We start from the raw sequence: 85,987 nt of genomic DNA, 5'->3' as shown, positions 1-85,987 counted from the left end.
TCGAAAGGTTGCGCCCGCTCGGCAGCACGTCGGGCCGGCCGCGGTGCGGCGCGCCGGCCGGGCCGGGCGGCACGAAGCCGGCGTCGAGCGCCTTCAGCAGGTTGCGGCGCTCGTTCTCGGCGGAGGCTGGGTCGGCCTCGGACGAGCCAAAGACATGAAGCCCGTCGCGGAAGGCCGTCTCGGCGAGATCGCAGAGATGGGCGTCGAGCGCTGCGAGCGCGCTCGACATGTCCTGATCGGGTGCGACGCCGCTCGCGGCGGCGAGGCCAGTCCGCTCGGCCCGGTCGAGGATCTCGCGCGCGACCAGCTCGGCCCGGCGCGGGTCGAGCACCTGCGCCTGCGAATACTCCTCGACGAGATCGCGCAGCAGCGCCGCCTCGCCAGCCGTATCGTGGCTCGCCAGTGGCGGCGGCAGATGGCCGAGCGTCAAGGCCGAGAGCCGGCGCTTTGCCGGTGCCGCCTCGCCGGGATCGTCGACGACATAAGGGTAGATCAGCGGCAGCGCGCCGACCGCGAGCCGGGGCCAGCAGACGGCCGACAGCGCCACCGCCTTGCCAGGCAGCCATTCGGTCGTGCCATGCGTGCCGAGATGGATCAGCGCATCGGCGCGCAAGACCTCGCGCAGGCCGAGATAGAAGGCGAGATAGGCGTGTCCCGGCGGCGCATCGGGATCGTGATAGCGCGCCTTGCGGTCGGGCGAGGCGTCGCGCGGCGGCTGCAGGGCGATAGCGAGCTTGCCGAAGCGAACGAGCCGGAAGTGGAAGGCTTCGTCGACGCAAGCCGGGTCGGTTTCGGGTTGGTTGTGGCTGGCGAACAGGGTTTCGCGCGCGGCGGCCGGGATGGTCGCGAGCCAAGAGCGATAGGCGGCGAGCGGCACGGCGAAGTCGACTGGGCCCTCGGTGAGGGCCTGCATGAGGTCCGCCCCGCCCGTGTCGGAGGGAGCTGGCTCGACCTCGTATCCGGCCTCATTCAGCAACTCCCGGATCGCCAGCGCACTCGCCGGCGTATCCAGTCCGACAGCGAAGCCGGCGCGACCGCCGCGGGCGGGATAGTCCGACATCACCAGCGCGACTTGCCGTTCGCTACACGGCTTGCGGCCGAGAGCGACCCAGTTCGCGGCGAGGTCGGCGAGTGCGGCGATGCTCTCAGAGTCTGGTGCCAGCCGCCGCAATGTCAGGCCGGTCGCCGGGTCGGTGGTCTCCTGCTTGAAGGCGACGGGCATGGCACCGAGCCGGCCGTCGAACTCCGGCAGCGCCGCCTGCATCGCGAGGTCGGCGGCGGAAAGCCCGCGTGGCGAGGCCTCCCAGGCCTCGCGGGCGCTGCCGACCGGCACCGCCTGCAGGATCGGGCAATCGGCGGCGTCGAGCACGAAACCGTCGCCGTCGCGGGCCGAGAAGGCGGTGGTGGTGACGATCAGGGCTGGCTTGCGGGTGGCGATCAAGGCCGCGAGCTCGGCAGCGACGCTCTCATCCTTGAGGCTGGTCAGGGCGAGCGGCAGGGGGCTGAGGCCGCCCTTGGCGAGAGCTGACGCGATCGCCTCGACCATCGCCGTGTCGCCGGCGGCGACGCCGGAGCGGTAGACGAGGATCGGGACGAGCGGGGTGTTGACCGAGAGGGATGCGATCGCCTCGCGCCAAGGCAGGGGTGCGGCGTTCGGGCCAAGGGCGAAGAGGGTCGGGAGCGGGATCGGTTCGAACTCGCGCTGGCCCTCATCCCCCTGCCGGGACCTTCTCCCCCGAGGGGAGAAGGGGGCTTGCAGTGTTGTCGGGCCTTTTGTGAGTTCATCCTTCTCCCCTCGGGGAAGAAGGTGGCCCGGCGCAGCCGGGTCGGATGAGGGCAGCGCCGCGAGATAACCGTCCACCCGCCGGAGCAACCGCCGCATGTTCTCGGCGCCGCCACCCGCATGGAAATAGCCGAGCAGCTCCGCCGCGAACTCCGCCGGTACCGTGCCATAGCCGGCCAGCCGTTCGTCTTCCCTGTCATCGCCGGGCAGCACCGCCAGCGCGACGCCATGCTGCCGGCAGGCGCTGGCGATCTGCTCGACGCCGTAGCGCAGATAATCGAGCCCGCCGAGACAGCGCAGCAGCACGAAGCGCGAGCCGGCCAGCGTCTTCTCGATCAGCAGGTCGATCGAGAGCGGATGCTTGAAGCGCCGGAGCGGGACCAAACGCAGGTCGAGCCCGCTATCGGGCGCGGCCGCCGCCAGGGCCGAGAGGTCGCTGTCGCTGAAGGAGAGGACGACGAGGTCTCCCGGCGGCAGGGCAAGGTCGACGGCGTCTTCGCCGTCGTCGAGCCTCACCTCGCTGGTCGGGAGAAGGTGCATCGCATCAGCCGGCGAGCGCTGCTTCCACGGCGGCGCGGTCGAAGCCCTTGAGGCCGATCACCACGAGCCGGCCATCGCGCGCCTCGTCCGCACCCCAAGCGCGATCATAATGATGGCCGACGCGCCGGCCGACGCCCTGCACCACGAGCCGCATCGGCTTGCCGGGGATGCCGGCGAAGCCTTTCAGGCGCAGTACGCCCTCGGCCTCCGCCGCCTTGGCGACACGGGCGACGAGCTCCTCCGGCGAGCCGGCCTGCGGCAACGGCAGCGCGACGCTGTCGAAATCGTCATGGTCGTGATCCTCGCCCTCGCCGTGATGCGAGGGGCGGGCGGAAAGATCGGCCTCGGCCGCGGCGCCGAGCCCGATGATCAGCGCCGGCTCGACCTTGCCATGGGCCGTCTCGACCACCTTGATCGCCTTGGGCAGGTGCTGGGCGATCTCGGCCTTGACCCGCTCGCGGCCGGCGGCGTCGAGGATATCGCTCTTGTTGAGCAGGATCAGGTCGGCGCAGAGGATCTGGTCCTCGAACACCTCCTCCAGCGGGTTGTCATGGTCGACCGCCTGGTCCTGCGCGGCCTGCGCCTTCAGTGCCTCGGGATCGTCGGCGAACTGGCCCTCGGCCACCGCCGGTCCGTCGACCACGGCGATGACGCCGTCGACGGTGACGCGCGAACGGATCGCCGGCCAGTTGAAGGCCTTGACCAGCGGCTTGGGCAAAGCGAGGCCCGAGGTCTCGATCAGGATGTGCTGCGGCGGGTTTTCCCGGTTCAGCAGCTTTTCCAGCGCCGGGACGAAGTCGTCGGCGACGGTGCAGCAGATACAGCCATTCGGCAGCTCGACAATGTCCTCCTGCGTGCAGCCCTCGATGCCGCAGCCGGCGATGAAGGAGCCGTCGAAGCCGAGATCGCCGAACTCGTTGACGAGAACGGCGAGGCGCTTGCCGCCGGCATTCTCGAGCAGATGGCGGACGAGGGTGGTCTTACCGGCGCCGAGGAAGCCGGTGATGATCGTGCAAGGCACCTTGCCGAGAGCAGGATTCTGCGGAGCGTTCATTGATCTGATCCTTTTTGGCGCGGCAGCGGAGGCACGCGCGCGACCACGCCCTTGCGGAACGAGACGGGTCTTTCTTTCCAGGGAACGATGCCGTTGGCGCTGGCCGCGAAGCTTTCAGCCGCGCCGACGATCTCGTCGAGATGAAGACCGGCGTCGAGATCGCCGATCAGATAGGTCCATTTGCCGTCGGCTGCGAGCGCGATCGTGCAGGGCCGCTTGCAGACGGCCAGGCACTCGACCGGGACGACGGCGATGCCGCTGCCGGCCATGCGCTCGGAAAGCGCCGCCGCAAGGCCGATGCCGGGCTGGTCATAGCCCTCCGGCAGATCCTCGCGCTGGCGCCGGCAGACGGTGCAGACATGGATAGTGCAGCCCGGCTCCAGCCGGGCGTCAGTCGCGAGGGCGAGATCGCCTTCGAGCATCAAAACGCCTCCTTGGATTGGCGCGGCCGTCGCCGGCCGCGCGAGGCGTCAGGCGACCGCGGTCACGGCGCTGCGGCGCGCGAGCCAGGGCCAGAGCACGCCGACGGCGAAGCCGGTGACGAGCCACAGCGCGGCCTGGATGGCGAGCGAAAGCGCGGCGAAATGCGCGGCGATCTCGGCCGGCACCTTGCTTTCCGGCGCGGCCGGATGCGGGGCACCGATCAGATGCGGCAGCAGCAAGGCGAGTACGGCGAGTGCCCGGGCCCAGGAAGCCTCGACGCGCAGGAAGACGAAGAGCGCGCCGGCGGTGACCACGGCCGTCAGYAGCCACCAGAGCTGTCGCTGCTGCAGCTCGGCCGCAGCGGAGCCCGGCAATTCCGGCGCCAGCCCCATGGCTGGAGCAAGGCCGAAGGCAAGGAAGCCGCAGACGGCCCAGGCGAGAGCACTGCGCTGGTCGATCTGTTCGTTCGCTGCGATCATCCCGGCGAGCAGCAGCGCGGCAAAGCCGATCGCGGTCGCGACCGTCACCAGGCTGGTGAAGGCGGTGCGCTGCAAACCGTCCTGCGGCTTCCATTCATGCTCGCCGGTGTGCTCGGCGCCGGCTTTCGGGTCGTTATGCGCGAGCTGGATGCGGGCCTCGCCAGTAAAGGCGGCCTGCATAGGTGCGCCCTGCGCGCGCAGGGCAGCCTCATAGGTCTCGGCCTTGAGGATCAGCGGGGTGGTGGTGACGTGCTGGAGCGCCGAGATCAGCAGCCCAGCCAGAAGCCCGGCCAGGATGCTGACCGTGAGAACACGCGTGACCATGTGCTTCCCCTCAATGACAGGGGAAAGCGAGGCCGTGACGGGTGTCGTGCGCCGCGTTGTGGATGTTGGACGAGGCGGCGAAGCCGACGGTGTAGATCAGCACGAAGCCGAGGATCAGCGCGGCGGCGACGGCTTTCGCCCGTTCCGAAACGCTGGCCTGGCTGGTGACGGTAGCCGTATTCATCTGGTTCTCCTTGGCCACCCCACCGGCAGCCTGCTGGACGACATCGAAAGACGGCAGGTCTCCTGGCTCACGGCTTGGTGTCCTGCTCCGCCTTCCCGGGAAACCCAGTGGCCGATGGCGCAGGACGCGCCGCTTACAGTTGCGGGGGCAGCCGCGGTCCTTCACCGCGTTCCCTTTTCACCTCGTCGTCGAGGCACCGTCACGGATGATCATTAGCCACAGGCGCGGTGCTGTGCAATGCACGACGTCTCTGCGAAAGCGAATGCCAGACATGACCCTTCCTCCGCTCACCCTCGTCCTCGGCGGCGCCCGCTCCGGCAAGAGCCGTCATGCCGAGGCGCTGATCGAGGCGCTGCCGGGTCCCTGGACCTATATCGCGACTGCCCAGGCCTATGATGACGAGATGCGCGCCCGCATCGCCGAGCATCGCGCCAGGCGCTCGCGCGATTGGCAGACGGTCGATGCACCGGTGGCTCTGCCCGAAGCGATTCGCAATGCACGGACTGGGCAACCCATCCTCGTCGATTGCCTGACGCTCTGGCTGACCAATCTGCTGCTGGCCGAGCGCGACATCGCGATCGCGAGCGGCGAACTCGTCGCCGCGTGCCGCGAGGCGAGCGCGCCGGTGGTGCTTGTTTCCAACGAGGTCGGCCTCGGCATCGTGCCGGACAATGCGCTCGCCCGGCGCTTCCGCGATGAGGCCGGCCGCCTGCATCAGCGGCTTGCGGTGCAGGCCGGGCGCGTGGTCTTCATGGTCGCCGGATTGCCGATGCAGGTGAAGTCGTAGAGCGAAGTGACGAGATGACGAACGAGGTCGAGGACGCCGCCCGCCACAAGGCGAAGATGGAAAAGCGCAAGGCGGTGCAGGACGCCGAGGTCGCTGGCAAGACGCTGGAAAAGGGCTTGCTGATCGTCAACACCGGCCCAGGCAAGGGCAAGTCGACCGCCGCCTTCGGCCTGATCCTGCGCGCGCTCGGCCATGGCTGGCGCATCGGCGTCGTGCAATTCATCAAGGGCGCCTGGTCCACCGGTGAACGCAAGGCGCTGGAGGCCTTCGGCGACCAGGTCTCCTGGCATTCGATGGGCGAGGGCTTCACCTGGGAGACGCAGGACAAGGCCCGCGACATCGCCGCCGCGACGCGCGCTTTCGAGAAAGTCAGGGAGCTGATGGCCGATGACAGCATCCGGCTGCTTGTGCTGGACGAGCTCAACATCGCGCTGCGCTACGATTACCTGCCGCTCGCCGAGGTGGTCGCGACCCTCGCTGCCCGCCGCCCTGATCTCCACATCGTCGTCACCGGCCGCAACGCCAAGCCGGAGCTGATCGAAGCGGCTGACCTTGTCACCGAGATGACGCTGGTGAAGCACCACTTCGCCGCTGGCGTGAAGGCGCAGGAGGGGATCGAGTTCTAGAGGGCTAGCGCGAACAGAGTTCCAATTCCTGCCAACCCCCAGAGCAGCAGGCAGGCGCGCCGGTAGAGGGCAAGCGCCCGCCTGATATCGGCTGCCGTTGCCTCCGCCCGGCCATCGCCCATCCAGCTATCCTCGACCCTGATCGCGCCGTAGACACGCGGGCCGGCAAGGCGAAGTCCCAACGCACCGGCCATCGCCGCCTCCGGCCAGCCGGCATTGGGTGAGCGGTGGCGTCCCGCATCACGGCGAACCGCGCGCCAGGCCGCGCCGGCATCGGCCTGCCGGTCGAGCGCCGCGGCGGCGGTGAGCAGCAGTGCGGTCAGCCGCGAAGCCGGCAGGTTGACGAGATCGTCGAGCCGCGCCGCCGCCCAGCCGAAGGCGAGGTGGCGCGGCGATTTGTGGCCGATCATCGAATCGGCGGTGTTGATCGCCTTGTAGAGTGCCCCGCCCGGCAGGCCGCCCGCACCTAGCCAGAAGGCCGGCGCGACGATCCCGTCAGAAAAATTCTCGGAGAGGCTCTCGATCGCGGCGCGGGCGACGCCGGCTTCATCGAGGCTCTCCGGGTTGCGGCCGACGATCATCGCGACCGCCTTGCGTCCTCCAGTGAGCCCACCCCGTTCGAGCCCCTCGGCGACGCGGGCGACATGCTCATGCAGGCTGCGCTGCGCCAGCAGGCTCGAAGCCAGCAATGCCAGCGGCAGCAAAGCGAGCGGCCCGGCGAGGCGGCAGAGCGCGACGAGGGCCAGCGAGGCGGCAAGCGTCACACCTAGCAGGATCAGGAAGGCAACAATGCCGGCCGTTCGCCGTGCCGCGAAACTCATGGTCTCGCGGTTGAGGCTTCGATCAAGCCAGCCGATCAGCGCGCCGATCCAGGTGACGGGATGGCCGATCCATGCGAACAGGCGCGCCGGATAGCCGATCGCCGCCTCGATCAGGAGGGCGGCGAGCAGGAGCGGCAGGCTTGCGGAGAGCGACATGGCAGCCGGGGAGACGAAGGAAGCGATCTGGCACGGCGGCGATCTCGCCACGGCCCAGGCGCTGTTTCCGCAGGCGCCAGAACCCTGGATCGATCTCTCGACCGGTATCAACCCGATCCCCTATCCGCTTCCGGAGCTGCCGTTAAGCCTGTGGCAGCGCCTGCCCGGCAAAACGGACGAAGCGACGCTGCTCGCCGCAGCCCGCAAGGCCTATCGCATTCGCCCGCAAAGCGGCCTCGTCGCCGCGCCGGGCACGCAGATCCTGATCGAATTGCTGCCGCGGCTCGTGCCCGCGGCGAATGTCGCCGTGCTCGGGCCGACCTATGGCGAGCATGCGCCCGCCTGGCGCAAGGCGGGCGCGACGGTGCGCGAGATCGGCGATCTAGCTGAGATCGGCGACGCCAATGTCGTCGTGCTGGTCAATCCGAACAATCCGGACGGGCGCATCGTCGCGCAGGAGGCGCTGCTTGAGCTCGCTGGTGCGCTCGCAGCACGTGGCGGCTTGCTGGTCGTCGACGAGGCCTTTGCCGATTTCGCGCCTGAAACGAGCCTTCTGCCGGTTCTGCCGGAGGGAGCCCTGGTGCTGCGTTCCTTCGGCAAGGCCTATGGGCTCGCTGGTCTCAGGCTTGGCTTCGCGGCTGGCGAGCGGCGTTTCACTGACGCCTTGCAGGCGATGCTCGGTCCCTGGGCGGTGGCCGGGCCGGCGCTGCATGTCGGAGCCGTCGCGCTTGGCGATGCGGGGTGGCTGTCCGCCGCAGGCGAAGCGCGCGCTGCCGACAGCCGGCGGCTCGATGCACTTCTTGCGCCGCTTGGTCGGGTCGTCGGCGGAACCGTGCTCTACCGTCTGCACGAGACGCCGCAGGCGCCTGTCCTGTTCGAGCGGCTTGGCCGCGCCGGCATCTATGTCCGCCGCTTCCAGCACGATCCCTCGCGCCTGCGCTTTGGCTTGCCAGGGGACGAGACGGCTTGGGCGAGATTGGCGCAGGCGCTCGCGCCGGCGTGAGCCTCGCTGCGCGGCCATCGCAGCCGGCGCATGCGGAGGCGTAGGGGACGAGGCTGCAAGCCGACGCTATCGTCAGGTGATTCCAGCGATCCGGAGAGATATCGCATGCAGCCCTGGCCGAAGCAGTCCGCCCTCACCATCGGCTTCGCCCATCCGGCCTATCAGATGCGCGACGAATATCTCGCCCGCAACGGCCAGGCGACGAGCTTCGAGGTCCGCAGCCTCGATGATCTCAGGGCCCGCGCGCCGGAAGCCGATGTGCTGGTCGTTTCGGGCCTGTGGCGCAACGACATGCTGGAAGGACTCGGCAAGCTGCGCTTCATCCAGTCGATCAGCGCCGGCACCGACCAGTTCGACAAGCCCAGGCTGGCCGCGGGCGGCATCCGTCTCGCCAGCGCCCAGGGCGGCAATGAGCGCGCCGTTGCCGAGCACACGATCTCGCTGATCCTGGCGCTGGCGCGCCAGCTTCATCTCGCCCGCGACAACCAGGCGAAGGCTCATTGGCGGCCGATGATCGGCGATCGTTCCCGCCGCGAGGACGAGCTCGGCGGCCGCACGCTGGTGGTCGTCGGGCTCGGCCGCATCGGGCTGCGGCTCGCGGCGCTGGCCTCGGCTTTTGGCATGCGCGTCATCGGCGTGCGCCGCCGGCCGGGCTCGGAGCCGAATGTCGAGAAGATCGTGCCGCCGGCGGAGCTGCACGCCGTACTCGCGCAGGCCGATTTCGTCGCGCTGACCTGCCCGCTGACGCCGGAGACGGAAGGGCTGATCGATGCCGCCGCGCTCGCAGCGATGAAACCGTCTGCCTATCTGATCAACGTGGCACGGGGCCGTGTCGTCGACGAGGCGGCTCTGATCGCCGCGCTCGAAGCGGGCCGTATCGCCGGCGCCGGCATCGATTGCGTGTACGAGGAGCCTCTGCCGGCAAGCTCGCCGCTCTGGGCGATGCCGCAGGTGCTGCTGACGCCGCACAGCGCCGGCGAGACCCGCGCCTATGAGAGCAATGTGATCGATATCCTGCTCGACAATCTCGGCGCGCTGGAGCGTGGCGAGGCCGTGCTGCTCAACCAGATCGTCTGAGCAGCGCCGGCACGCGTGCTAAGCGGTTTTGCCTTCCGCAGTTGCGCGGAACCGAACGGACAAAACCTCCCCGGCGAAGCTGCGCTCGCCTGGGAGGCTCTGATCCGGTCCGAACTCACCAGCGCGGGCGCGGGCCGTAGCTGCCGTCGCAGCCGACGAGCGGGCCACCCGGATAGTAGTCGTCGATGACGATGTCCGGCATGGCGCAGCCGCGGTTGGCACTGCGGCTGATGCGGCGGCGCTGCTGCCCGTAATCGTCGGGCTCGACCATGACGGTGCGGCCGTCATAGCGCGGTTCCGCCTGCCGGGCGGTCGCCAGCTTCGGGGCCGGGCGCGGAGCCTGGGTGCGTTCGGCCGTCTTCTCGGTGGCCTGCTGGCGGACCGGCGGCAGCGGCGCCGCGGCGACGTCGGTGTCCTTGCCGTCCTTGCCGGCGACCTGCGAGGTCGGAACGACCACGTCCTCGGCGCTGGCGCGCACCAGCTTCTGGACGCCGGTGTCGAGGACGAGCGTGCGGAAGGGAGCATCGCCGCAACCGCCGCAGCGGGCCGGGTCGAGCGGGACGAGATCGACGCGCGCCTTGCCGTCGTCAGTGGCCTGGCCTTCGCCGGTGGCGCGGGCGGCGATCACCACCTTGCCGGCATCCTCGAGCTGCATCTCGATCAGCTGGGTCCGGAGCGCACGGGCCCGGCGATAATTGACGACCTCGTCGCCGCCCGAGACCAGGATGGCGAAGGGCGCGCCCTTGGGGGCATTGCCGCGGAAGATGTCGCGCAGCTGGGTGATGGCGCGGCGCGCATCGGAGGAAACCTCCCAGCTGCCGGGCGCGAAGGCGATCTGGCGCGTCGTCATGATTTCGCGGGCCGACTGGGCGACGCCGAGCGAGACGGCGCGCGAGGAGAATTCCAGCTTCAGCGACTGCGGCCGCTCGGCGACCTTGGGTGCATCCGGGTTACCGCCTTCGGCCTGCGCGAAACCGGCGCCGGCCGAGACGATGACGGCGACGGCGGCGACGGCGAGACGCAGGCGGCTGGTGCGCAGGCGGGCGGTCTGGTCGAGCTGGAAGCCCATGGCGGGTCTCCTCATGAACGGGTGTGCGCTGGGCACGTTGCCAGACCCTTGGCGATCCCTGAGCCGGTTTCGCGAACGCCGGCGCAAAGGTGACGCCTGAATGATGAACGCGCGCGCGTAAGGGGCCGCGCGTGAGGGGGCGCATTCATCGGCTGTTCAGGAAAAAATCCAGTTCGCAGCGAAAAAGCGGCAAACAGTGGCAAAGCTCGGACAACGCCATTGCCGCGTCCCGCCTCGGTCGAGCCGGCCGTCGCATTGTCGAGGCTACAGGACTATGCGAAGAGAGGATAAACAGGGGGTTTGGCTATGAAGAACGCAGATGAGCGCAAGGACAACGTCGAGCTTCCCCAGATGATGTCCCGCCGTGCGCTCAGTGGATTCGTCCTTTCGCTGCCGCTGCTGAGCGCTCTTCCTGCGCTGGCACAGACCGACCAGGGCGCGACCAATATCCTGCGCTCGCTGGCGCCGCATGATCGCGTGCCGGGTCGCTCGGGTGGTGGCGCAAGTGGTGGCGGCAGGGTCGTGGTGCGCCGCGTCGCGCCAGTGCCCCGCCGGGTCCATCCGCGCGGTTACGGTTCGGATGTCGTGATCGATCTGACCCGCCGCGTCGAAGTCACCGTCTTCTTCGACAATGACTCGGCGTCGCTGCGTCGCGGCGCGGAAGCCACGCTGATGCGGCTTGCCTTGGCGCTGCGCGATCCGATCCTGCTCGATCAGCGCTTCCTGATCGCCGGCCACACCAGCGCCGAAGGCGGCTACGACTACAATGTCGAGCTCTCGCAGGAACGGGCTGCCGCGGTGCGCGACTGGCTGGTCTCTTATGGCGAGATCGGCCCCGGCCGCCTCGTCGCCCACGGTTTCGGTCCCGATATGCTGCGCAATCCGCGCAGCCCCTATTCACCCGTCAATCGCCGCGTTGAAGTCATCGCCATCACCGGCTGAGTTTTCTACCGTCTTCCCGAAACAACCATTTGCCTCAGGGGGCATCGTCATGGCTTTGTTCAAGCGCCTCATGCTCGGTCTCGCGCTGCTGATGTCCTTCAGCGTCGTTGCCAGCGCCCAATCGCCGAATTCCCGCATCAACCTCCTGGTGATGTCGGACGACGCCGATCCGGATACGGTTCCGCGCAACAACCGCATCTTCAACCGGGTTCAGCTCCAGCTTTCGGAGTATCTCAACACCCGCGGCTTCCAGGTCTATGACGAGACCAGCCTGGCGCTGGGCATCACCCAGACCGCCCGGGTCCGCCGCCGTGACGCAGAGCTCATCGAGATCGCCCGTGCTGTCTCGACCCCGGTCGACGCCATGGTCGTCTACCAGATCTACGCCTCGGCGCGCCGCGCCGTCGCTGCCGACATCCGCTTCCCCGAGATCCGCATCGCCGGCCGCGTGCTCAATGTCCGTTCCGGCCAGTTCATCGCGGCCTTCGAGGTCGGCGGCTTCCAGCTGCCCGCTCTGCCGAACCCCTGCAGCGCCGAGTGCCTGCTCGAGACCGTCGGCACCCAGTCGCGTGTCCTCGCTGCCGATCTTGGCGCCGCGATCGCCCAGAAGCTCGAAGGCTTTGCCCGCCCGAGCGGTGGTGCGGCTGCTGTCGGCAAGGACGGCATCGTTCTCGGCGGTGCCGCTCCGGTCGCAGCTGGCGGTGACGGCTGCAACAGCCTGCCGACCGACTTCGTGATCCAGCTGCGCGACTTCACCGCTACGGAAGTCGACCGGGTCGAGAGCGAGTTCGTTCGCTGGGGTTGCTACCGCGCCCACCGCGCCACGCAGATGACCTCGACCTCGGCCGACTTCTTCTACTCGACCTCGGCCGACTCGGCCCGCCTGACCCGCAACTTCCGCCTGATGCTGGAACTGGTCGGTCTGAACGGTCAGGTCACCTTCTCCGGCAACCGGCTGGTGGTCAGCAAGGTCGCAACCCGCTGACCGAGAGGGCTTGCGGGTAACCATAAACCTCAGCCCGTTCCTGCAAAAATGCCGCCCGGTCGACATCGACCGGGCGGCTTGTTACTTTAATTATGGCAGCAATATGTGTCGGCTGGGCGTGAGCGGGGCAGGGAGGTGTTCCGTTCGTCGTGACCGAGCCGGTGTTCGATGCGGATATTTGACACATGGATTGGGGTATTGACCCGGCACGGGTCGCGGAGATCAGCACGATCGCGTCTTCGCGGCGGTTTTCCGCCCGGGACACCGAGAAGTTCGTTCTCGCGATCACGGGCGGCGGTTCGGAGAATGCCGACCTGCCGCTCTGGGACATGCTGCAGGTCTTGTTCTCGCTGGGAGCGCTGACCGCAAATCCGCGCATGCCGGCCCGTGACGCCGCCATTGGCTGCATGCTCGACGAGAGCGGCATCCTGTTGCGGCCGCTGCGCCAGGACGGGCCGGTGCGAGTGAGCTTCGCCGGGGCGACCATCGAAGCCTCCGCGGCCGAGATCGTGCTCTCCTATGGCGACAAAGGCGAAGCGAAGACCCGCTCTTTCTCCTGGAGCCGGATCAGGCGCGCGCTCGGCCTTGCCGACTTCCTCTTCGCGGCCGAAGCGGATGAGCGCTCGGAAGGCGGGCTCGTCGCCTTGCGCACCGCGCTCGACGCCGTCTTCGCGCTGTCCTCCTTCGACGAGGACGGCATGAAGCGTGCCGTGCAGGAGCCGGCCCGTTTCATGCGGGCCTGGCGCCGGCGCCATCTGCCGCTGCTCGCCTTCGCCGACCTGATCCGCCAGCGCGAGGCTTTCCTCAACGCCTCCGGCCGGCGTGAGCGCCAGCGCGAATTCGATCCGGACGATCTGATCGCGCTCTGGAGCTTCGCTTTGCTGCATGGCGAGACCTGGAGCTTCGCCCGCTTCGCCGAGCGTTTCAGCGCCCTGATGCGCGAGGAGCGCTCCAGCGTCGGCCGCCGCGACTTCATGGCGCCGGCCTCGATGGAGACGCTGATGGCGCGTCAGCCTTCGGAGAACCCGGAGGAGGCGCTGATCGCCTGGCTCGATTATCAGGCGATCCTCGGCGAGCTCGAGGTCGACGAACCGGACGAGGACGAGGAGCCGGAAGAGGAGGATGAGGACGGCGTCGTGCGCGAGCGCGTCTACGCCGCGCTGATGCGCCTGCCGGCCGAGCCGAAATTCCTCAACAAGGAGGAGCGCGAGGCGATCGGCCGGGCGCTCGCCATCCTGCCGCTCGCTCATGAGCAGCCGCTGACGCTGGCCCGCTCGCGCGCCGTCGCGCCCTGGGAGAACCGGCTGGTCGAGGCCAGCCGCCGCGTCGCCGGTTCCAATCGCGGCCAGGTCGACCAGAGCCCGGAGCCGTTCGATTATGCCGGCATCGCCGCGAGCCTCGCCGTCCTGGGCAGGCGGCTCGACGAATTGTTGCTGATCGGCACTGCGCTCGAGGCGATCGAGGGGCCGGAAAGTGAGGCAGCGACGGCCGAGGGGCAGAAGCTTCTGCGGCGCTGGCGCCATGATCGTGCGAGCTTCCGGATCGACGATGCGAAACTGGCGCTGACCTTCGCAAGGCATGGGGGAGCACTGAGAACGGTCGCAGCAGCCCTGCACCGGATCAACAGGCAACAGAAGCGCTTCGGAGAAACGACGGACCTGGTCGCCCAGGCCGCCAGCGACGAGGCGCGGTTCACCGACGTCTTCTCGCAGCGCTATCAGGGGCGATCGAAACGGCCATGACAGACTTCGCTAACCAGGGTCCGCTCGAAGACGACCTCCGCGCCGGCCGCGCCACGGCCAGGCTGGTTCTGGCGGCGCTTGCGAGCACCGAGCCGGAAGAGGTCGTCGCCGCGAGCATCAGCCGCGCCGATCTTTGGGCGCATGCCCGCCGCGTCCGTGGCGAGCCCGTCAACTTCGCCGCGGAGCGCGCCATCCGCACCGACCCGGAGGCAGCGCGGCTCTACCGCCGCTTGCTCTCCTTCCAGGCCGTGGCGCGTAGCGAACTCGCTGCTGCGGCCTATGACAGCAGCGCGACCCACCGCCGTATCGGTTCGTTCGAGCTCGACGTGATCGAGGAGGACGATGCGCCGCCGGCTCTGGTCATCCAGTGCCTGTCGGAGACCGATCCGGCCCCGACCATGATCGAGGTCGTCTCGATCGAGGGCGTGGTCCGCCTGCCGCTGCCGGCGCCGGTCGACAAGCACATCGTCATCGACCTGCCGCGGCAGGACGCCGAGCGCGACCTGCTGCGATTGATGCTCGCCAACCCGCTCGCGGGCGTTTATCTGCTGTAACGCCGGGAGCGCTGCCAAAAGCAGCGCTTCTGCCCGGCACTAGAGGCGGATCCGATCAGGTTGAATCAACCTGATCGGTGAATCCGTCTCTAAGCTTATGATAGAGAACGCGTGCTCCGATCGGATAGCGTTGCTATCTGATCGGCGCGTGCTCTAGGGGACGGCAGGGCCTGCGGGAGACATGATGGCGGGAGATCAGAACGTCAGGCGCTCCGGCGTCTTCGTCGTCGTGCCGACGACCGACCAGCCGATCATCCTGAAGAAGCTCGCCTGGTCGGCCCGCGTGCCGGTTTCGCGCGTCGTACTGGCGACCGAGAGTTCCGAGGTCTGCGAGCCCTGGAGCACGCAGTACAGCAACCTGCTGCGCCCCGGCGAACCCTTGCGCCAGATCCTCGGCCTGCCCGATGGCGGCAGCTATCGTCTCGCGGCGTCGGGCTCGATCGACCAGGGCAAGAGCTGGATGGTGCCGACGCTCGCCGCCCATTGCGCGCTCACCCATGGCGAGGCGGTGACGCACAAGGCCTCCGAGGCCAAGCTCGTGATCTGGGGTACCGGCGCGATCGACCTCTCGGTCGCCGATACGGCGAGCGAGGCGCGCGTCACCCAGCAGGAATACCACCTCACCACCAAGATCGACCGTTGCCGCCATCTCTTCGCCGATGCCGAGCATGGCGCCACCCCGGTGCTGGCCCTGGTGCCGCGTGGGGAGGAGGCCGAGCGCGCCGTCGCGATCCTCGGCAAGATTCTCGGTGGCCAGCCGCATCATATCGTGGTGGTCTCTTCTCTCGCGGACATCGCTGCGCCGATCGATCTCTTCCTGCGCAGCGGTGCTTTCGAACCGCAGGCCGTGGCGTCCGCGCCGGATCGGCCGGCAGCACCGGGATCGTCGTCGATGGCCCTGAGACCGTTCGAATCCAGGAGCGCCGAGCAGCCCGCTCAGTCGCAGCCCGCGCAAACAGCCGCTGCGCAGCCGGAGCAGACCCTCGTCCAGCCGCGTCCTGCCGGGGATGAACCCTCGATCGCCGACGTGCTGAAGAGCCCCCAGGCCCCGCGGCCGCGCCGTCAGGTGCTGGGTGACAAGCCGGCATCGACCGGCTCCTCGTCGCGCTTGCTCTTGATCGCGGCTGCGGGCCTGGTGCTCGTCGCCGGTGCGGCGGGGGCGGGCTGGTATCTGACCCGCGGTACCGGGGCCGAAGATCCCTATCAGGCTCCGCCGACACTGACCCTGTCCGGCCCCGGCCCGGTGGCGACGCAGCCATCGGCGGGAACCCAGCAGGGCAAGCCCACACCGTCCCTCGAACAGCAGGGCGCTACGCCCCAAAGCGGGCCCGCGGTCGCGTCCGGCTCCGGTCTTGCCCGGCTGGTGCTGCTGTCGCCGCCGGCGGGCAGCAGCTGCGAGGCGCAGGTCTACGAGGTGCGTCCCCGCTACAGCGAAGCCTCGGTCGACATCGGCGAGGCGCCGAGCGTCCTGATCGACGGCCAGGACATTTGCGGGCTGGCGCTCGATCCGGTCGCACCGGCCAAGGTGAAGTTCCAGGGCGGCACCGGGCCTGCGGTCGTTGCCTCGAAATCGACGCCGACCCGCCTGGTCTTCAATCCGACGGCAACCCGCGGCGGCATCACGGCCTTCCCGGTGATCCAGTTCGAGGAGCCGAAGGCGCTCTCGGTCGAGATCAAGCGGCGCTGAGCCGGCTGCAAGCCGTTATGCTCGGGCTTGACCCGAGCGCTCAGGCCGGATGACGCGCCGGTCAGCGCCTTCTCGTCACGTCATTCTCGGCTCTGCGCTTCGCTTCGGCCGAGAATGACGGTGGGCTGACCCACTACAGCCCCGCGCGCGTCAGCCCGCGCCACAGGCCCCAGGGCGGAGGATCGCTGGTCGGCGAGAGCTGGCGGATCGCGGCGAGCCGGCCGGCGATCAGCGCGATCGCGATCGAGGGCAGCGCCATCAGCATGTGATGCGAGGTCGCCGCAGCGATGAAGGTCATCGGCTGGCCCATCACCGGCAAGAGGCCGAGCGCGTTGCCCCAGGAGATGCTCCAGTGCAGCGCGAAGATCGTGGCGATGCCGACAAGGATGATCGCCATGCCCTTGTTCGCCCCCTCCTGGGCCGAGCCCATGGCGCGCTCGCGCATCAGGCTCACGGCCAATGAGAGCAGGCCGAAGACGGTTATGACCTGCGCTGCCAGCAGCGCGAGCCCCGCCGGGAGGCCGAAGCGCACCATGAGGAAGGTGGCAATGAAGTCGTTCTGCACCACCGGCAGGCGGACGAGGTCGCTGACGGTGAAGCGGCTGGCGGTCTCGTCCTGCACCTCGCTCTTGCGCTCGGCGATCGGCGTGACGCGGGCGCCCGGCAGCATGGCGCAGAGCGAGACGGGCGAGGGCGGCAGCTCGTCGAGCGCGCGGCGCACCTCCGCCGGTGTCTTGTCGAGGCCGAGATCGAGCCTGGCCAGCGTGCACGGCATCTCGGCGAGCGCGACCTTGGACTGCAGCAGCTGGAAGCCGAGATCGCGATGGATCACGTCCGGGCTGCGGTCCTGCGCCGCGCTCTGCGTCCGCTTGGTGGCGTGGTCGAGATCGTACCAGGTCAGCAGGCGCTCCGCAGGGACGCGGAACAGGCCGCCGCGGGCCTTCTCGAGCGTGTCGATGGCGGCAAGGCGCTCTTTCGGCAGGCTCCACTGGCCCGAGATCGCATAGGTGACGAGACCCGGGAAGACATAGATCAGCGCGGCGTTGATGCCGAGCAGGATCACGAGGACGAGCGCCAGCACGCCGCCGCGCGGCCAGCCGAGCCGGCGGACCTTGCGCTGCGGCGCGTCGGCGCGGCGCAGGAAGACGCGCATGATCTCGAACAGGCGCTTCAGCGTGCTCGGCAACAGGAAGGCGAAGGCGAGCACGACCGTGGTGACGATGATGATCAGCGCCGGCGAATAGTCGCTCTTCAGGAACGGCACCGCAGTCAGGAACAGGATGAAGACCAGCACCGTCGCGAGGCTGACCGTCAGCCAGGAGATGTAGTGGCGCTGATTGTAGAAATAGTCGATCCGCGAGAAGCCGAGGAAGATGTGCGCCAGCACCAGCACGAGCGCGATCTTGCCGAGCTCGACCGGCTGGAAGCCGGCGACGCCGGTCTCGGTGCCGAGCACGCCCCAGGCGACGAAGGCGGCGAGGATCAGGATCGCTGGCACGGCGCGCAGCAGTTGGTCCTTGAAGCCGACGCCCATGAAGAAGGAGCGCGGCAGCGCCGCGATCGAGCGCTGCGGCTGGAAGGCGATCACCACCGCAACGACCGGGATCAGGTCGAAGAACAGGAGCTTGTTCTTCTCGGCGTGGATGGTGAAGTCGGTCTTCTCGGCGTCGAGGCCGAGCGCCAGCAGCGTCAGGCTGCCCAGGCAGCAGAGCATGACGAGCCCGAGCCAGGTCACGCGCAGCGGCGTGGTGAAGCGTGGCCCGATCATGATCGCGATGCAGGTGATCGCATAGGCGAGGATGGTGGCGTGCACCGCCGCCTCATAGGAGATCGAGGCGCCCCCGAGCCGCGACAGTTCCGGCGCCAGCACCAGCATGGTCGTAGCCCCGATGAAGGCGGTCGAGCCGAGCGCGCCGACCAGCCGGACCAGGATAGCGCTGCGCCGGAACAGGGTGGCGTGGTGCATCGCGGCGAGCACGCCGAACACGGCGACGCCGAGGGTCAGCAGCAGGCGCACGATCCGCTCGACGCCGTTGAGCGACGAGAGCGGGTTGCCGAGCTCGGCCGCCGACATCGGCTGGCGTGGCGGCGTCACCACCGGCCGGACGCTGTCGGTGGTCGCGGATGCGCGCAGGGCCTCGGCGTCGTCCGGGGCGAAGCGGTGGGTCTTGCTCAGCGGCGTCAGGCGCAGCGGCAGGCGCCCGTTCGATTCCTCGCCGATGTCGACGGCATAGCGGGTGCGGCCGATGATCATGTGGCTGAGCCGTGCCGGCCCGTCGGGATCGAGCTCCCAGGCGATATCGGTGAAATCGGTGATGCGCTGGTTGCCACGTGCGAACAGCACGGGCGGACGCGGCGCATCGACGGCATCGCCCGGCGCCAGGAAATAGCTGCCGCCGCGCGCGACGATGGTCAGCGCCTTGAAAGGCAGGGCGCTGGCGCCGACATGGGCCTCCTCGCGCACCGAGCAGGTCAGGCGGCCGCCGAGCGAGACGATGCGGTCCTCGCCGCGCTCGTCGGTGGCGATCAGGCCGGTGACGATCTCGCGGATGCGGTCGGCGCCGCTACGCGGCTGGCAGACGGAGAGCGCGTTGCCGTCGAGCCGGAGCGTCGAGAGCGGGCCGGTCGAGTCGATGGTGAGCTTGCGGGCCGGCTTGCCGGCTTCGGTCAGGGTGAGTGCCAGGCGCCCGGGCCGGGCCTCGTCGACCGCGATCGCGAGCGCACCGGCGGCGATGCGGTCTCCCGGCTGGAAACGCCAGCGTGCCGAGAAGCTGCCGGCGCCGTTGAGATAGTCGAGCCAGAGCCGGCGCGTATTGGCGACGTTGCGGATGGTGACGCGCCCGTCCTGCTGGCGGGTGAGGGCGACATGGCGCGCCTCGGCCGCGTCGAAGCGCTGCGGCTGCAGCAATTCGCGCCGGCCGATCGTCACGGTCTCGCCGCGGGCGAGGGCGAGATCGAGCCGCTCGAGGCTGACCACGGGGCGGGCGCTCTCGATCAGATGGGTGGTGTTGTGCCACCAGAAGCCGAGCACGCCGAGGCAGAGCGCGAGCAGGACGAGGCCGGTCAGCGCCCCGCCGGCGCCGCCGATGCGGATGCGTGGCAGGCGGAACGGCCGCAAGGTCAGCCAGCGCCCCATCAGCTGGCGCAGCGCGGTGGTCTCGCTCACTTCTTGTCTCCAAGCGCGGCGACCTTGCCGAGCAGGCCAGCCATCAGCCGGCCGCAGGCGCGTCCGCCGGTTTCCCGCGTATGCGAGACCAGGCAGCTGAAGGCGACGCGCTTCCTGCCCGCGACATTGTCCATCCAGCCGGTGAACCAGGCCGAGTTCATGCCGTCGGTGGTATCGGCCGTGCCGGTCTTGCCGAAGATGCGCCGGCGGATATCCGGCGGCAGCGAGGCCATCACGCCGGCCGCCGTGCCGCCCGGCGAGTTGACGACGCCGTGGAGGCCGCGCTGGGCGCCGTCGAGGAAGGGCTCGGCCTGGCGCGGGTCCATGCCGGGGATGACCGGCTTGCCCTCGTTCGGCTGCGGCGTCTCGGCGACGTCCGAGACGGGCTTCAGCACGCGCGGGCGGATCACCTTGCGGGCGCCGACCGAGCCGTAGATCGAGGCCATCGCGATCGGCGTCGCGCGCACGCCCTGGCCGTAGGAGTTGGTGGCGAGGTCGATGCGGCGGGCGTTGCGCTTGTCCTCGACGGCGAGGTCGAGGGCTTCACCGGTCAGTCGCTGTGCGCCCGGAACGATGCCGCGGGTCAGGTCGACGCCGGGCTGGGCGAGCGCTCCCGGCTGGGTGATCGGGTAGAGGTGCTCGGTCATCTCGGCGAGGATCGTGCCGGTGCGGCCGGGCTGCGTGCTCGGGCGGCCGCCGACCTTGCGCCCGTCCATGGTCAGCGCCATGCCGGCGAACCAGAGGTTCGACGACTTGATCAGTGCCTCGCAGAAGCCGATCTGCGCGCCGCGGCCGGCATCGGGGCAGCCGCTCTGCGAGGCCGACAGGATGCCGTAATTGAAGCCCGCACCGCCATAGTTGGTGATCGGTACGCCGTCGACGTTGAGGCCGCCGCCTCCGCCGATGCCGAAGATCTGCGCCTGGCTGCCCGGCGGGGTGCGGCCGAGGATCATGTCGGGGAAGCGGGGCTGCTCGCGGACGGCGAGGATGCTGGCGAGGCCGGTGACCAGCTTGAAGGTCGAGCCCGGCATGGTGTGGACGTCGCCGGCGCGCCAGCCATGGCCGGCGAGCGGCGAGTCGCTGTCGCGGCCGGTCGAGAGTGCCTGGATGTCCCAGCTGTGCATGCCCGGCACGAAATCCGGCCAGCTCGCCAGGCCGAGCAGCGCGCCGGGCTCGTCGCCGGCATCCATCAGCAGCACGACGGCGCGGCCGTCGCCCTGATCCGGCGGCTCCTGCTCGGGGGTGAGGTTGACCGGCAGCGGGCCGGGCTTGCGCGGGCGCTTGCCGCGGCCGAGACGCTCGCCCATATGGCCGTAGACCGCTTCCTGCACCAGCTTCTGCAGGCGCGGCTCGATGGTGAGCGTCAGGTTCTCGCGGGTGCGGGCCCGGCCGAGCGCGGCCGAGAGCGAGCCGACATCGCCGGCGCCGTAGCCGATCATCGCGGTCAGGCCGAGCTCGTCGACGATCGGCAGCGGCACGCCGTTATTGTCGAGCGCCGGGGTGCCGTCGGCGAAGTAGAGGGCGCGGGCCGCGCCGCTGCGCCGCTGCGTGACCGCGCCGCGCCAGCCGAGCTCGCAGACCAGCTTGGTCTTGGCCCGCTCGCAATCGGCCTCGATATGCGAGGAGCGCCAGAGCTTGACCTTGCCGTCCTCGCTCTGCACGCCGCTTCCGCCGAGGATCTCGCGGGCGCGGGGCGGCACGGCCCGGACCGGCTGGCCTTCGAAGCCGATCTCGACATCGCGCCGACGTGCGCCGGTGATGGTGAAGCGCCAGCCATGCGGCAGGCCCTGTTGCGCTTCCTCGGCGCAGGTCGCGAACTCGTCGCTGTCGGAGCAGACGCGCTCGGCTGCGATCGCAAGGCCGGCGAGGCGCACGGTCTGCTCGTCGCGCTTCGGGTCGAGATTGACCCGCTCATTGCCGACGACGATGCGCGCCGGCTCGAGGATCATGTCGACGGTGACGCGGCGATTGCCGGCCGGCAGCCGCGTCGAGAGCACGAGCCTGTCCTCGGGCGCGCGCAAGGGGCCGAACAGGGCCCAGTCGGAGAGCTGGTTGCCTCGGCGCTTGGCGAAATCGGCGAAGTCGCGCGGCGGCGGCACCGCATTGGGCATCACGTTGAGCGGCGCGGCGAGATCGGTGGTCTGGGCGATGCGCGCGGTCCAGCTCGACGGGCGGCAGCCGGCCGGCACCACCGGCAGCGTCAGCGGCGTGCCGTCGGCGCAGCGCCGGTCGGGTGCGCGGTCGTCGCGCGCGCCGGCGATCAGGAAGGAGTTGTTCCAGGCCAGCATTTCCGAGCGGATCTGCGCGCCGGCCGGCAGGTTGCAGAGCCGGTCGAGCAAGGTCCGCGAGAACTCCTTGGCGCCTTGCGGCGTCGGCACGGTCAGCGAGGCGTCGTAGAGCGCTTCGCAGGGCTGCGAACGGATGACCGGGCCGGCGGCATCGAGCCAGATCAGCCCGGTCGCGACGCCCTGCTGGAACAGGTCCTCGTTCGAGCGGCTGGTCTCGGTGAAGTCGGGCTGCTTGATCCAGGCGCGGCTGGCGGCGAGCTCGCCGATCAGCCCGCCCGAAAGCCAGAGGAAACCGGCGATGGTGACGGCGCCGACCGCGACGGCGGTGACGCTGCGCTTCAGGCCACGGAAGAGCGGATGGCTCATGGCGTCGCCTCCCGAAGCTCGACCACCAGCGGCCCGAGCACGAAGGGGCCGTTCGGCGGGATGACGCAGGTTCCGGCCGCCTGCGGCTTGCGCCCGCCGAGGAGCCAGATGTCGCCGGCCGATTGCACGGCGACGCCATCAGGCGCAGCCGCGATGAAGCCGACCGGGTTGTGATCATAGAGATCGTCGAGCCGCTCGACGATGCCCGAGCCGAACTGGACGCGCACGGCTTCGCCGAGCCAGTCGAAGGTGCCGTAGCCGCGCGAGGACTGGTCCGGGCCGAAGGCGATCGCTGTCTGCTCGCGCGGCAGGCCGATATAGCCGAACTCGCCATCCTCCAGCGTCAGCAGCGAACGGCGGCGACCGTCGAAGCTCATGCTCTCGGCGCGGAACTCGCCGCCGACGCGGCTGTAGCGCAGTTCGCGCCGGTCATAGCGGCGGGCGTCGCGGCCCTGCACGACGATGCTGTCGCGCTGGGCCAGCATGGCCGACGACATCAAACGCCCGCCATGGCTGCGCTCGACCCAATAGCGCGCCATGCGCCTTCCGCCGAAATTCTCGGGGATGGCGAGGCCGGTGACGGCCAGATGCGGGCCCTTGGGCGGCTGCGCCTGCAGGCGGGACGGCCTGCGGTCGAGGGTGACGTCGACGAGCCCCAGCGAGACGCGGCCGACCTGCGGGCGCACGCCGAGGATCTCGAAGCGGGCATCGACATTGCCGCCGGGCAGCGCCAGCGTCTCGACCTGGATCGCCTGGGCGCGTGCCTCGGGCGTCTGCGGTAGGGCGGTGAGCAGCGGCAAGCCGCCCGCATCGCGGGCGGAGGCGTCGACCGGATAGCGGCCGAGGAAGAAGATCGTGCCGCCCGGCAGATCGGGATGCACCGCCGGCGTCAGCATCTCGCTGCGCGAGAAGGCGAAGCGCGCCTGGCCGGAATAGAGCCCGCCCGGCGTGTTGACGCCGATGATCGGCTGGCCGATCGCGGTTTGTGCATCCTGCCGGATTACCACCTCGCCATGCGGCAGCCGGCTGTCGGCCGGCGGGGCATAGACGCCGTGGCCGAGATAGACCGCGACCGGTGCGGTCGCGTGCAGGCTCTGCTCGACATGGACGGTGACGCCGATATCGGGGTCGATCACGTCGCGGAAGCGCTGCTCGATCCGGTCGGCGAGGAAGCGCCCGAGCTCCTGAGCGCCCGGCAGCGCCTCGGCGGTCAGTACCACCAGCGAGGTGAAAGGCACGTCGATAGGCTGTGGGCCGCTGCCGCCATCGGTCAGCGCGATGCTGCGATAGCGGTCGATCAGGTCTTCCAGCGAGGCCTTGCCGTCCTTGGTCGGCTGGCCGCCGGCGGTCAGGCTGAAGACGGGCTTGCGCCAGAGGTTCTCGATGCCGGGCATGGCCTCGCCCGGCTCGCCGGCGACGGCGCGCAGGCTGGTCAGCCGCCGCGGGTCGTGCATCACCAGGTCCATGAGATCGGGCAGGGCCATGGCGTCAGCTCACTTGGGCGGAGAAGGCGGGGTGATGGGATTGCGGTCGCGGCGGCGCGGGCCAAGGCCGCCCTTGTGAACGCCAGAGCCGTTTTCGCGTGCGGGCCATGACGATCCTGCGATCCCTAGTAGATGCGCGAGACGCGGTCGTGCTCGATCCGCCAGCAGGCTTCCCAGCCTTCATTGGCGGCGACCACCGTGACCTTGCGGCTCACCGGCGACAGCACCTCGCTGATGATCTCGCAGACGCCGAAGCCGTCGAGCCCCTCGCGATGGGCTTCGACGATCGAATCGCCCTCGAGCAGCACCATCGGGTCCTGGCCGCCGAGCAATGGCCGCAGGCGCGCCAGCGTCTTGCCCTGCGGGTCGAGGCCCGGGATCGTGCGCACGAACTGGAAGCGGCGGCCGAGATTGGCACGTCCGCCCAGGCTTGGCGCCGCCTCGTCGTGCTCGGCATGGACGCGCGCGCCCGAACCGATGTCGTAGCCGAGGTAATGGATGCGCTCGGCTGCGAACTCGGTGCGCAGGCCGGTGGCGCCGAGATCGCGCATCTGCACCGCCATGGCAGCGATGCCGAGCGGGTTCTTGTACTGCACGGCGCTGCCGGCCATGTCGCCCTCGATGCCGAGGATGGCGGCGCCGGCGATCACCGCCTTCTTCATAGCCGCCGGCGAGAATGGCCGCTCGAACGGGAAGGCGGCGCGGCTGGCGTCGGCTTCCGCCGCAATCGCCTCGAAGATCGGCGGCCAGAGCGCGGCTCGTCCGGTCGGCACCATGATCACGGTCGGCCTTCGCGCCGGGTTCGGGCCGGCGGCGCGAGCGAGGCGCGGCAGCAGGCCGCCGAGCACGGCGCCGATCTCGGCAAGGCGCTGCGAGGCTTCGCCCGCTCCCTTCTCCAGGGCCGCGCGTGCGAGCTTCAGCATGAGCCGGCGCGTCCCGGCCTTGTCGGGCCCGTCGATCGTAAGCTGCAGGCCCGGCCGCTGCGTGACATCCACCAGTGCCGGTTCGTTCCGGGCGACATAAAGGCCCGCCGGATCGCCGTCCGACCTCATCTCGGCAAGGACGATGTCGAAGGTCTCGTCGGCTGCCTCGGCGTCCCAGTGATAACGCGTCCCGGCGCCTTGCGCCTTCTCGCTCAGCCGGGTGGCGAGGCGTGCCTTGGCCTGCTTCACCGCATTGCGCAGCCAGCTGCGCGCCGCCAGCGCGGCAGCGTCCTCGCGCTGGATGGCGCGGGCGAGCGAGGCTTCGGCGAAGGCCGGCTGCCAATGCGTGTCCTGCCCGTCCATCGCCCTGTCGATCAGGGTGGCAGCGATGCCGGTCAGCTCCTCGTCGATCAGATCGCCGCCGACGGGCAGGCCGAAGGTGGCGAGCGTCTGATGGCTCAACCGGTCGCCGTCGCGGCGCAGGGAGGCGAGCGCGACGTCGCTGGTGCCGCCGCCGATGTCGAGCGTGACCAGCAGCGCCTCGCTTTGGTCCGGCACGGCGGCGCGCACCTCCGGCWGGCTGGCGACATAGCGCGCCGCCGCGACCGCCTCGGGCACCGTGACGGCGGCATCCGGGAAGCTGGTCGCACCCGGAAAGAGCCGCTCCAGCCGCTGGGCGAAGAGTTCGAGCGCGGCACGGTAGCGCGAGGCGATCTCGTCGCCGATGCCGCTCGGGCAGGAGACGAGGATGCGCGGCACCACCGGCGGCGGCGCATGGTCCTCGACGCGCAGGCGGTCCTCGCCGAGGCGCAGCACATAGAGATCGACCAGCTCGTCGAGCACATCGGCGACCAGAGGCGCGATCTCGACGGTATTGGTGGCAACGACGCGATCAGTGGCAGCGTCGTAGCGATGCACCTGCTCGTTCAGCGTCAGCGACACCGCGCCGGAAGTCAGGGCGTGCTTGAGCGAGTCGATCCGCTTCCCGCTTTCAGGCAGGCCCGATTGCGGCGGCGGGGCCGGTGCCGACACGTCATAGCGCCGCGCGAACGCCTTGAGACGGCGCGCCACGCTGGACCGGTCGGAGCCGATCAAAGCGAGATCAGGCAGGCTGTGCGGTGCATGGTCGGCGCGCAGATTATTGCCGGAATCGAGGCCGACATGGCTCGGAATCAGCGGCGCGGCGCCGGCATCCTGCAGGGCCGCCTCGCCATGGCGGGGGTCGACATGGGCGGCGAGCCAGGTGCCGAGCGCCAGCGGCTTGATCTCGGTCGCCCGGCCGGCAGCACGGGGTGCGCCCGACCAGATCGAGGTCGCCGAGGCCCCGAGATCGATGCAGATCGGCAGGCGGTGGACGCGGCGGCTATAGCGCAGCGGCAGGCTCGCCTGCGCGAAGGCCCGGCCGCCCTCGTCGCCTGCTTTGAGCGCCACAGAGAGGGTAATCTCGCCGCGCAGCACATTGGCGCCACTGGTGCGCACGGCACGCGACAGCGTCGTCGTCAGGTTCTGCATCGGTACGACGGCGCGGCCGCGCCGGCCGAAATCGCCCTCGCGCACGATTTCGAGCGGGAAGGGCGTCGGCGGCTCGGCGATCTCGCTCTCGCCCATCCGGCTGGTGACCTCGACCGTCAATGGCGCCGTCCGGGTCAGCGGCCAACGGCGCAGGTCAATCACCAGCCCGTCGCAGCGCACGATCGAGGTCTCGTCGTCCGGGTCGACCTCGGCGTTGAGCCCGCCTGTGATCTCGAACTGCGCGCTGCCGCCCAGCGGGCAGGTGAAGTGCTGCCCGGCGATGGTCAGCGCGACCTCGCCGCGGTTCTGGCTGAGGATCGGCACCGAGCGGGATTCGAGCGCGCTCGACCAGGGCTTGGCCGGTCCGTCAGGATCATGGCCGGCGCCATCCTGGCCAACCCAGCCGCCGAGCTTGGCGGTGAGCCTGACCTGCAGCGGCGCCTTCGGATTGGCCTGGATCGTCTCGTCGACGAAGTCGAGCACGGCGTCGCGCGTCAGCGTCACGTCGAGGCGCACCTCCTGGCCGGCGAGCGCGGGCGCGTCAGCGAGCCAGATCAGGTGCCGGCTGGTCGCGGTACCGGCATCCGGAAAGCGCCTGAGCGAGACCGAATGGTCCATGGGAGCGGCGACGCCGAGGGAAAGATGCTGCGCCTTGATACCGAAGCAGCTCGCCTCGATGGTCAGCCCGCGCCGGCCTTCGAGCACGATGTCCTTGGGAATGTCGATCGCGATCTGGCCGATCGCGATCTGCTTGCCGGCCTGCAGCGAGTCCAGGTCGATCTCGACCGGCTCGATCCGCCATTCGGGCTGCGAGGCACCGGCGAGCGCGGCGATCTTGAGGAGGCGCCGCGGCGAGGCGCGGGTGCCTCCCGCGGTCTCGACGATGGTGGAAAAGGCGATTTCGAGGCTGGCGTCACTGTCGATGTCGGCCTGGGCGCGATGGTTCGCCACCGCGCGCATCACCGCCTCGCGCTTCAGGCCCAGCACCAGCCGCTCGCCCGCCCGGACTGCGGCCTTGTCGAGGAGGGCATTGCCTTGCAGCCAGCCGATGTCGACGCCGCTGGCGAGGCTCGGCGCATGCGAGACCAGCGAGACCGTCACGGCCTTGACCATGTCCTCGGGCGCCTCAAAGGCGATGAGGTCGATCAGCTCGCCGCTGCGGTCGAGTGCGATGGTCGCGGAAAAGCTCCCGAGCCGGGTCTCGAGATTGTAGCAGGGCAGAGTTGTCATGCGTCCTGCCTCGAAGCGGCGGACCCGGAGTTGCCGCCGAGCGTGCTTCCCCAGTGATGATCGAGCCCGGTCAGCGCGGCGGCGGCGGCGAGATAGCGCGGCAGCATGTCGCCGCCGCCCGCCCTCAGCCGGCGATAGGCGGCGCCGAACCCCGTATCCTGAGAATCGGCCAGTGCTTTTCCGGCGAAGGGCACGCTGGCGAAGGCGGCATCGGCCTCGTGCCGCACCAGCTGCGCCAGAAGCAGGCGGCCATAGCCGTCGAGCGTCTCGCGCAGGGCCTGGTTGCGCGCAGTGCCTTCGCCGGCCGGGCCGAGCAGCCCGTCGATCGCGTTCCTGAGCTCGGTCAGGGCCGGGGTCAGGCTTTCGATCTGCGAGAGAGAGCCGGCGAAATTGCGACTGGCTGCCGCGAGCCGCTGCGCACCGCGCACGGCATCGCCGGATCGATGCGCACGAGCCGCGAGACCGGGACAACCGGCCGCCTCTTCCCAGTCGCCGATGAGCTCCGCAGCGGCCGCCGCCTGCTCGACCTCGCGTCTCAGGGAAGCGAAATGGCTGTGCAGCAGGACGATCTCGCCAGGGGTCAGCTCGCCGAGCCGCCGCCCGAGCTCATCCGTGATCGCGGCCGGCTGATTCGCCTGCCGTGCGGCATCGCCGAGCTCGCTGCGCATGCGGGCGATCGCCTCGAGGCCGGGTGTCGGCTGCCGCTGCGGCTGCCGGCGCAGCTCCAGCAGCAAGGCATCGAGCGGCGAGAGCCGGCGCTGCCCGCGCTGCGTCGCGGCCGCCGCCATCGCCTGCTCGACCTCGGTGGCGAGCCCGGCGTCGATCCAACTCTGATGGACGCTGGCGGCGACATCGTGGAGAAGCCGCATCGCGCGCCGATCATGCCCGGCCAGCGCCATCGCCTCGCGGGCGAGCGCCTGCGGGAGATTGGGATCCTCGTACCAGGCGAGCAGCCGTTCCAGCCCGGCCTCGTCCTGTGCCGATCCCGGCAATGGCAGGACGAGGCGCGCGGCGCAGGCACGCGCCGCGAATTGCGGCTGCGCCAGCGCGCGCAGGAGCATGGTGAGCTGTTCGGTGAGCGTACGCTCACCGAGCTCGTCGATCCGGTCCGGGTCGATCCCGGTCGTCGTGGCCAGGGCTTCCAGCAGGCTTGCCGGTGCCTCGGGGGCCTTGCTGCGCGCATCGAGCCGGGCGAGAGCGCCGGTCGGCGCCTGGGCCATGCGCAGGCCGATCTCGCCGAGGATGGCGCCGAGTCGTGGCGGCCTGGCCGCGCTCGTCGCTCGCCAGAGCCCCTCGGCCAGTCGCCTTGCCGCGAGGGCGAGGTCGTCATGCAAGGGCGCGGCACTCCCGGCGGTCGCGATAACCAGCGCGTTGCCGCCGCTCTGGCCGAGCGTCAGTCCGGTTGCGGCGGAGGCCGCGTAGCGCGCGCCATGCGAGAGCACCGCGAAGGCGCCCTCCTGCCAGCGCAGCGTCAACGGGCTGCCGCTGACGGCTTCGCCATCGCCCGCCCAGACGAGCTGGCGCCGCGGTTCGGCGAAGACGATGATCTCGTCCGCCTCGACCCAGTCGGGGAGCGGGAGCACGCCACCTCCGGCGTCGGCGCGGGGCCGGAGCAGGCGAAAGCCACGGCGCAGCGCAGCGACGCGGCCAAGCCCGGTCGCGTCGACGTCGCGCTGATCGGCCGGCGAAGACGCCAGCGTGTCGAGCTCGGCCTCGATGGCGAGCCGCAGGTCCTGGTCGATTTGCGCCAGGCTCTGCCGCGCCTCGCGCATCGCTGCCGGCAGATGCGCCACCAGCAGCCCTTCTGCCGCGGTTTCGGCCTCGTCGCCGGCGAAGGTGAGCGTCAAGCCGCCGGTGTCACCGCGGCGCGCCGTCAGTATGGTCGTGGCGGCGCGTTCGTCGTCCGGATGCAGGAAGGGACCGGCCAGCAGCCGATAACCCTCGCTGTCCGAGCCGCTGACCCGGTTGAGCCCGGAGGCCAGCATTGCCGCCAGCGCCGGTGGGACCGAGCCGGCGGGGCCGGTCTGCTGGGCCAGCCGGCCTTCATCGTCGAGATAGGTCTGCACCAGTGCCAGGCCGGCGGCGCTGCGATCGGCCTCGGCCAAGGACAGCTTGTCGTCGAGCTGCACCGGGATCGCGGTCAGCCCGCCATCGGGCTCGACAGTCACGGCATGGAGCACATGGCAGCCGGGAGGCAGGGTCGCGAACAGCGGCGCCGTCCCGGCGTCCGCGGCGGCGATCAGGCTGATGCGGCCGCTTGCCTCTTCGGCTGCGAGGAAGCGGGCCGGTGCGCTGTCCCGCCAGATCGCGGCGACATGACGTGAGCCGTCCCAGATGATGGCGACCGGCGCCACGGAAAGAGTCACGGAAACAGGCTCCGGGGAAGACGAATTGAGCGGGGCAACGTGAGCGGACCTTGCGCGATGGCCCGTCGTCTTGCAAGACATGCGCTCGGCTCGACCTTGTCGGTGCGGGCTTGATCTTGCGGCCGGCTGGCTGCACTTGCGGAAACCTGCCGCGCCAGGCTCTCGGCGCAGGTCGGTCCAGGGCCGAGACGGAGCGGGATGTGATGACGGCAGAATCGGTTTGCTTCGCCGCCTTGCCGGCCGCACTGCCGGCTGCGCTCGCTCAAGCGAGTGCCGGCGAGGACGTCACGCAGCGTCGCCTGGCGCTCTCCGAAGCGTCCGGCGTGGACGCGCGCGAGGTCGATGCGAGTTTCCTGGCGCCGCGCCTGCTGCCGCGCCTGTTCCGCGATCCCGGCCAAGTGGCTTCGCAGGCCCAGGCGACGCTGCTGGATGCGGCGCGGTTGGTCGTCCTCCTGCCGGTGGGGCGTTACGACGACGGTGTCTGGGCCCCGATCATCGAGCGCATCCTGTCGGGGCTGGAGGCTGCGGCGGCGCGCCCGCGCGAGATCATCCTGGCCTGGAGTGGGGTCGAGCCTTTCCTGGCGCCGTTTGGTCGCCGGGCGCAGGAGGTCTGGAACGATCCCCGGCTCGTGCCGGCCATGCTCGGTGTACTCGATCGGTCCGCGCGCTCGCTCCCGGCGGTGCTCGACAGGGCCGCTAATGTCCGTCGTGGCCTGATCCGGTTTGAGCCGGCGCAGGATGCGGGACCGGCGCGGGCCGCGCTGGCGCTGGCCTGAACGCATAGGCTGGCGACTACTTCCAGACCAGCGCGTTGGCGAGGTCGCGGCGGCCGCATTCCAGCGACATGGCGTTGACGGCGGCGCGGTAGCCCTGCAGCGAGTAGATCACATGGGCCGGCCGGCCATCGGTCGCCGTACCCTGGATCTCGAGCGTTGTGCCCCTGTTGTAGCCGGCGACGGCATCCATATCGAGGATAGGTTGGCCGTTCGAGCCCTGCTTCGTCGGACGGATGAAATTACCCGCGGCGGTCGGGGCGGCGTTGAGCCGGCGCGCCATGCCGCCGCCTTCCCGGATCACCGCTTCGAACGGCGTGCCCGGCTTGTAATAGCGCTTGTCCTCGATCAGGTGCTGGAGCTCGCCGTTGCCGACTCCGGCGCTGCTCGCCTGCAGCAGGATGAACGGCGCCTGCTCGCGCCAGTAGCGCGGCCCGGCTTCCTGCGCGGCAGTATAGGCATAGCAGGTGCGCTGGCCGGTGCGCGGATCCTCGGAGACGCTGGCATACCAGTCCTGGAACCGGCGCAGCAGCCGCCCCGGCGCCTCCGGCATCAGCATGTCCTTGGTGTCGATGGCGCGCGCCCGCAGCTGGAAGTCCTGCGCGACGGGGCCAGCGCTGGCGACCCGGATCGTGTATTCGCCGGGGCCGAGCTTGTAGCGCCGCAGGTTCGGCCGGCTCGGATTGACGATGTGGATGGTCTTCAACACGGCGTTGTTGCGGCCGAGCACGTCGACGGGCACGGCCGGATGCGGCCCGCGGACGCTGGCGGTCGGGATGTCGACCTCGACATAGGATTCCTGCGCGACCAGGAAGGGATACTGCTGCAGGGCGCGGCCGCCCTCGATCCGGGCATTGACCCGCATCGGCGTCTGGTCGAGCCGAGGCGTATGGGCCTCCGGACCGAGCGCCGCCCATTGCTGCATCGTCGGCAATTCGTCGAGCGTGACCAGTCCGTCCTCGGAGACCGGCGTCGTGTTCCGGCGATTGACGCTGACCGAGATGCGGTAGCCGAGCGGGCGCGGGTCGACCGTGACCATGCCCTCCCAGCGCTTGTCCTCGGCGCCGGCGGGGTCGTGAGCGATCACGAGCGAGACATGGCGCTCGGCCCGGATCTTGGTTTCCTTCTCCTCGGCGTTCTGCTTGCTCAGCGCGCGCCGCAGCTTGTCGGAGAAGAATTCCTGCCAGCCGGGGCTGACTGGCAGCCCGCTCAGCATCCTGACCGACAAGGTCATCGGATTGCCGGTGTCGACCGAGGCCGCCCAGACCCCGGCGGCGACCTTGTTGAAGAGCTCGTCGGTCGAGCTGTATTCCTCGCCGATGAAATCCTGGGAGACAGGGAACGGGTCGAGGCTCGGCGAGCAGCTCTCATAGCCGTTCCAGCCATGCGCCGACAGGTTGAAGCGCGTCGCCGCGCCGGCCTTGTAGCCGGAGGCCCGGACCTCGAGCTGGATCTTGCTGAGCTGTTCCTTGTTGTCACCGGCCAGCGGATTGTCGAGGACGCCGGTATCGACGATGCCCTTGATCGGGTCGATGTCGAGCCAGGGCGCCATCGTGATGCCGGGGATGTTCGAGAATGCAGCCCGGATCTGCTGCATGATGTTGTTGCCCTGGTCGGTCGTGAAGGCGTCGCGCGTAGCGGGCCGCGAGGCGATCCCGATCGTGACCGGCAGCTTGAGCTGCGGGCATTGCTGCTGGATGCGTTGCCAGAGAATCTGGGCGGCCGAGCCGAACGGATTGTACGGATCGAAGCCCGCCATCATCTGCGTCTGCGCCGTAGCCCCCATCGGCGGTGCCGCCATGAGGCAGGCAACCGTCAGGCAAAGGGCTCGTTTCGTCAGCGCTCGCGCAGTCATCTCGGTTCGATACTCATGGGGTCCCCCCTCGTAAGCGAGGGAGGACCGGTTCTCGTTTCGCCGCGGCTCAGATGCCGGACGCTTCGTTCGTCGCCAGATTGACCTCGACCTGGTCGGTGCCGGCGGCCTTGCCCTCGCGGGTCACGCTGCGCTCGACGACGCGGATGCGCTGGCCCTGGCTGTTGTTGTAGGTGCGCACGGTGCGGGCGCGGACCGTCACGGCCTGGCCGCTCGAGTTGCGGAAGCTCTGGACGTTCGAGCCGCCCGAGCGCGCAGCGATATAAGCGGCCTCGCGGGCGCGCTCCTTCTCGATCGCGTCGGCGATGACCAGGCCGGCAACGCCGCCGATCAGGGCACCGATCAGGGCGCCACGGCCGCCGCCGACTGCGCCGCCGATCAGGGCGCCGGCGCCGGCGCCGAGCGCGCCACCGGCCGCGACGCGTTCCTGGGATCCCGTGCAGCCGCCGAGCGCGAGCGCGCCCGCGACGAGGATGGTTCCGGCCTTCAAGGTCTTGGCATGCATAACGTCACCCCAGTAAAAAGTTGCTTCCAAAATTGATGGTGCCAGCAATCTGGTAGCCCTTGCCTCCGGCAGAGCCGGTTTCGCAGAACCGGGCAGGACCACACAGCACCACACCTGGCATCTGTTCCATATTGGCCTTTTTTGGGCAAGAGCCGCCGGCCTTTGTCACGATTCTGCCAAGTTTTAAATTGTTCGCGACCCAATCATGGGTCGAAGAGCCAAGAACGACAGGGCTCCGCGGTGCTTCGCGTTGCGGCTGTTGCGTCGCGCCGAACACCACCGCCGCGATATCTTTAAAAACATCGGGTTCATCTTTAACGCTTTTCCGGCGCCTGTGGTTAATTCGCCGCGGTCGGCTGTGGCGGTTGTTCTGTCTGCCGCATGGTAATGCGCATCGGCATGCCGCGCCCCGGGCGCAGCGTGATGCGCTGGACCGGCATCGGCGCCTCTTCGCTAGCATAGTCGAAGCGCAGCCGCCGCAGCAGCGTGGCCAGAACGATCACCGCCTCGACCATGGCGAATTGCTGGGCGATGCAGATTCTCGGGCCGGCCCCGAAGGGCAGATAGGCATAGCGCGAGATGGCTTCGCGCGCGCGGGGCAGGAAGCGCTCTGGTCGGAACTGCTCCGGTGCCTGCCAGAGCGTCTCGTGCCGGTGCAGCAGATAGGGCGAGATCACCACCAGCGCACCCTTGGGGATAACGCACGCGCCCGCCATGTCGTCGGCCAGCGCCGTGCGCGACAGCGACGGCACCGGCGGATAGAGCCGCATCGCCTCCTCGATCACGGCGCGGGTGAGCGCCAGGCGCTCCCCCGCCAGGGCGGCAGCGGCGAGATCCTCGCCGGCGGCGTCGATCTCGGCCTCCAATGCGTCGCGCACATCCGGCGCGAGCGATGTAAGATAGAGCGACCAGGTCAGGGCGTTGGCGGTCGTCTCATGGCCGGCGCCGATGAAGGTGACGATGTTGGCTCCGACTTCCGCGTCGCTGAGGCCCGTCCCGGTCTCGGGATCGCGTGCAGCGAGGAGGGCGTCGAGCAGGTCCGGCTTCTCCGGATGCCAGGTCCCGCCGGCATGCAGGCCCTGCCGTTCCGCGATGATCGCCTTGACCTGCGCCTCGAAGAACGAGATCGCCGGGCGCGCCATCCAGCGGCCGATCCGCGGCAGCCAGGAGGGCGCGCCGAGCACGTCGAGCGGATCGATCCGCCCTTGCGTCTCGAAATAGCGGGTCAGGGCCTTGCCGAAGGCCTCGGCGCCGCCGGCGATCGCGTTCGAGAACATCGTCTCGGCCAGGATGTCGTAGGTCACGCGGGTCATGTCGGCCGATATGTCGACGATGCGGCCGCTGCGCCGGCGCGCCATGCGCATGGCGATCCGCTCGGCCGGCGCCGTCATGCGCTCGGCCATTGCCGCGACCCTGCGCGGGGTGAACAGCGGCGCCAATGTTCGCCTTGCACGCTTCCAGGCCTCGCCCTCCGCCGTCAGCAATCCTTCGCCGAGTCCCGGCGCGAGGATGGTGCGCTGGAGATCGTCCTTGCGGTAGTTCGCCGCGTTCTCGACCAGAACATGCCGGACGGCGTCCGGATCGGAGATGACGACGCCATAGCCGAAGAGGCCCTCGCCGGCGACGATAGGCTCGCGGAAATGGCGGGTGCGCCAGATCGTCAGCGGGTTGCGGCGCAGGCGCAGCAGCAATTCGAGCCGGCCGAACTCGCGCTCTTCCGGCACGGGGGCGGGCGGGCGGCGTCGACGGGTTTGCGCGGCCGGCATGGCCGCATCCGCTGCGCTCATGAAATCTCTCCTTATGGAGACGATGAGAGCCGGCGGGTCGGAACCGGCTCTGAGGCAGACAATCTCCTGCCGGTTTCAGGCTTTCCAAAGGCGCAAGCTCCGTGCCAGTCCGATCTGCGATTGTTGCAATGCAGAGAATAATCCAGGCAATCTTGTGCAGTGCACAATAAGTGCTATTTTAGGCATCCAAGGAGCCATCGAGATGCCCGAATACAAGAATCCCCCGCCGCGCATCCTGCGCCCGCGCAAAGAGCTGCCGACCCTCGAAGAGGCGGTGACGGCGGCGCAGTGCATGAGCGATTCGCCGGAGCAGCAGGCCGAGCTCGCCGCCCAGCTGATGGGCGTTACCGTCGCCGAGGTCGTGCCGCTGATCCGCAAGGCCGCGCATCGCACCACGGTGATGACGCCGAACCGGTCCGTCGTGGTCGTCCGCCGGCCGACCCGCACTTTCTCGCCGCGCCTCGCCGAGGCGATGCGGCGCTGAACGGCGCTGCCGACGACGCATTCTTTCCCTATCGGCGAATGCCGGGGGCCTGGAAAGGCCTCCGGCATTTTTGCTTTGCGGCGTCTCAGTTCGGCGAGCCGATCTTGTCGAGGATCGGGCAGTCCGGCCGCTTGTCGCCATGGCAATGGCTGGCGAGATGGCGCAGCGTCGCCGCCATCGCCTGCAGCGCCGCGGCCTTCTCTTCCAGCTCGGCGACATGCTTCAGCGCCAGCGTCTTGACGTCGGCGCTCGCCCGCGAGCGGTCGCGCCAGAGCGCCAGCAGCGCTCCGGTCTCCTCGACCGAGAAGCCGAGGCTGCGGGCGCGGCGCACGAAGCGCAGTGTGTGCACGTTCGGCTCGGCATAGACGCGGTAGCCCGATTGCGAGCGTGCCGGCGGCTCGATCAGCCCGATCTGCTCGTAATAGCGGATCATCTTGGCGCTGACGCCGGAGGCTTCGGCGGCCTGTCCGATGTTCATCCCATCCTCCCGAAGGCCGGGGCCGAGTTCGGCGCCGTGGTGATGTCCTGCCGCGCCGCGAAGCGGCGCAGCCTTAATGCATTGGCCAGCACGCTGACGCTGGAGAAGGCCATGGCGAAGCTGGCGAAGACCGGCGACATCAACACGCCCCAGAGTGGATAGAGCGCACCGGCAGCGACCGGGATCAGCAGCACATTGTAGCCGAAGGCCCAGCCGAGGTTCTGGCGGATATTGGTCATCGTCGCCTTGGACAGGCCGATCGCTTCCGGCACGTGACGCAGATCGCCGGAGATCAGAACGATGTCGGCGCTCTCGATGGCGATGTCGGTGCCGGCGCCCATGGCGATGCCGATATCGGCCTGGGCCAGGGCCGGCGCATCGTTGATGCCGTCGCCGACGAAGGCGACTTTGCTGCCGTTGCCCTGAAGCCGCCCAACGATTGCAGCCTTGTCGGTCGGCAGCACCTCGGCCTCGACGGCGTCGATGCCGAGCCGGGAGGCAATCGCCTCGGCAGTGGCGCGATTGTCGCCGGTCACCATGACGATGCGCAGGCCGAGCGCCTTGAGTGCTGCGATCGCAGCCGAACTCCCTGGCTTGACCTGGTCGGCCACGGCAACGAGGCCGGCGATGTTGCCGTCGACCGCGACATAGAGCGGGCTTTCGCCGTCGCGGGCCGAGGCCGCAGCCTTCTCGGCGAAAATCCCGGTGGCGACGCCGCGTTCCGCCATCAGCCGGGCCGAGCCGACCAGGACCGCGCGGCCCTCGACCCGGGCCGAGATGCCGAGGCCGGGCTCGGCCGTGAAGTCGACGGCCGGAGCGAGCTCGAGGCCGCGCCGCTTCGCCTCGGCGACGATCGCCTCGGCGGAGGGGTGCTCCGAGGCGCTTTCCGCCGATGCGGCGAGGCGCAGGGCTTCCTCCTCGGCCAAGCCTTCGGCGGCGATGAAGCGCGTCACCTCGGGCCGGCCCTTGGTCAATGTTCCCGTCTTGTCGAAGGCGATGGTCGCAACCTCGCTCAGGCCCTGCAGCGCCGCGCCCTGCCGGAACAGGATGCCGAGCTCGGCGGCGCGGCCGGTGCCGACCATGATCGAGGTCGGCGTCGCCAGACCCATGGCGCAGGGGCAGGCGACGATCAGCACCGCGACGGCGTTGACCAGCGCATAGGTCAGCGCAGGCGAGGGGCCGAAGACGAGCCAGGCCGCGAAGGTCAGCAGCGCGACGGCGATCACCGCCGGCACGAACCAGTTGGTGACGCGGTCGACCAGCGCCTGGATCGGCAGCTTGGCACCCTGCGCCTGCTCGACCATGCGCAGGATCTGGGCGAGCAGGGTATCGGCGCCGACCTTCTCCGCCCGGAAGCGCAGCGCGCCGTTGCGGTTGATGGTGCCGCCGATCACGCTGGCGCCGACGCTCTTATGGGCGGGAGCCGGCTCGCCGGTCACCATGGCTTCGTCGACATAGGAGGCGCCTTCGACGACCTCGCCATCGACCGGGATCTTCTCGCCCGGCCGGACCAGCACGAGGTCACCGACCCGGACATGCTCGATCGCGATCTCGCTCTCGACGCCGTCGCGCAGCACGCGGGCCGAACGCGCCTGCAATTGCACCAGCCGCTTGATCGCCTCGCTGGTCCGGCCCTTGGCGCGGGCCTCGAACCAGCGCCCGAGCAGGATCAGCGTGACGATCACCGCCCCGGTCTCGAAATAGGTGTAGTCCGTGCCATCAGGCAGCCAGTCCGGCGCGAAGGTCGCGACCACCGAATAGGCATAGGCCGCGCCGGCGCCGAGCATGACCAGCGCGTTCATGTCGGGCGCAGCCCGCAGCAGCGCCGGCCAGCCCTTCAGGAAGAAGCGCAGGCCCGGCCCGAACAGCACGATGGTGGTGAGGCCGAAGGCGATGAGCTTCAGCACGAAGGCGTCGACGCGGGCGTAGAGCCAGTGATGGAAGGCTTCGCTCAGATGCGGCCCCATCTCGAGCACCAGCAGCGGCAGCGTCCCCAGTGCCGCGACGACGACTGCGCGACCGAGCGCGATCTGCTCCGCCTCGCGGCGCGCGGCGGCATCGCTCTCGTCGTTGCGTCCCTCGTCGAGGAGCCTGGCCTCGTAGCCCGCGGCTGCGACGGCCGCGACAAGCGCCTGTGTGATGCCGGCATCGGCGGCCCGGACGGTTGCCCGCTCGGTCGCCAGATTGACCTCGGCGCTCAAGACGCCAGGCACGGCGCGCAAAGCCTTCTCGACCCGGCCGACGCAGGAGGCGCAGGTCATGCCGGTGATCGCCAGCGCGATCGTCGTCGCGCCCGGCTCGTAGCCGGCGCCGCGGATCGCCTCGGCCACCGCCTCGGCGCTGCCGCCGGCCAGCGTCACCCGAGCCTTGCCGGTCGCAAGGTTGACCGCGGCTCCGCTCACGCCGGGAACGGCTGAGATCGCCTTTTCCACGCGCCCGACACAGGACGCGCAGGTCATCCCGTCGACAGGAATATCGATCACGCCATGCCCGGTCGCGGGCCCTTCATGCTTCACATGCATCGTCATGACGCATCACCTTCCTTCTCTCGTTGGAAGATGGCTACACCTTCCCATCATGGGAAGGTCAAGCGGTTGTTTTTCCGATGCCCGTCCTGGTTCGATCGGCGGCTCGCGAGACAGAAACCGGGTGTCGCGAGCCGAGGCTTGCGCGTTCCATCGCCGCCGGCAGGACCAGCGAAGGACATAGATCATGGCGGCGACGGCGGCTTCGGGCGCAAGAACGCAGACGATGGACGGGCGCGTGGCGGCGCTTGACTGGCCGCGGATCGAGACCGAGCTCGACGAGCATGGCGTCGGCCTGACCGGTCCACTGCTCGATACCGGCGCTTGCGCTGCGCTACGCGCGCTCTATGACGAGCCCGGGCATTTCCGCAGCCGTATCGTCATGGCCCGCCACGGCTTCGGCCGCGGCGAATATCAGTACTTCGCCCACCCGCTTCCTGATGTGATCGCGGCGCTGCGCCCGTTGATCTATGGCCGCCTCGCGCCGATCGCCAATCGCTGGAATGCGGCGCTCGGGATCGATCAGCGCTATCCGGAGACGCTCGACGACTTCCTCGCGCGCTGTCATGCGCAAGGCCAGCAGCGGCCGACTCCGCTGCTGCTGAAATATGGTGCCGGTGACTACAACTGCCTGCACCAGGACCTTTATGGCGACCTGTTTTTTCCGTTCCAGATGGTGATCCTGCTCTCCGAGCCGGGGAAGGATTTCGCCGGCGGAGAATTCACTCTGGTCGAGCAGCGCCCGCGCATGCAGTCCCGGCCTGAGGTGGTGCCGCTGCGCCAGGGAGAGGCTGCGATCTTTGCCGTGCAGCACCGGCCGGTGCAGGGAACGCGCGGTACCTATCGCGTCAATCTGCGCCACGGCGTCAGCCGGGTGCGCTCGGGCGAGCGCTATACGACCGGGCTGATCTTCCACGATGCGCGCTGAAACAGGCCGTCAGGACGCCTTGAATCTCAGATCCCGGAGGATCGCGCCGAGCGCCGGTTCGTCGACGAGATCGGCCGCATCGGCCTGGGTGAACCATTGGCAGCGACGCTGGTCCTGCTCGGGCCAGGTCGGAAGCTGCTCCTTCACCACGAGCAGATAGAGCCTGACCTTGCACAGCACGAAATCGCGGGTGCGCCGCTTCCAGTAGGTGTAGCGGCCGACGGGCTTCTTGCCGACTTCGCCGAGGAGCCCGGCTTCCTCCATGGCTTCGCGCGCGGCGGCTTCATAGCCTTTCAGCCCGCGGATCGGCCAGCCTTTCGGCACGATCCAGCGCTGCGTCTCGCGCGTCGTCACCAGCATGATCTCGACAGCACCGTCCGGCCGGTGCCGATACGGGATCGCGCCGATCTGAACTTTTGGCTCGCCCGCCTTTTTTGCGACGGCCGCCTTTGCTGCCCTTGCCGACTTCCCCATGTGCCCTCCGGCGGCAGCATATGGTGATTCGGGGGGCTGCTCGCCAGTCAAATTTGTAGCCGGCAATGCTTTCAGGCGCAGCGTGCCGGTGCGGAGGCTTCTCCCGGGCCGGTATTTTCCTGTCCTGGAAGCGGTGATGCCGGTGCCGTAACGGGCGGCGCCGGCGTCCTTGAGCCGGCACCGCGCGTCACAAACCGGAGCGGCGGGCCTTGAGTGGTCTCTCAGAGCTTCTTGCCGTCCTTTCCGAACTGCTTGAGGAAGGCGGTGAGGTCGGCGATTTCCTTGTCGTTCTTGATGCCGGCGAAGATCATCTTGGTACCGGGGATCTTGGCCTTCGGGTCCTTGATGTATTCGGCGAAGACCGCCTCGTCCCAGGTGATGTTGGCACCCTTGTTGGCGGTCGAATAGCTGTAGCCCTCGACCTCGCCGGTATGGCGCCCGAACAGCCCGTTGAGATGGGGGCCGACCAGGTTCTTGGCGCCCTCGCCGGTCTGGTGGCAGGCCCGGCACTTGTTCCACGAACGCTCGCCGGCGGCGACGTCCTGCGCCCGGGCGGGGGAGGGAGCCATCGCGGCAAGGGCGAGCAGGGTGGCGCTGGCAATCAGTCTCATCGGGCGTCTCTCCTAGCTTAGACACCTTCTGAGATAGCGCAGCCCGCTCCTTTGGATACAGGGCAGTTCGTCGCGGTGGCGCTACAGCGCCCCGATCCACTCGGCGACGTTGGCGGTGAACGCGTCGGGACGGGAGATCGGGAAGAAGTGCCCGCCGGTATCGAGCAGCGTCTTGCGCGCTCCGGGCATGGCGGCGGCGAGCTCCTCCTGCAGGAAGGCGGGCACGATCATGTCGTCGCGCGTGCCGAGGATCAGGGTGGGCGGGGCAAGCTCCCCGGCCCAGGCCGAGGCGTCGAAGGCACGCAGCGCGTCGATGCGTTCGCGCACCACCTGCTTTGCTTCCGGGGTGTCGGGCGCGGTCGCGACGGCACTCTCGTAGACGCTCCAATGCGCCTCGAGCCAGGTCGGCGGATAGGCCATCAGCGCCGCGGTCGCCGCATAGGCGCGCGGGTGCTGGTCGAGGATGGCGAGGCGGGTCTCGAACAGCGCGGTCATGTAGCGGTTCTGCTTCAGCCAGCTGCCGCTGAGGATCAGCCCGTCGAGCCGCTCCGACGCCTGATGTGCCAGCGCAAGGCCGATACAGCCACCGGTCGAGTGTCCGAGCACGGTGGCGCGTTCGACGCCGGCCGCATCGAGCACGGCGAGGCAATCTCTCGCCAGCTGGTCGATCGTGCAGGGCGCGCTGCCGCGATCGCTGGCGCCGATGCCGCGCTGATCGAAGCGCAGGACCTGGAAGGAGCGCGCGAGCGTCGCTGCATTGTCGTCCCAGAAGGCGGCGCTGCCAGCGAGCCCGCTGACCAGCAATACGGGGCGGCCCTGGCCCTGCGACAGCGCCCGCAGCACCGCGCCATCAGGCAGCTTCACCTTGAATTCGCCGCCGACCGCGACACCATCGGCCACGCTCGTCGGGGCCGCATTGGAAGGATCGTTCTGGTGCCGTCGCGCTGGTGTCATGGCTATCTGTCCTCTTGCGCGGGAAGGCCGGCTGATTGTCGGGGGGTGAAAGCGGGATCATTCGGCGCGCATGCGAACGGCGCCTTGATCTGGATCATGGACGTCGTCCGCCGCTGCGGCCCGGATACGGTGCCGAACGGGACGGTCCTGCTGGCGGCTTGCCCGGCCATGCCGACCTCCCTTGCGTTTCCCCATGCAACTGATCGTGCCGGGGGAGGCAGCGTTGTCCAGCCGCCTTTGTTCATGGCAGCATTGGCTTAGACGCAGATCGGCCTATCGGAAAAGAGTGTTGTTATGCGCCGTGTGCATGGCGATGCGGGCTACAGGCAGTTGACCCAGAGCACGCGGGTGATGCCGTCGTGCTGATTGGCGAAGCGATGCGGCCGCGAGGAGAGGAAGCGGAAGCTGTCGCCTTCGCGCATGACCCAGCTCTCGGTCTCGACATTGAGCAGCATGGCGCCGCTGAGCACGAGGCCGGCTTCCTCGCCATGATGGATGTAGTGCTCGTCGCCGGTGCTGGCACCGGGCTCCATCTCGACGATGAAGAGGTTGAGCTTGGCGCCTTCCGCCTGCGGGGTCAGCAGCTGCTTGCGGATGCCGGAGCGCCAGAGCTGCAATTCGCCACGGTCCGGCTGGCGCACGATGGTGGCGGTCGGGTCGACCTGCCGCCGATCGGTCGGGAAGAGCTCGGAAATTGCGGTGCCGAGCGCGTCGGCGACGGCAGCGAGCACGCGCAGCGTCGGCGAGGACAGGCCGCGCTCGATCTGGCTGAGGAAGCCGATCGACAGTCCGGTGCGGCTCGCAAGCTCTTCCAGCGACAGCCGGCGCGCACGCCGGAGCTGACGCAGCCGCGCCCCGATCTCACGATCGACATGCAGATGCGGCAGGTCGGCTGCAGGCAGGCTCATCGCGATTCCTTCTTGGCCTATTTCATGTGCATGAAAATCGCTTGCCGGCAAGATCGTCCTATGCTCGTATCTTCATACTCATGAAAATATGAGCCGACGCCTCACCGGGCGTACGGACAAATGAGGGGACATTGCCATGGAACGCCGGACCTTCCTGACCCTGCTGGCCGGAGGCGCCGTCGCTGCGTCCATATCGCCGGCCGCAGCCCAGTCCGTCCTCAAGGTCGGCTCGACGCCGACCGGCATGCCGTTCACCTTTCTCGACACCAAGACCAACACGATCGAAGGCGTGATGGTCGACCTGGTCAAGGCGGTCGCCGCGGCCTCGGACCTCAAGGTCGAAGTCGAGGGCATGCAGTTCTCGACGCTGGTCGCCTCGCTTACCGCGAACAAGATCGATCTGATCTCGGCGGCGATGTACATCACCCCGGCCCGCAAGGAGGTGATCGACTTCTCCGACCCGATCTACACATATGGTGAAGGTCTGCTGGTCCCGGCCTCGGACAAGAAGGACTATGTCGAGCTCGCCGACATGAAGGGCTACACGGTCGGCGCCCAGATCGGCACCGCCTATGTCGAGGCGCTGCAGAAGACCGGGCTGTTCCCCGAGGTGAAGCTCTACAAGACCTCGCCGGACATCCTTGCCGACGTCAACGCCGGCCGCGTCCAGGCCGCTTTCGCCGACGCGCCGATCATGGCCTACACGCTGAAGCAGGGACAGTTTCCGAACGTCCGGCTGGTCAAGTCCTACAAGCCGATCATCACCGGTTCGGTCGGCATCGGCGTGCGCAAGAGCGATGGCGAACTGCTGAAGAAGGTCAATGCCGGCCTCGCCAAGGTCAAGGCCGACGGCACGCTCGACAAGATCCTGGCGAAATGGGGCCTGGAATAAGCGCTCCCGTGGCATTCCGGCCTCGCCTCGCGGTCTGATCGACGAGGCGAGGCCGGCGGCGCTTCCGCGATCACCCCGTCGAAACTGACCTGCGATGCAATCCTTTCTGCGCGATGCCGCCCAGTTCCTGCCGCTGCTGCTGCAGGGGCTGAAGTTCACCATTCTTGTAACGCTCGGCTCGCTGGCGCTCTCGACCGTGCTCGGCCTGGTCTGGGCGCTGATGCGCGTCTCGGGCGTGGCGTCACTGGTGCTGGTCGCCAAGCTCGTCGTCAACACGCTGCGTGGCATCCCGATCCTGGTGCAGCTCTTCTACATCTACTTCGTCTTCCCGGAGTTCGGTCTCGCGCTTAGCGCACTGCAGGCGGCGATCCTGGGCCTCGGCATCGCCTATTCCGCCTATCAGGCCGAGAACTTCCGCGCCGGCATCGAGGCGATCGACCATGGCCAGGTCGAAGCGGCCCAGTCGATCGGCATGGGCTGGTTCCTGATGATGCGCCGGGTGATCCTGCCGCAGGCGGTCAAGGTCGTGCTGCCGCCCTATGGCAACATCATGATCATGATGCTGAAGGATTCCTCGCAGGCCTCGACCATCACCGTCGCGGAGCTGACGCTGCAGGGTTCGCTGCTGGCGTCCTCGACCTTCAAGAACATGACGGTCTACACGCTGGTCGCGCTGCTCTATCTCTCGATGAGCCTGCCGCTGATCGCCTTCGTCGGCTGGCTCGAACGCCGCTTCGGCAAGGGAGCCAGGCGATGATCGAGCTCTCCAGCGTCACTAAGAGCTTCGGCTCCCATCAGGTGCTGAAAGGCATTACCGGCAGCGTCCAGCGCGGCGAGGTCGTCTGCCTGATCGGCCCCTCCGGCTCCGGCAAGTCGACCATCCTGCGCTGCATCAACGGGCTTGAATCCTATGATGGCGGCTCGATTACGGTCGATGGAGCGAAGGTTGACCGCGCCGATCGCTCGATCGTCGGCATCCGGACCGCCATGGCGATGGTGTTCCAGCGCTTCAACCTGTTCCCGCACCGGACCGCGCTCGAGAACGTCGTCGAGGGGCCGATCCATGTGAAGAAGGAGCCGGCCACCCAGGCGCTGGCGCGCGGCCGCGATCTGCTCGCCCGCGTCGGCCTCGCCGACAAGTTCGGTGCCTATCCGGCAGAACTCTCCGGCGGCCAGATGCAGCGCGTCGCCATCGCCCGGGCGCTCGCCATGCAGCCCAAGGCGATCCTGTTCGACGAGCCGACCTCGGCGCTTGATCCCGAGCTCGTCGGCGAGGTGCTCGGCGTGATGAAGAGCCTCGCCGAGGAGGGCATGACCATGCTGGTCGTCACCCATGAGATGGGCTTCGCCCGCGAGGTCGCCGACCGCGTGCTCTTCCTCGATGGCGGCGTCATCGTCGAGGAGGGCGCAGCCCGCGAGGTGCTGAGCGCGCCGCGCAATCCGCGCACGCAGGACTTCCTGCGCCGCGTGCTCAAGCCGATCTGAGGACACCGACATGGCCGAGCCTTTTCCGCTGCAGCCCTCGCTCTGGCACGCGACGGCTCCGGCTGCGCCGCAGACACCGCCGCTCGCGAGTGATGCCCGGGCCGATGTCTGCATCGTCGGCGCCGGTTATGCCGGCCTCTCGACCGCGCTGCATCTCGCCGAGGCCGGCGTCTCGGTCATCGTGCTTGAAGCGCGCGAACCGGGCTGGGGCGCGTCGGGCCGCAATGGCGGTCAGGTCATCCCCGGCATCAAATACGACCCTTCCGAGATCGTCTCCAAATTCGGGGCCGAAGCGGGCGCTGCACTGGTCTCCTTTGTCGGCTCGACCGCCGATCTCGTCTTCGGGCTGATCGAGAAGCACGGCATGGACGTGCCGTATCGCCGCGCCGGCTGGATCCAGGGCGCCCATACGCCCGCCATGGTCGAGACGGTCAAGCGCCGGACCGAGCAGTGGGGGATGCGCGGCGTCGCCGCCCGCTTCCTCGATGCCGATGATGTCGGCCGCCTCCTCGGCACCGACCGCTATCTCGGTGGCTGGCTCGACCCGCGGGGCGGCGGCGTCCAGCCACTCGCCTATGCCCGCGGCCTTGCCCGCGCCGCGCAGAAGGCGGGCGTTACGATCCACGGCCAGAGCCCGGTGACCGGCCTTCGTCGCGACGGCGGCAACTGGATCGTACGCACCGCCCAGGGGGCCAGCGTCACCGCACCGCGCGTGGTGATCGCGACCAACGGCTATACCGGCGACCTGATCCCGAAGCTGCGCCAGACGGTGATCCGGCCGAACTCCTTCATCGTCGCGACCGAGCCGCTTTCCGACAATCTCGCCGGCACCATCCTGCCGGAGGGGCAGGTCACCTCCGACACCCGCCAGCTCCTGCTCTATTTCCGCAAGGACCACACCAACCGCCTGCTGATGGGTGGGCGCGGTCCCTTCCGCGAACCGCAGGGCGTCGATGACTGGGCCCATCTCGAGCGCGTCGTCGGCAAGATGTACCCGCAGGCGAAGGGACTGCGCTTCGAGTATCGCTGGTGCGGCCGTGTCGCGCTGACCCGCGATTTCCTGCCGCATCTGCACGAGCCGGAACCCGGCCTGCTCGTCGACATCGGCTGCATGGGCCGCGGCATCGGCCTGCAGACGGCGATGGGTCGAGCGATGGCGCACTATCTCTCGACCGGCGACAGAGCGAGCCTGCCTTTCCCGGTGACGTCGATCACGCCGCTGCCGCTGCACGCGCTGAACGAGCTCTATGTCTCGGCGATCATCGCCTGGTACCGCCTGACTGATGGCGGCATGAAGGACCGCGCCGCTTGACCGGCGCCCGTTCCTGACGCAGGGCGAGGGCATGAGCATCGTCCTCGCCTGCGATCTCGGCGGCACCTCATTCCGCGCCGCCCTCATCGATGACACCGGCGCCACCCGCGCCCAGCACGCCATTGCCGGGCCGGCGAGCCGCGATGATCTCTCAGGCGCTTCGGAAATCGAGGCCGAAGCCTGGTGGGGCCTGCTCGTCGAGGCTTGTGCCGGGCTGGCGGCGGAGGCGCCCGCGCTGTTCGATGCGATCGAAGCCGTCGCAATCTGCGGGGTCACCCGCACGCAAGTTTTGCTCGACCGAGCTGGCCAGTCGCTGCGTCCGGCGATGACCTGGAAGGATACGCGCGCCGACGCGCTTGCGACGCGTCTGCGCGAGAGGCTCGATACAGCCCATCCCGAGAGCGCCGCGGTGAATGCCTTCCATCCGCTCGCCCGCCTCGCCTGGTTGCGCGAGCAGGAGCCGGAGAGTTTTGCCACGCTCGCCTGCCTGCTCGAGCCGAAGGACTATCTGAATTTCCGCCTCACTGGCCGGCGGGCCAGCGACCCCGTCTCGATGGCGCGTTTGCTTTCTGCGGCTGCCCTGCATAGCGGCCGCGACTTGCTGGAAGCGGCTGGCATTCCCGCTTCGATCTTGCCGGCGATGCTGGAGCCCTGGGAACAGGTCGGTCCGATCCAGCCTGGTTTGCCCGCGCCGCTCGACCGCCTGATCGGCAAGCCGGTGTTCTGCGCCTCGAACGACACCTGGGCTGCGGTGGTCGGCCTCGGCGCCATGCGTGATGGCTTCGCCTACAACATCTCCGGCACGACCGAGGTGCTCGGCGTCGTCGGCCGCGAGCCGGCGCGGGCGGAAGGCCTGCTCACCGTCGACTGGCGCGGCCTGTTCCAGCTCGGCGGCCCCAGCCAGACCGGCGCCGACACCGTCTCCTGGCTGCTGGCGCTGCTCGGCCGCGATGGCGCGGCAGTCGGGCAGGAGATCGATGCGCTGCTCGCCGGCCCGCGCCAGCCGCAACCGCTGCTCTTCCTGCCCTATCTCCAGGGCGAGCGCGTGCCTTATTGGGATCCATCCTTGCGTGGCGCGCTCGTGGGACTGAACCGCCGGCATGGGCCGACCGATCTTGCCTATGCCGTGCTGGAGGGCGTCGCCTGCCTCAACCGTGTCGTGTTGGAGCGGGCCGAAGCCGCGCTCGGCCGGGCCGCGACGGAAATTCGTTTCGGCGGGGGTGCCGCGGCCAATCCGGTCTGGAGCCAGATCAAGGCCGATCTCTGCGGTCGGCCGGTCGTGGTCGCCGCCGCCAGGGAGCCGGGCCTGCTCGGCGCGGCGATCATCGCTTTCGCGGGGCTCGGCCGTTTCGCCTCTCTCGCCGAAGCGCAGCAGAGGCTCGTCAGCGTTGCACGCCGGTTCGAGCCCAATCTGGCCCGCAAGCCGGCCTATGACGCGCTCTTCGCTTTGTTCCGTCGGGCCGAGGAGGCGCTGGCACCGATCTCGCGCGATCTCGTTGCAGCCGCGCAGGAGGACGGATCGCTTGCCGATCTCGCGCGCCATGCGTCACCGATGGCGAGCCTGCACGCCGATTGACGTTGCGGCTGAGGCGCTTGCGCCTTACCCAGATGGAACCAATCTCCAGAGAGAGGTCCATGCCGCGTTCCTGCCGCGCTGTAGCGTTTCGTCTCTCCCCGCTCGTCGGCAGGGCCGGCTGATGCCGAAGCCCGTCACCCTGATCACCGGGTCCTCCGGCGGCATCGGCAGCTCGCTCGCGATGACGCTGGCACCGGCGCACAGGCTCGTCCTTTCCGGGCTGGAGGCCGGCCCGCTGGTCGAGCTTGCGGATCGGTTGCAAGCCGAAGGCGCCGACGTCGCCGCCATGACTGGTGATGTCCGGGACCGTGATCTCGCCGGGGCGCTGGTCGAGCTCGCGGTCGAACGTTTTGGCCGGCTCGACAACCTCGTCACCGGCGCCGGCGCCTCGCGGCCGGTGCCGATGGTCGAGATGGAGGACGAGGAATGGGACAAGCTCGTCGACATCAACCTCTCCGCCGTCTTCCGCGTCTCCAAGGCGGCTGCCCGGCGGATGATCGAACAGGGCGAGGGCGGCGCCATCGTCCACATCTCCTCGATCGCCCATAGCAATGGCGGGGCAAATCTCGCCTATGGCTCGGCCAAGGGCGGCGTCGCGACGTTGACCTATGGCATGGCCCAGCAACTCGGCCGCCATGCCATTCGCGTCAACGCGGTCGCCCCGGGGATCATCGACACGCCGATGGTGCGCGGTGGCTTCGCCAGTCAGTTCAATGCGCTGGTCGAAGGCGCCTCGCAGCGTACCCCGCTCGGGCGGCTCGGCCGTCCTGAGGATGTCGCCGGGGTCATCGCCTTCCTGCTCTCGCCGGCTTCGGCCTTCGTCACCGGCGCACTGATCCCGGTCACCGGCGGCATCGAGATCCTCTCGCCGATCTCGGCGATCGCCAAGGGACATGCCTGACGATGCGCGAGATCATCGGCCGCTACGGCACCGCGCTCGCTGGCCTCGTCCTGATCGTCTTCTTCATTGCCTTCGCGCCGAATTTCGCGACGAAGATGAACGTTATCAACGTTCTGAAGGATACGAGCTTCCTCGCCATCCTGGCGCTCGGCTTCACGCTTGCCCTGATCGTCTCCGAGCTCGACCTGTCGATCGCCGAGGTTGCGAGCCTGTCGGCTGTCGTCACCGGCTGGCTGATCCAGGGGCAGCAGCATCCGGCGCTCGCCGTCGCGGCGGGACTGCTGGTCGGGCTCCTCTGTGGCGCGGCCAATGGCTACGGCGTCACGGTCCTGCGCGTCCCTTCGCTGATCATGACGCTCGGCATCGCGGCGATCGCCAGGGGCTTCGCCTTCATGATCACGCAGGGCGTCGCCTTCGTCGGGCGCTGGCCGGTCTCGTTCACCGGCCTCGCACGTGGCACGAGCTTCGACATTCCCAATCTCGTGCTCTGGCTCTCCGCCGTCACGCTCCTGACCTATGGCCTGATCAAATGGACTCGCACCGGCGCCCATATGGTCGCGACCGGCGAGGCCGACGAGGCGGCCCGGCTCTCCGGCATCGCCACCAACAGGATGAAGCGCATCGGCCTGTTGCTGACCGGGCTCTGCGCCGGCATCACCGCCGTGCTGCTCGCCGCCAACCTGTCCTCAGCCGCGCCGAACATGGCGGGCGACTACCTGCTTTACGCCATCGCCGCCGTGCTGCTGGGGATGACCATGTTCGAGCCCGGCAAGCCCAATATCCCCGGCACCGTCTTTGCCGCTTTGGTGCTGAAGGTGCTCGGCAACGGCTTGGTGCTGATGGGCGCAGCCTATTACGTTCAGGACATCGTTCTCGGCGCCATCATCATCGGCTCGGTCGCCTTCTCGGCCAGCGCGTTGAAGAAGGCGGCGTTCAAGGTCTGAGAGAAAAACGGGAGGGGAAAGACCATGAAGATATTCAAATCGCTCGTGCTGGCGGCTGCGGCCCTCATCGCAATGGTGCCGGGGGCTCAGGCCTTCGAGCTCGGCGTCATCGGCTTCCAGTTCTCGTCGGAGACGCATGCCCGCGTCGCCAATGCCGCGGCCGCCGCGGCCAAGGCCAAGGGCTGGAACGTCACGCTGCTGAACTCGGAAGGGGCGCTGCCCAAGCATGCCGAGCAGTTCGATGCGCTGATCGCCAAGAAGGTCGATGCGATCATCATCGCCATGGGCAAGCCGGTCGAGGCCGACGCCCAGTTCAAGGCAGCCAAGGATGCCAAGATCCCGGTGATCACCGTGCAGTCGGGCGCGAGCCCGCACGCGCTCTTCGACATCCAGACCAATGAGTACAAGGTCGGCGCCGAGGCTGCGCTCTATCTGCTCGGCCAGCTCGGCTATCAGGGCAACATCATCACTGCCCGCTTCGACCTCAACGTCGCCTCGCGCATCCGCGGCAAGCTGCTCGACAATGTGCTCTCCGAGAACCAGGGCGTGAAGGAGCTCGGCAAGTTCTCGATGGCCCGCACCCAGAGCTGGCGCGACGATGTCCGCGCCGGCATGCAGGCGCTGCTGCTGCAGAACCAGGGCAAGATCAACGGCATCTGGGCCTCGTTCGATGGCCAGGCCTACATCATCGACGACCTGCTGCAGGCTCAAGGCGTGAAGAAGGGCCAGATCCCGCTGGTCTCGGTCGACGGCGGCAAGGAAACCTATGCCCGCATCGCCGACCCCGCCTCGACCTTCACCGCCACCGTCTCGATCCCGTTCGAGGAGATGGGCAAGCAGGCGGTCGACGCGATCCAGACGATCGTCGTCGACAAGAAGCCGAAGGAGACGATCACCTCCGGCCCCTATCTCTTCACCGACGCCGTGCTGGTCGACAAGAACAACGTCCAGCAGTTCCTGAAGTGAGCTCGGTGACCGCCACACCTCTCCTGTCGCTCCGCGGCATCGGCAAGGCTTACGGCCCGGTCGTGGCGGTGCACGAGGTCGATCTCGACATCTTTGCCGGCGAAGTCGTCGCCATCTGCGGCGACAACGGCGCCGGCAAGTCGAGCCTGATCAAGGTGATCTCCGGCGCCGAGGAGGCGACCTCGGGGACTTTGAGCATGCGTGGGAAGGCCGTCGTCTTCGCCTCGCCGCATGATGCGCTGAGCCACGGCGTCGCGACGATCTACCAGGACCTCGCTCTGGCGCCGCGGCTCTCCATCGCCCAGAACGTCTTCATGGGCTCGGAGCTGACGCGACCGTTGCTGCTGCCCTTCCTGCGCGTGCTCGACAAGAAGAGGATGGCGCAGGAGGCGCGCGGCTTCCTCAAGCAGCTCTCGGTCACCGTCGAGGACATGGACCGGCCGGTCGAGCGGCTCTCGGGCGGCCAGCGCCAGGCGGTGGCGATCTCGCGGGCGCTGCGCTGGAAGGCCGAGGTCATCATCATGGACGAGCCGACGGCGGCGCTCGGCGTCAAGGAGACGGCGCTCGTGCTCGACCTGATCCGCAAGCTCAAGGCCGACGGCAGGACAGTACTGCTGATCAGCCACAATATGCGCGACGTCGTCGCGCTCGCCGACCGGGTGGTGATCATGGGTGCGGGCCGAAAGTATGTCGATCAGCCGCTCGGCGATCTCACCGCCGACGACCTCAGCCACATGATCATGGCCGGCAACGCCAGGGCGGCCTGAGATGGTCAGCGAGACCATCGTCATCGATACCGATCCCGGCCAGGACGATGCCGTCGCCCTGCTGCTCGCCTTCGCCAGCCCGGAGCTCGACCTCAGGGCGATCACCACCGTCGCCGGCAATGTTCCGCTGGCGCTGACCACCGCCAATGCGCTACGCATCCGCGAGCTCGCCGGGCGCGAGGATGTGCCCGTGCATGCCGGCGCCGACCGGCCCTTGCTCTTCCCGCTCTCGACCGCCGAATTCGTCTGCGGTCCCGACGGCCTCGCCGGTGCCGATCTGCCGCCGGCCCGTGGTACGGCCAGCGCAACGCATGCCGTCGAAGCGCTCATCGCCATCCTGCGCGCCGCGCCGGATGACAGCGTCACACTCTGCCCGCTGGGGCCGCTGACCAACCTCGCTTTGGCGTTTCGGCTGGTTCCGGATGTGCTGCCGAAAGTGAAACGTATCGTGCTGATGGGCGGGGCGCTGGCGCTCGGCAACATCACGCCTGCGGCCGAGTTCAACGTCCATGTCGATCCGCACGCCGCCGCGATCGTCTTCGGCTGCGGTCGGCCGATCGTGATGTTCGGCCTCGGCGTCACCCACCAGGCGATCGCCTCGCCCGAACAGGTCGCGCGCCTTCTCGCCTTCGGCAATGCGGCGGGCAGGGCGGTGCATGGCATGCTGACGCGCCCGCGCCCCGGCGGGCTCGGCACTGCCGGGCATCCGATGCACGACCCTTGCGTGATCGCCTTCCTGCTCTGGCCGGAACTCTTTTCGGGGCGTGACTGTTGTGTCGAGGTCGAGACTGGCGACGGTCCCTTGCGGGGCCGCACCACCATCGACTGGAACGGCCGGCTCAAGCGGCCGGCCAATGCCCATGTCGTCGCGAGCGTCGAGGCGGAGGCGCTGTTCCAGCGCCTGTTCGACCGGCTCGCGACGTTGCCTTGAGCGGGATGCGAAAAAGTGGGAACCGGTTTTTCGCAGTAATCCCGCTCCGAAGAATCTTACGGAGGACGCGATGGCCCATTTCGTCGAGGAGCTGCAGCTCGAGGCCGAGCGCGCGATTCTGGCGATGCAGACGGCCGCGCTCGCTGCCCGTCAGCTCCATGCCCGCGCCGAACTGATGCGCCATATGCTGACCACGGCCCGCAAGGTCGCCGGCAAGCCCAAGGCCGAGGCGGTCGAGACCGTCGTGCGCGAATGGATGGACGCCTGGAACCTCGGCCGGCAAGACTGGCCGCATATCGCCCGCGAGATGGAAGCCTTCACCGCCGCCTTCCACGATTATGCGAACGAGCCCGGTGACGGGAACGACGCCGCGCTCCGCCGCGCCTGCGATGCGCTCGATGCCGTCCTTGCCCACGAGAACACCTCGATCAGCGACCAGATGGCCTTCCGCTCGCAATGCGCCCATCGTTGGTGGGAGCTGATCGTACCGGTGCCATCGGACTTGCCGGGTGCAAAGCCGCGCTCCTCGGTGCCGGCGCTCGATGGGCAGGCGCCGTTCTGGCAGTCCGGCTGCGCCGAATTCTGTCGCTGAGGGCCGGTCGATGCAGCCGCTCCAGCTCACGCTTCGCCCGGCCGGCCTCGCCGATGCCGATGCCTGCCAGAAGCTTTCGGCTGCGATCGGCTGGCCGCATCGGCGCGAGGATTGGGAGTTCGCGCTGTCGTTGGGCCAGGGCTTTACCCTGTCGGTCGAGGACGAGACCGTCGGTGTCGGGCTCTGGTGGGGCTTTGGCGCGAGCCATGCCACGCTAGGCACCATCATCGTCGCGCCCGATCGACAAGGCCAGGGCATCGGGAAGCTGCTGACCGAGCGGCTGATCGCGGCGACGGAAGGGCGGACGCTCGGTCTCGTCGCCACCGCGCAGGGCGAGCCGCTCTATGCCCGCTACGGCTTCATCGCCATCGACGAGGTTCGCCAGCACCAGGGCGACTGGCCGGAGCTGGCAGGGCCTGTTCTCGCGGCGAACGAGATCATGCGCCCGGCCGCCGCATCCGATCTGCCGCTGCTGGCGCAGCTCGATGGCGAGGCGACGGGCCTGCCGCGCGCACCCCTCCTCGAGGCTCTGCTGACGCGGGGCCATGCGATTCTGATCGAGCGCAATGGCGCGCCGGCCGGCTTCGGCTTCCTGCGCCGCCATGGCCGCGGCTGGCTGATCGGCCCGGTCGCCGCGGTCGATGACGCCGCCGCCTGCAATCTGATCGCGGCGCTGCTGGCCGCGCGCCGTGGCGATTTCGTCCGCATCGACGTGCCCGCCCGCAGCGGCCTCGGCGCCTGGCTGAGCGAATGCGGCCTGCCGCTCGTTGCCTCCGGCGTGGTGATGGCGCGCGGCGCCGCGCCGGCCGCGCCCGGACCGGCGCATCGTTTCGCGCTGGTCAACCAGGCGATGGGCTGACCAGCATCGCCGCGGCATGCAGGCTTATCGCCTGCAGCCCGCTCCAGCCGTGCCAGACCGTGTAGAGCCCGACGAGGACGATCAGCGCGCCGGAAAAATACGGCGCCCGCGCCGCGATCGTCGAAAGCCAGCTGGAGCGCTTCTCGACGGCGCGCAGGCTGAGCGAGGCGGCGACACCGACTGTGACCAGCGTGATCGCGAGGCCGATCGAGAAGCACAGCACCAGGACGGCGCCGAGCGCGACCTCGCGTAGCTGCATGCAGATCAGCAGCACGGTGATCGCAGCCGGGCAGGGGATCAGCCCGCCGGTCAGCCCGAACAGGACGATCTGCCCGGTCGTCACCGGCCGGTCGGCGAAGCGCTTGCGGATGTCCTGCGCATGGGCGCGTTGATGCGCGTCCATCGGTTCGTCGTCGGCTGTCTTATCGTGACCGTGGCTCTGCCCGTGCGAGTGGCCATGGGAATGTCCGCGGGAGTGGCCGTGACTATGCCCGTGGCCATGACTGGCCGGGCGCAGCACACGCTGCTCCGCCCATGTCCGCCACAGCATCCAGAGCGCGATCGCGATGATCAGCAGGCCCGAGGCGAGCTGGAACCAGGGCTCGGTCGCCTCGGCATTGAAGTCGCGCGTCAGATAGAGGCCGCCGAGGACCACGCCCCAGACGACGAGCGTATGTGAGAGCGTCGCGGCGAGCCCGAGCAGCAGCGCCTGCAGCACCGAGCCGCGGATGGCGACGATGAAGGCCGCCATCATCGTCTTGGAGTGGCCGGGCTCGAGCCCGTGCAACGCACCCAGCAGGATCGCGCTCGGAATGAACAGCCAGGCATGGCCGGCGCCTTGCGCCAGCAATTCGGTGAAGGTCGGCACGACTTGGTGCTCCGGATCCGGAACGGGTCGCGCGCTGCCGTGCCGTCCGGCCTTGCCGGAACTGGTCGGGGGCGCCCGTCTCGTCCTCGCCCGCCCGATCGTCGGGATGCGCCCGGTCTCGCGCCGGCGCCTGCCTGATCGGGTGCCGCTTGCTCAGCGGATGCGTCGACCTATAACCTCCCCGGGAGGATAGGATCAAGACGGAAGGGCAGGGAATGCAGGACGAAGAGCATGCCCGGATCCACCATCATCGGCATCCGGAGATCATCACGCGGCTGAAGCGGGCCGAGGGGCATCTGCGCTCGACCATCGAGATGGTCGCCAATGTCCGCTCCTGCCTTGAGATCGCCCAGCAATTGCAGGCGGTGGAAGGCGCGATCGCCAACGCCCGCAAGATCCTGATTCAGGAGCATATCGGCCATTGCCTGGAGGAGGCCGCCGGCAGCCTTCCGGATGAGGCGCGCGGGCTGCTCGCCGAGTTCAAGGCGATGACGAAATTTCTTTGAACGGCCGTTCGGGAATGGCCGGGTTGCCGAAGCGGCGCTGGTGGTTCCGCGTCGGCTCGCGCAAGATCGCTCCTGAAACGATTTAAGCCTGTATTCCAAGGGAGGAACGATGCTCGACGATCTCAAGGGGCTGCGCGCCCTGGTCACCGGCTCCAGCACCGGCATCGGCGCCGCCGTGGCCAAGGCCTATGCGGCCAATGGCATGCGGGTCGTGGTGCACTACAAGTCGAGCGAAGCCGAGGCGAATGCCGTTGCGGCCGAGATCAGGGCGGCCGGAGGCGAGGCGCATGTGCTGCAGGCCGATGTCGCCGACAGCAAACAGGCGGTCGATCTCGTCAACAAGGCGGCCGACAAGCTCGGCGGGCTCGACGTGCTGGTCAACAATGCCGGCGCGCTGGTCAAGCGCACGCCGATCGCCGAGATCGAGGACGAGTTCTTCGACAGCGTCGTCGACCTCAATGTCCGCTCGGTGGTGATGGCCTCGAAGGCGGCGCTGCCCTATCTCAAGAAGTCCGGCGGCAAGGCGAGCGTGATCAATCTGAGCTCGATCGCGGCACGCAATGGCGGCGGCCCCGGCTCCTCGCTCTATGCCAGCTCGAAAGCCTTCGTGCTCAACCTGACGCGCGGCATGGCCAAGGAGTTCGTGCCCTTCGGCATCCGGGTCAATGGCGTCTCGCCCGGCGTGATCATGACGCCGTTCCACGAGCGCTATTCGACGGCCGAGCAGATCGAGGCGATGCGCAAGACCGTTCCGATGGAGCGCGTCGGCACGCCACAGGACAATATCGGGGTCTTCCTCTTCCTCGCCAGTCCCGCGATGAGCGGCTACATCACCGGCCAGACCATCGAGGTCAATGGCGGCCAGTACATGGTCTGACGGCCACTGTGGCTTCGGCGTCCTTGACGTCACGGGTGGCGCGCCAGCATGGTCTGGGCGCCGCTCTGAAGCTGGGTAGTCGATGATGCCGATCCGCCGCAAGGACCTGCCGATGCCGGCCGCTGGGCGGGTCTTCATGGCTGCAGCCGCGACAGTTTTCCTCGCCGGCTGCGCCGGCGACGTGAAGGGCGTGCTGACGCCGGTCGCCTCGACCGTGCCCGGCACCAGCAAGGTCACCATGCTGGTGGCGACCACGCGCGCGGCTGATCCGGATGCCGGGGTGTTGTTCTCCGGTGAGCGCGGCAAGCCGTCTTATGTCGAGATGACGATCTCGCTGCCGCCCGACAGCCGCCGCAAGGTCGGCGAAGTGCAGTGGCCGAGCCGGCTGCCTGGCAATCCCGAGACCGATTTCGTCACCCTCAAGGTCGACAAGCTCGATGCCAAGACCGGGCTGGCGCGCCTGCACGAGCGTGTCTCGCGCGTGCCTAAGCGCCGGGTGATGGTCTTCGTCCACGGCTTCAACAACCGCTTCGAGGATGCAGTCTACCGCTTCGCCCAGATCGTCCACGATTCCGACGCTGATGTCGTGCCGGTGCTGTTCACTTGGCCTTCGCGCGGCTCGCTCTTCGCCTATGGCTATGATCGCGAGAGCGCGACCTATTCGCGTAACGCGCTCGAGAACCTGCTGCAGAACCTCGCACGCGATCCGGCCGTCGGCGAGGTCTCGCTGCTCGCCCACTCCATGGGCAACTGGGTCGCGCTGGAATCACTGACCCAGATGGCAGTGCGCAATCGCGGCATTCCGCCGAAGATCGCCAATGTCATGCTCGCCTCGCCCGATGTCGATGCCGACGTCTTCCGCACCCAGATCGCCGAGATGACGGGACGGCGGCCGAAATTCACCCTCTTCGTCTCGCAGGACGATCGCGCGCTCGCGGTCTCGCGTCGGGTCTGGGGTGGCAAGGATCGCCTCGGTGCGGTCGATCCCGATGTCGAGCCCTACAAGACCGAGTTCGAGACGGACAAGATCACGGTCCTCAATCTCACCAAGTTGCGAACCGGCGACAAGCTCAACCACGGCAAGTTCGCCGAGAGCCCGGAGGTGGTGAAGCTGATCGGTACGCGCCTCGTCGACGGCCAGCCCATCACCGATTCCCGCATCGGGCTCGGCGACCGGCTGATCGAGGTGACCGGCAGTGCCGCTGCTGCGGTCGGTACCGCCGCCGGCATCGTTGTCTCCGCCCCGATCGCCGTGGTTGATCCTCAGGCCCGGCGCAATCTCGGCGACCGGGTCGAGCATCTCGGCAACAACATTCACGATACGGGAGCGGCGGTCGGCGACACTGTGACCACGCCGTTCCAGAACCCGAGCGCTCCGCGCTGAGCTGAAGCCCCTACCGGTTGAAGCGCACCGGCACCGAGAGCGAGATCGCTCCGCCGCCACCGACGCCCGCAGGCGGGGCCGGAACCGGGCTGGCGCGACGGATCATCGCCGCCGCCTCGGCATCCAGAGCGGAATCGCCGGAAGAGCCGACGACGCGCGAGGACAGAACATTGCCGCCGCGGTCGATCGCGAAGGCGACCTGGACCGTGCCGGGGCTCGCGCCGCCCGGGAAGCGCTTGTAGCGGTTGAGATGGGCGATCAGCGAGCCGCGCCATGACGCCGTCGAGACCGTCGGCTGGCTGGCCGTGCCCTGCGCGGCGCTGCTCGGGGCGGCGGCGCGCTGCTCGGAGGGCTTCGGTGCCACCGCCTCCTTGGCCCGCTGCTCGATCGGCTTGCGCTCGACGATCTTGGGCTTGGGCTTCGGCTTTTCCTTCTTCTCGACGAGCTTCGGCTTCGGCTCGGGCTTCTTCTCCACCGGCTTCAATTCGGGCGGAGGCGGCAGCAGCACGGCGTCGAGCTTCGGAATCTGCGGCAGTTCCGGCAGCTTGATCTCCGGCTGCTCGACCGGCGTCGGCTCGGGAACCGGCTCCGGCTCCGGCTCCGGGGGCGGCGTCTCCTTGACCGGTTCGGGCGGCGGCGGTTCCGGCTCGGCCCGCTGTTCCGCGACCGGCAGATCCTCCGGCGGCGCCTCGGGCGCGACCGACAGCGCGGCGAGCTCGATCATCACCGCCGGCTCGGGAGCGCCGGCAGCGGCTTCAGTCGGCCGCCAGTTCACGCCGACCCAGGCGGCACCGCCGTGGACCGCGGCGACAGTCAGCGCCGCTGCGCCCCAGCGCAGCGCGGCGAGCCAGCGGCGATCCGGCGCGGAGGCGATCATGGCTTGCCCGCCCCTGGCGCGGCGGCCTGGCCGGTATCCTCCAGCCCGACCAACGCGATCTTGAGGTATCCGGCCTGGCGCAACCTGTTCATCACGTCCATCAGTTCGCGATAGGCCACAGCCCCGTCGGCGCGCAGGAAGACGCGCTGCTCGCGGTCGTTGCTGGTCTGACGGTCGAGGGTGGCCTGCAGCAACTCGCGCGGCACGGTGTCATTGCCGAGCGCGAGCGAAAGGTCCTGCTTCACGGTCAGGAAGACTGGCTTGTCGGGCCGCGGCTGCGGCTGCGCATTCGAGACCGGCAGGTCGACCGCGACGTCGACGGTCGAGAGCGGCGCGGCGACCATGAAGATGATCAGCAGCACCAGGATCACGTCGATGAACGGCGTGACGTTGATCTCGCTGACCTCGCCGAGATCGCCGTCCTGTGACTCCTTGAGCGAAACCGCCATGGCTCACTCCGCCGGAACGCGCGGCATGACAGCCGCTTGCGCGGGTACCGCATGCAGGTTGGTGCGGACCTGCTGAGTCGCCTGCCGGCGCGCCCGTTCAAGATCGCGCGAGAGATGGCGCAGAACCTCGCCCGAGGCGTCCGCGAGGGTGGCGCGGTAGCCGGAAATGGCGCGGGCGAAGACGTTGTAGATGATCACGGCGGGAATAGCCGCGACGAGGCCGATCGCGGTCGCCAGCAGTGCCTCGGCGATTCCTGGCGCGACGACGGCGAGATTGGTCGTCTTCGACTGGCTGATGCCGATGAACGAATTCATGATGCCCCAGACCGTGCCGAACAGGCCGACGAAAGGGGCGGTCGAGCCGATGGTGGCGAGCAGGCCGGTGCCACGCGCCATGCTGCGGCCGGCCCTAGCCTCGATCCGCGACAGCGCGATCGCGGCGCGCTCCTTGATGCCGTCTTCGCCGAGATCGTCGGAGCGCTGGCGCTCGCTCTGGGCGGCGCCGACCAGCTCCACGACCGTGCCGCGCGCCTGGCCCTTGCGGCCGGCGATCGCGCGCGCCGCTTCGTCGAGGCTGATAGCCTCTTCCAGTCGGCGCACCGCCCGCTGCGCCCGCGTCTTGGCGGCGGCGAGCTCGAGCGCCTTGGCGAGCCAGATCGTCCAGGTCACCAGCGAGGCGAAGGCAAGGCCGAGCATCACCGCCTTCACGACGATGTCGGCGGCCATGAACATGCCCCAGGGCGACAGGTCGTGCGGCAGCGTGGCCTGCCCAGCGAGGGGGACAGGGGCCGGGAGGGTGGCGGGAGCGGTCGCAGGCACCGCAGTCTGCGAGGCTCCCGGTGTGGGAGCGGGGGCGGCCTGGCCAGCCGGAGCAGCAGCTGGTGCGGGGGTCGAGGTTGCGGGAGCCGGCAGCCCGCCGCCATGAGCGCCGGATGGGCTCTGCTGCTGCTGCACCGGCGCGGTCTCGGCGGGGACGGTCTGGGCCAGGGCGACGAAGCCCGCCATGGGGGTGGCGGCAATGGCCGTCGCGAGCAGGACTGTGCCGATCAAACGCTGCATCGAATTGGATCCGTGGTCTTGCGGCGCTCCTCCTTGACGGGAGCGCTTTCAAAACGAAGCCGCGTCCGTTGAAGCGGTTCCGGGCGATCGTGCGACGAGGCCGACTGAACACATCGTCCCGCGATCGTCCCCAGCAGTTAAACCAGAGCGAATTGGTTAGCAAATACAATAGTTTACATGCGTTCTAAAGTAACTCGCCCGCTGCTCTTGGTCCGGAACAGTTCAAGTGTTCCGGGTGCTTCGCTCAGCCGCGAGCATGGTCACCTCTGCGCGAGGACCGCGCCGGGATTGAGGATGCCGAGCGGGTCGAAGGCCTGCTTGACCGCTCTCATCAGCTCCAGCGCCTCCGGCTGTGCATGCTCTGCCAGCATACCGGTCAGGCTACGCCCGATGCCATGTTCGGCGGTGATGCTGCCGCCGAAATCGCCGACGATCGCGAAGACCTCTGCATTCACGGCATGGCCGATATCCGCAAGCTGCTCCGCCGACGTCTGCCTGGGAAGGAGCAGGATGACATGGATGTTCCCGTCGCCGACGTGGCCGACGAAGAGCGGCCGCGCTTCGGGGAAGCGTTCGGCAGCCATCGCTTCGATCGCCGAGATGAAGGCCGGGACATCGGCGACCGCGACGCTGGTGTCGTGCGAGACGATCGGGCCGGCGCGGCGGTTCGCTTCCGCGACAGCGAAGCGCAGATGCCAGATCGCCCTGGCTTGCGCCTCGCTTTGCGCGATGGCTGCGTCCCGGAGCGTCCCCTGTTCCAGCGCTGTGGCGAGAGCGCGCGTCAGCAACGCGTCGACGGGGCTGTTCGGATCACTGTCGCCGAGCTCGATGAAGACGTACCAGGCATGGCGCGCTTCGAGCGGCAGGATCGTTCCGGGCACGAGGTCGAGGGTGAGGCCCATCTCGCCGTCGCACATCAGTTCGAAGCTGGAGATGCGCTCGCCTGCGCTCTGCCTCAGCAGGGCGAGCAGCCGCAATGCGTCCGCCGGGCTGGCGAGACCGCACAGTGCCGTCGCGCTCGCGCGCGGCCTGGGAAACAGCCTGAAGGTCGCCGCGGTCACGATCGCGAGCGTGCCTTCCGAGCCGATCACCAGCTCCTTCAGCGCATAGCCGGCATTGTCCTTCCGCAGTGGCTTGAGGTCGTGAATCACGGCGCCATCGGCGCGAACGTATTCGAGGCCGAGCACGAGATCGCGCACAGTGCCGTAGCGGATGACGTTGATGCCGCCGGCATTGGTCGCGACCACCCCGCCGATCTGGCAGGAGCCCTCGCTGCCGAGGCTGAGCGGGAAAAGGCGCTCCTTCGCCGCGGCCGCTTGCTGGATATCGGCGAGGATGCAGCCCGCCTCGGCGGTGAGCGTGTCGCCTTTAAGGTCGATCGCCCTGATCCGGTTGAGACGCGCCAGGGAGAGGACGACGGCTTCGCCGGAGCCGTCCGGCGTCGCCCCGCCCGACAGGCCGGTGTTCCCGCCCTGCGGCACGACCGGCGTGCGCGTCGCGCTCGCCCAACGCAGGATGGTCGAGACCTCCTCGACGCTGCGCGGGCGGAGCAGCGCGAGCGCCGCGCCGCGATGCTTGCCGCGCCAATCGTTCAGATGCGGCGCCATCGCCTGCGGATCGGTGATGATGGCGGCCGGGTCGAGTGCGGTGCGCAGGTCGTCGAGCGGGCTCATCGCGCTAGACCGTGCCGGCATCGACGATGAAGTTCTGGCCGGCACACATGCGCGAGGCGTCGGAGCAGAGGAACAGCACCATCTGCGCGATGTCCTCCGGCAGGATATCGCCCTTCAGCGCCTGGGCTGCCTGGTTGGCCGCGTCCTTTTCCGGTGTCCACCACTGCGTCCGCTGGCGCTCGGTCATCACCCAGCCCGGCGTGACGCAGTTGACCCTGATGCCATCAGGCCCGAGCGCCCGCGATAGCGAGCGGGTGAAGCCGATCACCGCCGATTTCGCCGTGGTGTAGGCGATCATGTGCGGCGAGCCCTTCATCCACGAGGTCGAAGACAGGTTGATGAGCGCCCCGCCGCCGAGGTTGCGCATATCCGGCGCCAGGGCCTGCGCCACGAACATCATCGGCCGCAGGTTCACGGCGAGGCGATCGTCCCAATAGCCCTCGGTGACCGCCTCGAATTCGTGCCGCTCGTCATGACCGGCATTGTTGATGCCGATGGCGAAGGGGCCGTGCAAGGCACGCGCCGCTGCGATCGCGGCTTGTGTGGCCGGGACGTCGCGCAGATCGATGTGGTGGAACGAGACCGTGCGGCCGGCAGCCGTGAGCTCCGCCGCGAGCCGCTCGCCGCGCTCGGCATCGATGTCGAGGAACGCGACCTTGGCGCCCTGCCGCGCCAGCGCTTCGACGATGGCCCGGCCGATGCCGTCGGCGCCGCCAGTGACCAGCGCTGCCTTGCCGGCGAGATCGGGATAGCTGGCTTCGATCCTCACCCGCCGAACTCCGCGGCGGGCAGGCCGGGCACGTCGACCGGCAAGGTGAAGAGCCCGCCCGAGAACGGCGCTTCGGCCAGCACCCGCGAAGGCAGCCGGATACGCGCCGTGGTGATGAACAGCGTCTTCAGGTCGGGACCACCGAAGGCGAGGCTGGTCGGGCGCGGCACAGGCAGCCAAACCTCGCGATCGAGCCGGCCGTCCGGTGCATAGCGGTGCAGGCACCAGCCATCCCAGATCGCGCACCAGACGAAGCCCTCGGCATCGACCGCGAGCCCGTCCGGCCGGCCGGCGACCTCGGCGAAGACGCGGCGATCGGCGAGCGTGCCGGCCTTGGCCTCGAACTCATAGGCATAGATACGGCTATGGGCGGAATCGACGAAGTAGAAGGTCCGGCCATCCGGGCTCCAGTCGAGTCCGTTGGCGACGGTGAGCCCGCTCTCCTGCCGTTGCCAGATGAGGTCCGGCGCAATCGCGTAGAGCGCGCCCGAGGCGCGGCTGGCGTCGAGCCGCATCGTCCCGGCCCAGAGTCGGCCCTGCCGGTCGCATTTGCCGTCATTGAAGCGATTGTCGGGGATGTCGGCTTCGGGATCGGCGAGTGGGGTCAGCCGGCCGCTGGCGAAATCGAAGGCCTCCAGCCCTTCCTGCGTCAGCACGACGAGCCCACCGCCGCGGCGGCCAAGCACGGCACTGACCAGGCGCGGCAGGGTCACCTCCTCGTTGTTCCCGGTTGCCGGGTCGAAGCGGTTGACCGAGGGCGCGAGGATGTCGACCCAGTAGAGCCGCTGCTCGCCGGCCGACCAGTAGGGCCCCTCCGCGAGATGCGCCCCCCAAGGCAGGACGCATTGCACGTTGGGATCGACCGGCCGCGCCGAGCGCGGCGCCGGGGAAATGTTCATCTGCGTCGCGCCGACGTTGCCGGAGATCTGCCGCGCCGCCGCCATCAGGTCGCGGCCGGTGGTGTGGAGCCGCTCACGCGTCAGGCGCGAGGACGGGCCGAACACGCCGATCGCGGCGACGGCCCGGCCAGTATGGTCGAAGATCGGCGCCGCAACCGAGGCGACGCCGGCGACATGCTCCTCCTGCGAGACGGCATAGCCGCGCGCCCGGGTCAGAGCGAGGTCGGCGGCGAGCGCCTCCTCCTCGGTGATCGTCGTCTCGGTGAAGCGCTCGAGCTTCAGCCGATCGACCAGCGCGCGTTGCTCATGCGGCTGGACGAAGGCGAGCAGGGCCTTGCCGCCGGCGGTGCAATGCAGTGGCGCGCGCCGGCCGATCTCGATGCGGAAGCCATAAGGGCCGCCGCGGCTGCGCTGGTCGATATAGAGCACCTCGCCATTGTCGATGGCGCAGAGGGCGGCGGTCTCGCGCGTCTCCTCGGCAAGCCGGTCGAGTGCTGGCGCGCCGGCGCCGCGCAGGTCGAAGGACTCCCAGACGCGATGGGCGAGCTCGAACAGGCGGTGGCCGAGCCTGTAGGTGTTGTCGCTCTCCTCGTGCCGGATCAGGCGGAAGGTCAGCAGCGTGTTTAGCATGCGCGCCAGCGTGCCCTTGGGCAGGCCGGTCGCGGCCTGCAGGTCGCGAAAGCGCGGCGGCGCCGGGGCCTCGCCGATCACGTCGAGCAGGTAGAGGCCCTTGGCGAGGGCCGCAGCGCCGGTCGGGACGTCGCGCTCGTCCGGCGTCAGGACGCGCGCTTCACCCGCGCCCGCGCCGCCTCGCCGATCATGCGCTCGAAGGTCCATTGTGGCTCAAATCCCAGTTCGGTCCGGATCCTGGCGTTCGACGTCTCGTAGAAGACGCCGGAACCCGGCAGGTCGATGGTCTTCAACGGCAGTCCCGTCAACTGCGCCATCATCGTTAGCGCGGCGGCGAAGTCGACCGGCTCGGTCGCGCCGAGATTATAGGTGCGGCCGGCGGCGCGCTCGTCCGACAGCGCGAGCAGAATGCCGGCGACCATGTCGCGCGTGTCAGTGATGTGCATGCGGAAGGGTCGGCTAGCCTCGTTGCGCGACAGCACCAGCGATTCGCGCCCGTCATCGATGGCGCGCAAGGCGGCGACGGCTGCCTGATTGCCGAAGCCTTCCTGCTGCCGGATCTTCGGCTGCAGGAAGAAGCGCGGGCCGGAAAAGAAACTGCCGGGATCGAGCAGCTCGCTGGCATCCTGCGTATGGGAGAAGCGCAGGATCGTCGCCGAGGTACCGCTGGTCCGCTCGAAGAAGCGCACGATTTCTTCGCCGAGGAGCTTGCTCAAGCCGTAGGGCGAGCGCGGCTTCAGCGGGTGATCCTCGTCGATCGGCTGATAATCCGGCACGTTCTCCGGATAGACCTCGCCGGAGGAAGCGAAGACGAGGCGCTTCGGCGCCGCCGCAGCAGCCTCCTCCAGCAGCACGCGCGTGCCCTCGACATTGGCAGTGAACAGCTTGTCCCGATCAGCCGGCAGCCAGGACATGAAGGCGCCGAGATGCAGGATGGCTTCCGCGCCCTGCACGGCATCCCGCGCGGCGGTACGATCGTCGAAGCCGCCGAGCACCTCGCGAAAAGCGGGATGCTCGATACCGCTGGCGCGCAGGTCGAAGCCGGTGACGCGGTGRCCGGCTTCCAGCAGTTGCCGCGCCACGCGCGAGCCGACGCGTCCGGCGCTGCCGGTGACCAGGATCGTGCTCATCGGATTGCCTCGCCGCTGGCGGCATCGAAGACATGGAGCCGCGCCGGATCGAAGGAGAGCGTCAGCGTCGCCTCGGGCGGCCGTGGCTCTGAGTTGATCAGACGCGCGATCAGCGAGGTCCGCCGCGACTCATCCTCGCCGCCGGAACTCGCCTCGCGACGGTGCTCCTCGGGGAGGTCGACATAGACATATTGCTCGCTGCCGAGGCTCTCGATCAGCCGCGGCGTCACCATGAAGGAGACCTGCCCAGCACCGGCGGCGATATGCTCGGGCCGAAGGCCGACGACGATGTCCTTGCCGGCGAGCGCTCCCCCGTTCGCGACGGGAAGCGTCACATCGTGGCCGAATAATTTCGCCGTCGCGCCGCCGCCCGCAGCCTGCGCCTTTGCCTTCAAAAAGTTCATGCCGGGCGAGCCGATGAAGCCGGCGACGAAGAGATTGGCCGGCTCGCGGAACATCACGTCGGGCGAGGCGATCTGCTGGATGACGCCGTCCTTCATGATGACGATCCGGTCGGCCATCGTCATCGCCTCGGTCTGGTCGTGGGTGACGTAGATCGTGGTGACGCGCAGCCTTTTGTGCAGGGCGCTGATCTCGGCGCGGGTATGGACGCGCAACTTGGCGTCGAGATTGGAGAGCGGCTCGTCCATCAGGAAGGCCTGCGGCTCGCGGACGATCGCCCGGCCGAGCGCGACGCGCTGGCGCTGGCCGCCGGAGAGGGCACGCGGCCGCCGCTCGAGCAGATGGTCGATGCCGAGGATTTTGGCGGCGTCATTGACCCGCCTGGTGATCTCGCTGGCGTCGGTGCCGCGCATCTTCAGGCCGAAGCCCATGTTCTTCCGAACCGTGAGATGCGGATAGAGCGCGTAGTTCTGGAAGACCATGGCGATGTCGCGATCGCCGGGCGAGAGGTCGGTGACGTCTCGTTCGCCGATCGAAATCGTGCCGGAGGAGGCTTCCTCCAGCCCGGCCAGGATCTTGAGCATGGTCGACTTGCCGCAGCCGGACGGGCCGACCAGGACGACGAACTCGCCATCGGTGATGTCGAGCGAGAACGCCTTCAGGACGGTGAGCCCGCCATAGGATTTGGTGACGCTGTCGATACGGATTCCAGCCATGCGGGTTCTCTACTTCTCGGCCCCGGCCGTCAGGCCGCCGACGAGATAGCGTTCGAGGAACAGGTAGATGAGCAGGATCGGCAGGGCGACGAGGATTGAGGCGGCGGAGATGTCGCTCCAGTTCGAGATGTACTCGCCCTTCATCGTGGTGATGCCGAGATTGGCGGTCCAGTTGTTCTGGGCGTTGGTCAGGAAGGTGCGGGCATAGGCATAGTCCGACCAGGACAGGACGAAGCCGTAGAGCGCGGTCGCGGCGAGCCCCGGCGCGGAGACCGGCAGGATCACCCGGACCATCGCGCCGAGTGGCGAGCAGCCGTCGACCATCGCCGCCTGTTCGAGCTCGTGTGGGATCGTGTCGAAATAGCCCTTCAGCATCCAGGTGGTGAACGGAATGATCAGGGTGGCGTGGGCGAGGATGATCGACCACAGGCTGCCGATCAGCTCGAGATTGCGGAAGATGCCGAAGAGCGGGATCACCAGCAGCGTCGCCGGCAGCATCTTGGCGGTCAGGATGAACAGCCCGAGCGACTGGCCGCCGCGGACCCGGAAGCGCGACAGGCTGTAGCCGGCGAGCACCGAGACGACCATCGAGATCGCGACCGCGCCGACGGCGGCGAGTGCCGAATTGCCAAGCCAGAGCAGGATCGGCCGCTCGGCCATGATCTGGCCGAACACGCCCCAGCGGGGCTCAGCTGGCCAGAAGCTTGGCGGCAATTGCCGAAGCTGGCTCGGCTCGGAGAGCGCGGTGACGACGAGCCAGTAGATTGGAAAGACCAGGATGGCGCAGGTCAGGACGACGCCGGCATAGAGCAGGACGTGACGCGTGGTTTTCCGTCTCATCGCGGCCTCCTCAGATGTTGTCCGGCGCGCGGGCGATCATCAGCCGGCTCGCGATCACGCAGACGATCAGGGTGATGACGCCGATGGCGGAGGCGTAGCCCATCTTGAAGAAGCCGAAGGCCTGCTCGTAGGTCATGATCGAGAGCGACTGCGTCGCCTTCAGCGGGCCGCCGCCGGTCAGCACGTAGATGATCGAGAAGTCGCGGAAGACCCAGAGCATCACCAGCACGAGCGTGACGCCGATCACCGGCATCAGCGAGGGGATGGTGATGTGGATCAGCCGCTGCCAGGCGCGGGCGCCGTCGACCTTGGCGGCGTTGTAGAAATCCTCGGGGATCGACTGCAACCCGGCCAGCATCATGATCGAGACGAAGGGATAGCCCTTCCAGACCATCACCGTGCAGACCACGGCGAAGGCGGCGTCGGGCGAGGAGAACCAGTTGATCGTCTGGTCGACCAGGCCGAGCTTGATGAAGAGCCAGTTCATCAGGCCGAAGGAGGAATCGAACAGCCAGGCGAAGATCACGACCGCGATGACTTCGGGGATCGCCCAGGGCAGGGCGACGAGCAGCCGCGCCAGCGCCTGGCCCTTGAAGCGGATGTTGACCAGCAGCGCCGTGCCGAGGCCGAGCAGGAAGCAGAAGAAGGAGACGATGGTGACGAGCTTGAAGGTCACCCAGCAGGCGTTCCAGAAATCCTCGGAGGCGAAGAGCCGTTCGTAATTGGCGGTGGTGAAGGGCCGGCGCGGCTGGTCGAGCCGGGCGATGTTGACGTTCTGGAAGGAGAGATCGACCGAGACGAACAGCGGATAGACGATGATCAGCGCGATCAGCAGCACCGCTGGCGCCAGCAGCAGGTAGCCGAGCCAATGCCGCCGGCTGGGTCTCGCAAGGTCGAGGAAGGCTGATCGGGGCATGCTGTCTCGTCTCCTCTCTTCGCAGGGCGGGCGCGGGGAACCCTTCTCCCGTGTGGGAGAAGGGCAGGGATGAGGGCCTGCCCTATCCGGAGAGGGTGAAGCGGCGCCGCTGCGGCTTCATTCTGAAACGGCGGTCCCTCACCCCTGCCCCTCTCCCATCCGGGAGAGGGGTTCCCGCGGTGCCTCACTGCTTCTGCAGCGCCTCGGCCTTGGCCTGCATCGTCGCTGCGACCGTCTTCGGGTCGAGGTCCTGGATGATCATGCGCTGGGATTCTTCCATGACCATCTTGGCGAATTCGTTGAATTGCAGCTCCAGCCCCTTCGGGATGCGGTCGACCTTGGCCTCGGCGGCAGCCTTGGTCGCCTGCACCAGCAACTCGAAATGCGGTGTGTCCTTGGTCGCGGCCGAGGTGTCGGCGCGTGGGCTAGGCGGCGGCGAGGCGCCCAGCGTCGCATAGCTCGACTGGAACTTGTCGGAGGTTGCGATCGCGATGAAGTCCCAGACCAGCTTCTTGTTTTCCTTCGGCGCATCGGCGGCGATGCCGAGCACGTTGGAGGAGCCACCGACCGGCGGCTTGAACGGCACCATGCCGAGCTTGATCTGGTCCTTGGCCTTGCCCTTCTGGATGATCGGGTAGAGCCAGGGCCCGTCCGTCTTCATCGCGATCTTGCCGTCGGCGAACATCTGGCGGACCTCGCCTGCGGCCAGGTCACGCGGCGTCAGGCTGGTCTTGACGATGGTCTTCCAGCGCGACAGGCCCTCGATCATCTCCGGCGTGTTGATCGTCACCTTACCGGCATCATTGGTCCAGCGCCCGCCGGCATCGAGCGTGTAGTTCATCATCTCGCTCATATACTGGCCGCCGCCGCCCTTGGTCTCGTGGCCGGTGCCGAACTGGTCGGTGATGCCGTCACCGTTGAGGTCCTTGGTCAGCTTCTGCGCCGCGGCGAGGAATTCGGCATAGGTCTTCGGGACAGCAAGGCCTTCCTTCTTCAGCAATTCCTCGTTGTAAGCGAAGATGTAGCCGAAATAGAGCATCATCGTGCAGACGGTCTGCTTGTTCCAAGTGCAGGTGTCCTGCCCAGCCCAGCCTTTGAGATCGAGCTTCGCATCCTTGATGTAGCCGTCGAGCGGCTCCAGCCAGCCATTATCGGCGAATTTCTGGAACTCGAAGGAGGCGAGGTGGACGATATCAGGCGGCTTGCCGCCGGCGAACAGCGTCGTCATCGTGTCGGCATAGGCGCCGCGCTCGACCTTGGTCCATTCGATCTTGACGCCGGGATGGGTCGCCTCGAACTCCTTGATCACAGAGCCCCACCAGTCGCCGACGCCGCGCTCATCCTTCTGCCAGGAGACGAACTTCAGCACCTTGCCCTGCGCCCAGGCGGCGCCGGGGAGAAAGCCGGCGGCGAGCGCGAGCGCAGCCGCGGAGAGTGCAAGCCTTGTCCTCGTCATGGTCTCCTCCTCCCTTTGTTGTTGTCGCTAAAGCCGCTTCAGCAGCTTGAGCGCTTCTTTCGACGGCTCGACGCCGAGGCCGAGACCGCTCGGCAAACGGTAGAAGCCGGCGCTGCAATCCATGTCGCCTTGGAGCAGCCGCCGGTTCGGCTCGAAGATCGAGTGCTGGAACTCGTGGCACTCGACCGCGGCGAGCGCCGAGGATGCATGCAGGCTCGCCGCCAGGAACAGGCCGATGCCGATCGTGGCGTGCGGGATGACCCGAAGATGATGCGCCTGCGCATAGAGGCCGATGCGCATGAACTCAGTCACGCCCTTATGGCCCATCTCCGGCTGGACGATCGCGCAAGCCCGCCGCGCGACGCGCGGCACGAGATCGTAGACCGTGCGCCATTCCTCGCCGGCCGCGACCGGCGTCGAGACCTTCGCGGCGACATGGGCTAGGCCGTCGAGATCCTCCGGCTTCACCGGCGCCTCGGCGAACCAGAGGTCGTGCGGCTCCATCGCTCGGATCGCAGCGACGGCCTCTTCGCCGGTATGGATCCAGTGCATGTCGCAGGCGATGCGCGCCTGCGGCCCGAGCCGTTCGCGCAGCGTCCTGATTTCCGCGACATTGCCGTCATCGGCGACGGGGGCGGCGAACTTGAAGCTGTCGAAGCCCTTCGCCTGCCACTCGGCCGCGAGCTCGGCCCGTTCCGCCAGCGTCGGCTTCGGCAGGCCGGAGATGTAAGCCGGCAAATGCTCATGCTTCTGGCCGCCGAGCAGCTTGACCAGCGGCAGGCTGGAGAGCTTGCCGCACAGGTCCCAGAGCGCGATGTCGATCGCCGCGAGCGCGTCGAGATAGAAGCCGCCGGTATAACCGCGCACTCGCATCAGGTCGTAGAGATCGTCGTGGATGACGCTGACGTCGCGCGGGTCGCGCCCGACGACGAACGGGCCGAGCAGGTCGTCGATGATCGCCATCGCCGCGCCCGGCGCGACGATGCCATAGGTCTCGCCCCAGCCGACCGCGCCGCTTGCCGTCTCGATCCGGACGACCACCGTGCGATCGACCGTCGGATACACCGTGCGGTTCCCCTTGCGGACGATGTAGCCGTGATCGTTGATGCGCTCGCCCTCGCGCAGCGCGCCGAGATAGGGCGTCTCGCGCGGGATGGTGATCGAGAAGACCTCGACGCGGGCGACACGCTCGGTCATCACGCGCCACCGCCGAATGTCGGCTCGCGAGGCTCGACCGTCATCAGCTCGGCGCACGCGTCCAGCCAGGCGTCGATCTCGGCGACGTCCAGCGCGTCCATCCGCGGCACTTTCGCCCGCACGACCTGATTGGTCAGCACGCCACGCCGGGTCAGCACATGCTTGGTGAAGGCCATGCGGAAATTGAACTGGATCACCAGCAGCGGCAGCGTGCGCATATAGAGCTCGCGCGCGCGCTCGATCTCGCCAGCGCGATAGGCGCGGTCCATCGCGACATGGACATCGGCGAGCTCGACCGCCGGCATCGCGCCGCAGGCGCCGCGATTGTATTCGTCGATCAGATAGCGCGCCCCGCCGCCGCCGATCACGCCCTTCAGATGCGCCGGCATGCCGGCCGTGATCGCCGAGATGGCGAGGCCCGACGGCAGCGTCTCCTCCTTGACATAGGTGATCGCCGGGTTGTCGCGGACGATCTGGAGGATGGCCTCGGGCTTGAGGTCGGAGCCGCGCGGCGCCGGCGCGTTCTGCAGCACGATCTCGATGCCGGGCACTGCCGCGGCGATCTCGCCATAGAAAGCCGAGACGGCCTCCGTCGTCGTGCCGACGCTCTTGGGCGCCTGGATCATCGCATGGCGGATGCCGTTGGAGAGCGCTTCGCGGCAATGCGAGATCGCTTCGAGCGCGGTCGGGGCGCTCGCCCCGGCGACGATCGGCACCCTTCCACCGACCCTGGTGACGACCACCTTCAGCAGTGTCGCCCGCTCCGCCGCGCTGAGCTCGTCGACCTCGCTGGCGAAGCCCGGGAACACCACGCCGTCGACGCCGCTGGCCAGCGCAAAGTCGACGATCCCCGCCATTGCGTCGGGATCGATCGCCCCTGACTCCGTGAACGGCGTCGGCAACACCGGGAGCATGCCTTGCAGCACTGCGTTCCTCCTATCGATCCATATTATGGATCATTTGTTTTCTAATATGGACCGTACTTCTCAGGATTGAGATCGTCAAGCGCGCATGAAAAAGGCCGCCAGGCTTATCGCCCGGCGGCCTCCATGGTTTCGCAGCCTTTGGCGGCGGTCAGTGCTTGTGAGCTTCGGCCGGAGCACGGGCGCCGACCGACTGCACGGAGAACTCGACCGGGACCGGCCCGGCTTTCTCGAAGGTCAGCGTGCCCTTGATCGTCTCGCCTTCCTTGAGCTGGCGTTTCAGATCCATGAACATGATGTGGTAGCCGCCGGGCTTCAGCTCGAGCTTGGCGCCGGGCTTGAGCTCGACGCCCTCGGGCAGGCCGCGCATGGTCATCACGCCGTTGTTGACCGCCATCTCGTGGATCTCGACCTTGCCGGCGATCTCGCTGCTGCCGCCGAGCAGGCGGTCGGATGCGCTGCCGGTATTGGTGACCGCGACATAGCCGCCGGCGACCTTGGCGCCGCCGGGAGTCGCGCGCGTCCAGGGCTGCTCGATCTTGAGCGGACCGGCCATGTAGTCCTGGGCGAGGGCAGCGCCACAGCTCAGCGCGAGGGCTGCCGCGGCGAGGGACAGGCGAAGTTTGGTCATGTCGAGGCTCCTTGGGTGATCAAAGCGAGAGTCGGATCTTGGCGAGTTCGGCGTTGCGCCGGGCGGCGTCGATCAAGGGCTTGCGCCGCGCCAACACATCACCGGTGAGCTTGGCACCGGCGCGTTCGGGCGAGCCGGCATCGAAAGGCGGCTGCGGATCATATTCCAGCACGAGCTGGATCAGGCGCGCCGTCTCCTCATCGCGCAGCTTGGCGGCGACCGTCAGGCCGAAATCGATCCCGGCGGTGACGCCGCCGCCGGTGATGCGGTTGCGGTCAGTGACGACGCGGCTGTGCTCGACGCTTGCGCCCATCGATGCCAAGAGGTCGCGAATGTACCAGTGACCGGTGGCGCGGTAGCCCTTGAGCAGGCCGGCTGCGCCGAGCACCAGCGAGCCCGTGCAGACCGCCGTGACATAGCGGGCCCGAGCGCCGCGATCGGCGAGGAAGGCGAGTGTTTCAGCATCTTCCATCAGGGCGACGCTACCTTTCAGCCCGCCGGGGATGAACAGGACATCGAGCTCGGCCGGGCAATCGGCATAGCTCGTGGTTGGCGTGACCGGCAGGCTAAGATCGTTCGCGACCGGCTGCCGGTCCTTCCAGACCAGGTGCAGCTCCGTCTGCAGCAGCGAGAACACGGTCAGCGGACCGACCAGGTCGAGCAGGACCATATCGGGATGCACCAGCATCGCGATCCGCGGCGTGCTCGTTCCGGCGGGCTGGGCCAGCGCGGCTTGCGGCAATCCGGCGAGCAATCCGGAGAGCGCGCCAGCCGCTGCCAAGCCCGCCCAGTCGCGTCTTGTGATGTCACCTGTCATGGCCTGATCTCCACGGTCTCCTTGAGACGGGCCATCTCGAAATCCGAGACCAGGGTCTCGAGCTCGATGGTCCAGCGGCCGGCGACGGGAAGCGTCAGATCGCCGACTTGCCAGCTGCCATCCGCTTGCTTGGTGGCTTGCCGCTCGATCGGCTCGATGCCGGCTTCCGGCCGTGACAAGGCAATCCGCAATTCCTTCGCCGCGAGCGGGCCGAACTCGCCGTCGAGCAGCGAGACGGTGATCGTCACGGGGCCGGCGTGGCCTGGTGTCAGGCTGATGTCGGCCATCGCCTTCTCGGTATGGATATGGACGCTGGCCGGCTGCGCCGCCGCCGCAGCGAGGGCGCGCGGCGGCGGTGTGAAGCGCCAGAGCGCGGCGACAGCGAGGATGGCGACGATGATCGCAATCTCGGCTGCGATGATCCGGATGAGCAGCCGACGGGCGCTCGCGCGTCCGGATACGGCCGCTTCGGTCAGCCGGTAGCGGTTGAAGGCCCCGAGCCCGATCAGCGCCATGACCAGCGTGAGCTTGCCGGTGAGCACGAGGCCGTAGGGCGTGGTCAGCAACGCCTGCGGGCGCTCGACCTGGACGATCGCAAGTACGACACCGCTGAGGAGGATGACGAGCAGCAGCACCGGAATGCGCCGCGAGAAGCGCTGCAGCGCCAGCGCCCCATCGGGCTGCCGGCAGGCGAGGGCGAGCGGCAACAGCGCGCCGGCCCAGCCGGTCATGCCGACGGCATGCAGGAACACCGCCGGACGGGTCAGGAATTGCGGCGCGGCGGCGCTTGCATGACCGCTTGCGGCAAGCGCCGCGCCGATGCCGAGCCAGGCGAGGATTGCGAACAGGCGCTCGCTGCGGTTGGAGCGGGCGAGCGCAATGAGCGCGGTCAGCAGCGCGAGCATCGCAATCAGCGCTGTGCGGCCGAAGCTGCTCGCGGCCGCGGCTTTCCAGACCGCAAGCTGCAGCGCGCCGGAGAGCGGCAATGCCAGAGCGTCGAGACCCTGTGCCGCAACGGCGATCGGTATCGACAGCAGCCCCAGCAGGAGAAAGCTGGCGATCGGCCGGCGCGCGGCAGCGGGCAGAGGGGCGGCCCAAGCCATGAAGGCGACGCCGCCAATGCCGAAAACGAGGCCGAGATAGAGCCCGAGCTTGCCGAGCCAGAGCATGAGGCGAACGGCGGGCTCGCTTTGCGTCGTCACGACCGGAGCCGCACTCGGCGAGCCTATCGAGAACAGCACCGAGCCGCCGACCGGATGGCCGTCCTCGGAGACGACGCGCCAGCTCAGCACATGCGTGCCATTGGCGAGGTCGGACGGCGCCGCGATCGTGAGTGTCCGATCCGCGAGCGTGAAGCGCGTCAGCGGGCGGCTCGTCCCGTCCGGGCCGATCAGATTCAGCACCAGCGGCGAGACCGGTTCGCTGAAGCTCAGGCTGAATTCGCCAGGCACGCTGGCGACGACCGAGCCGTCGGCCGGAACGGTCTTCGTCAAGGCGGCATGCGCCAGCGTCTGTCCTGCCGTTGCGAGCGAGGCGATGGCGAGGCCGAGCAGGATGAGAAGGAGATGAAGTTGCCGGGTCATGGCGGGACGGCGGCCGGGCGGAAAACCCGGCCGCGCTGGCTCACTTCTTCGGCGTCAACTTCACGCCCGGCGCCGGGAACTTGTAATCGTCAGTCGATTTGCCGGCCGCCGGGATCTCGATCCAGCGCTCGACCGCGCCGCCCTCGCATTCCTGGACGACCGGCACGTAGAGCGTCGTCTCCGGCTTGAGGTCGGCGGTGAGATAGGCGCGCAGGACGAACTCGTCATAATGCTCGTCGAGCAGCTTGCCGCCGCTCCAGCTGACCTCGGTCACACCCTCGGCCGTCGGCGTGCCGTAGTAGTCGTAGGCCTTCTCGTACTTGCCCTTGGTCGTCTCCAGCGTCCAGCCGGGCTTGGGCATCGGCTTGACCGCGATCACCCCCTCGGGAATGCGGACGCGGACCCTGGTCGTGGCCGCGCCCTTGCAGCCATGCGGCACACGTAGCACCGCCTTGTAGGTCGAGCCGACTGGAGCCTGCTGGGTCTCCAGCGTGACATGGGCGAAGGCGGGGCCGGCAGCGAAAGCCGCGACGAGGGCGGCGAGCGAAAGCGATTTCATCGTGGGAATCCCTACGGAATGGGCGCCGGGATGACCGGCGCAGCCGCTCGGAGGCGGCATTGGTTCGAATGAGCGCGCGCTGGCAGCTTTGCCGTCGCGAGCGAATGGGATGGGGGGAGAAGCCACATGCGGCCGTCAGGGCAACGCAGGTTCCGGCGTGATGCGCTCGGATGCGCGCAGCTCAGAGAGTGGCGGGTGGTGCGCGCGGATTGGCTGGAGAGCGGCCGGCGATGAAGCCGGATGGCAGGTCGAGCCGGCGCTGGAAGGCGACGAGATCGACGGCGCGATGCACGACCGGCAGCGAGTTGGTCGGGGCGGCTGGTGCGCCGGCGCCGGTGAAGGCGCAGCCGAGCATGCAGCAGCTCATCAGCTCATGCGCCGCAGCGCCGTCGCCCTGGCTCATCGGCTGATCGCCGCCGGCGCAGAGCGTCATCGCCAGCGAACGGTCTAGGCTGAAGCTCGCCGCATTGGCGCCTGAGGCAAGGCCGGCGAAGATTGCCTGCAGCACGACGAGATAGGCCGCGAACAGCGCGACCCAGCGTCTCATCCCTGCCTCGCTGCGCCCTGCGGACAAAACCGGCCCTCCTGCGACTTCGATAGCATGGCTGCCGGCAGGGTCAATTTGCGTCAGTGTTTCAGTGGCCGTGGTGCTCGCAATGGCTGTGATCGGCCAGCGCCTCGATCACGGCGCAGTCGCTGGCGGCAACCCCACCCGAGCAAACCGTTGCGATCCGGGCGAGTTCCGCCTCGAGCGAGCGCAGTCGGGCAATCTTGTCGCGGACTTCGTCGAGATGCTCGGCCGCGATCGCATGCGCTTCGTCGCAGGCCATGCCGGGTGTGTCCGAAAGCCGCAGCAGGGTGCGGATGCTCTCGACCGCGAAGCCGAGATCGCGCGCATGCTTGATGAAGGCGAGCCGCTCGACATGGGCGCGGCCATAGCGGCGCTGGTTGCCCTCGGAGCGCTCCGGCTCCGGCAGCAGGCCGACCTGCTCGTAATAGCGGATGGTCTCGACCTTGACCCCGGTCCGTTCGGCCAGCGTCCCGATCGGCACCACGCGTTCGAGGGTTTTCGCCGGCCGCATGATTTTTCCTCTTGAAGCTGTAGTGGCTACAGGTTGTAGGTAGATGGTCCCGCAACGCTGTCAAGCGGAGACGAGAGCATGACCACCGCCGCAAAAACCGAAACGGAAACGCTATCCTGGAAGGTCGGCGGCATGGATTGCGCCAGCTGCGCGGCGAAGATTCGCGGCGCGGTCGAGCGCCTGCCCGGTGTGTCCGATGTGCGCCTCTCGGTGATGTCCGAGACACTGACACTCGCCCTCGACGAGAGCCGGACCCGGCGCGACGAGATCGAGAAGCGCGTCGCCAGCCTCGGCTATACGACGGCGGCGAGTGCGCCGCGCGCCGCTGCGCCTGAGCCGGCCTCGGCTTGCGGCTGCGGCCATGACCACGGCCCGACAGAGAAGGCGCAGGGCCATGCGCATAAGTATGACCATGCACACGACCATGACCATGCGAGCTGCGGCGGACACGACCATGCTCATGACCACAAGCACGATCACGACCATGACCATGCCCATGCCCATGGTAAGGCCGGCAAGGCCGCCGACCATGGCCACGGCCTGCCCGGCCACGTCCATGAGCCGACGCCGGACGGCGTCTCCTGGTACCAGACCGGCAAGGGCAGGCTCGTCCTCCTGACCGGCGCACTGCTCGCCGCCGCCTGGCTCGCCAAGTTCACGGTCTCTGAGACCGCCGCCTATTGGGCCTTCGTCGTCGCCTGCGTGATCGGCGTCGTGCCGGTGGCGCGGCGCGCTTTCGCGGCGGCGGCGGTCGGCCAGCCCTTCACCATCGAAATGCTGATGACGATCGCCGCGACCGGCGCACTCGTCATCGGCGCGGCCGAGGAAGCGGCGCTGGTCGTCTTCCTCTTTGCCGTCGGCGAGGTGTTGGAGGGCGTCGCCGCCGACCGTGCTCGCGCCTCGATCCGGGCACTCGGCGATCTCGTGCCGAAGACGGCCATCGTCGAGGAGAACGGCGAGACCCGCCAGGTCGACGCCGCCGCGTTGAAGGTCGGCCAGATCGTGCTGGTGCGCCCGGGCGACCGCATCCCGGCTGACGGCGCGATCAGCGACGGCATCTCCGGCATCGACGAGAGCCCGGTCACCGGCGAATCCGTGCCGAAGACCAAGGGTGTCGGCGATTCCGTCTATGCCGGCTCGGTCAATCGCGAGGCGGCGCTGCGCGTGCGCGTCGAGAAGGCGGCTGAGGACAACACCATCGCCCGCATCATCCGCCTGGTCGAGGAAGCGCAGGAAGCGCGCGCGCCGACCGAACGCTTCATCGACCGCTTCTCACGCATCTACATGCCGGCGATCGTCGGCCTCGCCATCCTGGTCGCGCTGTTGCCGCCGCTGGCCTTCGGTGGCGAGTGGTCGATCTGGATCTACCGGGCGCTGGCGTTGTTGCTTATCGGCTGCCCCTGCGCGCTGGTCATCTCGGTGCCGGCTTCGATCGCGGCGGCGCTCTCGACCGGCGCGCGCCAGGGCCTGCTGCTCAAGGGCGGCGTGGTGATCGAGGCTGCGGCACGCACCGGCGTCGTCGCCTTCGACAAGACGGGCACGCTGACCGCTGGCGAGCCGCGCGTCACCGAAATCGTCAGCCTCGGCCGTGACGAGCGCAAGGTCGTCGAGCTCGCCGCTGCCGTCGAGACCGGCTCCAGTCATCCGCTGGCGCTCGCCATCCTCGCTCGCGCCAAGGCGGATGGCGTCCCGGTGCGGCCGGCGGCCAATGCCGCGGCGCTCGCCGGCAAGGGCGTCACCGGCGAGCTCGATGGCATCGCCATCTTCGTCGGCGCGCCGCGCCATGCCAGGGAGCGCGCCAGCTTCGATGTAGCGGCGCTGGAAGCGGTCGAGCGGCTCGAAACCGCCGGCAAGACGGTTGCTGCCGTGATCGCCAATGGCCAGCTCGCCGGCCTGATCGCCTTGCGTGACGAGCCGCGCGAGGACGCTGTCGCCGCCATCGCCGAGCTCAAGGCGCTCGGCGTCCGCTCGGTGATGCTGACCGGCGACAATGCCCGCACCGGCGCCGCCATCGCCGCCTCGCTCGGCCTGGAGCACAAGGCCGAATTGATGCCGGACGACAAGGTCACCGCCATCAAGGAACTCGCGCGCGAGGCGCCGGTGATGATGGTTGGCGACGGGATCAATGATGCCCCGGCGCTGGCCGCAGCCAATATCGGCGTCGCCATGGGGGCGGGCACCGACGTAGCGCTCGAGACCGCCGATGGCGCGGTACTGAAGAGCCGGGTGCGCGACATCGCCGCGATGATCCGGCTGGCCCGGGCGGCGATGGGCAACATCCGCACCAATATCGCGCTCGCGCTCGGCCTGAAGGCGGTGTTCCTGGTCACCAGCGTGCTCGGCTATACCGGCCTCTGGGTCGCGATCCTCGCCGATACCGGCGCGACCGTGCTGGTCACCGCCAACGCGCTGCGCCTGCTGCGTTTCAACGCCGGCAAGGCGGCCTGAGGAGGCCGTCGATGTCCGGGATGGAGAGCGCCAGCCGGTCGCGCAGGCTTGGCCTCGTCGCTGCCGTCGCGCTCGCGGCGGCCGGGCTCGATCAGGCCAGCAAATGGCTGATGCTGGAGGTCGTGCTGAACCCGCCGCGGCTGATCGAACTCACTCCCTTCCTCAATCTGCGCCTCGGCTTCAACACCGGCGTCAGCTTCGGCCTGTTCCGTGACGCCCTCGAAGCCTGGCCGGGCCTGCTCGGGCTGTTCAAGTTCGCGGCCGGCTTCGGTCTTTTGGCCTGGGCGGCGTTCGCCGGGCATCGCCTCGAACGCATCGGTCTTTCGCTGATGGCGGGCGGAGCCTTCGGCAATGCGATCGACAGCTGGCGCCAGGGCGCGGTCACCGATTTCCTGGATCTGCACTGGGGTGACTGGCACTGGCCGACCTTCAACGGCGCCGATATCGCGCTGACCTTCGGCGTGGTGCTGATGCTGCTCGCAGCACTGCCAGTGACGAACCGAACGCCCAACCGGCATATGAGCGGAGCATCCTGATGGGAGCCGGGCATTCACATGGCGGCAGCGCCGGCACGGCCGCCGGCCGCCACAAGTCGCGGCTCGCAATGGCTTTCGGCCTGACCTTCGCCTTCATGCTCGCCGAGGTGATCGGTGGCTTGTGGACCGGTAGCCTCGCCTTGCTGGCCGACGCGGCGCATATGCTGACCGATGCCGGCGGGCTTGCTTTGGCGCTGGTCGCGATCCGCTTCGCCGAGAAGCCGGCCACGCCGCAGCGCACCTATGGCTATGTCCGGATGGAGATACTGTCGGCGCTCGCCAACGCCGTCGTGCTGCTGCTGCTCACCATCTACATTCTCTATGAAGCCTATCAGCGCTTTCTCAACCCGCCGCCCATCCTCGGCGGGCCGATGCTCGCCGTCGCGGTCGTCGGGCTGATCGTCAACCTGATCAGCATGAAGCTGCTTGCCGGCGGTTCCTCCGAGAGCCTCAACGTCAAGGGCGCCTATTTCGAGGTGCTGAGCGACATGCTCGGCTCGCTCGGCGTCATCATCGCGGCGGTGATCGTGATGGCGACCGGCTGGACGCTCGCCGATCCGATCGTCGGCGCCGGCATCGGCCTGTTCATCGTGCCGCGGACCTGGATCCTGCTGAAGCAGGCCGTCCACATCCTGATGGAAGGCACGCCGCCGGAGGTCGATATCGCCCTCTTGGAAAAGTCGCTGCTGGCGTTGCCGGGTGTCAGCGCTGTCCACGACCTGCATGTCTGGACGCTGACATCTGGTCTCGACGCGATGAGCGCCCATATCGTGGTCGCCGACATGGCGCAGGGGCGCGAGACGCTCGTCGCGGCTAACCGGCTCCTCGCCGAGGAGTTCTGCCTGAAGCACACCACCATCCAGATCGAGGACGAGGCGATCCGCCGGACCGATGGTCACGAGCAGCGCCTCTGAGCACCGCAATTCCGACACAGGCAAAGCTGAAAGCCGCACCATGGAATCGTTCATCGCCGCCTTGGTCTCGCTCCTGATCCTCGATCCGATCCAGGGCGCCATCACCAGCCAGCTCTCGGCCCTCGGGATTCCGCGCGACAGCGCCGAGAAGGTCGCGACGTGCGCCCGCGCTGCGACGCCGACGATCGTGACACGCGTCGGCGAGAATCCGAGCTGGGCCATCGTCCAGGTCGTCCGCTTCTGGACGGGCGTGGCGAGCCCGGACGTCGTGCTGGTCGAGATCGCGCCGCAATGCGCCGGCGCGGTCGAGACGGCCAAGCGCGCCATCGGCCGCTCGGCCTGACGTTTCAGGGCTTCGGGCCGGCAGGCTCTGCCGGTGCTGTTCACGAAAACGTCAATTGAACCTCGCCCGGCCTGAGGTTGCAGGGTCGCGCGGGTTCAAGCCTGTTCACGAGTCGTTAGCGCCAGACGCCGATAATTTCAGCCATGTCCGATCGCTCTCTCTTTCAGCGTCTCCGGCGCTTCGCCTTGTTCGGCGTCGCCGCCATCGCCCTGTCGTCCTGTGTCGGGATGGACGGCGACGGCCGTGGCAACCAGCCGCTGCCGGCTGCCCTCGTCTCGCAGATGTCCGCCAAGGGCATGAGCCAGGCCGACCCGATCGTCGTGCGCCTCTACAAGAAGGAGAGCGAGCTCGAGGTCTGGAAGCGTGACCGCTCCGGCCAATACGCCCTGCTCAAGACCTATCCGATGTGCCGCTGGTCGGGCCAGCTCGGTCCCAAGAAGCGCGAGGGCGACCGGCAGGCGCCGGAGGGCTTCTATACGGTGACGCCGGAGCTTATGAATCCGAAGTCGCAGTTCTACCTGTCCTATAATCTCGGCTATCCGAACGCGCTGGAGAAGGCGCAGGGCTATACCGGTTCGGCCCTGATGATCCACGGCGCCTGCACCTCGGCCGGCTGCTATGCCATGACCGATGACGGCGTCACCGAGATCTACGGGCTGGCGCGCGAGGCTCTTGCCGGCGGACAGCGCAGCTTCCAGGTCCAGGCCTTCCCCTTCCGGATGACGCCCGAGAACCTGGCGCGCCATCGCGGCAATCCGAACATCGCCTTCTGGCGCAATCTCAAGGAAGGCTCGGATCATTTCGAGGCGACGCGCCAGCCGCCACGTTTGGCGACTTGCGGCGGCCGCTATGTCTTCAACCCGGCCGGCGATGCCTCGGCTTTCGTTCCCGGCGCGCCGTGCCCGGCCTATCAGACCGATCCCGAGGTCGAGCCGCTGGTCGCCGCCCGCAGCGCCCGCGACGAGGCGCGGCTCGCCGAGCTTTCCGGCAGTACGCCGGCAATGAGCTATGCGCTGATGGATGGCGGCATGCACCAGAGCTTCCGCAAGCTGCTGCGCAATATCGGGCCGGAGCGGATGCAGACCATGGTCGCCGGCAAGGTCGAGATCAGCGCGCCGCAGGCGGCGCTGGCCGATCCCTATGGCGCTAGCGGCGACGATGAGCCGCAGCAGGCATCGGCGACCGGGTCGATTTCGCCGCGTTGACGCCGGGCAAGCTGGCGGCCAGACAAAGCGCCATGCCGATCCTCAAGATCATCCGTTACGGCGCCTGGGGTGCCGTCGTCCTCGTCGCCTTCGCTGCGGCCGCGGTCACGCTAGGCTGGTGGCGCGTCGATGGGCCCGGCCGGCCGGGCTCCAGCGCAGCCGTGTCGACGCCGCTAGCCGATGTCGGTGGTCCCTTCACCTCGACCGACCATACCGGCCGCAAGGTCTCGCAGGCCGATTATCTCGGCAAGCCGACGCTGGTCTTCTTTGGCTTCACCCACTGCCCGGAGGTCTGCCCGACCACGCTGTTCGAGCTCACGACCTTGCTCGGCAAGCTCGGTGCGGAGGCCGACAAGCTCAACGTGCTTTTCGTCAGCGTCGATCCCGAGCGCGATACGCCGTCGCAGCTTGCGCTCTACCTGCAATCCTTCGATCCGCGCATCGTCGGGCTCTCCGGCACGCAGGCCGAGGTCGATGCGGCGCTGAAGGCGTACAAGGCCTATGCCAAGCGCATCCCGACGCAGGACGGCTACACCATGGACCACACGGCTTCAGTCTATCTGATGGACGCGGAAGGCCGGTTCCGCAGCCTGATCGACTATCACGAGGAGCAGGACTCGGCGCTCGCCAAGGTCAAGCTGCTGCTCAAGCGCTGAGCGCCGCCTCAGCGCCTATTCAGCAGGATCATCTTCTCCTGCGTCATGTCGCGCATGGTGTAGGGGATGCCGCCAGTGCCGTAGCCGGATTCCTTGCGGCCGGCGAAGGGCATCCAGTCGGTGCGGAAGGCGGTGGGGTCGTTGACCATCACCGCCGAGGCGTCGAGCCGCTCGGCGACATGCAGCGCGACATCGATGTCCTGCGCGAAGACGCTGCCCTGGAAGGCGACATTGAGCGAATTGGCCCGGGCGATCGCCTCGTCGAGCTTGCTGTAGCGGTAGACGCAGACGAGCGGGCCGAAGACCTCGAGCTGCGAGACCTTGGCGTCGGCGGCCGGATCGAGCAGCACGGCCGGCTCCAGCGTCGTCTCGGAGAGTCGCTTGCCGCCGAGCGCGAGCTTGGCGCCGCCCTTCACCGCTTCGTCGATCCAGCTTGCGACCCGATCGGCTTCCCTGGGCAGGATCAGCGGGCCGACCTCGGTCTCCTTCAGGACGGGGTCGCCCGTGCGCAACTTGGCAACGCGCGCCACCAGCCGCTCGGTGAAGGCATCGGCGATCTCCTCATGCACGTAGATGCGCTGCGTCGACACGCAGACCTGGCCGGCATGGTAGTAGCCGCCCTTGACCAGCGGCTCGATGATCCTGTCGAGATCGGCACTGCGATCGACGATCGCCGGCGCAGCCCCGCCATGCTCCAGCGCCGAGCGCGCGCCATGCGCCAGCTTGGAATGCAGGTACCAGCCGATCTTGGCCGAGCCGATGAAGCTGAGGAAGGCGACGCGCCGGTCGGTGGCGAGCGCCTCTGCGAGCTCGTTGGTCTCCGGCAGGAAGGTCTGGCACCAGGCTTCCGGCAGGCCGGCCTCGTGCACCAGCGCGACGAAGTCGCGGCAGCACAGCGGCGTCGTGCTCGCCGGCTTGATGATCACAGGACAGCCGACGGCGATCGCCGGCGCGACCTGGTGGACGATCAGATTGAGCGGATGGTTGAAGGCCGAGATCGCTGCGACGATCCCGATCGGCTCCTTGGTGGTGAAGGCCCAGCGGTTCACGGCGGCGGGGGTCAGCCCCATCGGGATCTCGCGTCCACCGAAATTTCTGAGTTCGTCGGCAGCGTTGTGGATGCCGTCGATCGCGCGCGTCGTCTCGATGATGGCATCGGTCAGTGGCTTGCCACCCTCGCGCGCGATCTGGCGGGCGAAATGGTCGCGCTTGGCCGACAGCAACTCGGCGAGCTTGCGCAGGATCGCGATCCGTTCATAGGGCTTCAGCCAGTGATCGCGATCGCGGAAGACCTTGTTGGCCGCCTGCAATTTGGCTTCGAGCGCCGCGGCATCGTCGGTGGCGATCTCCTTGATCGGCGCGCGATCATAGGCCTGCACGACCTGCAGCATGGTGATCTCCTTCGCTTGGTCTCGGGTCAGGCCAGCTCGATATCCGGCGTCTTGTTGCGCAGCTCCTCGACGAGCACGCGCGTGTTCTCCGAATAGTCGATCGGAACCTCGACGAGATGAACGCCGCCGCCCTTGAAAGCGGCTTCCAGCGTCGGCACCAGCTCAGCGGCCGAGCCGACGCGCGAGCCCTTGGCGCCATAGGCCTTGGCATAGGCGACGAAATCGGGATTGCCGAAGCTCATGCCGTAATCGGCGAAACCATCGACCGCCTGCTTCCAGCGGATCATGCCATAGGCGCTGTCATTGAGGACGACGACGACGAGGTTGAGGCCGAGCCGGACGGCGGTCTCCATCTCCTGGCTGTTCATCATGAAGCCGCCATCGCCGCAGACCGCCATGACCCGGCGCTTGGGGTGGAGCATCGCCGCCATCATCGCCGAGGGCAGCCCGGCACCCATCGTCGCCAGCGCATTGTCGAGCAGCAGCGTGTTGGCGACATGGGTGCGGTAGTTCCGCGCGAACCAGATCTTGTACATGCCGTTGTCGAGGCAGACCATGCCGTCCTCCGGCATCACCGCGCGGATGTCGTGGACGATGCGCTGCGGCGTGATCGGGAAGCGGTCCTCCTCGGACCGATCATTCAGGTGGGCGAGGATCTTCTGGCGCAACTCCAGCATGACCGGATCGGCTTCGACCCGGCCGCCTAAAAGCTCTGCCAGCGCTGCGACCGTCGCGCCGATATCACCGATCACCTCGGCATCGGGGTGATAGACCTGCTCGACCGTCGCCGACTGGTAGCCGACATGGATCACCTTCGGCCCGCCGGCGCTCTTCATCAGGAAGGGCGGCTTCTCGATCGTGTCATGGCCGATTGCGATGATCAGGTCGGCCCGGTCGATCGCCTGATGGACATAGTCGCCCTCGGACAAGGCGGCGGTGCCCATATAGAGATTCGAGCCGCCGGTGACCGCGCCCTTGCCCATCTGGGTGTTGAAGAAGGGCAGCTTCACCCGCCGCACGAAATCGGAGAGCGGCTCGACCAGCCGCGGCCGGTTACCGGCAGCGCCAATCATCACCAGCGGCCGCTTGGCGGCTAGGATCATCTCGGCGGCGCGGGCGATCGCCTTCGGATCAGCCACCGGCTGCTCCAGCGGATGCACCGGGATCAGCGGCACATCGGCGACCTCCTCGCCGGCGATGTCCTCCGGCAGCTCAAGATGCACCGGGCCGGGCCGCTCTTCCATCGCAACGCGGAAGGCATCGCGCACGACCGACGGGATGCTGGCGGCGCTGACGATCTGCCGGGTCATCTTGGTCAGCGGCTTCATCGAGGCGACGACGTCGACGATCTGGAAGCGGGCCTGCTTGGCGCTCATGATTGCCTTCTGCCCGGTGATCAGGATCATCGGCATGGCGCCGAGATGAGCATAGGCCGCACCCGTGGAGAAATTGAGCGCGCCGGGCCCCAATGTCGCAATGCAGACGCCGGGACGCCCCGTCAGCCGGCCATGCGTCGCGGCCATGAAGGCGGCGGCCTGCTCGTGCCGGGTCAGGACGAGCTCGATCTTCGAGGTTCGGAGCGACTCGACGACGTCGAGATTCTCCTCGCCGGGAACGCCGAAGATGCGATCGACGCCCTCGTTCTCGAGTGCGGCCACCAGGAGATCGGAACCCTTCGTCATCGCCATCGCCTATCCGGAACGCCTCGATGCCCGGAAAGGTAGGCTTCCTGTGCGCGAAGGGAAAGCCGGCGCATGGCAGGGTTGCAAGAGCCCGCTCCGATCAGCTTGCACCGCAACCTGATCGGATCCGGCTCTAGCGCGGCAGGGAGGTTCCGATGCCGGCGGCGCGCGCCTTCTCCAGGACGAGATGCGCAAGCGCGAGATCGGTCAGCGCAAAGCCGCGGAAGCAGAATAGCGAGCGCTTCGTCCCGGCGTCGGCGAGCGGCGTCTGTGACAGGCCAGTGAGATCATAGCCGAAGCGGACGCCGGCGACCGGCTGTCCGTCGACATCATAGGGCGCCTGCGACTGGGCGAGGCTGTCGGTGACCAGCAAGTCGAAGGCGGGGAGGGTCTCAGGCAGCCAACTGCGGCCTGTGTCGACCGCCGCGGCAAAGGATGCAGGCTTCATCCGCCTTGCATCGAGGAAGGCGCGCAAGCCCGGCGTCGCCGGAATCATCGAGATGACGATGTCGCTGCGGGCGAGCAGCATGTCGGCATCGTCGACGATCTCCGTGGCGAGGCCCTGCGCTGAGGCAGCTTCTGCAAGCCGCTCGGCCGAGCTGCGGCTGCGGCTCAGCATCAGGGCATTGTCGAGACTGGGAAAGAGATCGTGGAAGGCGGCGAGATGGGCATGGGCCTGCAGGCCGCAGCCGACAAAGCCGATCGTGCGTGCGCCCAGTGGCGCGAGCAGCGAGGCGGCGGCTGCCGACATCGCCGCGGTCCGCACCAGCGTGATCTCGTCGCCGTCGAGGACGGCGAGCGGCGCGCCGGTCTCATAGTCGCTGACGCAGATCAGAGCGCTCACGCTCGGGACGGTGCTGCCCGCCTGTGTCGGAGCGGAGGCGACCCACTTCACCGTGGCGATCGCTTGCGCTTGCGAGGCCGCCGTCATCGCCTGGAAGGCGTGGCCGGGTCCGAGTGCGAGTGCGCTCTTGGGCAGGCTCCGGTTACGGCCGGCGGCATGGTCACGGAAGGCGCGCAGCATGGCCTCGCGCGCCTCGCGCGGAGTCACGGCACAAGCCCGCACGTCCTTGTGCGAGAGATAGAGGAGGGAATTGCTCATCGCTCGAACCGTTTCGCGACGGGAGGGACATGGGCCGGCCGGTCCATAGGGATTGGGTATGGGCACAGGAGAAGCGGCGGGCAAGGCCGAGGCGATCTGATCGTACTGAGTGGCTCCCTCATGGAGCGGGGGGGCCGGAGGCGCGATTTGGCTGAGACAGGGCCGACTCGTCGGGCTCCGTTTGCCGGTTAAAATGTAAGCCATTGAAAATGTGCGGCTTTTCGATCGAAATCCATTTTTGTCGAAAAACTTTCATCTGCTGTGTTGACAGGTGAAGCGGGGTCCCCCTATAAAGCGGCCATCGAGACGGCGCCGCCGCTGGCGGGGCCGCTCTACTGCGCTTCAAGGGAACGTTGGGCTTCGCCGCCGAC

General features: G+C 68.4%; 78 protein-coding genes and 1 riboswitch. Of the genes, 33 read left to right on the top strand and 45 right to left on the bottom strand.

Features of this window, described 5'->3' with window-relative positions; all coding sequences use genetic code 11:
• The 5 genes from AC1DS0_RS29005 to AC1DS0_RS28985 form a co-directional block, all read right to left on the bottom strand.
• On the bottom strand, positions 1-2,323 hold a 2,323-nt coding region (locus tag AC1DS0_RS29005; RefSeq protein ID WP_476817678.1), incomplete at its 3' end, for a cobaltochelatase subunit CobN.
• Between the two features lie 4 nt (positions 2,324-2,327).
• Positions 2,328-3,377, bottom strand: coding sequence for a cobalamin biosynthesis protein CobW (gene cobW / locus AC1DS0_RS29000; protein ID WP_476817677.1), 1,050 nt, complete (start codon positions 3,375-3,377; stop codon positions 2,328-2,330).
• Positions 3,374-3,799: a DUF1636 family protein gene (locus AC1DS0_RS28995; protein ID WP_476817676.1), complete on the bottom strand. Its 426-nt coding sequence runs from the start codon at positions 3,797-3,799 to the stop codon at positions 3,374-3,376. The genes cobW and AC1DS0_RS28995 overlap by 4 nt, the downstream gene beginning before the upstream one ends.
• A 48-nt stretch (positions 3,800-3,847) precedes the next feature.
• Positions 3,848-4,603: a CbtA family protein gene (locus AC1DS0_RS28990; RefSeq protein WP_476817675.1), complete on the bottom strand. Its 756-nt coding sequence runs from the start codon at positions 4,601-4,603 to the stop codon at positions 3,848-3,850.
• A gap of 10 nt (positions 4,604-4,613) precedes the next feature.
• Complete coding sequence (locus AC1DS0_RS28985; protein ID WP_436152634.1) at positions 4,614-4,787, bottom strand: CbtB domain-containing protein; 174 nt, start codon at positions 4,785-4,787, stop codon at positions 4,614-4,616.
• A 35-nt stretch (positions 4,788-4,822) separates the two neighbouring features.
• Positions 4,823-5,002: riboswitch (cobalamin riboswitch) on the bottom strand.
• A gap of 47 nt (positions 5,003-5,049) precedes the next feature.
• Here AC1DS0_RS28985 and cobU point away from each other — a divergent pair.
• Both cobU and cobO read left to right on the top strand, forming a co-directional pair.
• Positions 5,050-5,574: a bifunctional adenosylcobinamide kinase/adenosylcobinamide-phosphate guanylyltransferase gene (cobU, locus tag AC1DS0_RS28980; protein ID WP_476817674.1), complete on the top strand. Its 525-nt coding sequence runs from the start codon at positions 5,050-5,052 to the stop codon at positions 5,572-5,574.
• A 14-nt stretch (positions 5,575-5,588) separates the two neighbouring features.
• On the top strand, positions 5,589-6,200 hold the full coding sequence (cobO, locus tag AC1DS0_RS28975; protein WP_476817673.1) for a cob(I)yrinic acid a,c-diamide adenosyltransferase: 612 nt from the start codon (positions 5,589-5,591) through the stop codon (positions 6,198-6,200).
• On the opposite strand, the gene cbiB is transcribed toward cobO, so the two are convergent.
• Positions 6,197-7,177: an adenosylcobinamide-phosphate synthase CbiB gene (gene cbiB / locus AC1DS0_RS28970; RefSeq protein ID WP_476817672.1), complete on the bottom strand. Its 981-nt coding sequence runs from the start codon at positions 7,175-7,177 to the stop codon at positions 6,197-6,199. The genes cobO and cbiB overlap by 4 nt on opposite strands.
• Here cbiB and cobD point away from each other — a divergent pair.
• Positions 7,176-8,180: a threonine-phosphate decarboxylase CobD gene (gene cobD, locus AC1DS0_RS28965; protein ID WP_476817671.1), complete on the top strand. Its 1,005-nt coding sequence runs from the start codon at positions 7,176-7,178 to the stop codon at positions 8,178-8,180. The two genes, cbiB and cobD, sit on opposite strands and share 2 nt — an antisense overlap.
• A gap of 105 nt (positions 8,181-8,285) precedes the next feature.
• A complete protein-coding gene (locus AC1DS0_RS28960) occupies positions 8,286-9,257 on the top strand; it encodes a D-2-hydroxyacid dehydrogenase (protein ID WP_476817670.1) in 972 nt (323 codons plus the stop codon).
• A gap of 115 nt (positions 9,258-9,372) precedes the next feature.
• Here AC1DS0_RS28960 and AC1DS0_RS28955 read toward each other — a convergent pair whose 3' ends face one another.
• Positions 9,373-10,326 (bottom strand): hypothetical protein, encoded by a 954-nt coding sequence (locus AC1DS0_RS28955; protein ID WP_476817669.1) that lies wholly within the window; start codon positions 10,324-10,326, stop codon positions 9,373-9,375.
• 306 nt (positions 10,327-10,632) lie between these two features.
• Between AC1DS0_RS28955 and AC1DS0_RS28950 the strand changes: the two genes are divergently transcribed.
• From AC1DS0_RS28950 to AC1DS0_RS28930, 5 genes are all read left to right on the top strand, one after another.
• Positions 10,633-11,268, top strand: a complete 636-nt coding sequence (locus AC1DS0_RS28950; protein WP_476817668.1) for an OmpA family protein — start codon at positions 10,633-10,635, stop codon at positions 11,266-11,268.
• A 49-nt stretch (positions 11,269-11,317) separates the two neighbouring features.
• Positions 11,318-12,253, top strand: a complete 936-nt coding sequence (locus tag AC1DS0_RS28945) for a hypothetical protein (protein ID WP_476817667.1) — start codon at positions 11,318-11,320, stop codon at positions 12,251-12,253.
• Between the two features lie 185 nt (positions 12,254-12,438).
• Positions 12,439-13,995: a hypothetical protein gene (locus AC1DS0_RS28940; RefSeq protein WP_476817666.1), complete on the top strand. Its 1,557-nt coding sequence runs from the start codon at positions 12,439-12,441 to the stop codon at positions 13,993-13,995.
• Positions 13,992-14,549: a hypothetical protein gene (locus AC1DS0_RS28935; RefSeq protein WP_476817665.1), complete on the top strand. Its 558-nt coding sequence runs from the start codon at positions 13,992-13,994 to the stop codon at positions 14,547-14,549. The genes AC1DS0_RS28940 and AC1DS0_RS28935 overlap by 4 nt, the downstream gene beginning before the upstream one ends.
• Before the next feature lie 184 nt (positions 14,550-14,733).
• The gene (locus tag AC1DS0_RS28930; RefSeq protein ID WP_476817664.1) at positions 14,734-16,236 is read left to right on the top strand and encodes a hypothetical protein; all 1,503 of its coding nucleotides are present in this window, start codon (positions 14,734-14,736) and stop codon (positions 16,234-16,236) included.
• A 133-nt stretch (positions 16,237-16,369) separates the two neighbouring features.
• On the opposite strand, the gene AC1DS0_RS28925 is transcribed toward AC1DS0_RS28930, so the two are convergent.
• From AC1DS0_RS28925 to AC1DS0_RS28905, 5 genes are all read right to left on the bottom strand, one after another.
• Entirely contained in the window at positions 16,370-19,402 is a 3,033-nt protein-coding gene (locus AC1DS0_RS28925; RefSeq protein WP_476817663.1) for a hypothetical protein, read from the bottom strand.
• Positions 19,399-22,056: a penicillin-binding transpeptidase domain-containing protein gene (locus AC1DS0_RS28920; RefSeq protein ID WP_476817662.1), complete on the bottom strand. Its 2,658-nt coding sequence runs from the start codon at positions 22,054-22,056 to the stop codon at positions 19,399-19,401. Before AC1DS0_RS28920 ends, AC1DS0_RS28925 begins: the two co-directional genes overlap by 4 nt.
• Positions 22,053-23,540 (bottom strand): hypothetical protein, encoded by a 1,488-nt coding sequence (locus AC1DS0_RS28915; RefSeq protein WP_476817661.1) that lies wholly within the window; start codon positions 23,538-23,540, stop codon positions 22,053-22,055. The genes AC1DS0_RS28920 and AC1DS0_RS28915 overlap by 4 nt, the downstream gene beginning before the upstream one ends.
• Positions 23,541-23,665: 125 nt before the next feature.
• Complete coding sequence (locus AC1DS0_RS28910) at positions 23,666-27,205, bottom strand: hypothetical protein (protein WP_476817660.1); 3,540 nt, start codon at positions 27,203-27,205, stop codon at positions 23,666-23,668.
• Positions 27,202-29,571 (bottom strand): hypothetical protein, encoded by a 2,370-nt coding sequence (locus AC1DS0_RS28905; protein ID WP_476817659.1) that lies wholly within the window; start codon positions 29,569-29,571, stop codon positions 27,202-27,204. Before AC1DS0_RS28905 ends, AC1DS0_RS28910 begins: the two co-directional genes overlap by 4 nt.
• 203 nt (positions 29,572-29,774) lie before the next feature.
• On the opposite strand from AC1DS0_RS28905, the gene AC1DS0_RS28900 reads away from it, so the two are divergent.
• The gene (locus tag AC1DS0_RS28900) at positions 29,775-30,347 is read left to right on the top strand and encodes a hypothetical protein (RefSeq protein WP_476817658.1); all 573 of its coding nucleotides are present in this window, start codon (positions 29,775-29,777) and stop codon (positions 30,345-30,347) included.
• 16 nt (positions 30,348-30,363) lie between these two features.
• On the opposite strand, the gene AC1DS0_RS28895 is transcribed toward AC1DS0_RS28900, so the two are convergent.
• The 4 genes from AC1DS0_RS28895 to AC1DS0_RS28880 form a co-directional block, all read right to left on the bottom strand.
• Entirely contained in the window at positions 30,364-32,145 is a 1,782-nt protein-coding gene (locus AC1DS0_RS28895; RefSeq protein WP_476817657.1) for a hypothetical protein, read from the bottom strand.
• A gap of 121 nt (positions 32,146-32,266) precedes the next feature.
• Positions 32,267-32,722 carry a glycine zipper domain-containing protein gene (locus AC1DS0_RS28890; RefSeq protein WP_476817656.1) on the bottom strand — a complete coding sequence of 152 codons (456 nt, stop codon included), beginning with the start codon at positions 32,720-32,722 and terminating at the stop codon, positions 32,267-32,269.
• Positions 32,723-32,726: 4 nt separating this feature from the next.
• Positions 32,727-33,002: a hypothetical protein gene (locus tag AC1DS0_RS28885; RefSeq protein WP_476817655.1), complete on the bottom strand. Its 276-nt coding sequence runs from the start codon at positions 33,000-33,002 to the stop codon at positions 32,727-32,729.
• A gap of 58 nt (positions 33,003-33,060) precedes the next feature.
• A complete protein-coding gene (locus tag AC1DS0_RS28880) occupies positions 33,061-34,509 on the bottom strand; it encodes a cytochrome P450 (RefSeq protein ID WP_476817654.1) in 1,449 nt (482 codons plus the stop codon).
• A 202-nt stretch (positions 34,510-34,711) separates the two neighbouring features.
• Here AC1DS0_RS28880 and AC1DS0_RS28875 point away from each other — a divergent pair, with 202 nt between their 5' ends.
• Positions 34,712-34,993 carry a hypothetical protein gene (locus AC1DS0_RS28875; protein ID WP_091834565.1) on the top strand — a complete coding sequence of 94 codons (282 nt, stop codon included), beginning with the start codon at positions 34,712-34,714 and terminating at the stop codon, positions 34,991-34,993.
• Between the two features lie 85 nt (positions 34,994-35,078).
• Here the strand turns inward: AC1DS0_RS28875 and cueR are convergent, their stop codons facing one another.
• Both cueR and AC1DS0_RS28865 read right to left on the bottom strand, forming a co-directional pair.
• The gene (gene cueR, locus AC1DS0_RS28870; RefSeq protein ID WP_137882742.1) at positions 35,079-35,471 is read right to left on the bottom strand and encodes a Cu(I)-responsive transcriptional regulator; all 393 of its coding nucleotides are present in this window, start codon (positions 35,469-35,471) and stop codon (positions 35,079-35,081) included.
• Complete coding sequence (locus AC1DS0_RS28865; protein ID WP_476817653.1) at positions 35,468-37,999, bottom strand: heavy metal translocating P-type ATPase; 2,532 nt, start codon at positions 37,997-37,999, stop codon at positions 35,468-35,470. The genes cueR and AC1DS0_RS28865 overlap by 4 nt, the downstream gene beginning before the upstream one ends.
• A gap of 184 nt (positions 38,000-38,183) precedes the next feature.
• Between AC1DS0_RS28865 and AC1DS0_RS28860 the strand changes: the two genes are divergently transcribed.
• On the top strand, positions 38,184-38,924 hold the full coding sequence (locus tag AC1DS0_RS28860; protein ID WP_476817652.1) for a 2OG-Fe(II) oxygenase: 741 nt from the start codon (positions 38,184-38,186) through the stop codon (positions 38,922-38,924).
• A gap of 9 nt (positions 38,925-38,933) precedes the next feature.
• Here the strand turns inward: AC1DS0_RS28860 and AC1DS0_RS28855 are convergent, their stop codons facing one another.
• The 4 genes from AC1DS0_RS28855 to AC1DS0_RS28840 form a co-directional block, all read right to left on the bottom strand.
• A complete protein-coding gene (locus AC1DS0_RS28855; protein ID WP_476817651.1) occupies positions 38,934-39,398 on the bottom strand; it encodes an NUDIX hydrolase in 465 nt (154 codons plus the stop codon).
• A 221-nt stretch (positions 39,399-39,619) separates the two neighbouring features.
• Complete coding sequence (locus AC1DS0_RS28850) at positions 39,620-40,009, bottom strand: c-type cytochrome (RefSeq protein ID WP_476817650.1); 390 nt, start codon at positions 40,007-40,009, stop codon at positions 39,620-39,622.
• An 81-nt stretch (positions 40,010-40,090) separates the two neighbouring features.
• Positions 40,091-40,963 (bottom strand): alpha/beta fold hydrolase, encoded by an 873-nt coding sequence (locus AC1DS0_RS28845; protein ID WP_476817649.1) that lies wholly within the window; start codon positions 40,961-40,963, stop codon positions 40,091-40,093.
• Positions 40,964-41,283: 320 nt separating this feature from the next.
• Positions 41,284-41,871: a helix-turn-helix domain-containing protein gene (locus AC1DS0_RS28840; RefSeq protein WP_476817648.1), complete on the bottom strand. Its 588-nt coding sequence runs from the start codon at positions 41,869-41,871 to the stop codon at positions 41,284-41,286.
• 136 nt (positions 41,872-42,007) lie between these two features.
• On the opposite strand from AC1DS0_RS28840, the gene AC1DS0_RS28835 reads away from it, so the two are divergent.
• The 12 genes from AC1DS0_RS28835 to AC1DS0_RS28780 all read left to right on the top strand — a co-directional run bounded on the left by AC1DS0_RS28835 (position 42,008) and on the right by AC1DS0_RS28780 (position 53,096).
• Positions 42,008-42,763 (top strand): substrate-binding periplasmic protein, encoded by a 756-nt coding sequence (locus tag AC1DS0_RS28835; protein WP_476817647.1) that lies wholly within the window; start codon positions 42,008-42,010, stop codon positions 42,761-42,763.
• 94 nt (positions 42,764-42,857) lie between these two features.
• A complete protein-coding gene (locus AC1DS0_RS28830; protein WP_476817646.1) occupies positions 42,858-43,520 on the top strand; it encodes an amino acid ABC transporter permease in 663 nt (220 codons plus the stop codon).
• Complete coding sequence (locus AC1DS0_RS28825; RefSeq protein ID WP_476817645.1) at positions 43,517-44,248, top strand: amino acid ABC transporter ATP-binding protein; 732 nt, start codon at positions 43,517-43,519, stop codon at positions 44,246-44,248. The genes AC1DS0_RS28830 and AC1DS0_RS28825 overlap by 4 nt, the downstream gene beginning before the upstream one ends.
• Before the next feature lie 10 nt (positions 44,249-44,258).
• Entirely contained in the window at positions 44,259-45,560 is a 1,302-nt protein-coding gene (locus AC1DS0_RS28820) for an NAD(P)/FAD-dependent oxidoreductase (RefSeq protein WP_476817644.1), read from the top strand.
• Between the two features lie 31 nt (positions 45,561-45,591).
• The gene (locus tag AC1DS0_RS28815; RefSeq protein WP_476817643.1) at positions 45,592-47,136 is read left to right on the top strand and encodes a xylulokinase; all 1,545 of its coding nucleotides are present in this window, start codon (positions 45,592-45,594) and stop codon (positions 47,134-47,136) included.
• Between the two features lie 121 nt (positions 47,137-47,257).
• A complete protein-coding gene (locus AC1DS0_RS28810; RefSeq protein WP_476817642.1) occupies positions 47,258-48,037 on the top strand; it encodes an SDR family NAD(P)-dependent oxidoreductase in 780 nt (259 codons plus the stop codon).
• Positions 48,038-48,039: 2 nt separating this feature from the next.
• Positions 48,040-48,981, top strand: a complete 942-nt coding sequence (locus tag AC1DS0_RS28805; RefSeq protein ID WP_476817641.1) for an ABC transporter permease — start codon at positions 48,040-48,042, stop codon at positions 48,979-48,981.
• Positions 48,982-49,005: 24 nt separating this feature from the next.
• On the top strand, positions 49,006-49,947 hold the full coding sequence (locus AC1DS0_RS28800) for a sugar ABC transporter substrate-binding protein (protein ID WP_476817640.1): 942 nt from the start codon (positions 49,006-49,008) through the stop codon (positions 49,945-49,947).
• Between the two features lie 5 nt (positions 49,948-49,952).
• Entirely contained in the window at positions 49,953-50,714 is a 762-nt protein-coding gene (locus AC1DS0_RS28795; RefSeq protein ID WP_476817639.1) for an ATP-binding cassette domain-containing protein, read from the top strand.
• Between the two features lies 1 nt (position 50,715).
• The gene (locus tag AC1DS0_RS28790) at positions 50,716-51,645 is read left to right on the top strand and encodes a nucleoside hydrolase (protein ID WP_476817638.1); all 930 of its coding nucleotides are present in this window, start codon (positions 50,716-50,718) and stop codon (positions 51,643-51,645) included.
• Between the two features lie 70 nt (positions 51,646-51,715).
• Positions 51,716-52,237 carry a hypothetical protein gene (locus tag AC1DS0_RS28785; RefSeq protein ID WP_476817637.1) on the top strand — a complete coding sequence of 174 codons (522 nt, stop codon included), beginning with the start codon at positions 51,716-51,718 and terminating at the stop codon, positions 52,235-52,237.
• A 10-nt stretch (positions 52,238-52,247) separates the two neighbouring features.
• Entirely contained in the window at positions 52,248-53,096 is an 849-nt protein-coding gene (locus tag AC1DS0_RS28780; RefSeq protein ID WP_476817636.1) for a GNAT family N-acetyltransferase, read from the top strand.
• Here AC1DS0_RS28780 and AC1DS0_RS28775 read toward each other — a convergent pair.
• Positions 53,077-53,964, bottom strand: coding sequence for a nickel/cobalt efflux transporter (locus tag AC1DS0_RS28775; RefSeq protein WP_476817635.1), 888 nt, complete (start codon positions 53,962-53,964; stop codon positions 53,077-53,079). The genes AC1DS0_RS28780 and AC1DS0_RS28775 overlap by 20 nt on opposite strands.
• 215 nt (positions 53,965-54,179) lie before the next feature.
• Here AC1DS0_RS28775 and AC1DS0_RS28770 point away from each other — a divergent pair, with 215 nt between their 5' ends.
• The 3 genes from AC1DS0_RS28770 to AC1DS0_RS28760 all read left to right on the top strand — a co-directional run bounded on the left by AC1DS0_RS28770 (position 54,180) and on the right by AC1DS0_RS28760 (position 56,731).
• Positions 54,180-54,470, top strand: coding sequence for a metal-sensing transcriptional repressor (locus tag AC1DS0_RS28770; RefSeq protein ID WP_152015884.1), 291 nt, complete (start codon positions 54,180-54,182; stop codon positions 54,468-54,470).
• 109 nt (positions 54,471-54,579) lie between these two features.
• On the top strand, positions 54,580-55,347 hold the full coding sequence (locus tag AC1DS0_RS28765; RefSeq protein ID WP_476817634.1) for an SDR family NAD(P)-dependent oxidoreductase: 768 nt from the start codon (positions 54,580-54,582) through the stop codon (positions 55,345-55,347).
• Positions 55,348-55,432: 85 nt separating this feature from the next.
• Complete coding sequence (locus tag AC1DS0_RS28760; protein ID WP_476817633.1) at positions 55,433-56,731, top strand: alpha/beta hydrolase; 1,299 nt, start codon at positions 55,433-55,435, stop codon at positions 56,729-56,731.
• Between the two features lie 10 nt (positions 56,732-56,741).
• Here AC1DS0_RS28760 and AC1DS0_RS28755 read toward each other — a convergent pair whose 3' ends face one another.
• The 19 genes from AC1DS0_RS28755 to AC1DS0_RS28665 form a co-directional block, all read right to left on the bottom strand.
• Positions 56,742-57,608 carry a TonB family protein gene (locus AC1DS0_RS28755; RefSeq protein WP_476817632.1) on the bottom strand — a complete coding sequence of 289 codons (867 nt, stop codon included), beginning with the start codon at positions 57,606-57,608 and terminating at the stop codon, positions 56,742-56,744.
• Positions 57,605-58,057, bottom strand: coding sequence for a TonB system transport protein ExbD (gene exbD, locus AC1DS0_RS28750; RefSeq protein ID WP_476817631.1), 453 nt, complete (start codon positions 58,055-58,057; stop codon positions 57,605-57,607). Before exbD ends, AC1DS0_RS28755 begins: the two co-directional genes overlap by 4 nt.
• Before the next feature lie 3 nt (positions 58,058-58,060).
• Positions 58,061-59,116, bottom strand: coding sequence for a tonB-system energizer ExbB (gene exbB, locus AC1DS0_RS28745; protein WP_476817630.1), 1,056 nt, complete (start codon positions 59,114-59,116; stop codon positions 58,061-58,063).
• A 260-nt stretch (positions 59,117-59,376) separates the two neighbouring features.
• Positions 59,377-60,789, bottom strand: coding sequence for an FAD-binding oxidoreductase (locus AC1DS0_RS28740; RefSeq protein ID WP_476817629.1), 1,413 nt, complete (start codon positions 60,787-60,789; stop codon positions 59,377-59,379).
• A 4-nt stretch (positions 60,790-60,793) separates the two neighbouring features.
• A complete protein-coding gene (locus tag AC1DS0_RS28735) occupies positions 60,794-61,558 on the bottom strand; it encodes an SDR family NAD(P)-dependent oxidoreductase (RefSeq protein WP_476817628.1) in 765 nt (254 codons plus the stop codon).
• Entirely contained in the window at positions 61,555-63,294 is a 1,740-nt protein-coding gene (locus tag AC1DS0_RS28730; protein ID WP_476817627.1) for an SMP-30/gluconolactonase/LRE family protein, read from the bottom strand. Before AC1DS0_RS28730 ends, AC1DS0_RS28735 begins: the two co-directional genes overlap by 4 nt.
• The gene (locus tag AC1DS0_RS28725; RefSeq protein WP_476817626.1) at positions 63,234-64,217 is read right to left on the bottom strand and encodes an NAD-dependent epimerase/dehydratase family protein; all 984 of its coding nucleotides are present in this window, start codon (positions 64,215-64,217) and stop codon (positions 63,234-63,236) included. The genes AC1DS0_RS28730 and AC1DS0_RS28725 overlap by 61 nt, the downstream gene beginning before the upstream one ends.
• Complete coding sequence (locus tag AC1DS0_RS28720; RefSeq protein WP_476817625.1) at positions 64,214-65,335, bottom strand: ABC transporter ATP-binding protein; 1,122 nt, start codon at positions 65,333-65,335, stop codon at positions 64,214-64,216. Before AC1DS0_RS28720 ends, AC1DS0_RS28725 begins: the two co-directional genes overlap by 4 nt.
• Positions 65,336-65,344: 9 nt before the next feature.
• Positions 65,345-66,175, bottom strand: coding sequence for a carbohydrate ABC transporter permease (locus AC1DS0_RS28715; RefSeq protein WP_476817624.1), 831 nt, complete (start codon positions 66,173-66,175; stop codon positions 65,345-65,347).
• A 10-nt stretch (positions 66,176-66,185) separates the two neighbouring features.
• Complete coding sequence (locus AC1DS0_RS28710; protein WP_476817623.1) at positions 66,186-67,091, bottom strand: carbohydrate ABC transporter permease; 906 nt, start codon at positions 67,089-67,091, stop codon at positions 66,186-66,188.
• Positions 67,092-67,275: 184 nt separating this feature from the next.
• The gene (locus tag AC1DS0_RS28705) at positions 67,276-68,547 is read right to left on the bottom strand and encodes an ABC transporter substrate-binding protein (protein WP_476817622.1); all 1,272 of its coding nucleotides are present in this window, start codon (positions 68,545-68,547) and stop codon (positions 67,276-67,278) included.
• 27 nt (positions 68,548-68,574) lie between these two features.
• Positions 68,575-69,744, bottom strand: a complete 1,170-nt coding sequence (locus AC1DS0_RS28700) for a mandelate racemase/muconate lactonizing enzyme family protein (protein WP_476817621.1) — start codon at positions 69,742-69,744, stop codon at positions 68,575-68,577.
• The gene (locus AC1DS0_RS28695) at positions 69,744-70,658 is read right to left on the bottom strand and encodes a dihydrodipicolinate synthase family protein (RefSeq protein WP_476817679.1); all 915 of its coding nucleotides are present in this window, start codon (positions 70,656-70,658) and stop codon (positions 69,744-69,746) included. The genes AC1DS0_RS28700 and AC1DS0_RS28695 overlap by 1 nt, the downstream gene beginning before the upstream one ends.
• 160 nt (positions 70,659-70,818) lie before the next feature.
• On the bottom strand, positions 70,819-71,298 hold the full coding sequence (locus tag AC1DS0_RS28690; protein WP_476817620.1) for a copper chaperone PCu(A)C: 480 nt from the start codon (positions 71,296-71,298) through the stop codon (positions 70,819-70,821).
• Between the two features lie 19 nt (positions 71,299-71,317).
• Positions 71,318-72,115, bottom strand: coding sequence for a DJ-1/PfpI family protein (locus AC1DS0_RS28685; protein WP_476817619.1), 798 nt, complete (start codon positions 72,113-72,115; stop codon positions 71,318-71,320).
• On the bottom strand, positions 72,112-73,698 hold the full coding sequence (locus AC1DS0_RS28680; protein ID WP_476817618.1) for a copper resistance CopC/CopD family protein: 1,587 nt from the start codon (positions 73,696-73,698) through the stop codon (positions 72,112-72,114). The genes AC1DS0_RS28685 and AC1DS0_RS28680 overlap by 4 nt, the downstream gene beginning before the upstream one ends.
• A 40-nt stretch (positions 73,699-73,738) precedes the next feature.
• Positions 73,739-74,257, bottom strand: a complete 519-nt coding sequence (locus AC1DS0_RS28675; RefSeq protein ID WP_476817617.1) for a YcnI family copper-binding membrane protein — start codon at positions 74,255-74,257, stop codon at positions 73,739-73,741.
• 181 nt (positions 74,258-74,438) lie between these two features.
• On the bottom strand, positions 74,439-74,804 hold the full coding sequence (locus AC1DS0_RS28670; RefSeq protein ID WP_476817616.1) for a DUF2946 family protein: 366 nt from the start codon (positions 74,802-74,804) through the stop codon (positions 74,439-74,441).
• A gap of 88 nt (positions 74,805-74,892) precedes the next feature.
• Positions 74,893-75,312: a MerR family transcriptional regulator gene (locus tag AC1DS0_RS28665; RefSeq protein WP_454029421.1), complete on the bottom strand. Its 420-nt coding sequence runs from the start codon at positions 75,310-75,312 to the stop codon at positions 74,893-74,895.
• Between the two features lie 105 nt (positions 75,313-75,417).
• Between AC1DS0_RS28665 and AC1DS0_RS28660 the strand changes: the two genes are divergently transcribed.
• The 6 genes from AC1DS0_RS28660 (at position 75,418) to AC1DS0_RS28635 (ending at position 81,441) form a co-directional block, all read left to right on the top strand.
• Positions 75,418-77,787, top strand: a complete 2,370-nt coding sequence (locus AC1DS0_RS28660) for a heavy metal translocating P-type ATPase (RefSeq protein WP_476817615.1) — start codon at positions 75,418-75,420, stop codon at positions 77,785-77,787.
• An 11-nt stretch (positions 77,788-77,798) separates the two neighbouring features.
• A complete protein-coding gene (gene lspA / locus AC1DS0_RS28655) occupies positions 77,799-78,323 on the top strand; it encodes a signal peptidase II (protein ID WP_476817614.1) in 525 nt (174 codons plus the stop codon).
• The gene (locus AC1DS0_RS28650) at positions 78,323-79,237 is read left to right on the top strand and encodes a cation diffusion facilitator family transporter (RefSeq protein ID WP_476817613.1); all 915 of its coding nucleotides are present in this window, start codon (positions 78,323-78,325) and stop codon (positions 79,235-79,237) included. Before lspA ends, AC1DS0_RS28650 begins: the two co-directional genes overlap by 1 nt.
• Positions 79,238-79,277: 40 nt before the next feature.
• On the top strand, positions 79,278-79,580 hold the full coding sequence (locus AC1DS0_RS28645) for a hypothetical protein (protein ID WP_476817612.1): 303 nt from the start codon (positions 79,278-79,280) through the stop codon (positions 79,578-79,580).
• 143 nt (positions 79,581-79,723) lie between these two features.
• Positions 79,724-80,785 carry a L,D-transpeptidase family protein gene (locus AC1DS0_RS28640; RefSeq protein WP_476817611.1) on the top strand — a complete coding sequence of 354 codons (1,062 nt, stop codon included), beginning with the start codon at positions 79,724-79,726 and terminating at the stop codon, positions 80,783-80,785.
• Positions 80,786-80,817: 32 nt separating this feature from the next.
• Positions 80,818-81,441 (top strand): SCO family protein, encoded by a 624-nt coding sequence (locus AC1DS0_RS28635; RefSeq protein WP_476817610.1) that lies wholly within the window; start codon positions 80,818-80,820, stop codon positions 81,439-81,441.
• An 8-nt stretch (positions 81,442-81,449) separates the two neighbouring features.
• Here the strand turns inward: AC1DS0_RS28635 and AC1DS0_RS28630 are convergent, their stop codons facing one another.
• From AC1DS0_RS28630 to AC1DS0_RS28620, 3 genes are all read right to left on the bottom strand, one after another.
• On the bottom strand, positions 81,450-82,832 hold the full coding sequence (locus AC1DS0_RS28630; protein ID WP_476817609.1) for an aldehyde dehydrogenase family protein: 1,383 nt from the start codon (positions 82,830-82,832) through the stop codon (positions 81,450-81,452).
• A gap of 26 nt (positions 82,833-82,858) precedes the next feature.
• A complete protein-coding gene (locus AC1DS0_RS28625; RefSeq protein ID WP_476817608.1) occupies positions 82,859-84,514 on the bottom strand; it encodes an acetolactate synthase large subunit in 1,656 nt (551 codons plus the stop codon).
• 133 nt (positions 84,515-84,647) lie between these two features.
• The gene (locus tag AC1DS0_RS28620; protein ID WP_476817607.1) at positions 84,648-85,616 is read right to left on the bottom strand and encodes an ornithine cyclodeaminase family protein; all 969 of its coding nucleotides are present in this window, start codon (positions 85,614-85,616) and stop codon (positions 84,648-84,650) included.
• Positions 85,617-85,987 lie beyond the last annotated feature (371 nt).

The organism is Allobosea sp. P4_H5 (assembly GCF_056400825.1).
This window is presented reverse-complemented; position numbering and strand designations above follow the sequence as displayed.

Excerpts from the sequence above, each read along its gene's own strand:
- cobW (WP_476817677.1), bottom strand. The coding sequence starts at position 3,377 with ATGAACGCTCCGCAGAATCCTGCTCTCGGCAAGGTGCCTTGCACGATC.
- AC1DS0_RS28880 (WP_476817654.1), bottom strand. The coding sequence starts at position 34,509 with ATGAGCGCAGCGGATGCGGCCATGCCGGCCGCGCAAACCCGTCGACGC.
- AC1DS0_RS28780 (WP_476817636.1), top strand. The coding sequence starts at position 52,248 with ATGCAGCCGCTCCAGCTCACGCTTCGCCCGGCCGGCCTCGCCGATGCC.
- AC1DS0_RS28730 (WP_476817627.1), bottom strand. The coding sequence starts at position 63,294 with ATGGACCTTCGAGCGCATGATCGGCGAGGCGGCGCGGGCGCGGGTGAA.
- AC1DS0_RS28900 (WP_476817658.1), top strand. The coding sequence starts at position 29,775 with ATGACGGCAGAATCGGTTTGCTTCGCCGCCTTGCCGGCCGCACTGCCG.
- AC1DS0_RS28850 (WP_476817650.1), bottom strand. The coding sequence starts at position 40,009 with ATGAGACTGATTGCCAGCGCCACCCTGCTCGCCCTTGCCGCGATGGCT.
- AC1DS0_RS28640 (WP_476817611.1), top strand. The coding sequence starts at position 79,724 with ATGTCCGATCGCTCTCTCTTTCAGCGTCTCCGGCGCTTCGCCTTGTTC.
- AC1DS0_RS28995 (WP_476817676.1), bottom strand. The coding sequence starts at position 3,799 with ATGCTCGAAGGCGATCTCGCCCTCGCGACTGACGCCCGGCTGGAGCCG.
- AC1DS0_RS28875 (WP_091834565.1), top strand. The coding sequence starts at position 34,712 with ATGCCCGAATACAAGAATCCCCCGCCGCGCATCCTGCGCCCGCGCAAA.
- AC1DS0_RS28940 (WP_476817666.1), top strand. The coding sequence starts at position 12,439 with ATGGATTGGGGTATTGACCCGGCACGGGTCGCGGAGATCAGCACGATC.
- AC1DS0_RS28680 (WP_476817618.1), bottom strand. The coding sequence starts at position 73,698 with ATGACCCGGCAACTTCATCTCCTTCTCATCCTGCTCGGCCTCGCCATC.
- AC1DS0_RS28760 (WP_476817633.1), top strand. The coding sequence starts at position 55,433 with ATGCCGATCCGCCGCAAGGACCTGCCGATGCCGGCCGCTGGGCGGGTC.
- cobD (WP_476817671.1), top strand. The coding sequence starts at position 7,176 with ATGGCAGCCGGGGAGACGAAGGAAGCGATCTGGCACGGCGGCGATCTC.
- AC1DS0_RS28765 (WP_476817634.1), top strand. The coding sequence starts at position 54,580 with ATGCTCGACGATCTCAAGGGGCTGCGCGCCCTGGTCACCGGCTCCAGC.
- AC1DS0_RS28690 (WP_476817620.1), bottom strand. The coding sequence starts at position 71,298 with ATGACCAAACTTCGCCTGTCCCTCGCCGCGGCAGCCCTCGCGCTGAGC.
- AC1DS0_RS28705 (WP_476817622.1), bottom strand. The coding sequence starts at position 68,547 with ATGACGAGGACAAGGCTTGCACTCTCCGCGGCTGCGCTCGCGCTCGCC.
- AC1DS0_RS28960 (WP_476817670.1), top strand. The coding sequence starts at position 8,286 with ATGCAGCCCTGGCCGAAGCAGTCCGCCCTCACCATCGGCTTCGCCCAT.
- AC1DS0_RS28755 (WP_476817632.1), bottom strand. The coding sequence starts at position 57,608 with ATGATCGCCTCCGCGCCGGATCGCCGCTGGCTCGCCGCGCTGCGCTGG.
- AC1DS0_RS28715 (WP_476817624.1), bottom strand. The coding sequence starts at position 66,175 with ATGAGACGGAAAACCACGCGTCACGTCCTGCTCTATGCCGGCGTCGTC.
- AC1DS0_RS28685 (WP_476817619.1), bottom strand. The coding sequence starts at position 72,115 with ATGACAGGTGACATCACAAGACGCGACTGGGCGGGCTTGGCAGCGGCT.
- AC1DS0_RS28830 (WP_476817646.1), top strand. The coding sequence starts at position 42,858 with ATGCAATCCTTTCTGCGCGATGCCGCCCAGTTCCTGCCGCTGCTGCTG.
- AC1DS0_RS28695 (WP_476817679.1), bottom strand. The coding sequence starts at position 70,658 with ATGCTCCCGGTGTTGCCGACGCCGTTCACGGAGTCAGGGGCGATCGAT.
- AC1DS0_RS28855 (WP_476817651.1), bottom strand. The coding sequence starts at position 39,398 with ATGGGGAAGTCGGCAAGGGCAGCAAAGGCGGCCGTCGCAAAAAAGGCG.
- AC1DS0_RS28785 (WP_476817637.1), top strand. The coding sequence starts at position 51,716 with ATGGCCCATTTCGTCGAGGAGCTGCAGCTCGAGGCCGAGCGCGCGATT.
- AC1DS0_RS28635 (WP_476817610.1), top strand. The coding sequence starts at position 80,818 with ATGCCGATCCTCAAGATCATCCGTTACGGCGCCTGGGGTGCCGTCGTC.
- AC1DS0_RS28930 (WP_476817664.1), top strand. The coding sequence starts at position 14,734 with ATGGCGGGAGATCAGAACGTCAGGCGCTCCGGCGTCTTCGTCGTCGTG.
- lspA (WP_476817614.1), top strand. The coding sequence starts at position 77,799 with ATGTCCGGGATGGAGAGCGCCAGCCGGTCGCGCAGGCTTGGCCTCGTC.
- AC1DS0_RS28625 (WP_476817608.1), bottom strand. The coding sequence starts at position 84,514 with ATGACGAAGGGTTCCGATCTCCTGGTGGCCGCACTCGAGAACGAGGGC.
- AC1DS0_RS28920 (WP_476817662.1), bottom strand. The coding sequence starts at position 22,056 with ATGAGCCATCCGCTCTTCCGTGGCCTGAAGCGCAGCGTCACCGCCGTC.
- AC1DS0_RS28670 (WP_476817616.1), bottom strand. The coding sequence starts at position 74,804 with ATGAGACGCTGGGTCGCGCTGTTCGCGGCCTATCTCGTCGTGCTGCAG.
- cobO (WP_476817673.1), top strand. The coding sequence starts at position 5,589 with ATGACGAACGAGGTCGAGGACGCCGCCCGCCACAAGGCGAAGATGGAA.
- AC1DS0_RS28835 (WP_476817647.1), top strand. The coding sequence starts at position 42,008 with ATGGAACGCCGGACCTTCCTGACCCTGCTGGCCGGAGGCGCCGTCGCT.
- AC1DS0_RS28845 (WP_476817649.1), bottom strand. The coding sequence starts at position 40,963 with ATGACACCAGCGCGACGGCACCAGAACGATCCTTCCAATGCGGCCCCG.
- exbB (WP_476817630.1), bottom strand. The coding sequence starts at position 59,116 with ATGCAGCGTTTGATCGGCACAGTCCTGCTCGCGACGGCCATTGCCGCC.
- AC1DS0_RS28915 (WP_476817661.1), bottom strand. The coding sequence starts at position 23,540 with ATGGCCCTGCCCGATCTCATGGACCTGGTGATGCACGACCCGCGGCGG.
- AC1DS0_RS28675 (WP_476817617.1), bottom strand. The coding sequence starts at position 74,257 with ATGAAATCGCTTTCGCTCGCCGCCCTCGTCGCGGCTTTCGCTGCCGGC.
- AC1DS0_RS28710 (WP_476817623.1), bottom strand. The coding sequence starts at position 67,091 with ATGCCCCGATCAGCCTTCCTCGACCTTGCGAGACCCAGCCGGCGGCAT.
- AC1DS0_RS28770 (WP_152015884.1), top strand. The coding sequence starts at position 54,180 with ATGCAGGACGAAGAGCATGCCCGGATCCACCATCATCGGCATCCGGAG.
- AC1DS0_RS28955 (WP_476817669.1), bottom strand. The coding sequence starts at position 10,326 with ATGGGCTTCCAGCTCGACCAGACCGCCCGCCTGCGCACCAGCCGCCTG.
- AC1DS0_RS28810 (WP_476817642.1), top strand. The coding sequence starts at position 47,258 with ATGCCGAAGCCCGTCACCCTGATCACCGGGTCCTCCGGCGGCATCGGC.
- AC1DS0_RS28815 (WP_476817643.1), top strand. The coding sequence starts at position 45,592 with ATGAGCATCGTCCTCGCCTGCGATCTCGGCGGCACCTCATTCCGCGCC.
- AC1DS0_RS28630 (WP_476817609.1), bottom strand. The coding sequence starts at position 82,832 with ATGCTGCAGGTCGTGCAGGCCTATGATCGCGCGCCGATCAAGGAGATC.
- AC1DS0_RS28890 (WP_476817656.1), bottom strand. The coding sequence starts at position 32,722 with ATGCATGCCAAGACCTTGAAGGCCGGAACCATCCTCGTCGCGGGCGCG.
- AC1DS0_RS28985 (WP_436152634.1), bottom strand. The coding sequence starts at position 4,787 with ATGAATACGGCTACCGTCACCAGCCAGGCCAGCGTTTCGGAACGGGCG.
- AC1DS0_RS28820 (WP_476817644.1), top strand. The coding sequence starts at position 44,259 with ATGGCCGAGCCTTTTCCGCTGCAGCCCTCGCTCTGGCACGCGACGGCT.
- cobU (WP_476817674.1), top strand. The coding sequence starts at position 5,050 with ATGCCAGACATGACCCTTCCTCCGCTCACCCTCGTCCTCGGCGGCGCC.
- cueR (WP_137882742.1), bottom strand. The coding sequence starts at position 35,471 with ATGAACATCGGACAGGCCGCCGAAGCCTCCGGCGTCAGCGCCAAGATG.
- AC1DS0_RS28825 (WP_476817645.1), top strand. The coding sequence starts at position 43,517 with ATGATCGAGCTCTCCAGCGTCACTAAGAGCTTCGGCTCCCATCAGGTG.
- AC1DS0_RS28790 (WP_476817638.1), top strand. The coding sequence starts at position 50,716 with ATGGTCAGCGAGACCATCGTCATCGATACCGATCCCGGCCAGGACGAT.
- AC1DS0_RS28660 (WP_476817615.1), top strand. The coding sequence starts at position 75,418 with ATGACCACCGCCGCAAAAACCGAAACGGAAACGCTATCCTGGAAGGTC.
- AC1DS0_RS28620 (WP_476817607.1), bottom strand. The coding sequence starts at position 85,616 with ATGAGCAATTCCCTCCTCTATCTCTCGCACAAGGACGTGCGGGCTTGT.
- AC1DS0_RS28860 (WP_476817652.1), top strand. The coding sequence starts at position 38,184 with ATGGCGGCGACGGCGGCTTCGGGCGCAAGAACGCAGACGATGGACGGG.
- AC1DS0_RS28740 (WP_476817629.1), bottom strand. The coding sequence starts at position 60,789 with ATGAGCCCGCTCGACGACCTGCGCACCGCACTCGACCCGGCCGCCATC.
- AC1DS0_RS28865 (WP_476817653.1), bottom strand. The coding sequence starts at position 37,999 with ATGACGATGCATGTGAAGCATGAAGGGCCCGCGACCGGGCATGGCGTG.
- AC1DS0_RS28950 (WP_476817668.1), top strand. The coding sequence starts at position 10,633 with ATGAAGAACGCAGATGAGCGCAAGGACAACGTCGAGCTTCCCCAGATG.
- AC1DS0_RS28945 (WP_476817667.1), top strand. The coding sequence starts at position 11,318 with ATGGCTTTGTTCAAGCGCCTCATGCTCGGTCTCGCGCTGCTGATGTCC.
- AC1DS0_RS28935 (WP_476817665.1), top strand. The coding sequence starts at position 13,992 with ATGACAGACTTCGCTAACCAGGGTCCGCTCGAAGACGACCTCCGCGCC.
- AC1DS0_RS28700 (WP_476817621.1), bottom strand. The coding sequence starts at position 69,744 with ATGACCGAGCGTGTCGCCCGCGTCGAGGTCTTCTCGATCACCATCCCG.
- AC1DS0_RS28800 (WP_476817640.1), top strand. The coding sequence starts at position 49,006 with ATGAAGATATTCAAATCGCTCGTGCTGGCGGCTGCGGCCCTCATCGCA.
- AC1DS0_RS28650 (WP_476817613.1), top strand. The coding sequence starts at position 78,323 with ATGGGAGCCGGGCATTCACATGGCGGCAGCGCCGGCACGGCCGCCGGC.
- AC1DS0_RS28805 (WP_476817641.1), top strand. The coding sequence starts at position 48,040 with ATGCGCGAGATCATCGGCCGCTACGGCACCGCGCTCGCTGGCCTCGTC.
- AC1DS0_RS28840 (WP_476817648.1), bottom strand. The coding sequence starts at position 41,871 with ATGAGCCTGCCTGCAGCCGACCTGCCGCATCTGCATGTCGATCGTGAG.
- AC1DS0_RS28720 (WP_476817625.1), bottom strand. The coding sequence starts at position 65,335 with ATGGCTGGAATCCGTATCGACAGCGTCACCAAATCCTATGGCGGGCTC.
- exbD (WP_476817631.1), bottom strand. The coding sequence starts at position 58,057 with ATGGCGGTTTCGCTCAAGGAGTCACAGGACGGCGATCTCGGCGAGGTC.
- cbiB (WP_476817672.1), bottom strand. The coding sequence starts at position 7,177 with ATGTCGCTCTCCGCAAGCCTGCCGCTCCTGCTCGCCGCCCTCCTGATC.
- AC1DS0_RS28645 (WP_476817612.1), top strand. The coding sequence starts at position 79,278 with ATGGAATCGTTCATCGCCGCCTTGGTCTCGCTCCTGATCCTCGATCCG.
- AC1DS0_RS28895 (WP_476817657.1), bottom strand. The coding sequence starts at position 32,145 with ATGGCGGCACCGCCGATGGGGGCTACGGCGCAGACGCAGATGATGGCG.